The 115,343-nt window shown below is 28.9% G+C and carries 102 protein-coding genes, 1 tRNA gene, 1 other RNA gene and 3 pseudogenes (1 of these 107 running past the window's edge); 51 read left to right on the forward strand and 56 right to left on the reverse strand.

Features of this window, described 5'->3' with window-relative positions; all coding sequences use genetic code 11:
* The 10 genes and pseudogenes from OD91_RS13615 to OD91_RS00050 form a co-directional block, all read right to left on the reverse strand.
* Positions 1 to 772 (reverse strand): annotated as a pseudogene (locus OD91_RS13615) (DNA mismatch repair protein MutS); the annotation flags it as partial.
* A complete protein-coding gene (locus tag OD91_RS13620) occupies positions 745 to 897 on the reverse strand; it encodes a hypothetical protein (protein ID WP_255513114.1) in 153 nt (50 codons plus the stop codon). The gene OD91_RS13620 and the pseudogene OD91_RS13615, both read right to left, overlap by 28 nt.
* A gap of 346 nt (positions 898 to 1,243) precedes the next feature.
* The gene (locus tag OD91_RS13625) at positions 1,244 to 1,495 is read right to left on the reverse strand and encodes a hypothetical protein (protein ID WP_255513115.1); all 252 of its coding nucleotides are present in this window, start codon (positions 1,493 to 1,495) and stop codon (positions 1,244 to 1,246) included.
* Between the two features lie 78 nt (positions 1,496 to 1,573).
* A complete protein-coding gene (locus tag OD91_RS00010; RefSeq protein WP_144894369.1) occupies positions 1,574 to 2,317 on the reverse strand; it encodes a LytTR family DNA-binding domain-containing protein in 744 nt (247 codons plus the stop codon).
* A 4-nt stretch (positions 2,318 to 2,321) separates the two neighbouring features.
* The gene (locus OD91_RS00015; RefSeq protein ID WP_144894370.1) at positions 2,322 to 5,174 is read right to left on the reverse strand and encodes a histidine kinase; all 2,853 of its coding nucleotides are present in this window, start codon (positions 5,172 to 5,174) and stop codon (positions 2,322 to 2,324) included.
* A gap of 93 nt (positions 5,175 to 5,267) precedes the next feature.
* Positions 5,268 to 5,780 (reverse strand): T9SS type A sorting domain-containing protein, encoded by a 513-nt coding sequence (locus OD91_RS13700; RefSeq protein ID WP_144896879.1) that lies wholly within the window; start codon positions 5,778 to 5,780, stop codon positions 5,268 to 5,270.
* A 243-nt stretch (positions 5,781 to 6,023) separates the two neighbouring features.
* Positions 6,024 to 6,623, reverse strand: a pseudogene (locus OD91_RS13705) (thrombospondin type 3 repeat-containing protein); the annotation flags it as partial.
* 78 nt (positions 6,624 to 6,701) lie between these two features.
* Positions 6,702 to 11,732 (reverse strand): annotated as a pseudogene (locus OD91_RS13630) (thrombospondin type 3 repeat-containing protein); the annotation flags it as partial.
* A gap of 315 nt (positions 11,733 to 12,047) precedes the next feature.
* The gene (locus tag OD91_RS00045) at positions 12,048 to 13,490 is read right to left on the reverse strand and encodes a sensor histidine kinase (RefSeq protein ID WP_144894371.1); all 1,443 of its coding nucleotides are present in this window, start codon (positions 13,488 to 13,490) and stop codon (positions 12,048 to 12,050) included.
* Between the two features lie 331 nt (positions 13,491 to 13,821).
* Positions 13,822 to 16,752 carry a T9SS type A sorting domain-containing protein gene (locus tag OD91_RS00050; protein ID WP_144894372.1) on the reverse strand — a complete coding sequence of 977 codons (2,931 nt, stop codon included), beginning with the start codon at positions 16,750 to 16,752 and terminating at the stop codon, positions 13,822 to 13,824.
* A gap of 224 nt (positions 16,753 to 16,976) precedes the next feature.
* Here OD91_RS00050 and OD91_RS00055 point away from each other — a divergent pair, with 224 nt between their 5' ends.
* Entirely contained in the window at positions 16,977 to 17,642 is a 666-nt protein-coding gene (locus tag OD91_RS00055) for a uracil-DNA glycosylase (RefSeq protein ID WP_144894373.1), read from the forward strand.
* Between the two features lie 197 nt (positions 17,643 to 17,839).
* Here OD91_RS00055 and OD91_RS13410 read toward each other — a convergent pair whose 3' ends face one another.
* The 10 genes from OD91_RS13410 to rlmD form a co-directional block, all read right to left on the reverse strand.
* Positions 17,840 to 17,986, reverse strand: coding sequence for a hypothetical protein (locus tag OD91_RS13410; RefSeq protein ID WP_186434355.1), 147 nt, complete (start codon positions 17,984 to 17,986; stop codon positions 17,840 to 17,842).
* A 16-nt stretch (positions 17,987 to 18,002) separates the two neighbouring features.
* On the reverse strand, positions 18,003 to 18,863 hold the full coding sequence (locus OD91_RS00060) for a substrate-binding domain-containing protein (protein WP_144894374.1): 861 nt from the start codon (positions 18,861 to 18,863) through the stop codon (positions 18,003 to 18,005).
* 3 nt (positions 18,864 to 18,866) lie between these two features.
* Positions 18,867 to 19,733 carry a nucleoside phosphorylase gene (locus OD91_RS00065; RefSeq protein WP_144894375.1) on the reverse strand — a complete coding sequence of 289 codons (867 nt, stop codon included), beginning with the start codon at positions 19,731 to 19,733 and terminating at the stop codon, positions 18,867 to 18,869.
* Positions 19,734 to 20,678 (reverse strand): DUF1835 domain-containing protein, encoded by a 945-nt coding sequence (locus OD91_RS00070; protein ID WP_144894376.1) that lies wholly within the window; start codon positions 20,676 to 20,678, stop codon positions 19,734 to 19,736.
* 104 nt (positions 20,679 to 20,782) lie between these two features.
* On the reverse strand, positions 20,783 to 21,106 hold the full coding sequence (locus OD91_RS00075) for a translation initiation factor (protein ID WP_144894377.1): 324 nt from the start codon (positions 21,104 to 21,106) through the stop codon (positions 20,783 to 20,785).
* A gap of 75 nt (positions 21,107 to 21,181) precedes the next feature.
* The gene (locus tag OD91_RS00080) at positions 21,182 to 22,129 is read right to left on the reverse strand and encodes an isopenicillin N synthase family oxygenase (RefSeq protein WP_144894378.1); all 948 of its coding nucleotides are present in this window, start codon (positions 22,127 to 22,129) and stop codon (positions 21,182 to 21,184) included.
* Between the two features lie 105 nt (positions 22,130 to 22,234).
* Complete coding sequence (locus OD91_RS00085; RefSeq protein ID WP_144894379.1) at positions 22,235 to 22,936, reverse strand: DUF6048 family protein; 702 nt, start codon at positions 22,934 to 22,936, stop codon at positions 22,235 to 22,237.
* Positions 22,917 to 23,372 (reverse strand): DUF6452 family protein, encoded by a 456-nt coding sequence (locus OD91_RS00090; protein ID WP_144894380.1) that lies wholly within the window; start codon positions 23,370 to 23,372, stop codon positions 22,917 to 22,919. The genes OD91_RS00085 and OD91_RS00090 overlap by 20 nt, the downstream gene beginning before the upstream one ends.
* A 19-nt stretch (positions 23,373 to 23,391) precedes the next feature.
* Complete coding sequence (locus OD91_RS00095; RefSeq protein ID WP_144894381.1) at positions 23,392 to 23,754, reverse strand: four helix bundle protein; 363 nt, start codon at positions 23,752 to 23,754, stop codon at positions 23,392 to 23,394.
* A gap of 72 nt (positions 23,755 to 23,826) precedes the next feature.
* Positions 23,827 to 25,278: a 23S rRNA (uracil(1939)-C(5))-methyltransferase RlmD gene (gene rlmD, locus OD91_RS00100; RefSeq protein ID WP_144896880.1), complete on the reverse strand. Its 1,452-nt coding sequence runs from the start codon at positions 25,276 to 25,278 to the stop codon at positions 23,827 to 23,829.
* Between the two features lie 126 nt (positions 25,279 to 25,404).
* On the opposite strand from rlmD, the gene OD91_RS00105 reads away from it, so the two are divergent.
* Both OD91_RS00105 and OD91_RS00110 read left to right on the forward strand, forming a co-directional pair.
* The gene (locus OD91_RS00105; RefSeq protein WP_144894382.1) at positions 25,405 to 25,968 is read left to right on the forward strand and encodes an RNA polymerase sigma factor; all 564 of its coding nucleotides are present in this window, start codon (positions 25,405 to 25,407) and stop codon (positions 25,966 to 25,968) included.
* The gene (locus OD91_RS00110) at positions 25,961 to 26,332 is read left to right on the forward strand and encodes a DUF6768 family protein (protein ID WP_144894383.1); all 372 of its coding nucleotides are present in this window, start codon (positions 25,961 to 25,963) and stop codon (positions 26,330 to 26,332) included. The genes OD91_RS00105 and OD91_RS00110 overlap by 8 nt, the downstream gene beginning before the upstream one ends.
* A 58-nt stretch (positions 26,333 to 26,390) precedes the next feature.
* On the opposite strand, the gene OD91_RS00115 is transcribed toward OD91_RS00110, so the two are convergent.
* The gene (locus OD91_RS00115) at positions 26,391 to 27,008 is read right to left on the reverse strand and encodes an OmpA family protein (RefSeq protein WP_144894384.1); all 618 of its coding nucleotides are present in this window, start codon (positions 27,006 to 27,008) and stop codon (positions 26,391 to 26,393) included.
* Between the two features lie 108 nt (positions 27,009 to 27,116).
* Entirely contained in the window at positions 27,117 to 28,274 is a 1,158-nt protein-coding gene (locus OD91_RS00120; RefSeq protein ID WP_144894385.1) for a mechanosensitive ion channel, read from the reverse strand.
* Between the two features lie 179 nt (positions 28,275 to 28,453).
* On the opposite strand from OD91_RS00120, the gene rocD reads away from it, so the two are divergent.
* Entirely contained in the window at positions 28,454 to 29,692 is a 1,239-nt protein-coding gene (rocD, locus tag OD91_RS00125; RefSeq protein WP_144894386.1) for an ornithine--oxo-acid transaminase, read from the forward strand.
* Positions 29,693 to 29,748: 56 nt separating this feature from the next.
* Here the strand turns inward: rocD and OD91_RS00130 are convergent, their stop codons facing one another.
* Both OD91_RS00130 and OD91_RS00135 read right to left on the reverse strand, forming a co-directional pair.
* Positions 29,749 to 30,063 (reverse strand): CCC motif membrane protein, encoded by a 315-nt coding sequence (locus OD91_RS00130; RefSeq protein ID WP_144894387.1) that lies wholly within the window; start codon positions 30,061 to 30,063, stop codon positions 29,749 to 29,751.
* Position 30,064: 1 nt separating this feature from the next.
* Positions 30,065 to 30,352 carry a DUF2752 domain-containing protein gene (locus tag OD91_RS00135; protein ID WP_144894388.1) on the reverse strand — a complete coding sequence of 96 codons (288 nt, stop codon included), beginning with the start codon at positions 30,350 to 30,352 and terminating at the stop codon, positions 30,065 to 30,067.
* A gap of 71 nt (positions 30,353 to 30,423) precedes the next feature.
* Here OD91_RS00135 and OD91_RS00140 point away from each other — a divergent pair, with 71 nt between their 5' ends.
* The 3 genes from OD91_RS00140 to OD91_RS00150 all read left to right on the forward strand — a co-directional run bounded on the left by OD91_RS00140 (position 30,424) and on the right by OD91_RS00150 (position 35,077).
* Positions 30,424 to 32,613 (forward strand): S9 family peptidase, encoded by a 2,190-nt coding sequence (locus OD91_RS00140; RefSeq protein ID WP_370511730.1) that lies wholly within the window; start codon positions 30,424 to 30,426, stop codon positions 32,611 to 32,613.
* 112 nt (positions 32,614 to 32,725) lie between these two features.
* Positions 32,726 to 33,721, forward strand: coding sequence for a PLP-dependent cysteine synthase family protein (locus OD91_RS00145; RefSeq protein WP_144894389.1), 996 nt, complete (start codon positions 32,726 to 32,728; stop codon positions 33,719 to 33,721).
* Positions 33,722 to 33,823: 102 nt separating this feature from the next.
* The gene (locus tag OD91_RS00150; protein ID WP_144894390.1) at positions 33,824 to 35,077 is read left to right on the forward strand and encodes an aminotransferase class I/II-fold pyridoxal phosphate-dependent enzyme; all 1,254 of its coding nucleotides are present in this window, start codon (positions 33,824 to 33,826) and stop codon (positions 35,075 to 35,077) included.
* An 81-nt stretch (positions 35,078 to 35,158) separates the two neighbouring features.
* Here the strand turns inward: OD91_RS00150 and OD91_RS00155 are convergent, their stop codons facing one another.
* The 4 genes from OD91_RS00155 to OD91_RS00170 all read right to left on the reverse strand — a co-directional run bounded on the left by OD91_RS00155 (position 35,159) and on the right by OD91_RS00170 (position 40,056).
* Positions 35,159 to 35,704: a cupin domain-containing protein gene (locus tag OD91_RS00155; protein WP_144894391.1), complete on the reverse strand. Its 546-nt coding sequence runs from the start codon at positions 35,702 to 35,704 to the stop codon at positions 35,159 to 35,161.
* Between the two features lie 83 nt (positions 35,705 to 35,787).
* Positions 35,788 to 36,591, reverse strand: a complete 804-nt coding sequence (locus tag OD91_RS00160; RefSeq protein WP_144894392.1) for an AraC family transcriptional regulator — start codon at positions 36,589 to 36,591, stop codon at positions 35,788 to 35,790.
* A 139-nt stretch (positions 36,592 to 36,730) separates the two neighbouring features.
* Complete coding sequence (locus OD91_RS00165; RefSeq protein WP_144894393.1) at positions 36,731 to 38,542, reverse strand: DEAD/DEAH box helicase; 1,812 nt, start codon at positions 38,540 to 38,542, stop codon at positions 36,731 to 36,733.
* Between the two features lie 164 nt (positions 38,543 to 38,706).
* A complete protein-coding gene (locus OD91_RS00170) occupies positions 38,707 to 40,056 on the reverse strand; it encodes a hypothetical protein (protein WP_255513118.1) in 1,350 nt (449 codons plus the stop codon).
* Positions 40,057 to 40,276: 220 nt separating this feature from the next.
* Between OD91_RS00170 and OD91_RS00175 the strand changes: the two genes are divergently transcribed.
* Positions 40,277 to 41,896, forward strand: coding sequence for an ABC-F family ATP-binding cassette domain-containing protein (locus OD91_RS00175; RefSeq protein WP_144894395.1), 1,620 nt, complete (start codon positions 40,277 to 40,279; stop codon positions 41,894 to 41,896).
* Between the two features lie 63 nt (positions 41,897 to 41,959).
* Here OD91_RS00175 and OD91_RS00180 read toward each other — a convergent pair whose 3' ends face one another.
* From OD91_RS00180 to OD91_RS00190, 3 genes are all read right to left on the reverse strand, one after another.
* Entirely contained in the window at positions 41,960 to 42,901 is a 942-nt protein-coding gene (locus OD91_RS00180; RefSeq protein ID WP_144894396.1) for a hydrogen peroxide-inducible genes activator, read from the reverse strand.
* 94 nt (positions 42,902 to 42,995) lie between these two features.
* On the reverse strand, positions 42,996 to 43,802 hold the full coding sequence (locus OD91_RS00185; protein WP_144894397.1) for a 1-acyl-sn-glycerol-3-phosphate acyltransferase: 807 nt from the start codon (positions 43,800 to 43,802) through the stop codon (positions 42,996 to 42,998).
* Positions 43,803 to 43,848: 46 nt separating this feature from the next.
* Positions 43,849 to 44,487, reverse strand: coding sequence for a CoA pyrophosphatase (locus OD91_RS00190; protein ID WP_144894398.1), 639 nt, complete (start codon positions 44,485 to 44,487; stop codon positions 43,849 to 43,851).
* A 95-nt stretch (positions 44,488 to 44,582) separates the two neighbouring features.
* On the opposite strand from OD91_RS00190, the gene OD91_RS00195 reads away from it, so the two are divergent.
* Complete coding sequence (locus OD91_RS00195; RefSeq protein WP_144894399.1) at positions 44,583 to 44,858, forward strand: hypothetical protein; 276 nt, start codon at positions 44,583 to 44,585, stop codon at positions 44,856 to 44,858.
* Here the strand turns inward: OD91_RS00195 and OD91_RS00200 are convergent.
* The 3 genes from OD91_RS00200 to OD91_RS00210 form a co-directional block, all read right to left on the reverse strand.
* On the reverse strand, positions 44,855 to 45,160 hold the full coding sequence (locus OD91_RS00200) for a DUF6787 family protein (RefSeq protein WP_144894400.1): 306 nt from the start codon (positions 45,158 to 45,160) through the stop codon (positions 44,855 to 44,857). The two genes, OD91_RS00195 and OD91_RS00200, sit on opposite strands and share 4 nt — an antisense overlap.
* A gap of 46 nt (positions 45,161 to 45,206) precedes the next feature.
* Positions 45,207 to 50,240 carry a hypothetical protein gene (locus OD91_RS00205; protein WP_144894401.1) on the reverse strand — a complete coding sequence of 1,678 codons (5,034 nt, stop codon included), beginning with the start codon at positions 50,238 to 50,240 and terminating at the stop codon, positions 45,207 to 45,209.
* Positions 50,241 to 50,315: 75 nt separating this feature from the next.
* Entirely contained in the window at positions 50,316 to 50,966 is a 651-nt protein-coding gene (locus OD91_RS00210) for a DUF937 domain-containing protein (protein ID WP_144894402.1), read from the reverse strand.
* 164 nt (positions 50,967 to 51,130) lie between these two features.
* Between OD91_RS00210 and OD91_RS00215 the strand changes: the two genes are divergently transcribed.
* From OD91_RS00215 to OD91_RS00230, 4 genes are all read left to right on the forward strand, one after another.
* Positions 51,131 to 52,438: a dicarboxylate/amino acid:cation symporter gene (locus OD91_RS00215; protein WP_144894403.1), complete on the forward strand. Its 1,308-nt coding sequence runs from the start codon at positions 51,131 to 51,133 to the stop codon at positions 52,436 to 52,438.
* A gap of 12 nt (positions 52,439 to 52,450) precedes the next feature.
* On the forward strand, positions 52,451 to 53,296 hold the full coding sequence (locus tag OD91_RS00220; RefSeq protein ID WP_255513119.1) for a sulfurtransferase: 846 nt from the start codon (positions 52,451 to 52,453) through the stop codon (positions 53,294 to 53,296).
* A 2-nt stretch (positions 53,297 to 53,298) separates the two neighbouring features.
* Positions 53,299 to 53,625, forward strand: a complete 327-nt coding sequence (locus OD91_RS00225; protein WP_144894405.1) for a hypothetical protein — start codon at positions 53,299 to 53,301, stop codon at positions 53,623 to 53,625.
* 349 nt (positions 53,626 to 53,974) lie between these two features.
* Positions 53,975 to 54,946, forward strand: a complete 972-nt coding sequence (locus tag OD91_RS00230; protein ID WP_144894406.1) for an IS110 family transposase — start codon at positions 53,975 to 53,977, stop codon at positions 54,944 to 54,946.
* A gap of 53 nt (positions 54,947 to 54,999) precedes the next feature.
* On the opposite strand, the gene OD91_RS00235 is transcribed toward OD91_RS00230, so the two are convergent.
* The 4 genes from OD91_RS00235 to OD91_RS00250 all read right to left on the reverse strand — a co-directional run bounded on the left by OD91_RS00235 (position 55,000) and on the right by OD91_RS00250 (position 58,352).
* On the reverse strand, positions 55,000 to 56,511 hold the full coding sequence (locus OD91_RS00235; protein WP_144894407.1) for a serine hydrolase: 1,512 nt from the start codon (positions 56,509 to 56,511) through the stop codon (positions 55,000 to 55,002).
* Positions 56,512 to 56,610: 99 nt separating this feature from the next.
* A complete protein-coding gene (locus tag OD91_RS00240) occupies positions 56,611 to 57,156 on the reverse strand; it encodes a helix-turn-helix domain-containing protein (RefSeq protein ID WP_144894408.1) in 546 nt (181 codons plus the stop codon).
* A gap of 119 nt (positions 57,157 to 57,275) precedes the next feature.
* Positions 57,276 to 57,935 (reverse strand): HAD family phosphatase, encoded by a 660-nt coding sequence (locus OD91_RS00245; RefSeq protein WP_144894409.1) that lies wholly within the window; start codon positions 57,933 to 57,935, stop codon positions 57,276 to 57,278.
* Positions 57,936 to 58,352: a thiol-disulfide oxidoreductase DCC family protein gene (locus OD91_RS00250; RefSeq protein WP_144894410.1), complete on the reverse strand. Its 417-nt coding sequence runs from the start codon at positions 58,350 to 58,352 to the stop codon at positions 57,936 to 57,938. It abuts the gene before it with no gap.
* Positions 58,353 to 58,530: 178 nt separating this feature from the next.
* Here OD91_RS00250 and OD91_RS00255 point away from each other — a divergent pair, with 178 nt between their 5' ends.
* From OD91_RS00255 to OD91_RS00270, 4 genes are read left to right on the forward strand one after another with little or no spacing between them, the layout of a single operon-like run.
* Positions 58,531 to 59,226, forward strand: a complete 696-nt coding sequence (locus OD91_RS00255; protein WP_144894411.1) for an ABC transporter ATP-binding protein — start codon at positions 58,531 to 58,533, stop codon at positions 59,224 to 59,226.
* A 1-nt stretch (position 59,227) separates the two neighbouring features.
* Entirely contained in the window at positions 59,228 to 60,457 is a 1,230-nt protein-coding gene (locus tag OD91_RS00260) for an ABC transporter permease (RefSeq protein ID WP_144894412.1), read from the forward strand.
* A 1-nt stretch (position 60,458) separates the two neighbouring features.
* Positions 60,459 to 61,700, forward strand: a complete 1,242-nt coding sequence (locus OD91_RS00265; RefSeq protein WP_186434356.1) for an ABC transporter permease — start codon at positions 60,459 to 60,461, stop codon at positions 61,698 to 61,700.
* Positions 61,701 to 61,746: 46 nt separating this feature from the next.
* Positions 61,747 to 62,859, forward strand: a complete 1,113-nt coding sequence (locus OD91_RS00270; protein ID WP_144894413.1) for an efflux RND transporter periplasmic adaptor subunit — start codon at positions 61,747 to 61,749, stop codon at positions 62,857 to 62,859.
* A gap of 55 nt (positions 62,860 to 62,914) precedes the next feature.
* Here OD91_RS00270 and OD91_RS13635 read toward each other — a convergent pair whose 3' ends face one another.
* From OD91_RS13635 to OD91_RS00285, 3 genes are read right to left on the reverse strand one after another with little or no spacing between them, the layout of a single operon-like run.
* Complete coding sequence (locus OD91_RS13635; protein ID WP_255513120.1) at positions 62,915 to 63,553, reverse strand: acyloxyacyl hydrolase; 639 nt, start codon at positions 63,551 to 63,553, stop codon at positions 62,915 to 62,917.
* Between the two features lie 14 nt (positions 63,554 to 63,567).
* Positions 63,568 to 64,455 carry a 3-hydroxybutyryl-CoA dehydrogenase gene (locus tag OD91_RS00280; protein WP_144894414.1) on the reverse strand — a complete coding sequence of 296 codons (888 nt, stop codon included), beginning with the start codon at positions 64,453 to 64,455 and terminating at the stop codon, positions 63,568 to 63,570.
* A 31-nt stretch (positions 64,456 to 64,486) separates the two neighbouring features.
* Positions 64,487 to 65,446 carry a Gfo/Idh/MocA family protein gene (locus OD91_RS00285; protein WP_144894415.1) on the reverse strand — a complete coding sequence of 320 codons (960 nt, stop codon included), beginning with the start codon at positions 65,444 to 65,446 and terminating at the stop codon, positions 64,487 to 64,489.
* Between the two features lie 94 nt (positions 65,447 to 65,540).
* On the opposite strand from OD91_RS00285, the gene OD91_RS00290 reads away from it, so the two are divergent.
* Positions 65,541 to 66,182, forward strand: coding sequence for a protein-L-isoaspartate(D-aspartate) O-methyltransferase (locus OD91_RS00290; protein WP_144894416.1), 642 nt, complete (start codon positions 65,541 to 65,543; stop codon positions 66,180 to 66,182).
* Positions 66,183 to 66,226: 44 nt separating this feature from the next.
* On the opposite strand, the gene OD91_RS00295 is transcribed toward OD91_RS00290, so the two are convergent.
* Genes OD91_RS00295 through OD91_RS00305 form a run of 3 tightly spaced genes read right to left on the reverse strand, consistent with a single transcriptional unit; the run spans position 66,227 to position 67,910 of the window.
* Positions 66,227 to 66,652, reverse strand: a complete 426-nt coding sequence (locus OD91_RS00295) for a DUF2147 domain-containing protein (RefSeq protein WP_255513121.1) — start codon at positions 66,650 to 66,652, stop codon at positions 66,227 to 66,229.
* A 45-nt stretch (positions 66,653 to 66,697) separates the two neighbouring features.
* Complete coding sequence (locus OD91_RS00300; RefSeq protein WP_144894417.1) at positions 66,698 to 67,225, reverse strand: HAD family hydrolase; 528 nt, start codon at positions 67,223 to 67,225, stop codon at positions 66,698 to 66,700.
* Positions 67,209 to 67,910: a Rossmann-like and DUF2520 domain-containing protein gene (locus OD91_RS00305; RefSeq protein ID WP_144894418.1), complete on the reverse strand. Its 702-nt coding sequence runs from the start codon at positions 67,908 to 67,910 to the stop codon at positions 67,209 to 67,211. Before OD91_RS00305 ends, OD91_RS00300 begins: the two co-directional genes overlap by 17 nt.
* Before the next feature lie 71 nt (positions 67,911 to 67,981).
* Between OD91_RS00305 and bshB1 the strand changes: the two genes are divergently transcribed.
* From bshB1 to OD91_RS00320, 3 genes are all read left to right on the forward strand, one after another.
* Positions 67,982 to 68,698 carry a bacillithiol biosynthesis deacetylase BshB1 gene (gene bshB1 / locus OD91_RS00310; protein ID WP_144894419.1) on the forward strand — a complete coding sequence of 239 codons (717 nt, stop codon included), beginning with the start codon at positions 67,982 to 67,984 and terminating at the stop codon, positions 68,696 to 68,698.
* A 51-nt stretch (positions 68,699 to 68,749) separates the two neighbouring features.
* Positions 68,750 to 68,825 (forward strand) — tRNA-His (locus OD91_RS00315).
* A 90-nt stretch (positions 68,826 to 68,915) separates the two neighbouring features.
* Positions 68,916 to 69,218: a hypothetical protein gene (locus tag OD91_RS00320; RefSeq protein WP_144894420.1), complete on the forward strand. Its 303-nt coding sequence runs from the start codon at positions 68,916 to 68,918 to the stop codon at positions 69,216 to 69,218.
* A 277-nt stretch (positions 69,219 to 69,495) separates the two neighbouring features.
* Here OD91_RS00320 and OD91_RS00325 read toward each other — a convergent pair whose 3' ends face one another.
* The 4 genes from OD91_RS00325 to uvrA all read right to left on the reverse strand — a co-directional run bounded on the left by OD91_RS00325 (position 69,496) and on the right by uvrA (position 76,094).
* Positions 69,496 to 71,244 carry a histidine kinase dimerization/phosphoacceptor domain -containing protein gene (locus OD91_RS00325; RefSeq protein WP_186434358.1) on the reverse strand — a complete coding sequence of 583 codons (1,749 nt, stop codon included), beginning with the start codon at positions 71,242 to 71,244 and terminating at the stop codon, positions 69,496 to 69,498.
* Positions 71,245 to 71,415: 171 nt separating this feature from the next.
* Positions 71,416 to 72,111 (reverse strand): response regulator, encoded by a 696-nt coding sequence (locus tag OD91_RS00330; protein WP_370511731.1) that lies wholly within the window; start codon positions 72,109 to 72,111, stop codon positions 71,416 to 71,418.
* Positions 72,112 to 72,132: 21 nt separating this feature from the next.
* A complete protein-coding gene (locus tag OD91_RS00335; RefSeq protein ID WP_144894423.1) occupies positions 72,133 to 73,230 on the reverse strand; it encodes a MauE/DoxX family redox-associated membrane protein in 1,098 nt (365 codons plus the stop codon).
* A 71-nt stretch (positions 73,231 to 73,301) separates the two neighbouring features.
* Positions 73,302 to 76,094, reverse strand: coding sequence for an excinuclease ABC subunit UvrA (gene uvrA / locus OD91_RS00340; protein ID WP_144894424.1), 2,793 nt, complete (start codon positions 76,092 to 76,094; stop codon positions 73,302 to 73,304).
* Between the two features lie 216 nt (positions 76,095 to 76,310).
* Between uvrA and OD91_RS00345 the strand changes: the two genes are divergently transcribed.
* The gene (locus tag OD91_RS00345) at positions 76,311 to 76,895 is read left to right on the forward strand and encodes an RNA polymerase sigma factor (RefSeq protein WP_144896885.1); all 585 of its coding nucleotides are present in this window, start codon (positions 76,311 to 76,313) and stop codon (positions 76,893 to 76,895) included.
* 245 nt (positions 76,896 to 77,140) lie between these two features.
* On the opposite strand, the gene nth is transcribed toward OD91_RS00345, so the two are convergent.
* Positions 77,141 to 77,791: an endonuclease III gene (nth, locus tag OD91_RS00350; RefSeq protein ID WP_144894425.1), complete on the reverse strand. Its 651-nt coding sequence runs from the start codon at positions 77,789 to 77,791 to the stop codon at positions 77,141 to 77,143.
* 132 nt (positions 77,792 to 77,923) lie between these two features.
* On the opposite strand from nth, the gene bcp reads away from it, so the two are divergent.
* A complete protein-coding gene (gene bcp, locus OD91_RS00355; protein WP_144894426.1) occupies positions 77,924 to 78,376 on the forward strand; it encodes a thioredoxin-dependent thiol peroxidase in 453 nt (150 codons plus the stop codon).
* On the opposite strand, the gene OD91_RS00360 is transcribed toward bcp, so the two are convergent.
* Both OD91_RS00360 and OD91_RS00365 read right to left on the reverse strand, forming a co-directional pair.
* On the reverse strand, positions 78,373 to 78,999 hold the full coding sequence (locus tag OD91_RS00360; RefSeq protein ID WP_144894427.1) for a response regulator transcription factor: 627 nt from the start codon (positions 78,997 to 78,999) through the stop codon (positions 78,373 to 78,375). The genes bcp and OD91_RS00360 overlap by 4 nt on opposite strands.
* The gene (locus OD91_RS00365) at positions 78,999 to 80,714 is read right to left on the reverse strand and encodes an ATP-binding protein (protein ID WP_222428662.1); all 1,716 of its coding nucleotides are present in this window, start codon (positions 80,712 to 80,714) and stop codon (positions 78,999 to 79,001) included. The genes OD91_RS00360 and OD91_RS00365 overlap by 1 nt, the downstream gene beginning before the upstream one ends.
* A gap of 182 nt (positions 80,715 to 80,896) precedes the next feature.
* On the opposite strand from OD91_RS00365, the gene OD91_RS00370 reads away from it, so the two are divergent.
* Complete coding sequence (locus OD91_RS00370; protein ID WP_144894429.1) at positions 80,897 to 81,292, forward strand: helix-turn-helix transcriptional regulator; 396 nt, start codon at positions 80,897 to 80,899, stop codon at positions 81,290 to 81,292.
* A 73-nt stretch (positions 81,293 to 81,365) separates the two neighbouring features.
* Positions 81,366 to 85,061 (forward strand): T9SS type A sorting domain-containing protein, encoded by a 3,696-nt coding sequence (locus OD91_RS00375; RefSeq protein ID WP_144894430.1) that lies wholly within the window; start codon positions 81,366 to 81,368, stop codon positions 85,059 to 85,061.
* Between the two features lie 196 nt (positions 85,062 to 85,257).
* Here OD91_RS00375 and OD91_RS00380 read toward each other — a convergent pair whose 3' ends face one another.
* Together OD91_RS00380 and OD91_RS00385 are read right to left on the reverse strand one after the other, a co-directional pair.
* A complete protein-coding gene (locus OD91_RS00380; protein WP_144894431.1) occupies positions 85,258 to 87,702 on the reverse strand; it encodes a TonB-dependent receptor in 2,445 nt (814 codons plus the stop codon).
* A 34-nt stretch (positions 87,703 to 87,736) separates the two neighbouring features.
* On the reverse strand, positions 87,737 to 89,401 hold the full coding sequence (locus OD91_RS00385) for a M23 family metallopeptidase (RefSeq protein WP_144894432.1): 1,665 nt from the start codon (positions 89,399 to 89,401) through the stop codon (positions 87,737 to 87,739).
* Between the two features lie 178 nt (positions 89,402 to 89,579).
* On the opposite strand from OD91_RS00385, the gene OD91_RS00390 reads away from it, so the two are divergent.
* The 4 genes from OD91_RS00390 to rny all read left to right on the forward strand — a co-directional run bounded on the left by OD91_RS00390 (position 89,580) and on the right by rny (position 91,948).
* The gene (locus tag OD91_RS00390) at positions 89,580 to 89,870 is read left to right on the forward strand and encodes a hypothetical protein (RefSeq protein WP_144894433.1); all 291 of its coding nucleotides are present in this window, start codon (positions 89,580 to 89,582) and stop codon (positions 89,868 to 89,870) included.
* Positions 89,871 to 89,882: 12 nt separating this feature from the next.
* Entirely contained in the window at positions 89,883 to 90,173 is a 291-nt protein-coding gene (locus OD91_RS00395) for a cell division protein ZapA (RefSeq protein WP_144894434.1), read from the forward strand.
* 52 nt (positions 90,174 to 90,225) lie between these two features.
* Positions 90,226 to 90,333: non-coding RNA, 6S RNA (ssrS, locus tag OD91_RS00400), on the forward strand.
* 46 nt (positions 90,334 to 90,379) lie between these two features.
* The gene (rny, locus tag OD91_RS00405; RefSeq protein WP_144894435.1) at positions 90,380 to 91,948 is read left to right on the forward strand and encodes a ribonuclease Y; all 1,569 of its coding nucleotides are present in this window, start codon (positions 90,380 to 90,382) and stop codon (positions 91,946 to 91,948) included.
* Between the two features lie 52 nt (positions 91,949 to 92,000).
* On the opposite strand, the gene xerD is transcribed toward rny, so the two are convergent.
* Entirely contained in the window at positions 92,001 to 92,906 is a 906-nt protein-coding gene (gene xerD / locus OD91_RS00410; protein ID WP_144894436.1) for a site-specific tyrosine recombinase XerD, read from the reverse strand.
* Between the two features lie 77 nt (positions 92,907 to 92,983).
* On the opposite strand from xerD, the gene OD91_RS00415 reads away from it, so the two are divergent.
* From OD91_RS00415 to aroQ, 3 genes are all read left to right on the forward strand, one after another.
* A complete protein-coding gene (locus OD91_RS00415; RefSeq protein WP_144894437.1) occupies positions 92,984 to 93,505 on the forward strand; it encodes an outer membrane beta-barrel protein in 522 nt (173 codons plus the stop codon).
* A gap of 104 nt (positions 93,506 to 93,609) precedes the next feature.
* Positions 93,610 to 94,092, forward strand: a complete 483-nt coding sequence (locus OD91_RS00420; protein ID WP_144894438.1) for a hypothetical protein — start codon at positions 93,610 to 93,612, stop codon at positions 94,090 to 94,092.
* A 45-nt stretch (positions 94,093 to 94,137) separates the two neighbouring features.
* Complete coding sequence (gene aroQ / locus OD91_RS00425) at positions 94,138 to 94,551, forward strand: type II 3-dehydroquinate dehydratase (protein ID WP_144894439.1); 414 nt, start codon at positions 94,138 to 94,140, stop codon at positions 94,549 to 94,551.
* Positions 94,552 to 94,640: 89 nt separating this feature from the next.
* Here the strand turns inward: aroQ and OD91_RS00430 are convergent, their stop codons facing one another.
* Complete coding sequence (locus OD91_RS00430) at positions 94,641 to 95,006, reverse strand: TM2 domain-containing protein (RefSeq protein WP_144894440.1); 366 nt, start codon at positions 95,004 to 95,006, stop codon at positions 94,641 to 94,643.
* A 47-nt stretch (positions 95,007 to 95,053) separates the two neighbouring features.
* Between OD91_RS00430 and OD91_RS00435 the strand changes: the two genes are divergently transcribed.
* Positions 95,054 to 95,944: a hypothetical protein gene (locus OD91_RS00435; protein WP_144894441.1), complete on the forward strand. Its 891-nt coding sequence runs from the start codon at positions 95,054 to 95,056 to the stop codon at positions 95,942 to 95,944.
* On the opposite strand, the gene ftcD is transcribed toward OD91_RS00435, so the two are convergent.
* Positions 95,941 to 97,623, reverse strand: coding sequence for a glutamate formimidoyltransferase (gene ftcD / locus OD91_RS00440; protein WP_144894442.1), 1,683 nt, complete (start codon positions 97,621 to 97,623; stop codon positions 95,941 to 95,943). The genes OD91_RS00435 and ftcD overlap by 4 nt on opposite strands.
* Before the next feature lie 128 nt (positions 97,624 to 97,751).
* On the opposite strand from ftcD, the gene OD91_RS00445 reads away from it, so the two are divergent.
* The 18 genes in view from OD91_RS00445 to OD91_RS00530 are tightly spaced (at most 6 nt apart) and all read left to right on the forward strand, a layout consistent with a single transcriptional unit that may run on beyond the window.
* On the forward strand, positions 97,752 to 98,618 hold the full coding sequence (locus OD91_RS00445) for an ABC transporter permease (RefSeq protein WP_144894443.1): 867 nt from the start codon (positions 97,752 to 97,754) through the stop codon (positions 98,616 to 98,618).
* A 1-nt stretch (position 98,619) separates the two neighbouring features.
* Complete coding sequence (locus OD91_RS00450; RefSeq protein ID WP_144894444.1) at positions 98,620 to 99,900, forward strand: ABC transporter ATP-binding protein; 1,281 nt, start codon at positions 98,620 to 98,622, stop codon at positions 99,898 to 99,900.
* Positions 99,900 to 100,988 (forward strand): DegT/DnrJ/EryC1/StrS aminotransferase family protein, encoded by a 1,089-nt coding sequence (locus OD91_RS00455; RefSeq protein WP_144896886.1) that lies wholly within the window; start codon positions 99,900 to 99,902, stop codon positions 100,986 to 100,988. Before OD91_RS00450 ends, OD91_RS00455 begins: the two co-directional genes overlap by 1 nt.
* On the forward strand, positions 100,982 to 101,632 hold the full coding sequence (locus OD91_RS00460) for an acetyltransferase (RefSeq protein ID WP_144894445.1): 651 nt from the start codon (positions 100,982 to 100,984) through the stop codon (positions 101,630 to 101,632). Before OD91_RS00455 ends, OD91_RS00460 begins: the two co-directional genes overlap by 7 nt.
* 1 nt (position 101,633) lies before the next feature.
* Positions 101,634 to 102,530 carry a glycosyltransferase gene (locus tag OD91_RS00465; protein WP_144894446.1) on the forward strand — a complete coding sequence of 299 codons (897 nt, stop codon included), beginning with the start codon at positions 101,634 to 101,636 and terminating at the stop codon, positions 102,528 to 102,530.
* Positions 102,530 to 103,267 (forward strand): methyltransferase domain-containing protein, encoded by a 738-nt coding sequence (locus OD91_RS00470; protein ID WP_144894447.1) that lies wholly within the window; start codon positions 102,530 to 102,532, stop codon positions 103,265 to 103,267. The genes OD91_RS00465 and OD91_RS00470 overlap by 1 nt, the downstream gene beginning before the upstream one ends.
* A 6-nt stretch (positions 103,268 to 103,273) precedes the next feature.
* Positions 103,274 to 104,212 carry a glycosyltransferase family 2 protein gene (locus OD91_RS00475; RefSeq protein WP_144894448.1) on the forward strand — a complete coding sequence of 313 codons (939 nt, stop codon included), beginning with the start codon at positions 103,274 to 103,276 and terminating at the stop codon, positions 104,210 to 104,212.
* Positions 104,194 to 105,309, forward strand: coding sequence for a non-hydrolyzing UDP-N-acetylglucosamine 2-epimerase (gene wecB / locus OD91_RS00480; RefSeq protein WP_144894449.1), 1,116 nt, complete (start codon positions 104,194 to 104,196; stop codon positions 105,307 to 105,309). The genes OD91_RS00475 and wecB overlap by 19 nt, the downstream gene beginning before the upstream one ends.
* Positions 105,306 to 106,544 (forward strand): glycosyltransferase, encoded by a 1,239-nt coding sequence (locus OD91_RS00485; protein ID WP_144894450.1) that lies wholly within the window; start codon positions 105,306 to 105,308, stop codon positions 106,542 to 106,544. Before wecB ends, OD91_RS00485 begins: the two co-directional genes overlap by 4 nt.
* Entirely contained in the window at positions 106,538 to 107,536 is a 999-nt protein-coding gene (locus OD91_RS00490; RefSeq protein WP_144894451.1) for an N-acetylneuraminate synthase family protein, read from the forward strand. Before OD91_RS00485 ends, OD91_RS00490 begins: the two co-directional genes overlap by 7 nt.
* 1 nt (position 107,537) lies before the next feature.
* Complete coding sequence (neuC, locus tag OD91_RS00495; protein WP_144894452.1) at positions 107,538 to 108,695, forward strand: UDP-N-acetylglucosamine 2-epimerase; 1,158 nt, start codon at positions 107,538 to 107,540, stop codon at positions 108,693 to 108,695.
* Positions 108,695 to 109,651 (forward strand): polysaccharide deacetylase family protein, encoded by a 957-nt coding sequence (locus OD91_RS00500; protein ID WP_144894453.1) that lies wholly within the window; start codon positions 108,695 to 108,697, stop codon positions 109,649 to 109,651. Before neuC ends, OD91_RS00500 begins: the two co-directional genes overlap by 1 nt.
* Positions 109,651 to 110,448: a formyltransferase family protein gene (locus OD91_RS00505; RefSeq protein ID WP_144894454.1), complete on the forward strand. Its 798-nt coding sequence runs from the start codon at positions 109,651 to 109,653 to the stop codon at positions 110,446 to 110,448. The genes OD91_RS00500 and OD91_RS00505 overlap by 1 nt, the downstream gene beginning before the upstream one ends.
* The gene (locus OD91_RS00510) at positions 110,445 to 111,143 is read left to right on the forward strand and encodes a cytidylyltransferase domain-containing protein (protein WP_144894455.1); all 699 of its coding nucleotides are present in this window, start codon (positions 110,445 to 110,447) and stop codon (positions 111,141 to 111,143) included. The genes OD91_RS00505 and OD91_RS00510 overlap by 4 nt, the downstream gene beginning before the upstream one ends.
* A gap of 2 nt (positions 111,144 to 111,145) precedes the next feature.
* Positions 111,146 to 112,846: an asparagine synthase (glutamine-hydrolyzing) gene (gene asnB, locus OD91_RS00515; protein ID WP_144894456.1), complete on the forward strand. Its 1,701-nt coding sequence runs from the start codon at positions 111,146 to 111,148 to the stop codon at positions 112,844 to 112,846.
* Positions 112,843 to 114,240 (forward strand): UDP-glycosyltransferase, encoded by a 1,398-nt coding sequence (locus tag OD91_RS00520; RefSeq protein WP_144894457.1) that lies wholly within the window; start codon positions 112,843 to 112,845, stop codon positions 114,238 to 114,240. Before asnB ends, OD91_RS00520 begins: the two co-directional genes overlap by 4 nt.
* Positions 114,227 to 114,799, forward strand: coding sequence for a DapH/DapD/GlmU-related protein (locus OD91_RS00525; RefSeq protein WP_144894458.1), 573 nt, complete (start codon positions 114,227 to 114,229; stop codon positions 114,797 to 114,799). The genes OD91_RS00520 and OD91_RS00525 overlap by 14 nt, the downstream gene beginning before the upstream one ends.
* Before the next feature lie 2 nt (positions 114,800 to 114,801).
* Positions 114,802 to 115,343 carry the 5' end (the start) of a glycosyltransferase family 4 protein gene (locus OD91_RS00530; protein ID WP_144894459.1) on the forward strand. The gene runs 607 nt beyond the window's last position, so 542 of the gene's 1,149 nt are visible here — the first part of the coding sequence; the start codon lies at positions 114,802 to 114,804; its stop codon lies beyond the right edge, outside the window.

Genomic DNA, 115,343 nt, shown 5'->3' on the forward strand with positions numbered 1-115,343 from the left:
AACGTAAAAGAACTCCAGCTTGTCCAATAAACAGCTTATAGAGCGGTTCTAAGGTGCGTTCGTTAAATTGCATGCTTGCATTGGTAACGTTTTCTAATTCGTTGGCTAAGACTTTTAAATTAGCATAATGAGTGGTGATAATTCCGAACGCATTTTTTGCATAAAACTCTTCTAAGAATATTTCTGCTAAAGCGCCACCTAATTCTGGATCAGAGCCAGTACCGAATTCGTCAATTAAGAAAAGTGTGTTGTCATTACATTTGCGTAAAAAATAGCGCATGTTTTTTAAACGATAACTATAAGTACTTAGCTGATTTTCAATAGATTGGTTATCGCCAATATCAGTAAGAATCGTATCGAAAATAGACGTTGTACTGCGTTCATCCACAGGAATTAACAACCCACTTTGCAACATTACTTGTAACAAGCCAATGGTTTTTAACGTGATACTTTTTCCACCAGCATTCGGGCCAGAAATTACAATAATTTGTTGCTGATGATGTAATTTTATTGATTGTGGTACGGTAGTTATTTCTTGCTCCTTATTTTTTTTCCATAAAATGGGATGTACCGCATTTTTAAAATCAATCTTTTTTTCTTTGGTTATTTTAGGTAACAACCCATTTATTTCTCTAGCATATTTTGCTTTCGCTCCAACGGAATCTAAATGCGTTAAGAATTTAATATATTCTTTTAAAAGTGGCGTGTAGGGTCTAATTTTTTCAGATAAATCACGTAATATTTTTACAACTTCTTGTTTTTCTTCGTACATAAGTTTTGTAATTCTCTTGCATAGGCTAACGTTGCTTGTGGAGCAATAAAAACAATGCCTCCAGATTTTGAAGCGCCTAATAAACTTCCTTTAACTTTTCTTCTGTGCATGGCTAAAACAGCCAAAACTCGCTGATTATCAACTACAGATTCTTTAATATCATCTAAATATCCAGAAGCAATACATCTGCTAAGCGCGTTAGAAAAACTCTGACCGATTTTACCGCGAATATGTTGGGTGTCTTTTCTTATTTGTTTTAAAACCGGTGAAGCGGTGTCATTTACTTCTCCATTCAGATTGATGATTTTTTTAATTTCCTCAATAATAAATGTGGTAAACTCGATGGTTTCTGTATTCTCAAAAAAGTAGGAAACTGAATTTTAAATTTTTTAAAAAATTTAATCAATTCATTCACTGTAGTTGAGGTAGCCGATATTTTTAGAAAAGCTTCGGTTTCTATAAATGAATTTTCTATGGCAAGCCGATCAATATTTTCAATGATATTATCAAAACATGATTCGGAATTCTATTTTCACTTTCAAAAGAGGATAGATATTCGTTTACCAAATTCAACTCTTTAAATAGAGCATTATTATTGGTGTAGGGTTTTGTTCTCTTAATTTTATTTTTTCCTAAATCAGTGATACAAAATTCTGCAACGTGTTGTAAAACCGTTGTAAACTCTAAATCTTGTAATGTTTTTTCTGATATGTTTTTAATCAAAATCCTATCTTTGAAATCGCAACAAAAGTAACAAAGAATGGAGTTATATATAGTGGAACTTTATAGTTTTTTTAGCACCTAAAGTTTTAAAACAGCTCTAAAAATGTTTTTTTTATTCGCTTTCGAGATTGGAACTCTATAAGAATTATCAAGTACAATATACCCTTCATTATCAAAATGCCTTACTTTTTCTAGATTTATAATATGTGATTTGTGACATTTAAAAAAAATAGAACTCAACACCTTTTCAAATTTACCTAGATTATAGGAACTGACTATTGTAGTATTATTAATTAAATGAAATTTTGTATATCCTTTATACCCTTCTAAATGTAGAACTTCTTCTTGAGGTATGAATGAAGTTCCATTAACCGTTTGTATAATAATCTTGTTGTTTTTAGATAAAGTATTGGTTAATAGGTTTACAAGTTTATGATTGTTTTGAGTATTTTCTTTTGTTGTAATAAATGTTACTGCTTTATTTATTGCCAGAACTAAATCTGCATCATCAATAGGTTTTAAAACATAATCTATTGCATTTTGTTTAAAAGCTTCAATAGCATATTCGCTATAAGCTGTAATAAAAATGACTTGAAAATTGATTTCATTTAATTGCGATAACAACTCAAACCCATTAATTCTAGGCATTTCAATATCTAAAAAAACAATATCTGGTTGTTGAGTATTTAAGTACTGTATTGCATTTTCTGGTTTTTGAAATGTTTGTAATATCTCTAAATCTGGAAATAATTTACCCAGTTTTTGTTCTAATCCTTTTAGATTAGAAATTTCATCGTCTATTAACACAGCAGTTAAATTCATAGTTTTATTTTTGAGTAATTAAAAAGGTTACTTTGTGACCTTTATCATTTATAGTTGGGTTTAGCTCTTCTTGTTTGTATGTTATTTCCCATAATCCAGAACTGTTTAAAAATTTAAGTCTATCTTCTAAAACATTAGATGATTTTATTTTTATACTAGTTTTCTTTTTAGTGTTTAAAAGTCCTACACCATCATCTATAATTTCTACTTTTACACTTTTTTCAGTTAGATGTATAAAATTAATGATCACAGTTCCATTTTCAATTTTATTAAAAAGACCATGATTTATAGCATTTTCTACAATGGGTTGAATAAGCATAGTAGGAAGCTTAATAGCATCTAAGTTAATCTTTTTATCAATATTAATACTGTATTCAAATTTATCTTTAAAACGAAGTTTTTCAATATCTAAATAGTTTTTAATCAGTTTTGCTTCTAGGTTGATACTAATCTCAGTTTCTTTAGATAATTCAAAAAACTGACGAATTAATTTCGAAAATTTAACCAAATACAATTCTGATGCTTCTATTTCATTATTATTGATATAATATTGAATGGCTGATAAAGAATTAAATACAAAATGTGGATTCATTTGAGAACGCAACGCTTTTAATTGTATTTCTGAAAGCTGTTTTTCTTGCAATAATTTATTATTTTTCTTTTCTTGATTTTTTATACTAATCCTCCAAAAAATGTATGCTATGATTCCACCACAAACTATAATTACAAGAAATTTAAACCAAATTAGTTGCCACCACAAAGGTTTTATAGTAAAGTTAAATTTTGATTCTTTTGTGCCCGATTTTACATGAAAAACATAAGAATCTGGTTTTAAACTATTAAAATTAAAATTATTGGAAGCTGTTGTATTCCATTGATTTTGAATATGTTCTAATTTGTAAGTGAAGCTAGAAGTATTGCTGTCAGAAAAATTTATAGCATTTGCTTTTAAACTTAACGTAGCATTGGTTTGGTATTTTATACTAGAATTCGATGTTATTAATTGGGAGTTATAGGTTGCTTTTTCAACAAAAAGATCTAACAATAAATTACTTTTTATTTGATTGATAGGCACTCTTGCTAACCCATAATTTGTACCAACAAAAAGTTCTTTATCATCAACAAAAATGGTATTAATATTATTGCTTGGCAAACCATCATTTATGGTGTAATTTCTTATAACTTGGTATTTTTTAGTTCTTTTTTTAAGATGTAATACGCCATTGTTTGTAGCCAACCAAATATCATTTTTATTAATATATGCTTCTTGTACGCTTAAATGTTCTGTTCCTATTAAAGGTTTTATGGTATTTAAATCTGTAATATAACTACCAAAACCATCTGTATTAACCAATAGTTCTGTTTTACTTAATGCTTTAATACTTAATATAGGTTTATTAAAGTTTTCATTTTTAAAAGATATGTCTTGTATTGTATTGTTTATTAATTCTTTAAAACGATTTGTTGTTGCTATTATAAGCCTAGAATTAAAAACCAAAAGATCTGTACAACCTTTTAAAGCTATCTCGTTTTTTATTTTGTAGGTTTTATGATTAAATATAGAAAATCCACCAGAAGTCATTCCATACATCTCTGAATTAAAAAATGCTACTTTTTTAATTCCACCATATATGTAGTTTAATTTTTTATTCTTTGATTGGTTATTTGTAAATCTATTTTTTTGATTATTATGGGTAGTAATAAATGTTCTATTTAAGAAAAATGTTTTATTTAAAGCAGCTACATTTTGCGCACCAAAACAATACTCGTTAGCTGCTATATAAGGATTAAAAGTTTTACTTTTTTTATTATATTTAAAATATCCTTTATTATAAACCCCCATTAACAAGTTGTTATTAATAACATTAAAGGTCTGTATCTTATCATCAATAAAATTATACGTTACTTGTTGTTTACTTGCTGGCAGTTTATAAATACCTTTATTAAAGGTAGATAACCAAATAGTGTTTTGCCTATCTATAAAACCAAAATGTGCATTTACATGCGATGGAAAAAAGTATGGTTTTATAATTTTAAAATTATTATCTAAAAAACCAACAAACCCTTTTCCAGTAATTTGTAGCTTTTTGTCTACCAAATTAATACGCGGATATTTTATAGCAGTTTTATCAATTTGGTCTTTAAAACTATAAGTTTTAAACTCTAATGAATTTAGGTTTAATATAGAATATTTTTTAGTTGAAGTATAAAAATAAATGCTATCATTAATTTGCCCTCTAGCACCATTACTATAACTATATAAATTTGATTTAAATTGTTTTAATAGTTTCTTTTGATTATTATATATATCAAAAGTATTTTTATCATAATTTGGTGTAAAATGCCCTACATTGTTATGAATTACTTGATGAAAAGCATGTAGTTTTGATACCGGTTTTGGCGCTTTAATTTTTTGCCACTCCTTATTTTTTAGTTTGTATGTGTTTCTTGGTCCAGCAGGAAAAACACTGTCTTTTATCTGTATAGAAAAAAGAGGGTTTATAATCTCATCTTTTATTTTATTAGAAAAAACATGTACACTGTCATTTTCTATATATCCTTGTTTTGTAGATTTTGAAAAATACCATATTTTACCATCTGGTGTCGTAAAAGCATCCCAAATATCGTTAGTTGGTAACCCATTTTTAGTTGTAAAAGTTTTAAAGGTTTTACCATTAAATTTAGCCATGCCTTTGTCTGTTAAAAACCACATAAAGCCTTTAGCATCTTGTAAAATGGTATAAACGTGATTACTTGGTAAACCGTCTTTTGTTGTATAATTGGTGTAGTTTTGGGCAAAAGAAAAACTACATATTAATATAGCAAACAGTGTTATATGCAGTTTTAGTGCTTTCAATGAAATAGCAGTTTTTATCAAATATACAATTAAAGGCTCTTAATGTAAAAAGAAACACACCTTTACTTTTGTAAAGGTGTGTTTTTTAAGAAGCTATTCAATCATAACTTTAGTAGTCTTTTTAAAGTTATTTCCATTTGTTTTTAAAATGTAAATACCTTTAGGGTAATTAATCAGATTAATTCTGTTGTCTCCACTTTTAATTTTAAACTTCATTAATTCTTTTCCGTTTAAATCATATAATATAGAGTTACCAGCTTCTCTAGAATAAATATTCATATAATTCTTTACTGGATTTGGATAAACAAAGAATGATGATTTTTTGTTTTCATCTATTGTAGAAAGTACCTTGTTATCTTTTACTTCTACTTCTCTTAAAATTAATTCTTCTTTATAATTACCAAACTTATCTAATACCGAAACTTTAAAATATAAAGTAGCTACATAACTACAACCTATGCAATCTTTTTGATAAGGTAGGTTATAGGCCAAACTTAATTTAGCTTCTTTTTTATAATCTACACCCTCTTTTGTCCACCAAGATATTTCATTAAAGACTGTATTGCCATTATCTTTATTGGTATAAATAGGATTCTTAAGTTCCATTTTTTCATTAGACAGTTTACTATTTAATGGGTCTAAAGAAATTTTTGGATTCAATTTACTATCTTCTTCATTTGTATATTTAATATCAGAATAAACTAAGTTTACTTTATAATCTGTTATAAATTCAGAATCTACAGTAAATGTAAACTCATCTACTATTCTTATAACTCCAATATCTTCAACTACTTCGTGAATTGAATCATCTGCGATAAATGGTCCAATACAACAAATAATATCTGGTGTATCACAAGCATCACCAATTCCATCATTATCTGAATCTAATTGATCAGGATTTTCAATTGTAGGGCAGTTGTCTACATTGTCAAAAATTCCATCACCATCAGTATCTGTAACACAAGGATCACAAGCATCACCAATTCCATCATCATTTGTGTCTTCTTGGTTAGGATTCGAAATTTTTGGACAATTATCACATGCATCAAATTCACCATCACCATCTGTATCTACTTCACCACAAGGAGTAGGGTCACAAGCATCACCAATACCATCTCCATCTGTATCTAGTTGATCTAGATTTGCATTGTCTGGACAATTATCTTTTTCGTCACAAATAAAATCTCCATCTCTATCTATACATGGATCACAAACGTCTCCAATCCCATCGCCATCAATATCAGATTGATCTTCATTTGCAATTAAAGGACAATTATCACATGCGTCTCCAATTGTGTCATTATCAGAGTTTAATTGATCTGGGTTAGCAGTATCTTTACAGTTATCACATGCATCACCAATACCATCATCATCAGAATCTGTTTGATCTGTATTAGATGTATTTATACAATTGTCTTCAACGTCACAAATACCATCACCATCTGTATCTTTACATCCACCTTCACAATTTAAGAAATTAACTAATTGAAATTCATTACCCACAATAGTAACAGTAACCTCTCCAGAATAAGGGTTAGAAAAAGAATAGCCATCTTGAGCTTCTTCTCTTACTGTATAATCTCCAGCTTCTAAGCCATAGAATATATACAAACCATTAACATCTGTTATAGCAGTATCAATTAGGGTATTCGAACTATCATAAAGGTTTACTGTCCAGTTTGATAAAACATTTTCATTAGCCTGTAATTCACCATCGCAATTTGCATCTAAATATTTTCTACCATAAATAGCGCCTAAGTTATTACAACAGTTATCACCTACCATTATATTATTTTGGCTAGTAATATCTCCTTGAACAGCAACCCCTTGTGATGTTGCTGCATCATCTCTATGTTCAATAACTAAATAATAAGTACCTTGGTTAAGGTTTATTGTTTGTATTAATGAAGTTGGTGTTTGGAAATTAGCAGTTGTTATAGAATTTGGTACGTGGCTTACAATAGTATTAACCACAACATCTCCTTCAGCTCGATAACCAATAGAGGCCCAATTATCAGATAAAAAACTTAAATCAAATTCTACATCACCATTTTCTAATAAACAAAATTTTCTTTCAAATTGATAAGATTCAGTAGTGTTTGTATTTCTGTTATCTACAGAAGCAGTATTAGTCATAAATTCTGATATATACCTAGCACCAATTAAATTAGCCCAAGCACTGTTTGGAGATATTACATTCCCAGGAGAATCAAAATTAATATTATTATTAGGATTTGGCCCGCTTTTTAAAATCCATTTACTGTCTACATTCCCTGCTACTATTGGAATAAGTGAATTTGTTACAGTACTAAACCCAGTAGAAATATTTATCTGAGTGACTGTATCTTGTCCTAACGGGCAAGTATCACAAACATCACCAGCACCATCTCCATCTATATCTTCTTGATTAGGATTTGAAATATCTTCACAATTATCACAAACGTCTCCTATATCATCTCCATCTGAATCTTCTTGGTTAGGGTTTTCAATATATATACAATTGTCGCAATCATTTCCAAAACCATCATTATCAGAATCTAATTGCTCTGGGTTTGGATTCTCTATACAATTATCACAAGCATCACCTACACCATCACCATCAGAATCTTTTTGGTCTTTGTTTGGTTCTCTAGGACAATTATCACAAGCATCACCTACACTATCTCCATCTACATCTATTTGTTTTGGGTTGTATGTTGTAGGGCAATTATCACAATCATCTCCAATTCCATCTCCATCTTTGTCTTCACCACAAGGATCAAAACAAACATCACCTATACCATCTCCATTAACATCTAATTGATCTGGGTTTGGTTTTTCTTTACAATTATCACAATCATCACCAATTCCATCTCCATCTGAATCTAATTGCTCTGGATTCGAAGTATAAGGACAATTATCACAAGCATCTGGAAATCCATCATTATCTCTGTCTGGACCATCACCTTTAATACAATCTGGGTCACATGCATCTCCTATACCATCATTATCCTCATCAGATTGATCTGGGTTAGGATTTTTTGGACAATTATCACAAGCATCTTTATAACCATCACCATCTGAATCTTCACCTTCTTGACAAATAGGATCACAAATATCACCAATACCATTTTGATTTACATCTATTTGATGTGGATTGTATCTTCTTGGACAATTATCACAAGCATCAGGAAAGCCATCTTTATCTCTGTCTGGCCCTTCACCTTTTATACAAGGATCACATGCGTCACCAATACCATTACCATCAGAATCTAATTGATCTGTGTTTGGTTTTTCTATACAATTATCACAGTCATCTGGTACACCATCACCATCTGTATCCTTAGGGTCTTTACTAATACAGGGAATTTTACATTCTGATGCACAGAAATTATCTAATGCAATAATTTCATCATTTACGTTGTCATAATCAGAATCAAATAAAATACCACTTACATTAGTGATTAATTGATTCCAAGCATTTTCAGCATTTGCACCTGTTAAAGGAGTAGAGCTATTAGCATTAAATAATTGCCAACTACCTAAATCATTATTTGGTACTGTATTGTTTGTAGCTTTGTAAATTGGTAAGCAATAGTTTTTCCAATTAGCATTTGGTAATGTTTGGTTTGTTGAATTACCAACAAATACAGCCCTAAGTCTAGTATTTAGTTGTGCTATACTATTTATTTGGTTACCAGTATAAATAGATAATTTAGGAGCTGTATCTGTAGTTGTCGTTTTTGGATCATATTTTATAAGAAAATCGAAACACATACAATTACCTGGATATTTTTGTAACCAATCTCCAAAGAAATCTTTATTATTAATAAGGCTAGATTCTTTATCACTATTTGTAAATCTAATAATGTTTTGTTGTTCTTCTTCTAAATCAAAAGCTACATCCAATAAATTATCATTTAGCCAATTTTCTTTATTATAATCTTTTTCAAAATCAATACAGCCATCAATTACTACAGGAGGTTGACAAGCATCACCAACTCCATCACCATCTGTATCTAATTGGTTAGGGTTGTTTTTTGTTTTACAATTGTCGCAAGCATCACCAATACCATCTCCATCTGTATCTAATTGATCAGCATTGTCTATACCTGGGCAGTTATCTTTTACAACAGCACAGACATTTGCTGGTGATAAATTAATAGGAGTACCTCTATCCAAATAATCTACACCAGTTAAACTAAAGGTATTACAAATCGTACTATTTATTTGCGCTTCATTTTTTACAATAGTAGGAATGTCTATATTTATTTCATCTCCGTACACAAATAAATAATTGGTTAGTGATGTAATTTTTAATGTATTATTAATTAATGTAGCACTAAAATCAATTGTATTATTATTAAATGCTCCACCATTTGTAGAAACAGAAATTGTTTCCGAACCTAAAGTGTAATTTACATTTGGCAAGCCATCTGTAATTACTAAATCTTTAAATTCTAAATTCCCTAAATTTTTTATATTTAAGCGATATAGAATTTCTTGACCTGGAAAAACATTTGGTATCGAATTAGAGTTTGTCCATGTTGTACCATTGTCTAAGCTTTGCAATTTTTCAGTTCTAATTCCTGCTAATTCTTTTACATTAACATACACAGGACTAGATGTTTTAGAAGTTTCGTCACCATCTAATGTAAATTTATTTGCATATCTACCTGGGGGAGCATTGTTGTTAACTCTAACATCAAACTCTATAAAGTTATCAATACGATATTCTCCACCACAATTATGACCAATATTAGGGATTGTCCATTTTAAATCCGTACCACTAGGATCATAATTACTGTGATTTGAAGTTACATTAAAATTATTAACATTTCCTGAAATCGTTGGGTTGCAACCTGGGTTTTGACCTAAAGGAGAGGAATAAGAACTTTCGGAGCCCAAATAAGTAAAATTTGAATCTAATAAATCAGATATTACTACATTGTTTAAATCGTCTGAACCTGTACTTAAGATTCTTAATCTGTAACGAATTATATCTCCTGGACTAAAAAATTGATTACTATTACCACAAATAGATTTCTGAACAAAAATTTTCACTTTTGGTTCACTAACGATAAATGACTCAGTAGCATTTTTAGTTAATAAAGTTGTGTTGTTCGCAAAATTAAATGATGCATTTGCAGTGTTTGTAATGGTGGTACTAGGCAATACATTACTATTAATATTAAAATATACTTTAGCTAGAAAGGTCCAGTTTATACCAAGGCTAGAGTCTAAATCTACTCTTATAGAATCATCAATACCTGTTGAAATTGTACTTATATTAGAGGTAGTTGTAATAGGAAGATTATTAGTACCACCATCTAACGAATATGTACCAGAAATTGCTTGTCTACTACTATTTCCATTATAGTTATAAAATTCAATTTTATATACACTTATATCGTTTGGGAAATCGTCATTAAAAATGAAATTATCAATAGCATTATTTGCTGCTATTGGGTTTTTAAATTCTATTTGATAATAACCACTACAACCTGGAGCTCCAGAACTAAATTGCACTATTTTAGTGAATTCTGTTTCTATATTTCCACAGTCATTTGTAACGCAATAATCGCTTATATATATACAAGATCCTTTAGGGTCAGTACTTTCGGTAAAAGTTGAATTCCCATTTAAAGATGCGTAATTAGCGGTAATTCCAGCAATATTGTTCAAACATGTAGTTGTATTTATAGCTAAATTTGTTGGGTAGGTTACATCTACTTCTAATTCAAATTTACTATTGGCATGTGTAGCTTTTAAAGTCTTTAAAGCATTTATTGAAATTGTATTTCCACTTACAGTTAAATCGCTTAGATTAATTCCATTTCCACTTGCGCTTACAGGATTGAATGAAGCGTTGGCAGGCTGTGGTGTTTCTAAAAGTTGTATATTAGTAAGGTTTAAAACCCCTATATCTTCACTAGGATTTTTTTCTTGTACTGTTATTCTATATCTAGCAGTTTCACCTGGAGAAACAACATAATTTCCTTGATTATCTTTTTTAGTTGGTTCTATAATTTCTTTTGTAATCTCCCAATTTAAAATTGCTAGAGCTTCTACATTTATTTGGTTTGTAGATGTATATTGGTTGTTAATAGACATTGTTGCAGAATTACTAGCGATAGTGCCATTTGGTGTTACGCCTCCTTTAAAACGAACAGGAATTATTATTTCTGCATATGTACTACTTCCATCTAAAGGACTAGTGAAAGAAATGGTTATTAAGTTATTTACATGAGTTTTGTTTATTGATGTAAATTCACCACTAGGTGAAATTTGAATATCATATAAAGGATCGCCTACAAACTCTATATCTGGAGGTAATTGGTCCGTAAGTATTATTTTGCTTCCATCTCCATAAACAGTTAAATGTAATTTATAGTTAAACAAGGCACCAGTTTTTATAGAGTTTACAGATGCAGATTTATACATATTATGGTTTCCAATAGTAACTGTATTAGAAATGTTAGTTTGACCTAATGTGGCAAGGGTCATTAAAAATAAAAAAGTAATGCACCCTCTTTTAAGAGTTTTTAAAAACACTTGTAAATAGTTTTCTTTTTTCATAATATTTTTTTAAAAGGTTATTGAAAAATGAGTTTACTCAAGATTAATTTCTCTTTATCTTGGTAAATATCTTTAAAAATAAAAATGATTGTATAAACTGCGCATTGTCATTTAAGTAATGAAGGGTTTCATTTAATGAAGCTCTTGTTTCGTAGAATATTATAATTACAGAATAATAATAATAATAATAATATACTTTGCGTCTAAAATTGCAGTTAGCTGGAAAAATATTCTAAAAAAAGAAATTGAAAAACTGTTTATAAGATTTAAAAGGATTAATGTAGGAAGTACTTAAATTATGAATGCATAAAAAAATTACAGATTATCGTATAATTTCTTAATAATAAATGTAGTTATGTTGCCTTTATCTTTTAAATCAGGGGTAAGTTCATGTTGAGAATATTTTATATTCCAGATTCCAGATTTATTAAAAAACCGTAACCTATCTGACAAGACATTTGAAGATTTCATTCTTTTGTTGTTGTTTTTTACCTCTGTATTAATAAAGCCTACACCATTATCTATAATTTCTACTTTTAGACTATCTAATGAGTCATGTTTGAAATTTATTGTAACCTCACCATTATCCAACTTGTTAAAAATTCCATGTACGATAGCATTTTCTACTATTGGTTGAATTAACATTGTTGGCAATTTAATTTCAGAAGTTTCTATTTGGCTGTCAACATTTATTTCATAAGTAAATTTATCTTCAAAGCGTAATTTTTCTATATCTAAATAATTTGAAATTAACTTAATTTCTTGTTCTATATTGATTTCAGATTCTTTAGAAAGTTCAAAAAATTGACGTATTAATTTTGAAAACTTTATCAAATAGTTTTCAGAAGCTTTTACGTTGTTAGAGCTTATATAATATTGTATTGCAGTTAAAGAGTTAAATACAAAATGAGGGTTCATTTGTGACCTTAACGCATAAAGTTGATTTTCAGCTAATTCCTTATCATAAGTAGCTTTTAATTTTTCTTTTTCTGCTTTTTCATTTTCTAACAACAACTCATTTTCTTTTTGCTTGTATATGTTTTTCTGTAGTTCTACATTCTCAAGAATAACAAGTTTTTGTTTTTTTCCTAAACCAAGAGAGAAAAAAATATTTTCTAATATTACTCCAAAATAAAAAATACTTAATCTAATCTCATTTTCTTCTGGAGTTAATTCAAATAAATAAATTATGGTTGCAATAATTGAACATATGAATAACGAAAGACTTCCTGCAATTGCATAATATTTTAAAGAATTATCAACTTTAAATAAAGGGATATAGATGGATAAAGAAAATAATGTAATTAAAATTGTAAAAATTATATTACCATTTGTAATAAAATTTAAATTACCAGTTATTACATACAAAAGCTCAAAAATAAAGCATAAAATAAATAAGAATATTACATTAAATTTAATAAAACGATACCATTTTAATGAATACGGTTTTATATCAATAAATGTAAAAAGAAAGATAAAATAAAAGATATTATACGTCCAGACTAAGTTTGTACTTAAGTAATTTAAAGTTCCAATTATTGGTTTTATAAGTATTGGAATAAAACCATTTTCTACAACATCTAAATAACTTATAAAAATTAAAAAAGAATAGATACTATAAAATAGATATACTTTTTTTTTAATTTGAAAAAATAAGAGAAAATGATAAAGAGATATAATAAATAGTATCCCTAAAACAAATATGATTATACCATTTTCATTTGGGTTATTTAAAATAGAAGATGATAGTAAAAACATTAATTATTTAATAGTTAAGGTTTAAAAATTTATCAGTTGATACTTTTAACTTTATTTAGATAATTTCTCTTTTTTTCGTTTTTACAATTTAAAAATATTTCTTTGACGTCTTAAATGCTATTTTTTATAAAAAGTAAAAGACAATATCATAAATAAAGTTTTATGATATTGTGTTTTTACTAAACTAAACTAAACTAAACTAAACTTTTTCTTCTTCAAATATACTGCTATGTATTTTAATTGAAAATGTTTCTCAATCTATCTTTTAATTAATTTATTTTATAACGCTTAAAGCTATCTTAATTTGATTTTAATATCTTTAAGTATATATTTAATGTTTCACTATTTTTCTAGAAACAGTACCTTTATCAGTAACTATTTTCACAAGATAAATACCGTTAGAAATTTTAGATAGATCTATTTTTTTAGTAGTACTTTCCATAATTAATTTACCAAAAATGGTAAATATTTTCATTTTTTTAATTTTAAATTGGTTACTTAATTTAAGAGTAAGAATATCTGTAACTGGGTTGGGGTACAATCTTAAATTTTTACTTGTGAATATATCATTACTAGATAAAACAGTTGTAGCTGTTGTAAATGTTTTTACAGAACCATAACTTGTTCCTTCAGCGTTTATCGCATAAGATTTATAAGAATATGGTGTGTTAAGTGTTAAATTAGTAACTGTATTTGTAAAACTACCAATACCAGTACCATTAGATATTTTAATAACATTACTACTTCCTATAAGAGGATCTGCTGTATCTGAAGTTAAAGAATATACAATACCACGTTCCGTAACAGCAGCACCACCATTTGTAGAAATGTTACCCGCTAAATCAACACTAGTTCCATTAATTCTTAAGGCATCAGTAGTTGTAAGTGTTGCTATTTTAGAGCGTTGTGTTCTAGCAGTATTAGTTATAACAGGTGCGTTATAATCAAAAAATATGTTTGCAGTACTTTCTACAACATCAGATAAACTAAAAGTACTTTTTGGCTTAATCTTGAAGAATACCCAACCATGACTTTCGGGTTCATTTGATAAACTATCTGCTAAATGAATGTTCTCAAAAATGAATTCTAATTTATTACCATCAGTTAATGAAGGTCTATAATTATGACTTGCAGAAATAGGCGTAAAAGTGTCCCAATCTAAATCAGCGTCTAGCTCATTTTTAACAACAATATTAATTGCAGAAGCACTACCAGTATTCTGGAATCTTATTCTATAATTTAGGAAATTTGGTAGTTCTACGGTATCTATATAATCTCCTTCAAAACAAATAATATCATTTGGGTCATAAGAGTTTACTACAGGCTCTGTTGCGCTACTTGTATTATTATTTAAATCTACGTCTGTATCAGTACAAGTTATTGTACTTGTGTATGTAATTTCATCTCCACCATTTACAGGGTTAATAGGGTCTACAGGCGTGTTAATATTAAAATGAACTTCTATAAAACCTTTTTCAAAAGGTAGTAAGTTTGTATAACTCCAAGTTAATAATGTACTTGTTTGAGAACCTAGAGTAGTACTCGGAATCGAGGAGTTTTCACTTAAAAAATTAAGTTGTGTGTCTAAAAAAGCTAAATCAATATTGCCAGATAAAGTACTAGAACCAATGTTTTCATAGTAAACTCTTACAGAGGTGTCAAAGCCAGGTCTTGCTTCAAAAGTTGGTATTACAGTTACTTTTACATCGTTTACTACCTGATTTGCTGTGATACAAAAGTCAATAACTTCTGTTGAACCAGAACCAGAAAATGTTTTAGATTGTGTTGTTGGGGTTACACTAAAAAAACTTGGTAAATTTGTGAAAATTTCGATATTGTTTGTAGCTTCTTGTGTATACATTAAATATTCACCATTATTGTTAGTGAAAGTTACATTAGAGGTATTTGCAGCAGTATTAGTTAATTTAGTATTTATTGATTTTGTATCAGAAGGATCACATCCATCATTATTAAAATCAAAAGAAACAGTTCCTTTAATTGTATTTGAGTTTGTTGGTATAAAAGAACATAAATCAGAATAAAATGATTGACTGTCCTTATTTGTGAAATTAGTATTTGCATATGTTATATTATCTACACAAATTAAATTTAAATTTGGGTTATTTGATGCGTTAAACTTACTTGTTACAATAGAAGTGTTATTTCCATTTTTTATATTTAAACTTGTTAATTGATTAGAATTACAATACAGAGTATTTAAATTTGTTTGTCTAGATAAGTCTAAACTTGAAATTTGATTGCCACCACATGCTACTGTATTTAATAAAGTGTTTGTTGTTAAATCTAAACTAGAAAGTTGAGTTGCAGAACAGTTTAAAACTGTTAAAGCAGTATTTTGTGTTAAATTTAAACTCAGTAAAGGGTTATTTCTACAATCTAAATGAGTTAATCCCACATTGTTAATTATATCTAAACTAGGTATTTGGTTTATATAACATTTTAAAGTAGTTAAGGTATTTGTATTTGGTAGTAAAAGTGAATTTATTAAGTTATTATTACAAACTAAACTTACTAAAGAAGTATAAGGAGAAGTGTCTAAAGATGTTATTTTGTTAAAACTTGTATTTATAGTGGTTAATGAGTTTGTGTTTGGTAAAATAAGTGTATTCATATTATTACTATTACAAACTAAACTTACTAAAGAGGTTTGCATTAATGCATCTAACATTGTAACTCTATTTGAACCTAAATTTAAAGTTGTTAGAGATGTTTGCTGTTGTAAATCTAAAGATGTAAGATTATTATTATTAGTTATAAGTGTTTCTAAACTGCCAGAACTAGGTAAAACTAAAGTACCAATTCCGGGAAAACTTTGTATTGTAACACCATAATTTTGATTTGAGGAACAGTCTAGATAAGTTAAATTAGTTAATGCAGACACATTTAAACTAGTAAGCTCATTATTTTTACATGTTAATGAAGTTAAATTTGTAAAAGCTTCAATACCTGTAAAATCTGAAATACCATAAGAAGTTATTCCACCACCACCTACACACGCAGGGTCATTTGGATCAGGACATCCTCCCATGTCTTCTTGGCTTTGACGATTAGAAATATTTAAAGTTGTAACAGCTGCTGCTTCTGTTAACGAAATTTCATTATTATTGTCGGTATCAATACTTGGATTATAATTGAGTAAAGCTTGTTTAAATTCCCAGTCTGGAATATTTACATTTTGACTTTGCGTTAAATTAGAAATTAGTAAACAGAATGATGCGAGAAAAAATAGTTTTGTATTCATAATATTTTTTTTAATTTTTTGTTTTAATAGTTTTTAAATTTAAACTACCTTAAAGTGTATAGAGTACACCATTTAATAAAATAAGTAGTTCATTTGATTAACTATGAGTTTCATAGAATGAACTATTTTTTTTAGTAACTGAATCACTATCTGTAATTATTTTCACAAGATAAATACCGTTCTCAATTAGCTAAATTATTTATTTAAAAAACTACCTTTGAAAAATGAAATTAAACATTGCCAACGTCTGGAATACTTCTTTACAATCAGAATTTAATAAATCTTATTTTAAAGAGTTAATAGATTTTGTTTCTCAAGAATATAATAGTCATCAATGTTTTCCGATAAAAGATGACATTTTTGCAGCTTTTAATTATTGTTCTTTTGATGATGTAAAAGTGGTGGTTATTGGCCAAGATCCCTATCACGGAGAAAATCAAGCAAACGGTTTGTGTTTTTCTGTAAAAGATGGAATAAAGCATCCTCCATCATTAATTAATATTTTTAAAGAGCAAACTACCGATTTAGGTAAAGAATATCCAGAAAGTGGTGATTTGTCTTCTTGGGCTAAACAAGGTGTTTTATTGTTAAATGCTACGTTAACAGTAAGAGCACATGAAGCTGGAAGTCATCAAAAACAAGGTTGGGAAACGTTTACGGATGCTGTTATTAAAGAAATTTCTAATCAAAAAGAAAACGTTGTTTTCTTACTTTGGGGCGGTTTTGCAAAGAAAAAAGTAAAATTGATTGATAAAAAGAAACATCATATTTTAGAATCTGGACATCCATCGCCATTAAGTGCCAATAGAGGATATTGGTTTGGAAATCAGCATTTTTCTAAAACAAATGAATATTTAAATTCTCTTGGACTGTCGTCAATTGATTGGTGATTTCTATTGTTTTGTCATTGCGAGGAACGAAGCAATCTCTACTTTTAAATTATCAGATTACTTCGTTATTCTTCCTCGTAATGATAATGTGATGTTGAAACAAGTTCAGCATAAAAAAATCCGCTTAAAAAAAAGCGGACTCATTGAATTTGAATAGTAAGAATATCTTTAGAATATTTAATCCGTATAAAATTAATTTATACTTTTTGTATACCATTTATAGGCTGTATTGTAGATTGTATCGTTGTGTTTTCTGCTAAACCACATGGTTTGCTGGTACTTCTACAAGAAGAAAAACAAAGGATACCTGTGATACAAATGGCTAAAAGAGCTATTTTTTTCATGTTAATAGTTTAAAAATTAAATGTACATATTTTTTATGAATTCACCAGAATTTTTCTTCTCCTCAATAACGTTAAAGGAGATCATTTTATTTTGAATTCTTGTTACTAAATTTTTTGTGATGGGTTTTCCCTCGTTCCACTCCGTTATTTTAAGCCATTTTTGAATGTCTTCTAACTGCTGACTATATCTTTCAGCTAAGATGGAATCAATATTTTTTATGTCTTTAAAATCTTCTGTTTGATGATTTATAATGTCTAAGACTTTCTTAACCTCTGTAAAATTATTTTCTAAAACTTCATTTCTTACTGCAACAACAAAACAAGGCCAGGGAGTAGGGCAGTCGTCAATTCTTCTAAAAGTACCATTATCTACCAAAGGTTTGGTGGTAAAATGCTCCCACATAAAATAATCTGCTTCTCCGTTTGTAAGCGCATCAATTCCGCCTTGTAAATTACCAATCACTTTAAATTTAAGTTTGTCTAAATCCCAACCATTATTATGGGCATTTACTATTGCCATTAAATGTGAGCCAGAACCGAATCTGCTTATAGCTATGGTAGCATGTTCTAAATCTTCTATTTTTTTAAAGGATGATGTAGCGCCAACATGAATTCCCCAAATAAGTGGGCTCTTTACAAATGTTTGTACGATCTTAGATGGATTTCCTGCGGCAATATCCTTAATAATTCCTTCTGTTAAAACAATGGCAATATCAACCTCTCCAGAACGCAGTGCTTTGCACATTTGTCCAGTGCCACCATGATAATCTTTCCAACGCAGATTGATATTTTGTTTTGTGTATTCTTTATTTTTTAGTGTTAAGTACCAAGGGTAGTTAAAATGTTCTGGTACGCCACCAACTTTTAAGTCTGTCATGTATTAAACTAATTTGTCTAATGTATATTTTATTAATTTATCTATTGTTTCTTCCGGATTCTTGCTAAATATTCCGTTTACTCTGTTTGCCATAATTGCGTTTAAAGAACAGGCTTTATGACCTAATAATTTAGCTAAACCATAAATAGCAGAAGTTTCCATTTCTAAATTGGTTACTCTAAGTCCCTTATAGTTGAAATTATCAATCTTTTTATTTAATTCATCATCTTGTAGCGCTAAACGTAAAACACGTCCCTGTGGGCCGTAAAATCCGCCAGCTGTAGCGGTAATACCTGTATACATTGTTGATGAAAGCAATTTTTCTTCTAAATTTTTATCATTTGCAATAATTAACGGATACGTTTTTTTAGTATTCCAATCGGTTTGTGCAACAAAAGCATGTTCTATTTCTGGGTGAGAAATCTCATCAACTAAATAGGAGCGGAGCATTCCGTTAATATCCAAACCATAAGAACTCAATAAAAAACTATCAACAGGAATATCTTTTTGTAACGAACCAGAAGTTCCAATTCTAACAATTGATAACGTAGTGTGTTTTGGTTTAATTTCTCTTGTTTTTAAATCGATATTAACCAAAGCGTCTAATTCGTTAAGTACAATATCAATATTATCAGCACCAATTCCGGTAGAAATAACGGTAAGTCTTTTGTTTTTATAGGTTCCAGTAACTGTTTTAAACTCACGCTTTTGAGTGGTAAATTCAATAGAATCAAAATATTGGGTTACTTTATCAACTCTATCTTGATCTCCTACAAAAATAATATTTGTAGCAATATGTTCTGGTCTTAAATTAAGATGATAGATACTTCCATCTGGATTTAAGATAAGCTCAGATTCTTTAATTTTCATTTAAGAAGTTATTTGCAATAATTTTCCCGTAGCATTATGATGCAAAAAACTATATTTTCTTGCACCGCCTAAATAAGAAGTGTCAGAACGTAAATCTGCATAATAATTCTTCTGATTTTCTAATACTTGTTGTCCAATTTTAGACAGTTTTACTGGATTAAAAGAAGTGAATAGCTTTTTAAGCGAATCAATTTTTCGTTCATATTGAATGTCTCCAAATCCAAAAACCTCCTGCTCATTTAATAATGTATTAATTAATTGATTTTTAGAGGTTAATGTATTTTTATTTGAAGTGTTAATTATAGTATTTTCAATAGAGTTTAAACCATTTTCTATCGATGGAAAACGTTGTAAATGTGCTTGTAATGCATCTTTTAAATAGATAAATGGAGACATCGGGTTAAACGCATAAATGGCTTCTAATCGCAACGGACTATCAGAGCAATATAATTGCCAAATATAGTCTGCATATTCAATATCATCTAGTGATAATGTTACTCTATTTTTATAGTGTTCTTGTAATTGATTTTCAGAAAGCTCTCCTAATCCATGTAACTTATTTGAGCCTTCAATTTTACCACTGCACACTAAAGAGATTTTTCTTCCTTTTCGATAACGTTTTAACCAGCTAATTACTGCAAGCATATTAATTTGACAAAACAAATCATGCTCAAACCACAAGATAATTTCGTCTTGTTGTTTTTGATTACAAAGATTTCTATATTCCTTTAAAGTATAGTCAATAAAAGTCTTTTTGGTAGTTTTATAAGAAGTCTTAAGAAAATCGAATCTGTTTTTCCAAAAATGCTCGCTACCAACGTCTGTAGTGGTTTTACCCTCACAAAGCATTTCTCTCCAGGTAATAATTTCACCTTTAAATTTCAGTTTTTGAAGATAGTTTGTAGTACTATCTCCATTGGTAATGTGTAAAAAAGATGCTTTCATAATTTGAAAACGTTTACTTGGTTAGTTTATTTTTAATATAATTTATTTAACATAGTTGGTGTAAAAAAAGAAAAGTAACTCATTTAAAATGAATTACTTAATTTTTAACCTCCAACACGTTTCACTGCAAAACCTTTGTCTTTTAGCATTTGCATAATCGTATCTCTATAATCTCCTTGTATGATAATCTTTTCATCTTTAAAAGAACCACCCACACTTAACTTCGTTTTTATTTCTTTTGCTAGTTTTTTAAAATCGGATGTTGCGCCAGTATAGCCTTCTATTATTGTAATTGGTTTCCCTTTTCTTTTTTCGTATTTAAAAATCAAAGGGGCGTCTTGTAGCCAAATGTCTGGCTTTTTTTCAACCACTTTTTCTGTGACTTTATGTTCTGGAAATAAATTTTTTAATTGATCTTGTAAATCCATTTTTTCAGTATTGAGTTTTCAGTCTTGAGTTTTCAGTCAGCAACTAAGTGCTAACTGTAACTTTAAAACTGCATACTATTTCTTAAGTCCTAATTCTCTTAAACGTTCATCTAAAAATTCTCCAGCAGAAATATCATCAAATTGTTTTGGATGCTCTTCATCAATACAATTTTCTAAAACATCTAATTTCATATCAGAAATAGGGTGCATAAAAAATGGAATTGAATATCGTGAGGTTCCCCAAAGTTCTTTTGGCGGATTAGTAACACGGTGAATAGTCGATTTTAGCTTGTTATTACTATGACGTGATAACATATCGCCAACATTAATCATTAATTCATCTGGCTCTGCAACAGCATCAATCCAATCACCTGCAAGGTTTTGTACTTGTAAACCTTTTCCTTGCGCTCCCATTAACAATGTAATTAAGTTAATATCTCCATGAGCCGCAGCGCGTTCTGCACCTTTAGGTTCTGTTTTTATTGGCGGATAATGGATTGGGCGTAAAATACTATTTCCACTTTTTATATACTTATCAAAATAAGTTTCCTCTAAATCTAAGTGTAAGGCTAAAGAACGTAAGACATATTTAGCCGTTTTCTCTAACATTTGGTACGTTTGCTTACCAACTTTATTAAAGTTTGGTAATTCATTAACGGTAACGTTATCTGGGTATTCTTTTGCGTATTTTGAATCTGCATCTACATATTGACCAAAGTGCCAAAATTCTTTTAAATCGCCTTCTTTTTTACCTTTAGCAGATTCTTTTCCAAAAGAAACATAGCCTCTTTGTCCGCCAATTCCAGGAATTTCATAACTTTCTTTTACATTCTCAGGTAAATCGAAAAAGTTCTTGATTTCTGTATATAAATCGTTGACTAAGGTATCATCTAAAAAGTGACCTTTTAAGGCTACAAAACCAATGTTTTCGTATGCATGACCGATTTCTGCAATGAATTTTTCTTTTCTACTTTCATCGTCCGATAAAAAGTCGGATAAATCTACACTTGGTATGCTATTCATTCTATAGGAGTTTACAAATAGGATGCTAAATTTACTAAAATCTAGGCGTTAGTCTCAATTTTTTTGCAAAAAAGATTAAAAATTTGCTGTTTTTGGAACTTGTGGTTATTTCTTTTGAAACGGAATTGTATACGATAATGTATAGTTAAACCCAAAACCAGTATCACTTTGAAAGATTCTGTTAAACCCTGGAGCGTATAAAGATTTAAAGTTTTGCTGATCTTTAACACTCACTAAAACTTTATAAGACAATGAAAATCCAAGAAATAAATTTTTAAAAGTTTCTGCTTTTACACCGATAATAAATTCAGTCCAATGTGCATTTAAACCTGTTTCTGTAATTGGAGTTGTCACTAAATCAGCTGGAAAATAGGGAAGTGTATTTGCTTCACCCGTAACTACATTTGGCGTATAGCTATTTATAGTTTGATCAAAAAGGCTTAAACCATATCTAAATCCAACATAAATTTCATTATTCATGTCAAGCCAGTTATTATAAGCATTATAGTTCATTCCCAATCGCATATAACTTCCTTTTGCAGTGGAATTTGAAAAGTCTTCGCTGCTTGTTTCTTCTTCATATCCTAGTTCTGCGGCAATAAACCAACGTTTTGTAATCCTATAATCGCCAACTAACTCTAAACCGTTACTATTACCTTGTATAGCGCCTTTTAGAGGTTTGCTTAAATCAACACCAACTCTTAATCCATACGAAGTTTTGTAAACAATAGTATCATTTTTTTCTTCCTGACTAAAACTATTTGCAAACACAAACAGTAGCAAAACACTAATGAAATACTTGTACATGTGCAGTTGTTTGATTGTTAATAGTTTCTAATGATGTAGTCGATAAATCTGTAATCCAAGTATTATTTTCTGTTAAGGTGACGTTGTTGAATATAACTCTAAATCCGCAAGAGCGAGAAACAAAATCAGTTTCTGGTGTATAATCTATGGTAATAGTTCCAGTATCTGTTCCTTTAGATAGGTGATAAACTGTTTGATTTGATTGACTATTTAATGGCAGGGAAATTGAATCTTTGGTGTCATTTATAAACAGACTATCTTTTCCTTCTGCCCAAACGTATAAACCAGCAACATCTTTTAAAGAAGTTGGAGTAGTAGCATCATAAAAGCGCAATACAAGTTTTGGTGTTATAGGATTTGAAGTACAGATATCATCTTTCTCGCAAGAAATAGCAAAAATTAACGTTAAGACGACAAGTAAAATTAGTTTTCTCATTAAGTAAACGTTGATTTGTTTATGCGTTTATTTGCGTATTTCGAAGTGAATTTAACATATTGGTTATTTTCTCTATTTTTTCTCGGAGCAATATATAATCATTTTCAGAAATAAAGTTTAATTCTTTTGAAATTATAAGTTGATTTAACAATTCCATTGCAGAGCTAAAAGAAATAGTTGTAAACCGAGCTTTATCCTTATTGGTTTTTCTTGAAGTTCCTTCCGCAAGGTTTGAGGCAACAGAAACCGAACATCTTCTTAATTGACTTATTAACCCAAATTTTTCCTCGGAGGGATATTCTTTTGTGATGCTGTAGATTTTTTTAACCAAAATGATAGATTCTTGCCAAACCAATAGTTTTTCGAATGAATATGTTTTCATAGTTTTTAATGCAATTTACTACAAATAAACAGATAAACATATCATCAACAATTCAACGAATAAACATTCAATTTATTTCTCAAACAATACCACAGTTTCTATATGGCTTGTATGTGGAAATTGATCTACCAAACTAATTTTTTTAAGTTTATAGCCAGCTTCTCTTAATAGCTCCGTATCTCTAGCTTGAGTTGCAGGATTACAAGAAACATAGACCATTCTATCTGCATTTATATCGATAATCTTTTTTAAAGTTTTCGGCGCAATTCCAGCTCTAGCAGGGTCTAAAATTATGGTTCTAATTTTGTTTTTATATTCTGGATGTTGATTTAGAAACTTACCAACATCAGCAGCAAAAAACTGTAATCCTTCTATATTATTTCTTTTTGCGTTTTCTTTAGCATCTTCAATAGCCGAAGCAACAATATCAACACCAATAATTTTTGCATTTTCACTTCTTGATGCAAGAATTTGCCCTATAGTTCCCGTACCACAAAACAAGTCCATTACCACAGTATTATCAATTGCCTCTTTGTTTTCTAATGCGTAGTCTATAACTTTATTATATAGTTTTTCTGCGGATTTAGGATTGGTTTGAAAGAAGCTTTTCATGCTAATTTCGAAATTTAAACCTAATAGTTCTTCAACTATTTTATCTTTTCCGTAGACCAAATCTATGCTGCCAGAAGTTGCAATGGTTCTATCGCCAGTTTCGTCATTTATAGTATGTAATAAACCAGCTAAACGATTGCCTAAAATATCTTTTAAGAAAGCTGCAAATTTTTGTAAATCGAACTGATCTAATTCTGGTGATGTGGTTACTAAATTACATAAGAGTTCATCCGTTTTAAACGATTTTCTAACTACAAAATATCTAAAGAATCCTTCTTTTCTTGGTCCATGCCAAGGCGCTAAACCAGTATCTTCACAATACTGTCTTATGTTTTTTAAATTATCTTCTAACTGTTTGTCAAACAAACCAGAATCTTTATCCAAATTATCACCCATCCACCAAACACCACGTCTTTTAAAACCTAGAGTGAAAAAATCGGCATCTGTTTTATTAATTCTATCATATCCAATTGCAGAAAAGCCATATTCCATTTTATTTCGGTAATGAAATACATTAGGTGATGTAATAAATTCATCAAACAGATCTTCTATGTTTTCTACTTTTCCAATACGTTTAAAAAGTGATAAAGTACTTTCTTTTTTATACTGATGTTGTAAATCGATTGGTAACTGAATATAAGGCGCTCCAGGAATATCTTGATAGGGAACTTCAATTTCATTCTCAGAAGGCTCTAAAACGTCAATTAACTTAGCTTCAGCGTATTTTTTGCTAGATTTACTAATCTGTGCTTTTACCAATTGTCCAGGCAACGTATTAGGAACAAAAACAACAAAGCTACCCTCATCAGAATGAATTCTTGCAATTCCTTTTCCACCAAAGGCATAATCTTCAATTTTTAATTCTAAAACTTGATTCTTCTTTACAAATTTGTTTCGTTCTCTACGTGGCATACTTTTTAATTGGTTTGCAAAACTATGAAAACTTATCATTTGAAAAGATGAAAACTAAATATTTCATACTTTTAAAAATAAATTGAACCTTTTTTTAAACTACACGTCTATAGGATGTAGCTATATATGAAACCAAACAACAAGTTTTCTGATAAAGAACTGATTCTAAAATATAAATCGGGTGATAAACTTGCCGTTTCTTTATTGGTAAAAAAGTGGCACCTACATTTTTGTAGATTGGCTTTTTGGTATGTAAAAGATGCAGATGTTGCTAAAGATGTTGCACAAGAAAGTTGGACGATTATTCTTAATAAGATATCAACATTAGAGCAACCTGAAAAATTTAAACCGTGGGCTATCAGTATTGTTAATAGAAAAGCTATTGATTTTCTTAGGAAAGAAAAAAGTAATCAAAACAAACTTGAAAAATATTATTCAGAAAATACACAAAGGAATAGAGGAGAAGGAAATGATGATGGTGAGCTGAATCAATATCATAAAAAAATACGAGAAGAAATTAATAAGTTATCAAATCATCATCAGCAAGTAATAACCTTGTTTTATAGAGAGGAATATACATTAAAGGAAATAAGTGAAATACTAGACATATCTGTTGGAACAGCAAAATCGAGACTCTTTCATGCGAGAGAAAAATTAAAATCAATATTAAAAAAATACAACCATGAATAAATTAGAAGACATTGATGCATTAATAAAAGAAACCTTAACGCAAGAGGAAGCTAAATTTTATGATGAATTAGACGAGCAAAACATTTTTCAAATGATATTTGGAATCTTTTCAGGAAAAAATAAATGGATACTTATTGTTATGAGTATTGTACAAGTTCTGTGGTTTGTACTATTTATTTATTGCGCGATTCAATTTTTTAATACTGATGAAACTAATGAGTTAATTCGCTGGGGAATATTTGGTAGTTTAAGTATCATGGGTTCGTCTATGTTAAAGTTTTATACGTGGATGCAAATGGATAAGAAAGCGTTGTTGAGGGAAATTAAGCGCTTAGAATTATTAGTTTTATCATCTAAGAAGTAAATAAAAAAGACCATTCAGAATGAATGGTCTTTTAAGTTGTAAACTATTGATTATTTTTTTAATTAGTGGCTTTTCTAGCATTTTTCATCATTTCTTTATTGGCGAAAATTGCAAATTCTACACGCCTATTTTTGCTTCTTCCTTCAAGAGTTTCGTTAGAAGCAATAGGGTCTTTTGTACCTAAACCTTTTGTTTTAATTCGGTTATAATTAATACTATTTTGTGTTAAGTAACTTTTTACAGAACTAGCTCTATTAGCAGAAAGTTTTTGATTATGATTCTCAGTACCTGTACTATCAGCATAACCATAAATCACAATATTAGTATTGATGTATTTTTTGAAAATAGGCACTAATTTATTTAAGTTGTCTTTTGCTGTCATAGTAAAAGTAGCTTCATCAGAATCGAAACCAACTGCATTTTCCCCCATTGTTAGTATAATACCTTCACCAATTCTTTCTACTTTAGAACCTGGAAGTGCTTTTCTAATTTCTTTGGCTTGCTTATCCATTATATCACCAATATAATCGCCAGTATCACCTCCAATAACATTATCTAAGGTTTTTACTATTTCAGATTTATTAGTTGATACTACATTTTTTTTGGACTTACACGATGTAAAAATACTTCCAGCTAAAAATAAAATTGCTACGCCATAAAATGTTGTTTTTTTCATACTACTTTTTTAAAAATTTAATGTTTAAAGATACTAAAAATTGATTTTAAATTATAAAGAAAAGCACCTTAAAGGTGCTTTTCGCTTAAATAGGGAGAACTCGGGACTTTACTTTTTATTAAACCTATCTAGTATTTTTTCCATTTGTTTTCCAGCTGCGGCTCTTCCGCCTAATCCGAAAGATAAAACTACTGTTAATGCAACTGCACCTAATGTAATACCAAACGCTAGGTTAATAATATCATCTGCAATACCCATTCGTTGTAATCCTATTGCTAGAAACACAGCGATGATTGCTATTTTTATAATACTTGCAACAAATTTGTTGTCGCCACTTTTCATAAAGTTATTCGCTGCAATAGTTGCAACCCAATTTCCGATAGCTAAAATTATCAATCCGAATAATATGTTTCCAGAAAGATTAACTACAGTATTCATAATTTCAGAAAGTTTAGAGAATTCTAATTTGTCGATGGCAGTCATCAATCCAAAAAGAATAATAAAAGCATAAACGATATTCGCAATTAGCTTTTCTACATTTGCTTTACCAACAAAAGAAGATAAGTTAGCACTTTTTATTACTTCGTTTAAGTTTAAGCTATCTAATAAGTCCTTAATAAATCCGCTTAAGAATTTACCTCCAACCACAAATACAATCATAATAATTGTTGCTACTAATATTTTTGGAATTGCTTCAAAGAAACTTTGTAACATATCAGTTGCAGGTTCTGAAACAGAACTAATACTTAAGATGTTTAAGGCTGCAATTAATAAAGGAATAAAGATAAATATGAAAACAACTTTCTTTAAAATTGTAACTAAATTGATGTTTTCTGGTAATCGTAATTTTGGAGCAAATTTCTGAATGGTCTCTCCTGATAAACCAACTAGTTCAGAAACTATAGTTGCAAGCATATAGCCAATGTATCCAACTAAACCAGCACCAACAATGTTTGGAATAAAACTAGTAAAACCATTTAATAGGTTTTTTACAGGTTCTAAAACACTCGTCATTCCTAATTTTTCTAAAGCTAGAATGAAAGCAAAAATCATTACTAAGAAGTAAATAAGTTTTCCTAATAACTCTCCTAAGTTTAATTTACTGCTGCTTAATGTTTTGTTTAAGCCAGATTTATTCGCTAATTTTCTTGTTAATCTTTTGAACAAGTTTGCAATAAACCATCCTAAAATAATAATTAATATTGCTGAGATTAAAGGACCAAAAGATCCTGTAATTTGATTGTAAGTTTGTAATAATTGATCCATTTTTTTGATTTTTTGTTGTACAATTATGACACAAACTTTTTTAATAAGTCACTTGAAAAATATTTATTACTTTTGTAATCTCTAGGGATGATTTCTTTCCCACGCTGAATTTTCGAAGTTCTTCGAAAGGATAAAGGTAGAACAGGAATGGTTATTTTATAAATTAAAAATTATTAAAAATGGCTGTTTTAGACCAATTAACTTCGCAACAAGCGATCGATTTAGAAAACAAGTATGGTGCGCACAATTACCATCCACTACCAGTAGTATTGAGTAGAGGAGAAGGCGTGTATGTATGGGATGTAGAAGGTAAAAAGTATTACGACTTTTTATCAGCTTACTCAGCAGTAAATCAAGGACATTGTCATCCTAAAATTGTGGATGCTATGGTAAACCAAGCAAAAACTTTAACATTAACGTCAAGAGCATTTTATAATGATATGCTTGGAACTTATGAAAAGTTTTCAACAGAACTTTTTGGTTTTGATAAGTTATTGCCAATGAATACAGGTGCAGAAGCAGTAGAAACGGCTTTGAAATTATGTAGAAAATGGGCATATGAAGTAAAAGGAATTGATGAAAATGATGCGCAAATTATTGTATGCGAAAATAATTTTCATGGACGTACTACAACTATTATATCATTTTCTAATGATCCAGTTGCACGTAAAAACTTTGGACCGTTTACAAATGGGTTCATTAAAATTGAATACGATAATTTAAAAGCATTAGAAGAAACATTAGAAAGCGATAAAAACATTGCAGGTTTCTTGGTGGAGCCAATTCAAGGAGAAGCAGGAGTGTATGTTCCTTCAGAAGGATATTTATCAACTGCAAAAGCATTATGTGAAAAACATAATGTACTTTTTATTGCTGATGAAGTTCAGACAGGGATTGCAAGAACTGGTAAAATGTTAGCGGTAGATCATGAAAATGTAAAACCAGACATTTTAATTTTAGGAAAAGCATTAAGTGGTGGAGCCTATCCAGTTTCTGGAGTATTAGCTAATGATAACATCATGAATGTAATTAAACCTGGAAATCATGGTTCAACATTTGGAGGAAATCCAATTGCAGCTGCCGTTGCAATTGCAGCTTTAGAAGTTGTAAAAGAAGAAAATTTAGAAGAAAACGCAGAAGCTTTAGGACAAATATTTAGAGCTGAATTATCTGTTTTTGCTGAAGAAAATAAATTAGTGAAATCTGTTAGAGGTAAAGGGTTGTTAAATGCAATCTTAATTAACGATACTGAAGAAAGTTCTACGGCTTGGGATATTTGTATTAAACTAAGAGATAACGGTTTATTAGCAAAACCAACTCATGGAAATATCATTCGTTTTGCACCACCTTTGGTAATGAATGAAGAGCAACTTAGAGATTGTATTGCTATTATAAAGAAAACAATTTCTGAATTTTAAGTATAGAAAATACTGATATAAATAAAAAGGGAGCCAATTGGCTCCCTTTTTATTTATTAACTTAATTGTTCTTGCATTTCTATGTATTGTTCCATAAAAGTATCCCATCCTATGGTGTAGAATCTATAAATTATTACTAGTAAATAAATCAAATTAATTATTAATATTACCAATGCAATTATTTTACCAGTATAAATACTATCTTGATTATCATACTCATCAGGATTTAAATGATACTTTTTTAATTCCGTTTTAGCAATATAGTAAGCAATTCCAGAAGGGATAAAACCAAATCCTGCACAACAACAAAGTAATAATCCAAGAATAGCTAAAACATAAATAAGAACAGAATATTGTAATTTTTGTTTCATTTTAAGAATTTAATTTAATGATATAATTTGTTAAGATGATAATGATGTTTATGATGGTTAGGTATAAAATAATCTTCTGAGCGTATTTAAACTTTATCTTCATATTTATTAAGACAAAACCAGCAAAAGTTATAAGTGTATAAATAGCTGGATACATTTTAAAGGCAGCAACAAATTCGCCTTTTATTAGAAAAAGAAGCGCACGTTGAATTCCACAACCAGGGCAGTCAAACCCAAAGAGTTGCTTGTTTATGCAAGGAATCATATATTCTTCTAACCCTAAAAACATTTTATAATTATTTTAAGAATAATTTAACAACAAATGTACTATTTTCACTCGGAATCAAAATCAAACTAAAAATGAAAAAAATATTGCTTACAACTGCAGTTTTTAGCCTTATTTTTGCAACTTCTTGTAAAAAAGAGACTAAGATTATGAAAAGTACCGATGGAAAAGCTCCGATAGCAGAAAAACAACCAAAAGAATTAGAAATTCACGGAGATAAAAGAATAGATAATTATTTCTGGATGCGTTTAACAGATGAGCAGAAAAACGCTAAAGAAAAAGATGCACAAACTCAAAAAGTGTATGATTATCTTACAGAAGAAAATACGTATTTTGAAGAGGTAACAGGTTTTACAAAAGATTTTCAAGAAGAATTGTTTCAAGAAATGAAAGGTAGAATTAAAGAAGATGATGCTTCTGTGCCTTATAAAAGTAACGGGTATTTTTATATCACTAGCTATAAGAAAGGAAACCAATATCCAATTTTTAGTAGAAAGAAAGGTAATTTAGATGCTGAAGAAGAAGTAATGTTTAATGTGAATGATGAGGCTAAAGGACATGATTATTTTCAATTAGGCGGATTATCAGTTTCTCCAAATAACAAATTAGTTTCATTTGCTACAGATACGGTAAGTAGAAGACAATATGTTTTGAGAATTAAAAATCTTGAGACTGGAGAAATCTATAAAGATGAAATAAAGAATACTACAGGAGGTTCTACTTGGGCAAATGATAATAAAACTATTTTTTATACTAAGAAAGATCCATTAACTTTAAGAAGTTCAAAAATATTTAAACATGTTATTGGAACACCAGCTTCAGAAGATGTAGAAGTTTATCATGAAAAAGATGATACATTCGGGACATTTGTTTATAAAACAAAATCTAAAAAATTCTTAGTAATTGGATCGTATCATACAGTAATGTCTGAATATCGTGTTTTAGAGGCAGACAATCCTAACGGAGAATTTAGAATGATTCAGCCAAGAGAGCGTAATTTAGAATATGATATTTCTCATTATGGAGATCATTTTTACATCAAAACAAATAAAGATGGAGCTACTAACTTTAAGTTGATGAAAACTCCAGAAAATAAAACATCAAAAGAAAACTGGGTAGATGTAATTCCGCATAGAGACGATACCTTATTGGAAGATGTTTCAATTTTTAAAGACTATTTGGTCATAGAAGAAAGAAACGAAGGTTTAAATAAAGTAAGAATTAAGAGTTGGGATAATAAAGGAGATTATTATTTGCCATTCGATGAAGAAACTTATGCTGCTGGTGTGTATTCTAGTTTTGATTTCGATACTAATATTATTCGTTATTCTTATACTTCATTAACAACACCAAATTCTGTAATTGATTTTAACATGGCAGATAAGTCAAAAGAAATCAAAAAAGAGCAAGAAGTTTTAGGAGGGAAATTTGATAAGAAAAATTATCTAAGTAAGCGTGTTTGGGCACCAACAAGAGATGGGAAAAAAGTAGCCGTATCGATGGTATATCATAAAGATACTGAGATTAATGAAGACACACCGTTATTGCAATATGCCTATGGTTCTTATGGTTCTACAGTGTCAGATAGATTTAGTACAACACGTTTAAGTTTATTAGATAGAGGTTTTGTCTATGCAATTGCGCATATTAGAGGAAGTCAATATTTAGGACGTCAATGGTATGAAGATGGTAAAATGCTAAACAAGAAAAATACATTTAACGACTTTGTAGATTGTTCTAAATACCTAATTAATAATAAATACTCATCTGCAAAACATTTATATGCAATGGGAGGTTCTGCTGGTGGATTATTAATGGGTGCTATTGTAAATATGAATCCAGAATTATATAATGGAATTATTGCTGCGGTTCCTTTTGTTGATGTAATTTCTACGATGTTAGACGAAAGTATTCCATTAACTACTGGAGAATTTGATGAGTGGGGAAATCCTAAAGACAAAGAATATTACGATTATATTAAATCATATTCACCATACGATCAAGTAGAAGCGAAAGCATATCCAAATATGTTAATCACAACAGGTTTACACGATTCTCAAGTTCAATATTGGGAACCAGCAAAATGGATAGCTAAATTACGTGAGTTAAAAACAGACAATAACTTATTGTTTTTACATACAAACATGGAAGCAGGGCATGGCGGAGCTTCAGGAAGATTTAATGCATTAAAAGAAACAGCGAGAGAATATACGTTCTTCTTAGCATTAGAGAATAAAATTGATAAGATTTTAGTAAAACCTTAATAGAATTTTATATTTCAATCGGTAAAACGTATTTTTGCCCTCGATTGAAAATTTATAAAGCCTTATAGCACTTCAATCTATAAGGCTTTATTTATGAAATCTAATAAGTAGCATGACAAGAAATCAGGAGATTAGCCATAATATTTTAGAATTAGTAGGTCAAACACCCTTAGTAAAACTTCAAACGATTACTAAAGATTTAAAAGGTGTGTATTACGCTAAACTAGAATCATTTAATCCAGGTCATTCATCAAAAGACAGAATTGCACTTCATATTATTGAAAACGCCGAGAAAAAAGGAATCCTTAAAAAAGGCGACACCATTGTAGAAACTACTTCAGGAAATACAGGTTTTTCATTAGCAATGATTGCCATTGTAAAAGGGTATAAATGTATTTTGGCGGTAAGTGATAAAACATCCCAAGATAAAATTGATATGCTAAAAGTGATGGGAGCGGAGGTACATATTTGTCCAGCGCATGTAGCTGCAGATGATGCTAATTCCTATTATGAAACTGCAAAACGAATTCACTTAGAAACACCAAATTCGATTTATATTAATCAGTATTTTAATGAGTTAAATATTGAAGCACATTATGTTTCTACTGGGCCAGAAATTTGGAAACAAACTAAAGGTAAAGTAACGCATGTAGTTGTTGCAAGTGGAACAGGAGGAACTATTTCTGGAGTTGGTAAATACTTAAAGGAACAAAATAAGCAGATAAAAATTTTAGGCGTTGATGCTGTTGGTTCTGTGTTAAAAAAATATCATGAAACAGGTGAATTTGATGTCAATGAAATCTGTCCTTATAAAATTGAAGGTTTAGGGAAAACCTTAATTCCTACCGCTACAGATTTTGATATTATTGATGTCTATGAAAAAGTAACTGATAAAGATGCTGCATTTAAAGCCCGAGACATTGTAAAATTAGAAGGTATTTTTCCTGGATATACTTCTGGTGCTGTTATGCAAGCTACGCAGCAGTATGCAGATAAAGACTATTTTACTAAAGATAGTGTAGTGGTTGTTATTTTTCCAGATCATGGTTCTCGTTATATGAATAAAATATATTCTGATAACTGGATGAAAGAACAGGGGTTTCTATAATCATAAATATTTCTTCATTTTTAAAGAATAGGTTTTTCACCTATTTGATTAGCTATTAAAAAAATAGTATTTTCGCCACAACTTAAAAATCAAAAAGTAAGAATGGTAAAAGATTTATTTGAGAGAATAAAAGGCGATAAAGGTCCATTAGGTAATTGGGCAGATAAGGCAGAAGGATACTATGTATTTCCAAAATTAGAAGGGCCAATTTCTAATAGAATGTCTTTTAATGGTAAAAAAGTAATTACTTGGAGTATTAATGATTATTTAGGATTAGCAAATCATCCAGAGGTTTTAAAAGTTGATGGAGAATCGGCAGCAGAAGATGGATTAGCCTATCCAATGGGAGCAAGAATGATGTCTGGTCATACAAAATATCATGAACAATTAGAGCAAGAATGTGCTGCTTTTGTTGATAAAGAAGCTTCGTATTTAGTAAACTTCGGATATCAAGGAATGGTGTCTGCTATTGATGCTTTGGTCAATAAAAATGATATTATTGTATATGATATGGATACCCATGCCTGTATTATTGATGGTGTTAGACTTCATGCAGGAAAACGTTTTGTATATCGACATAATGATATAGAAAGTTGCGAGAAAAACTTAAAACGAGCTACTAGAATGGCAGAAAAAACTGGCGGAGGAATCTTGTTAGTTTCTGAAGGTGTTTTTGGAATGCGTGGAGAGCAAGGGCGTTTAAAAGAAATAGTTGCCTTAAAAGAAAAATACAATTTCAGGTTATTAGTTGATGATGCGCACGGTTTTGGAACACTAGGCGAGGGTGGAAGAGGAACAGGATTTGAGCAAGGTGTACAAGATGGAATCGATGTGTATTTTGCAACTTTTGCAAAATCTATGGCAGGTATTGGTGCTTTCTTTGCAGGAGATAAAGATGTAGTACAATACTTACAATATAACATGCGTTCTCAAATGTTTGCAAAATCGTTACCAATGCCAATGGTAAAAGGTGCTTTAAAACGTTTGGATATGATTAGAACCATGCCAGAATTAAAAGAGAATCTTTGGAAAATAACCAATGCCTTACAATCTGGTTTACGAAATGCTGGTTTCGATTTAGGAACTACACAAACCTGTATTACTCCTGTATTCTTAAAAGGTGACATACCAGAAGCCATGGCTATGGTACACGATTTACGTGAAAAACACGGTGTATTTTGTTCTATAGTTGTATATCCAGTAATACCAAAAGGATTAATTATTTTACGTTTAATTCCTACTGCAAGACATACCCAAGAAGATGTTGATGAAACTATCACTGCTTTTTCTGCGATTAGAGAAAAACTAGCGAATGGAACGTACAAGAAAATAGCTGCTGCTATGATGAATGAGTAGTTTTTAGTTAAAATATTGATATATAAAAAACCAAGCAAATTGCTTGGTTTTTTGATCACCTTTGTGTGCTAAATATTTGTATTAGACAAAGCTAATTCCATGTTTCGCACAAATTTCAGCTACTTTTTTAAAATTGGGAGGACCCGCTGGAAGTTTTGATAATTCTTTGAACATATATTCTATCCCGGCAGGGAAAGCAGAGGTAATCATTTTAGCTTTTTCTGTTCCGACAACTTTCCAAGAATGGGGTATGTTTTTGGGGGCGAAAGCTACATCACCTTCATGTAAGACCGTTGTTTTTCCATTAACCATTATTTCAATTTGTCCTTTAATGACCCTAAATATTTCGTCTTCTTTGGTGTGGATATGTGGAGGAATACCAACTCCAGGCTCAACATTATCAACCCATTCAACTAATTGGTTATCAGTATCACTACCAATCAATTTATGGGTTTGAATATCACCGATTACATTTAAAACATCGCCTTCGGAATCTTTAATGATTTTTGGCTGTACATTTTTTGAAAGAGAATTTTTAGTTTTTGACTCTTTGCCTTGGAGGATTCCTGGAATTAGAGCAAATCCTAAGCCAATTCCCGTAGTTTGTATGAATTTTTTTCTGTCCATGATTATGATTTGTTGCAAATTACATTAGTAATTGTATTGCAACAATGTGAAAATTACGGTAAATCCTTAGAATTTAGGAAAAGTTAACTTTTTCTAAGCGTGGTAGGTGTAATTCCGGTATGAGTTTTAAAAAAGTAACTGAAATAATCTGGAGAAGAAAAACCTAATTCAAAACATATTTCTTTTATCGATTTATTTGAAAATTTTAAAGCATGCCTAGATCTCATAAGTAATTGTTCAATGATGATATTTTTTGAACTTACACTTAATACTTCTTGTACACATTCATTTAAATATTTTGGAGTGACATTAAGTAATTTTGCATAAAAGGCTACTTCATGATTTTTCAATACGTTTTCATCAACTAGTTTTTTGAATTTATAGACTACATTAGTTTTAGAATTATTGTTTGAAACTATTGATTTAATATTGCATTGTCCATCACAATACACAAAAAAGGTGTTTAACAGAGAGAGTATGGCATCATCTTTATGATTAAGTTGAGATCCTAAAAGTTCATCAATCATTTCAAGAATTGCTTGGGTTCTTTTTTCTATGCCTGGACTCAATTTAAATAAAGGTACTTCACCTGAATTGAAAAGTCTTACTTTGTTTATATGAAGGTTACTTAAGGTTGGATTATTTAAAATATCTTTAGATAAATATAAAATATATCCAGAAGATTCATTGTTTTCTTTCTTGAATATTTTCCATTGAAATTTAGAGTCAAGGAAAAAAATTGAATTTGATACATTTTTATATAATTCATTCTCAATCTCTATTCCATCAACTTCATTTTTAATCCAACAAACTACGTAATAATCACTATCAGGTTTTTTAGTTACCTCATTTATTATTTGTGATATGTTTACAGAATCTGGTTTCATTAAAATGCTTACTAATATATTTTTCGGTTTTTATCAGCAATGTCAAGTCGTAACGAAGTTAATGATTTTTATTATATGATTTATAAACAAAAAAACCTCGCAATTTGCGAGGTTCTCTATTTTATAAGGTTTTAAAAATCTAACGCTCTCTACGTCTTCTTCCGAAACCGCCAGATTTTCTGTCACCAGAATTTCTATCGGGTCTATCAGAACGTCCAGATCTATTTCTATCTCCTCCTCCAGAACCACTTCTTCTAGAAGATCCTTCAGAACTTCTACGTCTTCCAAATCCTCCATCTTTTTTTCCAAAAGGTTTTTTTCCGCCTCTTCTTCCGCCACCAGAACGTTCTTTCTTGGTAATTTCTACATTTACAGAACGACCTTCAAAATCAGGTTGATTATCTCCAAAAGCAGCTAATGTTTTTTCTTCGTAATTTTTATCAATCTCAAAGAAAGAAAACGTATCTAAAATATCAATCGCTCCAATTTCTATCTTATCACCAATATTTTGATCGTTAATTAAACCAATTAATTTAGCTGGATTCAAACTATCTTTTCTACCAATATTGATAAAGAAGCGCGTCATATTATCTGCAGTAGCTCTAGATCTAGAGTTTTCTCTACCTAAATCGTTTAAATCTTTAGAGTTTTCATAATACGCTAACATTGAATTAAACTCTAGAGAGACAAATTTTTGAATTAATTCTTCTCTGTCTAAGTCTTTTAACTTATCATAAATTGTAGGTAGAAACTCTTTAATTTCAGATTCGTTTACCTCAGTTTTCTGAACTTTATCTATTAAGTTCATCAATTGATTATGTACAATTTCTTTACCAGTAGGTACTTTTCCTTCTACAAATTTCTTTTTTATAATTCTTTCTATAACTCGTAACTTACCTTTTTCTTTACCGTTTACTAAAGCAATAGAAATCCCTTTGTTTCCAGCTCTACCGGTTCTACCACTTCTGTGTGTGTAGTTTTCTATCTGATCTGGTAATTTATGATTAATTACATGTGTTAATTCAGTAACATCCAAACCACGTGCAGCAACATCTGTAGCGACTAAAATTTGAATTGTTTTTTTTCTGAATTTACCCATCACAGAATCTCTTTGTGCTTGAGATAAATCTCCATGCAAAGAATCTGCGTTATATCCATCTTTTATTAAATTATCGGCAACTTCTTGTGTTTCTCTACGAGTTCTACAAAAAATGATGGCATAAATATCTGGGTTTATATCTGCTATTCTTTTTAAAGCTGGATATCTTGTTCTTTCAGTAACAGCATAAAACTCATGACTTACATTTTCTGAACCTGAATTCTTTTCTCCAGAAGTAATTTCTACTGGATTGGTCATATAATTTCTTGCAATCGCTTCAACTTCTCTAGGGAATGTTGCAGAAAATAATAAGGTTTGTTTTGTATCTGGAGTAGCTTCTAATACTTTATCTAATTCGTCTTTAAAGCCCATGTTTAACATTTCATCGGCCTCATCTAAAACGAGCCATTGAACGTTACCTAATTTTAAAGCTCTTCTTTTTATTAAATCTACAGTTCTACCTGGAGTTCCTACAACAATTTGTGACCCTTTCTTTAAGGATCTAATTTGATCTTCCATGCTAGAACCACCATAAACAGTAGTTACTTTTACGTTTTTTTGATATTTGCAAAAGTCCTTTATATTGTTTCCAATTTGAACTGCTAACTCTCTAGTTGGTGATAAAATAATTGCTTGTACATTGCTATTATTTTCATCTAAAAGTTCTAATATTGGTAAACTAAAAGCAGCTGTTTTACCAGTACCTGTTTGTGCAAATGCTTTTAAATCGTCTGTTGAAGATATGATTTGAGGAATTGCTTTTTCTTGAATAACAGTTGGTTTTTCATACCCTAAATCTGTTAATGCTCTATTGATAGGTTCTTTTAAACCTAATTCTAAAAATGTTGACATCTGTGTCTCTTTTGTAGATTCACAAACGCCAGTATTTGCAAACCTGATTCTTTATATTTTGGACGTTAGATTACTAATATTCTGGTAGTAAGTAATCTATAAATTAATTCACTGAGAATTAAAATCGTGCAAATGTAGTGTAAATAAACTAAAGGAAAAGAATTTTAATGTTTAGATAACTCTTCTAATTGTTTGTAGATCTTTCTAGAAGAGAGTGCTGCATACCCATTTACTACAATACCCTTTTTATTTACCAATATAGATCTTGGATATTTACTAGTTAAGAATTTATTTGCTTCACTGGTTGTATCAATATAAAACTGATTTTTAACATCTAACTTATCAATTTTATCAACTTTTTTGCCATCAATTTTTATTTGAATAAAGTTAATGTTAGGATATTTTTTAGATAAATAACCAATTTTAGAAACGATATAGCCTTTTCTAACATGTTTAGGGTTCCAAAAGAAAACATGAGAGTTTTTTCCTTTTAAAATAGCATTAGATTCCTGTGTTGCATTATTGAAATCAATTAAAGTGAAATTAGAAAGTTTGTCGCCAATTTCTACTTGATCACTATCATTTAATAATTGCTTAATTTTATTTTTATCTTTTTCGCTAGTACTTAACTTAAAGTATTCTGTAAAAGCATCTGTATTAACATTGCAACTAGATTTTCTATAAAAATGAGTTACTACTGTATGACTTAAATATTCGTTTTTAATTTCTTCATAGGTAAATTTATCATTGATTGTATTTAATAAATCAACAGTAAATTCACATGTATATTCGTCTTTCATCGGTTTATGACCTAATGAATACGTGTTGTTGTATAGATAATTTGTTAAAAATCGATTATAAACATAAAAGTCTTTAAGCGCATTGTTATTAATATTTATCCGTTTTCTATGCTGATAAAAATTTGAATCTGTTTTTGGAAAATTTGCCAATCCATTTTCTTTACTATGCACCATTGGATATCGTTCTTTTTCGCTATAAATAGGATACGTAAGAGCTACATTAATTAATTCTTTAAACCCATCAGATTCGTTAGGATTATTCTGTAATATGGAAGCTAATTTTTCTAATTTCCTTTTCTCTAAAGAATTTGTCTTAGCTTGAAATTCTTGAGGAGACAGTTTATACAATGAATAAAACTCCTTTTGTTCTTTTTCTGTTTCTAAATAGCTTTCAATAAGAATATTATTTCTTTCAGAACCTTTACCATTAAAAACAAGTGTTTCGTCAAATTCCCACGTGTTTAATCGTATTAAAATACTGTCTTTTGGTTGGAAATATATATATTGACTTTCTGGTCCATGTTCAAAATAATACAAACCTTCTTCAGTAAAATCGTAAGTTCCTATAAACTTATTCTCATTGTCTAAAAACAAAGTATCAATTACTTTATCTTCTTTAAAAAGTAAAACAAATTTAGCCTTTGGGTTTATAATTTTTCCTCCAAAATAAGTGTAGGTACTAACTTGCTCAGTTTTACAACTAATTAAAGCCATAAAAAGCATTAAAATGGGGAGTATATATTTAATTTTTTTCAGCATTATTCAAAATCATCTTTGGAAACACACAAATTTAGGCAACTCAATATTTTATTGTTGTTAATTCCCTGTTAAAAGAGTTACAAAACCAGTACAAAAGGTGTTAAAACTTGTCCTGTTCTATTTAATAAAATAGGAATCAATTTCTTACTTTTGCACAAAATTTAAAAGCAAAACAATGTTATCAGTTTCTAATTTATCAGTTCAATTTGGAAAACGAGTTTTATTTGATGAAGTAAACACACAATTCTTTCAAGGAAATTGTTACGGAATTATAGGCGCAAACGGTGCTGGAAAATCTACATTTCTAAAAATATTATCGGGTATTCAAGATCCAACTTCGGGTCATGTTCATTTAGAGACAGGAAAAAGAATGTCGGTTTTATCTCAAGACCACTATGCTTTTGATGAGTTTCCAGTGTTAGAAACTGTGGTAATGGGAAATAAAGATTTGTTTAAAATTAAAAAACAAATTGATGATTTATATGCTGACTATACTGATGAAAATGCAGAGAAAATAGGGGAGCTTCAAATAGTTTTTGAAGAAATGAATGGTTGGAATGCAGATTCGGATGCTGCTGCAATGTTGTCTAATCTTGGTATTAAAGAAGATTTGCATTATACCTTAATGAAAGATTTGGATGGTAAACAAAAGGTACGTGTCTTAATTGCACAAGCATTATTTGGTTCTCCAGATGTGTTAATTATGGATGAGCCAACAAACGATTTAGATTTTGAAACGATAGCTTGGTTAGAAAATTTCTTAGCTAATTTTGATAACACCGTAATTGTAGTATCGCATGATAGACACTTTTTAGATGCGGTTTGTACGCATATTTCTGATATCGATTTTGGTAAAATAAATCATTATTCTGGGAATTATACGTTTTGGTATGAATCTAGTCAATTGGCGGCAAGACAACGTGCACAACAAAACAAAAAAGCAGAAGATAAAAAGAAAGAATTAGAAGAATTTATACGTCGTTTTTCTGCCAATGTTGCAAAATCTAAGCAAGCAACATCACGTAAAAAAATGATTGAAAAATTAAACGTGGAAGATATAAAACCTTCTAGTAGACGTTACCCAGCAATTATTTATAAAAGTGATCGAGAAGCTGGAGATCAAATTTTAAATGTTGAAGGATTAGCAAAAGATTTTGAAGGTGAATCTTTATTTTCTAAAGTTGACATCAACTTAAATAAAGGAGATAAAGTGGCTGTTATTTCTAAAAACTCACGAGCAATTACAGCATTTTATCAAATTATATCTGGAAATGTAGAAGCAGATGCAGGAAAGTATTCTTGGGGTGTAACTACAACACAATCGTATTTACCATTAGATAATTCAAGTTTTTTCCAAAATGGAAACTTAAATTTAGTTGATTGGTTACGTCAATATGCACAAACGGAAGAAGAACGAGAAGAAGTATTTTTAAGAGGGTTTCTTGGAAAGATGATTTTTTCTGGTGAAGAAGCTTTAAAGAAAAGTAATGTGCTTTCTGGAGGAGAAAAAGTACGTTGTATGTTGTCTAGAATGATGATGAAAAGAGCAAATATTTTAATGCTAGACGAACCAACAAATCACTTAGACTTAGAATCTATTCAGGCGTTAAACAATGCTTTAATTAATTTTAAAGGGACGTTATTGTTTTCTACACATGATCATGAGTTTGCGCAAACGGTTGCGAATAGAATAATTGAATTAACGCCTAAAGGTGTTATTGATAGACATGCAACTTTTGATGAATATTTAACGGATCCAAAAATTAAAGAATTACGTGAGAAAATGTATTCTTAAGAGTATATATTTATAACAAAAAAAAGGAAGCTATACAGCTTCCTTTTTTGTTTAATAGAAGAATTACCTTTTCTGTAAAGGGCTAATAATTTTTACATCAGAAAATGTGATTGCACCTCGAACAACACCATCAATAGCATCTTTTAGAGCTTTAATAATCTGTAGTTTTAGTTGAGAATTATGGTAAATTAAACTAACTTCTCGTGCAGGAGGTGGATTTGTAAATTCACGTAAGTGTTTTTTATCCAGTTCATTTAAATCTAAGGTATGTAAATAGGGTAGAAGCGTCATTCCTAAACCTTCTTTTGAAAGTTTAACTAATGTAGAAAAACTACCACTTTCTAATTGAAAACTCTTTGATTTATCACTTTTATAGGTTCTACAAAGATTAATTACACTGTCCTTAAAACAATGACCGTCTTCTAGGAGTAAAATATCGTCCATTTCTAATTCATCGATTTCAATACTGGTTTTGTTATATAATCGATGATCTTCTGGAATTAAACCTACAAAAGGTTCATAATATAATGGACGTTCAATAATATCATTACTTTCTAATGGAGTAGCCGCAATAGCAGCATCAATAGAGCCATCAGAAAGTTTTCGTGTGATTTCTTCGGTTGTTAATTCTTCAATAATTAATTGAACTTTTGGATGCTTTTTTGTAAAGTTATTTAAGAACATGGGTAATAGTGTTGGCATGACAGTTGGAATAATACCAAGCCTAAATTCGCCGCCAATAAATCCTTTTTCTTGATGAATAATATCTACGATTCGACTACTTTCATCTATAATAACTTTAGCTTGTTCAACAATACGTTTACCAACTTCTGTTAATTCAATAGGTTTTTTAGCACGATTAAATATTTGTACATCTAATTCGTCTTCCAACTTTTGAATTTGCATACTTAACGTGGGTTGTGTTACAAAACTATGTTCTGAGGCAACAGTAAAGTTTTGATATTTTGCAACAGCTAAAACGTATTTTAATTGGGTGATGGTCATGAGTATAAGATTATTTGATAAAAATATGAATTTCTATCAATATAATTTATAATTATTAATAAAAAAAAGTAATGTTGCTATACAGAAAAGCTATTTAGCTCCAGAATTCTCTTTTCTTATTTAATTCGGCTTCCTGTTTAGCATATTCATCAACAGAAAGAACTTTTAAATAAGAAGGATGTTGTTCTATAGCATGTTCAATTTTAGTAACAATATCAGCAATTTCTTCATTTTCATAATCAATTTCTAAGGGTTCTTTAATTACCATAGATTGTAAGACATTACGCTTTTTAATCTGTAATCCTTTTTTATCAAAAGAGCGTCTAAAACCATCAATAACAATAGGTACAACTGTTGGTTTGTAGGTTTTAATAATATGTGCAGTTCCTCTTCTAATTGGTTTAAAAGCTGTAGTTGTTCCTTGCGGAAACGTAATAACCCATCCATCACTTAAGGCGGTACTAATGTTAGAAATATCAGACATTTTTACTTGTCTTTTTACATCTTTTCCTTCGCTTCTCCAAGTTCTATCAATAGAAACAGAACCAACGTAAGCAAATATTTTAGGTAAAATTCCAGAACGCATCGTTTCACCAGCTGCTACATAATATAAATTCAATTTAGGGTTCCAGATATACCCAATATTTTTAATATTATCTACTCGTCCTTTAAGTGAAGCGTTAAATACATGAAACATAGCGGCAACATCTGCAAAATATGTTTGATGATTAGAGATAAATAAGACGTTGTTATCTGGTAAATTCCTAATAATTTCAGATCCTTCGATTTGAAGATTGTTAAAGCGTCTATATCTACCGTGAGAAATTACGCCTAGAATTCTAATCAGCCATTTTTTTATCCATAAAATATGTCCAAAAGGATTTTCTTTGAATAAAGGCATAATTAAATTGAGGTTTTAATTGTTAATCGGCTAAAATACAAAACAATTAAACATTTGCTTGCTTAAATAGCTCTTTAATTTCGTTTAGCATCATTGCTGTGGCACCCCAAACAATATGGTTATTTAATTTAAAGCAAGGTACATCTATGTTTTCCATGTAAGAAGTAGACATTTTTACGGAAGAAATATTTTTATCATCTAATAAATCATCAACTTTTACTTCAATTAATTCAGCAACTTCATTATTGGCGATAAAATTTGGTTTTGTAGTTGCGTAGCCTAAAAAAGGCGTTGCTAAAAAATTACTTGGCGGTATATAAACAGCTGTCATCTCTCTTATCATAGTAACATATATTTTAGAGACACCTACTTCTTCAAAAGTTTCTCTTAATGCCGTTTCTTCTAAGTTTGTATCATCCTCTTCAATTTTCCCGCCAGGAAAACTAATTTGTGCAGAATGCGTGCCTTTATAACTAGCCCTTTGCGTTAATAAAAAACAGGCTTCTCCTTGATTATTAGGGTAAAACAATGCCAAAACTGCTGCTTTTTTCGGATCCTTCGCCTTAATTTTTTCTTCATTATATTGTAATCTCATTTGTGGAGCTAATCTAAAATGCGATTCTAATCCGCCTAAATCGTTATTTTTAAGAGTGTTAAGTGTTGACAAGAAATTATTAAAATCCATTAAAATGACTATTTTTATAAAGCGTAACAAACTTACCAATTTTCATGAGTTTTGGCTTGAATTTTGATTTAATAAAAGTATAATTAAAACATTACATGAATACAAAATATAAAAAACTTGCTTTAAGCCTTATTTTCGACGCTATTGGATTTATTCCGTTTACTGATATTGTATGGGCGCCCGTTTCTGCGTATGCAATGACAAAAATGTACAAAGGAAAAGAAGGTAAAATTGCAGCAGTAATTACATTTATAGAAGAGGCATTACCTTTTCTGGATGTAATACCAACTTTTACAATTATGTGGATTTATACCTACGTTTTTAAAAAAGATAAAAATGAACCTGAAGTAAAAACTACGATTGAGGTTTAATTTTTAAATAAAAAGCCTAAACCTATTCTTGCTAAAAACTTTTTTTCAAAAGCCCAAAAGAATTTAAATTGTCCAAATAACCATCCAACAATTGGAAGGGTAATTTGGTACACAGGAAAAATGAGTAAAATTCTAAGTGGCCAATATAACCAAGGGTGTAACGTTTCTGGGGATAATCCAAAAAAAGCAGTAATTGGTTTAGCAACCCAAGCAGAAAATGATCCATTGATTGCAAAAACTATAAGAATAGCCACTATTGCCCAATTGCTAATAATTCCCCAACGTTTTTTTAATTTTTCCATTACACAAAAGTATATAAAAAGAAAACTTAATGAAAAGTAATACTAATTAATTCATTAATATTTTTTTGATAACATTTCCAGCTTCAGTTTTTATCTTTAAAATAGTAACTCTTTTTGATGCTGTATTTATTCTAAGACGAATATCTTGCGAGCTATTTTTATTTATTTTCCAACTGTTAATTTCCTTCCCTAATATGTTAAATAATTGCACACTTTTTATTTCTATCTGATTATTTATAATCACTATTTCTTGGTTTTCTTTGTTGAAAAAAGCTTTAACGTTATACTTATCAAGTATTTCTGTTTTAGTAGATGCTGTGTTTTCATTTTCTACTTTGATGAAAAATCGGTCTTCATATGTAGTATTCTTTGTTAAGTTTATACTAATACTATTGCTTAATTCTTGTGCTGTATTTTTAACTTTATCAACTAAAACAAATTTTTTATTCGTAATAAAATTGACAGTATCAACCATAATTTTTACAGTTTCATAATTACCTACTTTAACTGCTAATGGTATTTCTATATTTTCCTGAATTTTTTGTATTCCTGTGATAACATACTTTGAATCACTATTTGAAAATTTAAAATATAAATCAGCATCTCCTAAGTCATAAATCGCACTCTCGTAACCATTGTCATAGTTAAATGAATTCCCTTCTTTAAAAGTTACTCCAATTTGCCTATGTATATGATTACTATTATTATCTTGATATTCGAAGCCAATTTTTAACATTGGAATTTCTATAGATGGATCTATTTCATCTTTTGGATCTTCAACGTTGTTTTCAACTTCATCAATATCTATAGGTTCATCATCTATATTATCTGAATCAATTTCATCAACGTCGTATATATCATCTTCATCTTCATTTTTAATTCTAAAAAAAACAGAATTATTATTTAATGCTCTATAATTTCTGTGAGTATTGTTAATTGTTATTGTTCCTCCAGTTGGTGTAGCTTCTGCAAAAAAACCTTGCCCAACGGGAATATATCTATCTGGTGATGTATACGTATGACCTCCCAGTCCTCCAGTACCAGTAATTGCAGTATTTGCAGCTGTTCCACCTCCAGCATTTCTCACACTATATCCGCCAATATATGCATTAGTATCATGATCTCCGTTATCTGCTTTATGTTCCCAAAAATAAAGTGATGCTAGTGCACTATTACTTGCAAATAAATCATTTGAATCTAAAGCTGAAGGATACGGATTTCCTAATAAACTTAATGAGCTTGAAGAAAGTGTAAATGAGTATTCGCCATCATTAGGAGTTCCAACAAAAGTGTAGTTTTGCAAACCTTGAGGTCCTTTTAAAGAAAACCCTTCACCTGGATTAAAAGTACCAGTTTCTAATTTTCTAACCCAACCACTTGCATCTGTTGCATTTAAATATCCATATATCCAAGTACTTGCTATTTCAATAGGTGATCCAGTATCACCATCTGGACCTGACACAAAATCTATTGAGCCTGGGGTAGAACTAGATGATGTTGGAGTAGTACCATCTTTTAAAATTCCATTAACCGTGTAATTTAAACTTCCATTTGTAGTAACTGGTGAAGACAAATAACTTATCCCGTAAATATCTGTAGTTTTACTTGTTTGATCTATATAAAGGTTTCCCGTTCCAACTCTATTATTTGTGCCAGTATGAGTTTGAATTAATTGACTTCCCCCAGCTAATCTAATTTCACCATCTAATTTTAGCATGTCACTAATTTCAATATTTCTAGTAGCAGCAAGTGTAAATTTGTTACCAGAAGTAACCTCTAAGCAAAAACAATCTGATATAGCATCTAAAGTTACATCATCATCTACGTAAACACCTTTTAAATCATCAGTGGTATTTGGTCTACCACCAGAACCAGATCCTCCAACCCAATCGGCATCAATATATCTGATATTTCTTGGGCAAAAATCGAATTGTACTCCAATATCACTAGAATATCCTATTGCATTCTTTACTTCTGACACTGAAATAGAAGAAAATGCATCGTCTTTAAAAGTAAAAGATAAACTACTAACATCATTAATATCTGCATGTAAAGTTGCACTACTTGATAGTGATAATGTTGCTTTGGTATCTCCTTCACTTAAATCTAATGATGAAGTGAATCCACTTGGAATGTTTGTTATGTCAACTTCTTCTGAGCCTCCTCCAATAGAAAGTTTATTATCTGCATCAGTATCATTAAATGCTCCACCTACTAAATAGATTTCTAAAGATTGACTGGCAATTAGAGATCCATTATTTGTCGAAGATTCTTCAGTAAAGCTTGAAATTAAATTATACTCAAATACCGTATCATTTACTGTCCCTACGACATAAATTTTTGTTCCGTTAGAATTAAATGTAAAACCTGTTGATGTTGTTTCTTGTCCTTTAAACGAATAATTTCTAAGAAAAGTTGGAGCGCTAATATCAAAAGCTCCTGTAAGACTAAATTCGTTTATATCATCTCCGCTACTTCCTAAAATAAACATTGATGTACCTTGATGATTAAAGCTAATTGATCTTGGAATCGTTTCGAAAGAGCTTACATCATAAGAATTAAGAGAATATGATGCTGTAGAAAGATCATAACCAGTACCTAAATTATATTGAAAAACAGTATCACTGTTTGTACCAACTAAAAACATTCTTGTTCCATCTGAATTAAAATAGATATCTCTTGGAGATGTTTCTTCACTACTCACAGAAAAATTTTGAGTATATCCTGCTGTTGAAACATCAAAAGGGGATAATAAATTATATTCATTTACATCTATCCCAGTAATTCCAACAACAAACATTTTGGTTCCATCATTATTAAAAGTTAATCCGTTAGGATTTGTTTCTTGTCCTCCTACAGAAAAAGAATTATTGTAGGTAGCTGTGGAAGTGTCAAAGTTTGTAGAAAGGTCATATTGATTAATATCATCACCTGTAGATCCCATAATATACATTTTAGAACCATCATTATTAAATTCAATTTCTTGTGGGTTAATTTCTTGTGCAGCAATAGAAAAACTACTGCTATATTCTATATTTTCTACATTATAAGAATTTGGCCCTATATATATTAAATAGTAATTTTCATTATCAATAAAAAGTATTCCCACATTAGTACTATAGCCAATCGCATTTCCTAAACTTGCAGCTGTACTTGAAGTAAAAGCGCTATTATTAAATGTAAATGTAATATCAGTAACATTATTTAAAGAATTATTGCTAGTTGCTGTGCCTGTAAAGCTAAGAGTGGCAATTGTATTACCAGAGGATAAAGTTAAAACTGGTGTTAGGCCTAGTGGAATATTACCAAGAATTACTTGATTTCCTATTCCAGTTGTGAGCCCTCCAGAACCTAAATCTACAAAAGTATCACCAGATAACTTTAAGGATAATGATGTGCCACTAACTATTGTTCCGTTATTTAAACCTACATCTTCGTTGAAATTTCCTAAATCTGTAATGTAATATTCATAAATTGCATCGTTTTGACTTCCACTCATAAAAAACTTAGTTCCATCATTATTTATTGCTAAATTTAACGGTGCAGTATCTTCACCTTTAAGATTAAAATTTGTGACAAATGATGGACTTGAGATATCGTAGGGGCTTGAAAGGTTATATAAATTTATTTCATCTCCATTAGTACCAGAAATGAACATTTTTGTTCCATCAAAATTAAAAGCAATTCCTGTTGGACTTGATTCTTGTGAATTAACACTAAAAGTATCAATATGTGTAATAGTGTCTGATAAATCGAAACCTGTGTTTAGTGTATATTGATAAACACTATCATTATCGTTTGCTATAATAAACATTTTTGAACCGTCTAAATTAAAAGCAATTCCTTCTGGACTTGTGTCTTGTAATGCTACTGAGTAAGAATTACCAGAATCTGATAAAGTACTTAAATCGAATGCTCCAGATAAATCAAATTCATAAACAGTATCACCACTACCACCAACAATAAATAACTTGGTTCCATCTGTATTAAAAGCTAATGCTTGTACAGAAACATCTTTAGAATTAATATCATAAGCATAATTAAATGATGCGGTACTAATGTTAAAATTTGAAGCTAAGTTGTATTCAACAATATAATCTAAAGTTGGTCCTAACATATACATCTTTGAACCGTTGTTGTTAAAAGTAATTCCTTCAGGATTTAATTCTATTGATATTGCATCTTGAGTATCATTTAATGCTTTTGTTGATGGTGTATAGGGCGTGCTTAATGTATATTCTATATAATCATTACCTTGATTTCCTGTAACATACATTCTAGTACCATCATCATTAAAAATAATATCTTGAGGACTATTATCTTCTGAGCTAATTGATTCTAGAGAAGACCAAGTAGCCGTAGCTATAGAATACGTTGGTAGTGTATATATGTTAATATCATCACCAGAAAAACCAATTATAAATAATCGATCTCCATCATCATCAAAAGCAATTCCTGTAGGATTTGTTTCTCTGCTAGAAATATCTAAAGAAACTGGTGCTCCAGCAGTAGAGATGTCATAGGCTGTACTTAAGGCGTACTCGTAAATAGAGTCAGAACTTCGTCCAACTAAAAACAACTTCATTCCATCATCATTAAAGATTATGTCTGTTGGAATTGTATCTTGAGCACTTATATCTAAATTATCTGTTCCTGTGTAAGTTGTTGTGCCAATGTCGTAAGCTATTGAAAGAGTGTATTCAAAAACAGTATCATTAGAGTTACCAAGTACAAACATTTTAGTGCCATCATCATTAAAAATAAAATTTTCTGGATTGTTATCTTGGGTATTTACTTTTAGACTTTTTTCGAAAGTTGCCGTAGAAATATCATAATCTACGCTTAAACTAAATTGATTAATTCTATCACTTGCTTTACCAATTGTGTAAAACTTACTTCCATCATTATTAAATAGACTTCCAGTAGGTGTTTTCTCTATAGAAAAGGCTTTAAAAGTATTTGTGTGATTTAAAAAGTTTGTATTGTAAGAGTTTGGCGATATATAATCTAAATTTTGACCATAAAAAGTCAATGATAAAAAAATAAATAATATGGGGATTAGATAAGTATACTTTTTCATATTGTAGGGGAACAATGTAAATGTAATAATAAAGTCAATAATTTAAAAAATTATTGACTTTATTTTATATAAATTTTATTTTCCAAATAATCCACCTAAAAGTCCGCCAAGACCACCAGATTTTTTATCTCCTCCACCTAAAACCATTCCAGCAACATCATCAATTATACTACCATCACCATCACTGTCTAACATCTTTTCAAGAAAGGTTTGTTCTTTAGTAACAGGTCCTGAATTACTAGCACCTCCAAGTAGTCCTCCTAAAAGACCAGATAAATCACTTGGTTGTTGTACTTTTTGTTGAGATGCTTGTTTACCTAAAACTCCCATTAAAATTGGTGCAGCAACTTTTAAAATATTAGCAACACCACCTTTATCCATGCCAGCTTTCTGTCCTATAACTTGTTCTACGTTTTGTTGATTATTTCCTAAAATATGACCTAAAATATTCCCACCATCTTGAACAACTTCTTTATTTACACCTCCTTTAAACAAATCTCCTAAATTGTCTAAAATACTTCCATCATGTTTTTTTGATAAAGCACCCATTAATCCTTCTGCACCTTTAGGTGTAGAAGCATTTCTTTCCATTGCTTTCATTAATACTGGTAAAGCCATTGTTAAAACGCTTCCTGTTTTACCAGAATCATTTCCTGTTGAACCTGCAACACCTGAGATTATTGTTTTTCCTAAGTCGCTATTTAGTAAGTCTAAAATTCCTGCCATTTTTATATTTTATTGATTAATAATTAAGATTCTATAATTTTATGACCCAAGATAGTAATAAAGTCACTAGTTTTCTCAATTAATTTAAATTTACTGTAAAAAAAAGACCTATTTATTGGCTTTTTTCTATCTTTCCGAAGTAAAATTAAAAACTAATTACGAATATGAAGAAACTAGCCTTGCATTGGAAAATATTACTCGGAATGCTTTTAGGAGTTATTGTTGGTATTGTGATGACAAATTTTGATTGGGGAATGAAATTTATTCAAGATTGGATAAAACCTTTCGGAAAAATATTCATCAATTCATTAAAGTTAATTGCGATTCCGTTAATATTAGCTGCATTAATTAAAGGAGTTTCTGATTTAAAAGATATTTCTAAGCTTTCTAAAATGGGAGGAAGAACAATCGGTATTTATATAACCACTACTGTAATAGCAGTTTCTGTTGGATTATTATTAGTAAATATTATCAATCCTGGGAATTCTATTAGTGAAAAGACAAGAACAGAAATGGTTGCTAATTATAGTAGCAATGCTACTAAATATCAAGAGTCTGCAAAAAAACAAGCAGAAAGTGGCCCATTACAAGCTTTAGAAGATTTAGTGCCTCAGAATATATTTTCTGCTGCAACGAGTAATAGGAATATGCTACAGGTTATCTTTTTTGCAGTGTTTTTTGGAATCGGATTAATTTTAATTCCTGAAGAAAAAGGAGAAACAGTAAAAAAATTCTTTGATGGATTTAACGAAGTCATTCTAAAAATGGTCGATTTAATCATGTTAGCTGCACCCTACGGAGTTTTTGCATTATTAGCCGCTTTAGTAGTAGAATCACCCAGTATAGATTTATTTAAAGCTTTAGGAATGTATGCGTTAACTGTAGTAATTGGTTTAGCATTAATGATAGGAATCTATATCATACTAGTAAAAGTATTTACTAAAAAGAATCCAAAATTCTTTATCAATGGTATTTCACCAGCACAACTATTAGCGTTCTCTACAAGTTCGAGTGCGGCTACATTACCCGTTACTATGGAAAGAGTAACGGAGCATTTGGGAGTAGAAGAAGAAGTAGCAAGTTTTGTGTTACCAATTGGAGCCACTATAAATATGGACGGAACTAGTTTATACCAAGCAGTTGCAGCAGTTTTTATTGCACAAGCTTTTGGAATGGATTTAACTTTCGGAACGCAATTAGGAATTATTGCAACAGCAACTTTAGCTTCTATAGGTTCTGCTGCTGTACCAGGAGCAGGAATGGTAATGTTGGTTGGAGTTCTAGGGTATGCAGGAATTCCAGAAGCAGGTTTAGCATTAATTTTTGCAGTAGATAGACCTTTAGATATGTGTAGAACTACGGTTAACGTTACTGGAGATGCCGCTGTTTCTATGATGGTTGCTAAATCAATTGGAAAATTAGGGAAACCAAAACAAAAGAATTGGGACGATAATTATGATCAAGTAAAGTAGTTTATTTCATCAATGTCGCTAAATATAAGTAAACCTTTAGTATCGGTTGATTGGTTATTTAATAATCTAGCTAATGAAAACCTTATCATTTTAGATGCTACAATTCCAAAAGTTACTGCAACTAATGCAGAAATTGCATCTGAAAAGATAATACTAGAAAATGCTCTTTTTTTTGATATAAAAAATGTTTTTTCTGATGTACATGCAGAATTTCCCAATACAGTTTTACCTCTTACGAGATTTGAATTAGAAGCTAAATACCTAGGGATACATAATAATTCAACAATAATAGTTTATGATGATTTAGGTATCTATTCTTCTGCACGAGTTTGGTGGTTATTTAAATTAATGGGGTTTGAAAACATAGCTGTTTTAGATGGTGGTTTACCGGCCTGGAAAAAAGCAAATTATCCTATAGCAAGTCAACATAAAGTAGCAAAGGAAAAAGGAAACTTTACGGGTATTTATCAACCTCAATTAGTAACTTTTGTTGATGATGTTTTAGAAGTTTCAAATAATAAAACCAAGTTAATTTTAGATGCTAGGTCTAAAGGAAGGTTCGATTCTACAGTGCCAGAACCAAGAGTAGGCGTGAAAAGTGGTCATATTCCAAATTCAAAAAATTTACCATTTGCTGATGTTTTACATGAAGGAAAATTTAAATCAGTGGAAGAATTAAAAATAATCTTTAAAACATTGAATCCTAACGAACAACCTTTAGTTTTTTCTTGTGGAACTGGTATAACAGCCTGTGTTTTAGCTTTAGGTGCAGAAATTTCAGACATAAAAAATTATACAGTTTATGATGGCTCTTGGACAGAGTGGGGAAGTACAGAAAATTTACCAATAGAAAAATAAATATGAAATTAGATTGGACAAAAAAAGAGTTTGAAGCGTATGTGTTGCTGTTTGCTGCACATTGTAATTTTATTGAGACAGAAGAAGAAAGTACTTATATTTTATCTAAAGTTGACGAAAAAACATTTAATAAAATTCATACAGAGATTGTTTTAGACAACGAAACTGAAAACTTGAATAAAATTCAACAGTATTTAAGAGATAACAAGTATTCTGAAACTGATAAAGAAGAGCTTATAAGAGACATTAAACAGGTGTTTTTTGCTGATGGAACTGTGGATGTGTTGGAGCGAAAAGTGTTTCAGATTTTAAAGAAAATTTTAAAGTAGTTCGCTAACGTGTTTGTATAAGATTAGTTGCGTGTTTTAAGCACTAAAGTTAGCAAATAAATCACAGATAGAAAGTCCTCGAGGACTTTCGTAAATTGGCTAAAACCAGCAATTAATTTTATACGGCTTAAGTTAGCATTTTAATAAAAAGGTTAAATTAAGCAATATAAATTAGAAAGCACAGAAGAGAGGATTAAGGTTATTATATACGGAGAGACTATTGATCTCGTCAACATTGAAAATCCCCTCTCTTTTCTACACAGATTTCGTACAGTTTTATGAGGCTTCAGACCTCGATTTTAAGTCGTTGAAACTTGCGTAGGTTGTCCTTTCGTTAAAACATTTTCTTATGAATAAAGATATTAAATATTTTGGAATAGACATTAGTCATTTAGTATTTGATGTTACAGATTCTTCTGGTAATTACTATCAGTTTAAAAACAATGTAACTGGATTTAAAAAATTTGTAAAACATCTAGATTACAATAGTCATTGTGTAATGGAAGCTACAGGTTATTACCATTACAGGTTGGCTTATTTTTTACAGGAAAACAGTATAAAAGTTTCAGTAGAAAACCCTCTGTCGGTGAAACGCTTTATCCAGATGAAGTTATCAAAAATAAAGACAGATAAAAGCGATTCAAGATTGATTTGTGAGTATGCAAAACAAGTTGAATTAAAGTTATGGCAAGGTAATTCAAAACATCAGTTAGAATGCTTACAAATGACAAGACTTCTTTCTGTGTATACAAAACAGAGTACTATGTTAAAAAACAAAATACATGGAGAAGAAGTTTTGGGCAATCCAAGTAAAGTAGTTACGAGCTCATTAAAAAGTAGTTTGAGACAGGTAACAAAACAAATAGAAAAGGTAGAAGCAGCATTATTAATTTTAGTAAGAAAGCTACATCAAGATGTTTTAACACGCTTAAAAACAATACCTGGAATTGGAAATAAAACAGCGCTAATGCTAGTTGTTTTAACAGATGGATTTGATCGTTTTAAAAGCGGAAGTGAATTGTGTAGTTATGCTGGATTAACTCCTGTAATTAGACAAAGTGGAAGTAGTATAAATGGACGAGCCAGAATAAGTAAAATAGGCAACCAGAAGCTTCGAAATTTATTATTTATGTGCAGTTTTAATGCTTGTAAATACAACAAGGCTTGTAGAGAAATTTATGAACGAATAGTTGCCAAAGGAAAGAGTAAAAAATTAGCATTAATAGCGGTGTGTAATAAACTATTAAAACAAGCATTTGCCATTGCTAAATCAGGATTAATATATGATGATACTTATAGAAGTACTTTAGTGAATATTTAATGAGTTTTTACTTGTTTTTTACCACAGTACTTTGTTGTGTGCAGTACATTTTGTTATTCCAAATTCCTACGAACAATTTCTTCTCCAACCTCTCCGAAATATTCGGATATGATTTTTTGCCATAAAACCATTCCGTTTTCTGAATTTGAAAACAATACTAAACCATCTTTAGAGTTTTTCAAGATTAAAGCTATTGTTTTTGTGCCATAATCTCCACCTGTGTGCATAAATGCGGTTTCATTATTTGGTAAATTAGTTAGCATTTGCATTCCTAAACTCCAATGAATTCCAACTTTTTCGTGTGCTTGAACTTTTAAAAATTGAGCATAATTTTTTTCTGATAAACCAGCTCCATTTAAAACATACACCAAAAATTTAGAGTAATCTTCTGCTGTCGTTAGTAAATTAGCTGAAGCATTTGCAACAGTATATTTTTCGTGCTTTATTGGTTTTCCATTTTCATCGTGTTCAACTGCATATTGTTTTTCATTAATTTTATTACTCCAATAAAAATTAGTGTTATTCATTCCAATTGGATTGAAAAGTTTCTCTTGAGCGATTACCTCAAAAGGACGTCTAATTTTTTTCTCAATAGCTTTTCGCAAGTATTCAAAACCCTCTCCAGAATATTGCCATTTGGTTCCTGGTTCAAATTGAAAAGACAACTTTTTATCGTTTGTTAAATGCCTCCAGTTTGGAAAACCCGATTGGTGAGATAAAATATGTCTTGTGGTTAGTTTGTCTAAATATTTACTATGTTTTATATCTTCATCTATAAAATATTTTGAAACAGGTTCGTCCAAACTCCAACTACCTTCATCAATAAGTTTTAATACAACAAATGCTGTGATTGGTTTGGTTAAGGATGCAACTTTATAAATACTGTTATTAGAAATTGGTTGATTTGACTTTCTATTTCCAAATGTTCGTATTTGTTGAAGGCTACCATTTTTAATCAATCCTATTGCAATAGATGGAATTTTGTGTTTTTTTAATAATTTCTCAATTTCTTTATCATTATCAAAAAGTTTGTAAGCGTAATTTGCATTGAATTTTGTTCCATATTCTTTTGTTGGTGGTTTATGTTCATAGCTTACAATTCGTTTAACTTTCCATTGTCCGTTTTCTAAAACCCAAGTATGTATAAATTTTCCTTGTTCAGTAGCATAAAGCTCTTTGTTTGGTTCTTTAATGTAAAAAATATGTTTTCCAGTTTGTATTGCTCCGTATATTTCTCCATTATTTTTTAAAGGAAATACTTTGAGTGTTTCGTTTACCAATTTTCTAAAGGGTTTGAAATTTCGATTAGAACAAATGCTATTTGTAAACGATTTATAGAATTGTTCTAAGTTTTGAGTGCCATTTTGGTCGTGAAAAAACTCTAAATCCTTATGAAGCACTTTTTTTAAAGCAGTGTAATTACACTTGTTAAAGCCTTCATTGAAAATAAGACTATCTGCTTTTTTAAGTTCAATAAATAAGTTTGAATTATTAGCGACTTGAGCAATGCTGTTTTTAACTGTTAAAATTAATACGATTGCAAAGATTAATTTATATGATTTCATTTTAAATTTTGATTGATGTTTAAATGCAAATCTCTCGATATCAATTAAAAAAGCAATGAAAATTTACCCGACAATTAAGTGACAATTATCTGACAGATGTTATATGAGGTTGAATTTCGGTTTGATATGTAATTTTTGATTTTTGTCTAATTCAATACTGTTTCTAATGATTATGTATAGATTTATAATTACTGAAATGATTAATAGTATTAAAGTTAATTGTTTAGTGACCCCAAACCATCTACTTATGAATGGACTTAAAAGAATACATACTAATGCAATAATTGTGTAGAATATTTGAACTGAAACAATTTGTTTTGTTATTTCATTAACTTGATTTTTATGTTTCATAATAAACCAAGGAAGTAGAATATTAATTGGTGGAAGAATTACCCCAAAAATAGAAGAAAGATTAATGTGTTTTGTAAGTTGATAACTTATGGTTTCTGTTTTTGATACAGATTCATTTTCTTTTAAATCATCTTCTATAACTCCTAAAGCTTTTGCCAAAACTTTTAATGTATGCCCTTTTGGTTCAATTCCTTTTTCAATTCGTTGAATCGTTCTGGTAGAAACACCTGCTTTTTCTGCTAATTCCCCTTGAGTGAGATTTAGTTTTTCTCGATATTTTAAAAGTTTATTCAAATTCTAAAGTGTTTCTTTTGTATTGCATACAACTCTACGAATATGCATCGTTTTAATGATTTATATTCGGAGTTAGCGAAGTTAGAATTTTACAAGCAGAATATCAAGGGTGAAAACCCCTAATTAAGTTTATGTTCTAATTCTGTAAAAATATTTATAGTGGCATCTGCATTTTCTAGAGTTTGTCCTTCAGACAATGGGTTTTTATACCCATAAACAAAAATACCAGCTTTGTTTGCAGCAGTAATTCCGTTATCAGAATCTTCAATAACTATACAGTTTTCTTTTGGTGTATTTGCCAGAAGAGCTGCTTTTTCGAAGATTTCAGGATGTGGTTTAGAAGCCGTTAAATCGGCACCAGAAATTTTTGCAGTAAAATATTGATGTAAATTAAAACGATCAAAAACTCGATTGATATTAATCATTGCAGAAGAGGAAGCTAAAATTAGTATCATCCCTTTTTTATGAAAATACTTGATAATTTCTTCAACGCCATCAACTAATTGTAGGTTTGGATCATTTTCAAAGTAATTTACATAGCGTTTTCGCTTTGTTAAAACTAATTCGTTGGGATCTTCATCTATATTAAAATGTGCAATTAATTTTTGAAAAGCATTTAAGGTAGAAGAGCCAGTTAAAGTTTTATATAATTCATCTGAAACATCTAATCCTAATGAAACAAAGGTTTCGAAATATGCTTTTTTATGAATTTCTTCCGAATCAATAATAACGCCATCCATATCAAAAATAACGCATTGTACATCTTTTGGTACATTCATTTATTCTAAAAATTTAGCTTTTAAAGCAGAAGTAGGAATCATGCAGCTTTCTTTCTCCCCAAACCATTTATAACGGTTTCTTGCAATAAAATCGTACACTAGATTTCTAAATCCTTCAGGGAAAATCCAAGATAGTTGAGTTAGTGTCCATATTCCACCAAATTCATTCATTATTTTTAATGCTGCAGTTGATTTAATATCATAAGAAATGTTGGGTTCATATAATAAAACGGAATCAATTTTAGAAGAATCTATTCCTAAATGGGTTGTGATTTTTTTTCCAATGTCAGATTGTAACGAAGTAAAAACAAATTGATTTTTAGTATCGTACTTTATCACTTTTAAGACAAAGCCATTACATAAATTGCAAACTCCATCAAAAAGGATAATTTTTTTATCGCTTGGTAAATCAATCATTAATTAGAAATTGAATAATTTATTACAAAAATACTACATCTTTTTGTAACAAAATTTATTAGCTGACGTCTTATGGTAGAGAATAGTTTAAAAGAGACAGTTTTATTTGTTTTTAACATAATATTAGTATCCCTAATCTTAAGCAATAACTATTTTAGTATAAAAATTAACCAACGCAATGATTAAAATTGAACAACTGCACAAATCTTACCCAATTGGTAAAGAATCTCTACATGTTTTAAAAGGAATTGACCTGCATATTAAAGAAGGTGAATTTGTTTCTATTATGGGATCTTCTGGTTCTGGAAAATCTACTTTGTTAAATATTGTTGGTTTATTAGATGAGCATGATGAGGGGAATTATTACTTAAATGGTCAATTAATAAAAGACTTAAACGAAAAAAAAGCTGCTGTTTTAAGAAACAAGTTTTTAGGCTTTGTTTTTCAGTCGTTTAATTTAATTTCTTATAAAACTGCATTAGAAAACGTTGCTTTACCTTTGTATTATAAGGGAATGAAAAGAAAAGAACGTTTAAAAATTGCCATGGATTATTTAGACAAGGTTGAATTAAAACCTTGGGCAAATCATTTACCTAACGAACTTTCTGGTGGACAGAAACAACGTGTTGCAATTGCAAGAGCTTTGGTTACAAAACCAAAAGTAATTTTAGCAGATGAACCAACTGGAGCATTAGATTCTGCAACATCAGATGCAGTAATGGGTTTGTTAAAAGGAATTAATGATGAAGGAATGACGGTTTTTGTGATTACACACGAAGAAGAAATTGCTGCACAAACAAAAAGAGTTGTACGTTTAAAGGATGGCGTTATTATAAGTGATGAATTAACTAAAGTTAAAAAACAAACTGTATAGTATGTTTGATATAGATCTTTGGCGCGAAATTTTTCAGAGTATAAATAAAAACAAAATAAGAAGTGTTTTATCTGGCTTAACCGTTGTATTTGCAATATTCTTATTTACTATATTATTTGGTTTAGCAAAAGGTTTAGAAAACACTTTTACAGACGCTTTTAAAGATGATGCAATGAATAATATTGTTATCTGGCCAGGAACTACATCAAAGGCTCATAAAGGTTTACAAGCAGGAAGAAGAATTCAGTTAAAAAATGCAGATCATAATTATATTAAAGATGAATTTGGTAATAAAGTAGAGTTTATTACTTCTAGAGTTATGAAGGGGGTTTCGGCTACTTTTAGAAATGAAAAAGGGAATTATACGGTAAGGGCTGCACATCCAGACAATTTATATATAGAAAAAAGTACGGTAATAGAAGGTAGGTATTTAAATCAGAATGATATAATCAATAAAACAAAAGTTATTGTTATTGGTAGACTGGTTGAAGAAGATTTATTTTTGAAAACAAAAGCTGTAGGTAAATACCTTAATTTAAGTGGAATACAATATAAAGTAATTGGTGTTTTTTCTGATGATGGTGGGGATGATGAAGAAAGAATGATTTATATGCCAATTTCTACGGCACAATTGTTATATGGTAATAATGAGTTTGTAGATATGATGTATATGACGTATGATCCAAAGATGAATTATGATCAAGCTATATCATTTGGTAGAACATTAACAAAAAAATTAAAAAATAGATTTAATATAGCTAATAACGATCAAAGAGCAATACGAGTTAGTAATAATGCAGAGAATGCCAAAAATGCAAATGCAATGTCATTTGGTTTAGGTTTAATGGCTTTAGTTATTGGTTTTGGAACTTTAATTGCTGGTATTGTAGGTATTAGTAATATTATGATTTTTATTGTAAAAGAAAGAACTAAAGAAATTGGTATTAGAAAAGCACTCGGCGCTAAACCAAGTTCTATTGTTTCTATAATCCTATTAGAATCAATATTAATAACTGTAATTGCAGGTTTTATTGGTCTAGTTATGGGGATGGGTATATTAAGCTATGTAGGACCAAGTTTAGATGTATATTTTATAAAAAACCCAAGTGTAAGCACAAATTTAGTTGTTGGTGCAACATTAACAATAATTATTGCTGGAGGTATTGCAGGTTATTTACCAGCAAAAAAAGCATCGAGAATTAAACCAATAGTAGCATTAAGAGACGACTAATATGATTAAGTTTTTATTTGATAAAGATACTTGGCAAGAAGTTTATGATAGTATTACTAAAAACAAGGTAAGATCTATCTTAACCATGGTTGGTGTTTGGTGGGGTATTTTGTTATTGATTGGACTTTTAGGCTCAGCAAGAGGTTTAGAAAATTCATTTAACAGATTGTTTGGTGATTTTGCAACCAATAGTGTATTTATTTGGGGACAATCTACCAGTAAACCTTTTAAAGGGTTTCAAGAAGGAAAGCGAGTACAGTTATCAATTAATGATGCTTATAAAGTAAGAGATAATGTAGAAGGAATTGAGTTTGTTGTTCCAAGAAACAGAAATAATTCATTAGTAATTAAAGGATTGTTATCTGGTAATTTTACAGTTTATGGAGATTATCCATTGTTAGATAAAGTACAGAAAAAGAAATTAATTGAAGGTAGGTTTATCAATCAAACCGATATTGATGAGAATAGAAAATCAGTAGTAATTTCAGATAATATTTACAAACAGTTATTTGAAAAAGATGAAGAAGTTCTAGGAGAATACATCAGAATAAATGGTATTAACTTTAAGGTGATTGGAATGTTTAAAGGAAGTGGAAATGTAGGTCCATCAAGTGATATTCATATTCCTTTCAGCACATTTCAACAAATTTATAACCAAGGAAATAAAATTCCTTTTATGATGATAACTGGGAAACCAGAATCAGATATTAAACAAATTGAGAACGACGCCAAATTAATGTTGAAAAATTTAAATAGGATTCATCCAGAAGATAAAAGAGCTTTAGGTAGTTTTAATTTAGGAAAAGAGTTTGGTAAATTAACTGGTTTCTTAAAAGGGATGCAATTTTTAACTTGGTTTGTTGGTATTGCTACCTTAATTGCAGGTGTTTTTGCAATTGGAAATATTTTGTTAATTACAGTAAAAGAAAGAACAAAAGAGATAGGAATACGAAGAGCAATTGGAGCAACACCATTTGAAATTAAAAGGCAAATAGTAGTAGAAGCTGTGTTTATAACTATGATAGCAGGATTACTTGGAATCTTAACAGGTGGATGGATTCTCATTGCTTTAGATTCAGCTTTTGGTCAAGGTTCTGATGCAATAATTGTAAATGCATCTGTTTCAATAGCTATTGTATTTGTAGCATTAATAATCCTAATAGTATTAGGAACTTTAATTGGGCTAATTCCAGCATTTATTGCAACAAGTATTAAACCAATTGATGCATTAAGAGAGGAATAAATAAAAGAGAAAAATCAAAAAATAAAATTATCTAATCAATATAAAAATGAAAAAAGTATTTAAAATTATTTTAGGAGCAATCGTATTAATAGGGCTTATTTTTGTTCTTAAATACTTTAAAGATTCAAATTCTAAAGAAATTGAAGAATTTAAAGTAGAACAAGCTTTTTATAGTTCATTAAAAACTAAAACAGTTGCGACAGGTAAGTTAAATCCTGAAGAAGAAATTGAATTAAAACCTCAAGTTTCTGGAATAGTAGATAAAATCTTAGTTGAAGAAGGTGATATCGTAAAAAAAGGTGATTTAATTGCGAAGATTAGAGTAGTTCCTAACGAGCAAAATTTAGCAAGTGCAAGTAGTAGAATTAAAAATGCTAAATTATCTTATGATAATGCTAAAAGATTATATGACAGAAATAAAGCATTATTTGATAAAGGTGTAATAGCTAGACAAGAGATAGAAAATGTAGAGTTATCTATGAATCAATCACAAGAAAGTTTAAAACAATCCCAAAATGATTATCAAATTATTAGAAGAGGTTCTTTATCTGGAGGAAGTTCAGCAAATACTAATATTATAGCACAAATTTCGGGTACAATTTTAGAAATCCCTGTAAGAGAAGGAGATCAAGTAATTCAATCTAATAATATGAACGCAGGTACAACTATTGCTGCTATTGCAGATATGAGTAAGATGATTTTTGAAGGGAAAGTTGATGAAGCAGAAGTTGGAAAGTTAGAAGAAGGAAAAGATATTAAAGTAATTTTAGGTGCTATTAATGAAAAGGAGTTTCCTGCAAAACTAACTTTTGTTGCACCAAAAGGTAAAGAAGAAAATGGGGCTGTTCAGTTTACAATTAAAGCTGATGTAAAAGTTGAAGAAACTACTAAGATTAGAGCTGGATATAGTGCTAATGCAGAAATTGAAATGGAAAGTAAAGACAGTGTTTTAGTAATAAAAGAATCATTATTACAATTTAATAGAATAACAGAGAAGCCTTTTGTAGAGATAGAAACTGGTGAAGGAAAATTTAAAAAACAGAAAGTAGTTGTAGGTATCTCTGATGGAATAAATGTAGAAATTCTTGAAGGAGTGAAAGAAGAAGACAAAATTAAAGTATGGAATAAAGTGTCTAAAGGAGAAGAAAAGGATGACTAATCAATAAAACTTAATTGTATTGATTTTAAAAGAGGTTCAGAAATGAGCCTCTTTTTTATTTTAGAATAAATGATAATCCAACTTCAAAGCCAAAAATATTATATCCTTTATTAGGTTGTGAAAACTCAAAATTAGAAACATGACCTACATTAGTACCGAAATATAAACTAGATGTTTTTGTTGTTTTAAAATTAATACCAAAAGAACCATTTTCTATAAAAGTAAAACCTTTAGCTAAACGTTCAGTACGTACATCGATATAAGAAAGACCTAAACCTACAGTTGCAACGATTTCAATTATAGAAATAATTTTTTTCTTTACAGAAACACCAAATTCAACCGAATATAAACTCATATTTTTAAGTTGGGTGTATTTATTACGCTTTTCAATATAATTCTGCTCTGTATCTAAAACAAAATGTTTATTCAATAATTGATGTCTTAGCGTTTGAATTTGAGGCTGTACAATAAGATCAAAATCTAAAGTTTTCCAATCTCCTAGTTTATAGAATAATTGCCCTTTGAAGACAGAAGTTGTATAATAATAATCTGGATCTTTAAAAATTGTATTAGCAGTGGCATAATTATATAAAAAACCAACTTTATAAGGTTTATAAATATTTCTTTTCTTTTCTTTTTGAGAAAAAGCTGAAACTGTAAAAGAGAGAAAAATAATGAGTGATAATTTTTTCAAAGTAATTATACTATTTAAACAAACATTTTAGCAACTTTTTCTGCTTTTCTATTCTCAGAATAATCGTAAAAACCTTCTCCAGATTTTACACCAAATTTACCAGCATTTACCATATTAACCAAAAGTGGGCAAGGTGCGTATTTTGGATTCTTAAATCCTTCATACAACACGTTTAGAATAGATAAGCAAACATCCAATCCAATAAAATCAGCTAATTGTAAAGGTCCCATTGGATGCGCCATTCCCAATTTCATTACTTCGTCAATTTCAGAAACTCCAGCAACACCATTGTATAAGGTTTCAATAGATTCATTAATCATAGGCATTAATATTCTATTGGCAACAAACCCAGGATAATCATTTACTTCAACTGGAGTTTTATTGATTTCCTTAGTTAAATCAATAGTAAATTTCATCACTTCATCTGAAGTGTTATAGCCTCTAATAATCTCTACCAATTTCATAATGGGTACTGGATTCATAAAGTGCATTCCAATCACCATGTTCTGCCTGTTGGTTACACTTGCAATTTCTGTGATAGAAATAGAAGAAGTATTACTTGCTAAAATGGTGTCATCTGGACAACCTTCATCTAACTCTTTAAATATTTTAAGCTTTAATTCTTTGTTTTCTGTTGCCGCTTCAACTACTAAGCTTGCATATTGAACTCCTTTTTTAATAGAAGTATAAGTAGTAATATTTGCTAAAGTATTTTCTTTGTCAGTAGTAGAAATCTTTTCTTTAGCAACCATTCTATCTAAATTTTTAGTGATGGTTGCAATTCCTTTAGAAAGTGCTGCTTCAGAAATATCAATAAGTTGAACATTATATCCAAATTGAGCAAAAGTATGCGCAATTCCATTCCCCATTGTTCCTGCTCCAATTACTGCAATATTTTTCATGAATAATTATTTTAAAGGTGTTTTTTTAAGTTTAAAAGCAATCTATTATTTGTTGTGCAACTCGTAATGCTTCTGTTCCTTGATGTAAAGAAACAATGGGTGTTGTATCATTATTTATAGCATCAGCAAATGATTCTAATTCATCTAGAATAGCATTATTAGGCGTTACATCAGGATTATCAAAATAAATTTGTTTCTTAACACCTTCGGCATTTTGTAGAATCATAGCAAATTCATCTGGATTTTCAGGCACCTCTTTCATTCTCACTATTTCTGATTTTTTTTCAAGAAAATCAACAGAGATATAGGCATCTTTTTGAAAAAAACGTGTTTTACGCATATTTTTCATTGAGATCCTACTTGCCGTAAGGTTAGCTACACAGCCATTTTCAAATTCAATTCTAGCATTCGCAATATCTGGAGTCTCGGATATAACCGAAATTCCACTTGCATGTACATTTTTGACTTCAGAATTAACCACAGAAAGAATAATATCAATATCATGTATCATTAAATCTAAAACTACTGGAACATCGGTTCCTCTTGGATTAAATTCTGCCAATCTATGTGTTTCTATAAACATTGGCGTGTCAATCATGTTATTTACAGCGGTAAATGCTGGATTAAAACGTTCTACATGACCAACTTGACCTCTAACATGTTGTTGAATTGCTAACGTTCTAATAGCTTCTGCTTCTTGTAGTGTATTAGTTATTGGCTTTTCAATGAAAATATGTTTACCTTTTTCAATTGCTTGTTTAGCGCATTCAAAATGTGATAAGGTAGGCGTAACAATATCTACAACTTCTACAGCATCAATTAGTTCTTCGATAGTTGAAAATAATTTGTATCCAAAAGAATTAGCCACTTTTTCAGCATTTTCTTTAAATGGATCATAAAATCCAACTAATTCGTATTTTTCTGATTCTTGTAATAATCGTAGATGAATTTTACCTAAATGACCTGCACCTAAAACCCCAACTTTTAACATAAAATAGATTTTTATTACTATAAAAAATAACCAAACAAAGATACAATTTTATAAAGGTAAATCTATAATTATTACTATTTTTAGCTGATAGAAAATGAAAGACACAACCAAACATCAAGGGCTTAGAAATCAGTTAGCTAACATCTTAGAAGCTAAAGGAATTACTGATAAAAATGTATTAAATGCCGTTAGAAAAATTCCACGTCATTTATTTATAGATTCAAGTTTTGAAGATCATGCCTATCAAGATAAAGCATTTCCTATTGCAGCAGATCAAACTATTTCTCAACCTTATACAGTAGCTTTTCAATCGCAAACTTTAGAGGTGAAGTCTACTGATATAGTTCTAGAAATCGGAACAGGTTCTGGATATCAAACCGCAGTTTTATTAGAATTAAAAGCTGAAGTTTATACCATAGAAAGGCAACAAGAATTGTTTAAAAGAACATCTTTGTTTTTGCCAAAATTAGGATATAACCCTAAGAAATTTATTTTTGGGGATGGTTATAAAGGACTAAAAGAAAAAGCACCTTTTGATAAGATTATTGTTACAGCTGGAGCGCCTTTTGTGCCAAAACCATTGTTAGCACAATTAAAAGTGGGAGGGAAGTTGTTGATTCCTGTGGGAGATAAAACTCAAATGATGACCTTGTTTATTAGAAAATCTCCAAAAGAATTTGAAAAACATGAATTGGGAGATTTTGCTTTTGTTCCCATGCTAGAAGAGAAGAATTAAACGTTTTTAAGTTTTGTTTTTTAAACAACTAACAACTAATTAAACTACTCATCACGATACCAATAAGCTGTTTTACCAAACAATGCAACACCAATATATCCACGTATTTTTAACTTATTCTTATTAGTTAGTTTAATATAACATTTGTAGACTTTCCCATTTCTAGGATCTAATATTTCTCCGCCAGACCATTCTTTACCGTCTTTTTTTAAACCAGTTAAAATGTTTAGTCCAAGTATTTTTTTGTTTTTGTTTTCTCCTTCACAAAGATTACAAACAGCCTCTTGTCTTTCAGGATCATAAATCTTTACAATTTTAGCAAATGCTTTTCCGTCTTTTTCGTAAACTTCAATAACAGAATCTACTTTACCTGTTTTATCATCTTTAGAATTCCATTTTCCAAAAATTGTTTGTGCATTTAAGTTTATTGCTAGACATAGTAATAAAAGTGTACTGATTTGTTTTATCATGATAAATGTTTTTTTTAATGAATATCAATTAGTGTTCCAAACTGATTAATCATATTTTGCATCAAAGTTTTCATCCCATTTTCCTTGCACTCGCATTATCTGCTCAATAACATCTCGTACACAGCCTTCACCACCTTTTTTATCTGAAATATATTTAGAAATAGATTGAATTTCTTGTGCTGCATCGTTGGGACAACAAGGCATTCCTACTAATTTCATTACTGGAAAATCTGGAATGTCATCACCCATATATAATACTTCTTTAGCTTCTAAATTATATTTTTCAAGGAGTTCTTGATATTGTTTTATTTTATTATGCGCTCCTAAATAAATATCTTTTATACCTAAATTAGCTAAGCGAGTTCTTACACCTTCATTGGTGCCACCTGAAATAATACAGACTTTATACCCTTTATCCACAGCTGTTTTTAAGGCATAGCCATCTTTAATATTCATTTGTCTTACCAATTCGCCATCTGGCATAATAGTAACAATTCCGTTTGTTAACACGCCATCTACATCAAAAATTAATGTAGATATTTCTGGTAAGAATTGTTTATAGCTTTTCTCCATGTTGGATTGAATTTGTTAAAAGTGTATAGATCTCTTGTTGTTCTTTATTCAACAAATCTAAATGATTTTTTATTGTTTTTTTGTCGTTTCTGATTGCTGGACCTGTTTGCGCTTTTTTGGGAGATATTTGCTCTACTTTATTAGCTGTTTCTTTTATTAGTGGTAGAAGAATTTCAAAAGGCACATTTTGGTCTTTACAAATATCATTAGCAGTTTTATACAAATGATTCGTAAAATTATTTACAAAAACAGCAGCTACATGTAAAGCTTTTCTTTGCTTTGTGTTTATTGAAAATATTTTTGTTCCTATTGTTTTTGCTGCTTTTTCTAATAATTTTAAGTCTTTTTCATTTTCAGTTTCTAAACAAAAAGGAATTTCATTAAAGTCAACTTTTTTTCCTTTCGTAAACGTTTGTAAAGGGTAGAAAACTCCTTTTCGAGTATTGTTTTTCAATGATTTTATGGAAGCACTTCCAGATGTATGTACAACAAATGAATTAGTAACTTTTGATGATACTTCTTCAATAGCATCGTCCGAAACTGCAATAATTGTAATATCTGCTGTTGGAATATCTTTTAGTTTTCTGGAGTTTATGCTAGAAACATTCACCTTATCCGCTTTTTTAAAAGCATTTGTTAAATGCGTAGCCACATTTCCTTTACCAATAATAACAACAGATATCATAAAACGAAGATATTCTTTTTTAAGTAAAAAGAAAAAAGGTTTTAGTAAATTAGCAGATATATTTTATTTATATGAAATTAGACATATTAGCTTTTGGATCGCATCCTGATGATGTAGAATTAGGTTGTGCCGCAACTATTGCCAAAGAGATTTCTTTAGGGAAAAAAGTTGGGATTATAGATTTAACGCGTGGTGAATTAGGTACACGTGGATCTGCGGAAATTAGAGATCAAGAAGCTGCAGATGCTGCGAATATTTTAGGGGTTACTATAAGAGAGAATTTAGGTTTTGCTGATGGCTTTTTTATGAATGATAAAAAACATCAATTAGAAATCATTAAGATGATACGAAAATATCAACCAGAAATTGTTTTATGTAATGCCATAGATGATAGGCATATAGATCATCCAAAAGGTAGTAATTTGGTTTCTGATGCCTGTTTTTTAAGTGGTTTGTTAAAAATTGCAACAGAGATAGGAGGTAAGGAACAAGAAAAATGGAGACCTAAGCATGTATATCATTATATACAGTGGAAAAGTTTAAAACCCGATTTTGTAATAGATGTTACTGGTTTTATGGACTTAAAGATGAAGTCGGTATTTGCATATTCTTCACAATTTTTTGATCCAAATAGTAGTGAACCAGAAACTCCAATTACAAGTAAAAATTTTACTGAAAGCATTAATTATAGAGCAAAAGAACTAGGTAGATTAATTGGCGTTGAATCTGCAGAAGGTTTTACTACAGAGCGTTATGTAGCCATAGAAAGTTTAGATAAATTAATTTAATTTTTTCTTTTTTAGCAATAGAAAAAACGATTATATTTGCACCCGCAATATGGTGGTTGTAGCTCAGTTGGTTAGAGTATCGGTTTGTGGTACCGAGTGTCGCGGGTTCGAGTCCCGTCTTCCACCCAAAAAAAAAAGTCTTCTCAATTTGAGAAGACTTTTTTTGTATCTTTAACTTCCAAATTATAATATATATTGAATGAGCTTACAGGATAAAATGAAAAAGAAAATTGATGAGCATGGTGGAATAGAAAAAGTAGTGGAATTTCTTAACAGTTTTAGATTGACTGTTAATGAAGATGATAAAATCTATTTTAATAACATGATAGATTATTTTTCTTTATTGTTTCAACAAACCGTTCCTGTTGAACAACATGCCGTAGAGTACAGAGAAGCTTCTTTAAAAACAATTGAGGTAATTAATGAATATAATAAAGAAAACACTTGCGAAACACTAAGTTTTTTGTCAGAATTAATTACGTTTAAATTACAATCTGTAGTTAATCTTAAAGAAAACTGATTTTTAAGATGTAAATGTTTTATTAAATTAAAATTTTAAGAAGTGATATATGTTAAAAATACATCTATAAAATTTTATAGATGTATCATTAATCAGCTAGTAGAATTACTGAGGACAAATGTAATTTTAACTACAGCTATTTAAAAATAGAATACTTAGGGGGTAAAATAAAACGCTGTATAGGTACTAATTCTTTAGCTTGGTATAAATGTACTATAGATTTATAGGAAAGAATAATTTATGTTGTAAGCTGCTATAGATATGTTGTAAAATACTATTAAATTGTACTTTTTTCAATAAAGTTAAATGTAATTTTCATTCCATTAACAGATTCTATTAATGGTTTACTACCCAGTTGATTAACGAGTCTTCGGATGAGATTTATACCAATTGTTTTATTTTTATTTATTTCTTCAACATCTATTCCAATACCATTATCTCTATAATCAAAAGAAATAACATCAGCTTTTTTAGAGATACTAATTGTTATTAAATTATCTTTTTCTTCTCGAAATGCATATTTGTAAGAATTTGTGATTAATTCATTGATGATGAGTCCTATCGCTTGAGTTTGATCTATATGAATAGAAAGATTTTCTGGTATGTTGATGTTATAAGAAATCTGTTTTTGTGTATTATATAGACTGTTTAAATTATCAATGATACTTTTTATATATTCTAACAAAGAAATATCAGATAAACTTTCATTTTTAAACAACGTACTGTGTACAATTGATAAAACATTAATTTTATTAATAGAGTATTGAAAGGTTTCTTTTAATGAAGCATTTTTAATCTTATTTAATTGAAGATTCATAATACTACTCATAACCTGTAAATTGTTTTTTACACGATGATTTAGTTCATTTAATAAAATGTTTTTTTCAGTTAAGTTTTTTTCAATCGAATTTTTTTGTGAAGAAATAATTGTTTTCTGTTTTCTTAATTTGTAATAAAATATGCCTAAGGCGAACAATATAATTAGAGCAATGATAAATAAACCAGAAATTATTTTAATTCTATTATTTCTAATAATATTTTCATTGTTTATTTTATTAATTTCTTCTTTTTGTGCAACAATTTCTTCTTGAAAGTCTATGAGATTAATTATTGCTTGTTTTTTTTCTTTTTCATTAATAATATTTAAAGAGTCATTAATTTTATTATATTTTTCACTAAAATAAGTTGAAGAATCGCTTTTAATGAAATCTTTATGATAAGATGATTTTAATTTCAAATAAAGATAGTTATCTAACCCTTTCAAGCTATCAATATATTTATTAGCTATCTTAAATTTGTTTAAATTTAAGTAGCAACTTGCTAATTGTTCCCAACTACTGTTTTTAGCTGACCAATTTTTCTTTTTTAAAAAAAAATTAGCAGATTTAACTTCATATAAAAGTAAAGGTAAAGCCTTATCATATTCTCCAAAATTCATGTGACATTGAGCAATATTACCTTTTACTAGGCCAATCCAAAAATCCCTAGCTGCTAATTTTTTATTTTTCTTTAATGTTTCTACATTAATTTGCTTAAAATATCGTAGGGATTTAGAATAATAATAATAAGCTGAATCCCACTTTTTAGCTCTCATATGGAATACGCCAATATTATTTAATGTTGAAGCATAATTAAAACTGTATTGTTTTTTAATTGTGTCTGTGTTAAATTCTTTATAGCTTTTTAGAGCAAGTTCGTTTAGTCCAATTCTACTATAAATATCATAAATTTTAAATTTTTTTATTACACAAACCTTTAATTTTTCTCTATTGATTTTAATTTGGTCTAAAGTACTTTTTATTTCTCTAGCATTAGTGTCTGCATATCCTAAGAGGCTACATAATTGTTCTTTTTTTAAAGAATCAAAATTTTTCAGGTAATAATTATAAGCAACGGTCATTGCTTTTTTATAGTTACCAACAGTATTATGTAGTTCAACTATTAAAATTTTAATATAAAATAAGCTTTCTGGGTTGTTTATATATTTTTTTTCTTCTTCAGTAAAATAGATTAACCAATTCTTCATGGGTTTAAAGTCAATTGGTCTGAAAGAATGAAAAAGATCTATCTTTTTTTTATAGTCTTTCTCTTTTAAAAATAATGTATAATTTTCTAAATGTATTTTTTCTATTTGAGAATAAAGATTATTTGAAATAGAAAAAAATATAAAAAATAATAAGGGTCTTAATAACTTCATTTAATTAATAAATTTCTTTAAAAATGACCTAAATTCTGAAGAAACAGGAATCTCTACTTTGTTAACAATCACTTGTCTATAGTTAAAAGCAGATACTTGGTTTAAGTTTATTATATAAGATTTATGACATTTATAAAAGTTATTTGGTAGTTTTGAAATAAACCCTTTTAAAGTAGATCTTAAAATATATTTTTGATGTTTAAGGCAGTATAATTCTAAATAAACATTATCAGATTTTATATAAGAAATTTCTTTAATAGGTATTTTATGATATAAATTATTTTTTTTAACAAAAATATTTTCTTCAATTATTTTATTGCTTGAATTTATATGATTTTCAAATGCTATCTCTATGGAAGCTTTAATATTATTAAGATCAAAAGGTTTAACTAAGTAGGAGTCTGGTTTAGTTTTAGAAGCTTTTTTTATAGTTTCCAAATCAGAACTTGATGTTAAATAAATAAAAGGTATTTTGTACGTATTATTAATGTGTTCTGCTAATTCTATTCCAGTTTTTTTGCTTGCAAGGCTAATATCTAATAAGACAATATCAGCTTTGTTTTTTTCTAAAGTTGCTAAGGCTTCTTCATAAGAAATAACGTTGCCAATAACATTGTACCCTAATTTTTCTAAGCTTAATTGTAAGTCGTCGGCGATAATTACATTATCTTCAACAATAAGTATTTTAATTTCCATCTCCATAATTTTCTTTCTCTTTTATTGGTTGTAAACTGTTTTTTTTGTTAAATCATTTTTTTTAGGGTTTTTAGCAAATGAACGTAAATATTCTTCTGTGTATTTAATTATTCTATCTTCTGGATAAAAAAGTACTTTGTTAACATCACCAGCCCATTCATTCGTGTAAATTCTAGGCTTGTTATTATTGTATCTATAATACCTTTGAATATGTTCGGGTAAATTGTCTTCTAATTCCTCATCAATTTCTATATAATAATATTTCAATTTCGAAGTGAAAAAGCTAAAAGATAATAAATGATCCCAGCCACCCAAAAGGTTACTAAAAGGTAAAATAATTGTGAAAAGCAATACAAGAACTTTTTGATAATCTAAAGACATAGTGAAAAAATCTAACCATGAAGTTGTTTGTAATGTCCAAAATATTATAAATACACTTAAGATGTTTTGTATATTCCAAGGAACAACATTGTAACCATAACCTAGGTAAAATAAAAGAACGGTAATTCCTAAATGCATTATTACTATTAAAGAAACTCCAAGTTTTCTTGTTTTATTAAATAGTAGTAAAATTCCAACTCCAGATTCTAACCAAGGTACAGCATAGGTAAAAGCCTGTAAAAACCATTCTGGTAAAAAGCTAAAATGCTTTAATAAAGCTCCCATCCATTGCTGATAAAAAATCTCATTTAGCTTATGAACTCCACTCCAAAAATATGTGGCAAAGAAGATAAGAATTACAGCGTAAAGTATTTTTTTAGGCTCAGCTTTTTTATTGAAAATTTCTATGGCAAAAACTGTTAATATACTTTGATAGAAGTAGGGTTGGAGTCTATTTTGATCAATAAGAGCTAATAAAACATATAAAATAATGATGGTCCAACCTTGCCACCTTTTATTTTGAAAAATATAGAGCACTTGTATCCCAAAAAAGAAAATTGCAAGAATATAGTCTAAAGGATATTTTGGTATTGGTAACCAGTCAAACAATGGTATAACAGGAAAATCCTTGGTTGTAATCCAAAGTTTAGGTGCGTATAACATTAAAATTAATGTAGATACGACAGCAATTATGCGAACCCAATTTATTTTTTGGGTATTGGTTAAATTGAATATCATTACTATGTTAGTTACGAGGAATTTATGACAAAACACAGTCTAGTTAATTATATTTTGTTCGTAACGGAATCCTAAAATACTAATTTATCTTTTAAATAGTTTGCAGTAAATGATTTTTTATTTCTTGCTAAATCCTCTGGTGTACCAGAAAAAATAAGATTACCACCATTTTTACCACCTTCTAAGCCAAGATCAATAATATAATCAGCACATTTTATGAGCTCAATATTATGTTCAATCACAATAATTGAATGTCCTTTTTCTATTAAAGCATTAAATGATGCTAATAATTTTTTAATATCATGAAAATGTAAGCCAGTTGTAGGTTCATCAAAAATAAATAAGGCTTTGTCTTTGGTATTTCCCTTTACTAAAAAGGAGGCCAATTTTATACGTTGAGCTTCACCACCAGAAAGAGTTGAAGAAGATTGACCTAATTGTACATAACCTAAACCAACGTCTTGTAACGGTTTTAATTTACTAGCAATTTTTGTTGCCAAGTTTTCAGAGAAAAAAGCAACAGCTTCATCAATGGTTAAATTTAGAATGTCATCAATAGATTTTCCGTCAAAAGTAACTTCTAATACTTCTTTCTTAAAACGTTTTCCTTTACACGTATCACATTCTAAATGTACATCAGCCATAAACTGCATTTCTATGGTAACTTCACCTTCACCTTTACAAAATTCGCAGCGTCCACCTTCCACATTAAAAGAAAAATGTTTGGGTTTATAGTTTCTTATTTTTGATAACTTCTGATTAGAAAACAACATTCTAATATCATCATAGGCTTTTATATAAGTAACGGGATTTGAGCGTGAAGAACGACCAATAGGGTTTTGGTCTATAAATTCCACATGTTTTATATTCTCATAACTTCCTTTAATTTCTGTGTGCTGTCCAATTTTATCTCCATAACCAATCAGTTTTTTTTGCATGGATGGATATAGAATTTTCTTTACTAACGTGCTTTTTCCAGAACCAGAAACTCCGGTAATTACTGATAAGCAATTTAATGGAAACGTAACATTTATGTTTTGTAGATTATGTTCTCTAGCACCAATAATTTGAATATAATTATTCGACGTTCTTCTAGTGGTTGGTACTTCAATTTTTAATTCTTCATTTAAATATTTAGCAGTTAAAGAATCTGACTTTAAGATTTGATCAAAAGTTCCTTCTGCAACTACATTTCCACCAAACGTTCCTGCTTCTGGGCCAATATCTATAATATAATCGGCTTCTTTCATAATGTCTTCATCATGTTCTACAACTACAACAGTATTCCCTAAATCACGTAAATCTTTTAAAACCCCAATTAGTCTTTCAGTGTCTTTTGGATGTAGACCAATACTAGGTTCATCCAAAATATACATGGAGCCAACTAACGAACTTCCTAAAGATGTTGCTAGATTTATTCGCTGACTTTCACCGCCAGAAAGTGTATTGGATGTTCTATTTATGGTTAAATAATTTAATCCAACATCATTTAAGAATTGTAATCTGTTATTGATTTCAGTAAGCAACCGTTTACCAATTTTTTCTTCGTATTTATTAAGTTTTAAATTTTTAAAATGAATAATTAATTCATCTAAAGGAAGTGTTACTAGATCAGAAATTGTTTTATTATTGATTTTTACATAATCGGTTTCTTTACGTAAACGTTTACCATTGCAATCTGTACATTCTGTTTTTCCTCGATAACGAGAAAGCATTACTCTATTCTGAATTTTATAACTTTTTTCTTCTAATAATTTAAAAACATCATTAATACCTTTGAATTTTTTAGTTCCGTTCCAAACTAGATTTTTTTGTTTTTCAGGAATTTGAAACCAAGGTTTATGAATTGGAATATCAAATTTCGCAGCATTTAAAATTAAATCTTCTTTATAATGTTTATATGCTTCTGTTTTAAAAGGAAATATACAATCTTCATAAATAGATAAACCTGTATTTGGGATGACTAAATCAGCATCAATTCCTATTACATTTCCATATCCTTCACAGGTTGGACAAGCTCCGTAAGGATTATTAAAACTAAAAAAATGAGTGTTGGGTTCTAAAAAAGTAATTCCGTCTAATTCAAATTTATTACTGAATTCTTTTATAGTTTTAGTTGCTAAATTTTCTATCATACAAACTCCTTTTCCTTCAAAAAAAGCAGTTTGTATTGCATCTGCCAATCTATTATAAAAATCTTCATCATTCTTAGTAATGATCCTATCAACTACTAAAAATAAATCATCATTTTTATATTCTTTTAATGGAAATTCTCCAATTCTATAAACAGTATCTTTATATTTTAACCTAGCATATCCTTGTTGCTCTAAAACCTGCAAAACAGTCTTTAAATCTCTGTTTTCATCAATAACAATTGGAGAAAGTAATAAAAGCTTAGTTTTTTCTTCTAATGTTTTAATGTGATTTACAACATCCGAAACGGTATCTTTTTTAACTTCAGCATTTGAAATAGGAGAGAAGGTCTTACCAATTCTAGCATACAATAGTTTTATGTAATCGTAAATTTCTGTTGATGTACCAACTGTAGAACGTGGATTTGTAGAATTCACTTTTTGTTCAATAGCAATAGCTGGAGCAATTCCTTTTATATAATCTACTTTTGGTTTGTGCAATTTTCCTAAAAATTGACGAGCATATGAAGATAAACTCTCAACATATCGTCTTTGTCCTTCAGCATACAACGTATCAAAAGCTAAAGAAGATTTACCAGACCCTGATAAACCAGTGATTACTACCAATTTATTTCTAGGAATTACAACATCAATATTTTTTAAATTATGGAGTTTTGCTCCTTTAATAATAATGTTTTCTTTAGGATTTGCAGTAGCTATATCTGTCGTCATTTAATAAAAAAATAGAGCATAAAAATACTACTTTTAATACTAGATTTAGAAAAAAATAAATCGATTTTTTGTTAAAAAGTTTGTTGATTTAAAAAAATATTTCAATATTTGGCTTATTAATAACCACAAAAACACGCATATAGTTTAAAATTACTTTTAAAATTATAATTAAATATTAATCAGAAAAACACTCGTTTTTCTTAAAAGTAATTTATGATGCGTAAAGAAGTAGCCCAAGACAGTACTCTAGTTAGCGACTATATCAGAGGAAACGAAATTGCCTTAGAAAAATTAATAAAAAGACATCAACAACGCTTATATAGTTTTATCTATAACAAAGTTCACGATAGAAATATTACAGAAGATATTTTTCAAGATACCTTTATAAAAGTGATAAGAACCTTAAAAAAAGGGAATTATAACGAAGAAGGTAAGTTTTTACCATGGGTGATGCGTATTTCCCAAAATCTAATCATCGATTTTTTTAGAAAAAGTAATAGAATGCCGACATTTAAAAATACAGATGAGTTTGATATTTTTTCTGTATTAGGTGATGGTGAATTAAATGCAGAAAAAAAGATGGTAAAAGAACAAATCTTATCTGATGTTAGGGATTTGGTTGAAGAATTACCAGAAGAGCAAAAAGAAGTATTAAAAATGCGTATGTATAAAGATATGAGCTTTAATGAAATATCTGAAAATACAGGTGTTAGTATCAATACTGCTTTAGGTAGGATGCGATATGCGCTTATTAATTTAAGAAAGATAATAGAAAAGAATAAAATTATTTTAGTGAACTAACAATAAATGTAAAAATGTATCGTTAAGTAGTTGATAACTAAATCTAAAACCTGCTTATATGATGCAAATTTACTTTAAAAAGTCATCTGAGTTTCAGATGCAACCTAAACAAGAAACAGTTCAATTTTTGATTAATTTTTCCAAATCACTAACTATTGTAAAAACCAAATCAAAAAATCTCATTGAATTGAATTTGAATTAAGAGTGGAAAAAGCTTCAACAAATGTTGGGGCTTTTTTTATGGTTTAAGTTTTATAATATTTCTCTAAAACAGTTTTTCTACCAATAGTTTTAGTAATAATATCTTTATCTAAATCCCAACCTCTAGCGGGCGAATATTCTCTTCCATACCAAATTATTTGCAAATGTAAATCGTTCCATAATTCTTTAGGAAATAGACGTTTTGCATCTTTTTCTGTTTGTGTAACGTTTTTACCATTTGTAAGGTTCCAACGCCACATCAATCTATGGATATGAGTATCTACAGGAAAAGCAGGCACGCCAAAAGCTTGGCTCATCACTACACTTGCTGTTTTATGCCCCACTGCTGGTAATTCTTCCAAACCTTCAAAACTTTGAGGTACTTCGCCATCATATTTATCAATTAATATTTTAGAAAGCCCATAAATACCTTTAGATTTCATGGGTGATAATCCGCAGGGGCGAATAATATCTTTAATTTCTTCAACAGTCATTTTAATCATATCAAACGGATTGTCAGCTTTAGCAAATAAAAGAGGTGTAATTTTATTAACTCTAAGATCTGTACATTGTGCAGATAACAAAACAGCAATTAATAAGGTATAGGGATCTTTATGATCTAACGGAATTGGTATTGTTGGGTATTTTTCTTGAAGTGTCTCAATTACAAATTGAACCTTTTCTTGTTTGGTCATAAAATGAATTATTAAGTTGTAAAGTTAAAAAAGTTGAAAGTATAATATCTTACTTGACATCATTTTTTTAAGAAAATGTTAGAAGAAACTTTATAAACGTTGTATTTTTATACTTTATAAACTCAACAGGATATGACATCATTAAAAGTAGGGGATAAAGCTCCAAATTTCGAATCTAAAGATGAAAAAGGAAATACAGTAAAGCTTTCTGATTTTTCAGGTAAAAAGTTGGTGTTATTCTTTTATCCGAAAGCAAGTACGCCTGGTTGTACAGCTGAGGCTTGTGATTTACGTGATAATTATCAATCTTTTTTAGCCAAAGGATATCGAATTTTGGGTGCAAGTGCAGATTCAGCAAAACGTCAACAAAATTGGATAGATAAACATGGGTTACCGTTTCCTTTGTTAGCAGACGAAGATAAATCTGTAATTAATGCATTTGGTGTTTGGGGACCAAAAAAGTTTATGGGTCGAGAATATGACGGAATTCATAGAACTACTTTTGTTATTGATGAAAATGGTGTTATTGAAGATGTAATTTTAAAAGTAAAAACAAAAGTACATGCTAGTCAAATATTGGATTAAAAAACTATTAATCCATTTTGAATTCCAAATTTTAATAGTTCTGGAGTATTTTTAGTATTTGTAATTTCAAATAATTCTCTTTTATGAGATTTTAAAGAACTCTCGGAGATATTTAAGATTTTAGAAAGTTCTTTTTCTTTTTTATCAGAGTGATTATATAATGCTTCTAAAACTTCTAATTTTCTTTTTGTAAAATCCAAATTACCTATAGATATTTTAAAAGATTTATTGTTAACCTTTTCTTGATCATTCTTGTAACAATTTAAAATAACCTCTTTAAAGTTTGATAAATCACTGTCTTTTCCAATAAAATAATCAACACCTTTATTTAGCGCTTTTTCTTTTATGAAATTATTATTCATAGTTGTTAATGCAATAATTTTAAAATCTGAAGTATCGTTTTTTATTTTATGAATAAAGTCTAAAGAACTAAGACCATTAAAATTTACATCCAAAATTAAAATATCAAAAATAGAATTATTAGTGAACGATATTAGAGAGTCTAAAGAAGTAAAAGTATTACTTATAGTAAATTCATCATGTATATTTAAGCTATCCTTTAAAGCATCACAAAAAAAGCGATTATCATCTGCTATTACAATTTTTAATGGTTCTTTTGTCATTAGATTGGGATGCTTATTTTTATAAATGTTCCTTTATTAATTTTAGAGTCAATATTAATCTTACCGTTCATTTGTAATACACGATTTTCTATACTCTTTATACCTAAACTATTTTTTTTAATTAATTTTTTATCAAAACCTATTCCGTCATCTTTTACTACTAAATAAAAATAATTTTCATTATTATTAATTTCTATAATAATTTTTGAAGCTTTAGAATACTTAATTGCGTTGGTTGTTAATTCTGAGATTATTCTATAAAAATGCACACATTTTTCTGACGATAGTTCTATATTTTTAATATCAAAATTGTTTTGAATACGATTATTTGTAAGTTGATTAAATTTATAACAAAACTCATTTAAATTTTCAATAAAATTTTCTGAGTTAATTTTCGGCGAATACAAGCTGTATAATAAATAACGATATTCTTTATAAAATGAGTCTAAAATTTCTTGAACTTTTTCTGGGGTATTTTTAGATTTATTTAAAAGTCGAAGTTTTAAAGCTTCTAAATAACCACCAAAGCTGTCGTGTACATTATTGACTAATTTATTACGTTCTAAATGTTGAGATTTTAGTAAATTCTCTTGAAAACTATTTCGTAAGTTCAAATTTTCTTGACGTAAATTAATAGCTAACATTTTTTCTTTTACAATTTCACTAATAACATAGTATGTTATTAAAAGAGTTTCTAAAACCATTAAAACATAGGAGAAATTCACTAATAAAAGTGCAGAGTTTAGTGATATTTTTGGGTTTGGATTTATAAATAAATGTACTATGGCAAATAGTATGGTAAGTAAAAAAGAAATACCTAAATAAAAAGGTATTATTTTTTTGAATATTAAAATAAAATGAGCGATAAAAATAAGTATAGCGCTGATTCTTACGGGAATCCAATACCAATATAAATTAAACTGTACATCGTCGATGACCCATTTTAAAATCAACAATAGAATAATAATAAAAGAGGTAAAAGCAGCAGTTTTAAATAGATTTTTAGAAAATGAGTTTTTTCTTTCAAAAGGATATAAATTCATAAAAAAAAATGCTGCGAAAAGTACTAAAGAAGTTTGTACTAATGTTTTAAGATTATGAAATAAAAAAGGGTCATTAGATAATAAATCATTAAACCAGAGACCTTTAAAGATTAAGTAATCTGTTATTAAAAAAGCCATATATCCAAAATACCAAAGTAAATTATACTGCTTTTGTATGTAAAATAACACTAAAATTATAAAACCTAAAATTAATAAAAAAGTGCAGATTGCTATATTATATCTAGCATCTTCTTGAGTAAATTTTAAAAAATCATTAGTATTTAATAATAAAAATTTTAAATTGGAGTGATACCTGTCGCTATCATTTATTTTAATAAAAACATTAGTTTTTTTATTGTTCTTTTTGAGTTTCCATGTTGGTAAACGAAAATTAACTTTTCTTTCTTTAAGTGGGTTATATCTGTAGTTAGAGTTTAATTCTTGTATAATATTTTGTGTTACAATAAAAACTTGACCAGTTTTTAAGTAACTGTTCCAATTAATGAGATACTTATCTTTATTTAATGAATCTATTTGAAAATGTAACCAACTATTTTGTTGATCTTTAAGAGAGTAAAATACTTTTTCACTTATTGATTCTGTGAATTTCCCTTTTTTATATAATAAAATAACATCTTTTATCTCTAAAGTATCGCTTTTAAAATCAAGCATTTTTACTTTATCCTGAAAAGTGTAAGTGGTGTCATTATCAATAACTGAACAGGCAATTGTTAAAAAAATAAGAAGTAAAAGTATAAAGGTCTTTCTCATAATTATAAAGCCATACTAAAGTATGGTTTTTTTTTAGCTAGACAAATTAATTTTGTTATAAACAAAAAAAACACAAATTGATTATGGGGGTAATTAAATTAAAGTATAACAATGCATATAAAACTATTGATAATAAATATCTAATTGATAATAAAGTAATGCCAATAAGTCTTATTGAAGACTTTCTTTATTTTTATAATTTGACATTACAGGATTTACCAGAGCTAGCAAAATTATCAACTAATTTAAAAGAAGATAAAAGATTTAAAAAATTAAATAAATCAAAATTCTATTCTTTAACTAAAAAAGAAAATGAAATTTTTAGATTAGTTACAAATGGGTACAAAACCAATGAGATAGCTGATAAACTTTTTATTGCTACTTCCACAGTAGATACACATAGAAAAAACATTAAACAAAAACTTGATACAAATTCTGTATTTGATTGGTATAAATATGCAAAAGTATTTTGCCCTTAGTAACTTAATGAATACCTATATCTAGGTATTGACTATTTATATAAAAAATAACATTTTTACAAAAACTTATATTATGAATAAAAGACTACTTTATTTGTTATTTTCATTTACGGTATTTAATATTTTCTCACAAACAATTATTCCTATTGAAGATGCAAATTTTGAACAAGCATTAATAGATTTAGGTTGGGATTCTAATACTACTTTAGATGGAAAATTGTTACTTACAGATGCTGAAAAAATTGATAGTTTAAAATTATGGAATCCTACTAATGTAGTACATTCTGAAATTCCTCTTAACCCCAATTTAACGAATGTTAATGGGAAAATAAAAGATATTTCTGCTATAAAGTACATGCCAAAATTAACATACCTATTTGCAGGATATAATGAAATTAATAAAATTGATATTTCTAATAATCCTTTTTTAATTTATTTAGATGTAAGAGTAAATGATTTAACAGAAATAGATGTTAGTAAAAACATTTTATTAAAGAGTTTTATTGCAAATCAAAACAATATTTCTAAAACAGATGTTTCTAAAAACTTAGATTTAGAATATTTGTATTTATCTGAAAATAAGTTAGATAATATTAATGTTTCAAATAATTTAAAACTAAAGAGACTTTGGGGAAGTAAAAATAATATTACTTCCTTAGATATTTCCACAAATACAAATTTAGAACAAATGAATTTTGATTTAAATTTAAATTTAGGAACTGTAAATTTATCTAAAAACACCAAACTAAATAGAGTGCATTTTTGGCAAACATCAATATCTACAATAGATGTAACATTGTTGCCAGAACTAGAAAGGTTGTATGTTTCTGATGCAAAATTAACAACTTTAGATATTAGTAAAAACCCAAAATTGTATGATTTAAGAATGGGTGAAAATGAGATTACTGAGTTAAATGTTTCTAATAACCCACTTTTAGAAAGAATTGATGCATACAAAGCTAAACTTAAAACTATTAATGTTTCAAATAATACTTCATTAAAAAGATTGTTTTTAAATGAAAATGAACTAACCTCAATTAATCTAAATAATGGAACAAATACTGCTATTACTGAAATTGATTTATCAAAAAACACTGGTTTAACTTGTATTCAAGTTGATGATGTTGATTATGCAACTTCAAATTGGACAAATATTGATGATAATTCTGTATATAATGTAGATTGTGGATTTCCTGTAAATGCACAAATTGTAAATATACCAGATACAAATTTTGAGCAGGCTTTAATAGATGCTGGTTATGATTCTAATGGATTAAATGGTAATATTTTACTGAGTGACGCAGAAGCTATAACTGATTTAAACATTAGTTCAAAAACTATAGCAGATGTTACTGGTATAAAAGCTATGATAAATATTACAAAATTAAATATTGAAGGAAATACTATAAACAGTATTGATTTATCAAATAATATCAAATTAAATGAGTTGTTTATAGGTTTCAATCCTATTAGTAATATAAATATATCTCATAATATTAATTTAAAGATATTTTCTGTTTTTAAAACAAGTATTTCAGCTATTGATGTATCAAAAAATATTAGTTTAGAGTATTTAGATATTTCTGATAGCGATATTTCAACTATTGATATTTCAAACAATACAAACTTATTAGCTGTTACCTTTGCTAACAATAAAATTGCTTCTTTAAATACAGCTAGTAACACCAAATTAGAGCAGTTAACAGTGGGGAATAATATTATTGAAAATTTAGATATAAGCAATAATACTGAGTTAATAAAATTAGTTGTTTCTAGTAATAAATTAACGAATTTAAAGGTGTCAAAAAATGTAAAATTAAGAACTCTACAGCTTCAAAATAACGATATTTTTGAAATAGATTTGAAAAATAATTCTTTGCTAGAAGCAGTTTATCTAGACAATAATAGCCTTTTAACCAAAGTAAATCTTAATAACTCTGCAAATGCAACAATCCATACAATAAGTTTAAATGACAACCCAAACTTAACCTGTGTAGAAGTAGATGATGTAGATTATTCAACTACAAATTGGACAAATGTTGATGATGCATCAGTGTTTAGCGTAGATTGTTACAAACCACTAGTTGTTAATATTCCAGACACAAATTTTAAAGCTGCATTAATATCAAATACAGATGTAAATACAAATGGAGATGCAGAAATTCAAGTTGCAGAAGCAGAGGCTTTTACAGGGAATTTAGTAGCAAAAGAGTTAGAAGTTGCTGATTTAACTGGTCTAGAGGCTTTTATAAATATTACTGGTTTAGATGTTAGAATTAATAATTTAACAAGTGCAGATGTTTCAAAAAACTTAAAATTAACAACATTAAGTCTAGGAGAGAATAATTTGACAAATATAGATGTTTCAGCAAACGTAAATTTAGCATCACTTTTTGTAAATGATAATCAATTAACAACAATTGATGTTTCTAAAAACCCATTAATTGAGACTTTGGGAATTATGAGAAATCAAATAACGACTGTAGACGTTAGCTTCCTAACAAATTTAAATATTTTTTATGCTCATGGTAATCAACTTACAAGTATTGATATAAGTAAAAATACAAACTTAACAACTATACAAGTTTATGATAATCTAATAACAAGTATAGATTTTTCTAATAATATAAAATTAGATAATGTTCGACTCAATAATAATAAATTAACTAGCATTAATGTAGGTATGTTGCTACTACTGGAAGATTTTAGAATAGGAAATAATTTATTAACTGAGTTAGATGTATCTAAAAATGATAAATTGTTATCATTTAGTGTCAATGATAATCAATTAACAAAGCTAAATGTTAAAAATGGTAACAATAGTAATTTTACTTATTTTGATTCAAGAGGGAATGTTGATTTAACCTGTGTTGAAGTAGATGATGTAACCTATTCAACTACAAATTGGACAAACGTTGATCCCGGTCTTTCTTTTAATACAAGTTGTAGCTCTGTTTGGGAAATACACACAGAAGATGAAGCATTAGAAACTGTTTTAGAAGCTATTCCAGGTTTAGATGGAGATGGAGATGGAATGATAACTATAGAAGAAGCGCAAGCATTTACTGGGGATTTAGATTTAAGTGGTCAAAATATTACAGATGTTACAGGTCTTGAAGCTTTTACTAATGCTGCAAGTATTGATATTTCTGGTAATACTATAACAGATATTAGTAGTTTATTAAATTCTACAACTGTTGTTTTATCATCTAGAATATCAGGAGAAAGAAGAACCATTGCAAGAACTAATAATGGAGTTAAAATATTGAATGTTTCAAATAACTTAATTGAAGAAATTGATGCGTCTATGGTCTCTAGCCTTAAAGAGTTAATTGTTAGTAACAATAAATTAGTTTACTTAAATATTGCAGGTAATAAAGGTTTAACAAAACTTATTGCTACAGGTAATAATCAATTAACATGTATACAAGTTGATAATATAGATGATGCAAAAAATAATAGCAATTGGGAAAAAGATGTAACTGCAAGTTATAACACTTTTTGTCAGCAACCATCTTTGTCTAATAAAGATATTCTAAGAGATAATATAGCTATTTATCCGAATCCTATTGAAGATAATTTCAAAATTAATCTTTCTAATAATATTAAACTTACCAAAGTAGAAATCTATAATATACTAGGGAAGAAGGTTAAGTCTAGTAATAAGGAAAATGTAAATATTAAAATGTTGTCAAACGGTATTTACATGTTAAAGATATTTACAGATAAAGGGAAAATTACAAAGAAAATTATAAAAAGAAAGAGTTAATTATTTGTTAGAATTTTGCATTTTTTTTTAAGCGAGGTATTATGTTTTTATCTCGCTTTTTTTATTTATAAAAATCACTATTTATAGGTAGAAAAACTATTAAAAATCTAACTATATTTATACTAAATAAATTCCTTTATTTGTTATTTGATTTGGTTGATAAAAGCCTTTAATGTTACCTTCATTAAGGGCTTTTTTAAAACTGCATACTCACTTTAAAGTTTAATACTCTTCCAGTCATAAAATTCGGAATTCCATATTGACGCTTAGAATACACATCTCTTACCCAAGTATTGGTAATAGAGTTCTGAATATCAAACATATTAAAAAGTTCTAAACCAGCTGTTAATTCTTTAAATTTAGATAACCAACCTGTTGTGTGTTGTTTGTTGATGTCAGCAAAAACATAGGATATACCAATATCTGCACGTTTATAGTCACGCAAACGTTCTTGAAACTGATATACGTCTGCATATGCAGGAGAACCACCAGGAACTCCAGTGTTATAGACTAAATTAAGATATGCTTTTAAATCAGGGATATTAGGTACATAATCTTGGAAAAGGATACCCAATTTAAAACGTTGATCTGATGGTCTTGCAATATACCCTCTATTGTCTATGTTTTCTTCAGTTTTTAAATAACCAATACTAACCCAGCTATCACTTCCTGGAACAAATTCTCCGTTAAGTCGCACGTCTAATCCATATGCATAGGCTTCAGTAACATTATCAGCTCTATATCTAATTCGTACATTATCTACTGTATAGGAATTTACATCAGATAAATTTTTATAAAACAATGCTGTAGTCAATTTAAAAGGTCTTTCCCACATGTTAAAACTATAATCGTTACCAGCTACCAAATGAAACGATTTTTGTGCTTTTACTTCTGGATGAATTACACCGTTTATATCTCTAAGCTCTTTATAAAAAGGAGGTTGAGAATACCAACCACCAGATATTCTGAAAAGCATGTCTTTTTCCCAATCTGGTTTAATAGCAAATTGTGCTCTTGGACTAAAAATAAAATGACTTTGACTTACACCGTTTGAAGCAACATTCCAGCGTTGAGCTCGTATTCCGAAATTATACCATACATCATGTTCGTTCCAATTATCTTTTCTACTAAATTGAGCAAATCCAGAGATTCTATTTGTTTGAACATTATTTTCTACTCGAATATTCTGAAAAGGTTCTATTGGTCCGTTAAAAGAACTATAGGGTTGATTATTTGCAGTAGTATGATTAGGTGGTCTAACAGCAAAACCTAATGAATCTATGATTTCCCACTCTCTAATTCTGTCTTTTATATTTTCATTTTGATATTTAACACCAAAATCATATTGATTTTTACCTTTCTTAAGTGTCCCTCTAATTTGCAGGTTAGTAATTAATGCATCTAAATCATTTCTAGCATGATTTATTTGAGAACCAATTCCTTCAGAAAATTCTACTTCACCAAAATTCTCAGAAGCTACATTAGTATCAACTTCTCCTAAATTATATGCTGCGGCAATATCAAAATGTTCTTCTTCTTGTGTATTGTAAATAGAAGCAACACCAGTTAAGGTTAAATCTTCATTTACTTTATATTCAGCAGAAACAGCATTAAATAACGTTAAATAGGCATCTTTTTCTTGTCCACTATAAAAAACAATTAATTCTAGTGGATCTGCAACTGTTCCAAAACGTGTTTTTCTTGATAAAGGTTTGTAATTATAGTTGTTAAGTGAAAAATTACCTAAATAACTTATCGTTAATTTATCGCTATAATCATAAGATAAGAAAGATTGTACATCAGTAAAATTAGGGTTAAAGTTAACTTCAACTTGTTTGCTATTTACAAAGAGGCTGTTATCTCTATAACGAACTCCAATAATCCCACTTAATTTTTCATTAAAAGCTTTTTCTACAGTAATACTAGCGCCTAATAAACTTGCATCGATAGTGGTTTTAAGTTCTTTAGGTTTTCTATAGGTGATATCTAAAACCGAAGAAAGTTTATCACCATATTTAGCTTGAAATCCACCAGCAGAAAACTTAATATTCTGTATCATGTGCGAGTTAATAAAGCTTAACCCTTCTTGTTGACCAGATCTAACTAAAAATGGTCTATAAATTTCAATTCCATTAACATACACCAAGTTTTCGTCAAAATTTCCACCTCTAACATTATATTGTGTACTAAGTTCATTATTATTATTTACTCCTGGTAATGTCATTAAAACATTCTCAACTCCTGCATTCGGGCCAATAAGATTTTGAACTTTTTTAGTGTCAATAGTTGTAATTCCTTCAGCTTCGTTTCTTTTATCTTTTACAATGATTTCTTCTAATTGTTCAGTTTTTAAACGTAAAATAGGAGAGTATCGAGTAGTTTTTATCGATTTACTTGTAAATTCTTTACTTAATGTATGGTATGAAACATGACTAAATACTAAAGAAATTGTCTGTTTTACAGGGATTCTTATAGAATATCTACCTTTTTCATCTGTTGAAGTTCCGGTTTTACCAAACTTTACTGATACTTTTTCTATAGGTTGATTGTTTTTGTTTTTAACTGTTCCTTTTATAATAGCCGTTTTCTGAGCGATTAATAGAGAAGGGAAGATGAGTAAAATTAAAAGTAGTTTTTTCACTTATAAAAATTTGTGCAAATATATCATTTAGAAATTAATCTTTTCTATAGAACGTTCTAGATGCGGTATTGGTATTTCCAACGTTATCAGAAACTTCAATTTTAAAAACATGTTTGTTTCCAACTAGTTTTTTATCTTTAAAATTATAGCTTAATTCTTTCTTTTTAAGGTTGTATTCCATCAAAATCCAATCGTTATCAATAGTGGCTCTAAACGATTTTATTCCAGAACCAACATCTGCAATTTTAACCTTTAAAAAGTTGTGTTTTGATATGTTTTGCTCATTGGTAAAATTAATTGAATATATTTTAGGTTTTTGATTGTCAGAAAGTAAAGAGTATTTACCTAAAGTTTTTGTTGTCGTAAAAAACACACTGTCTCTTTTTCTTGTATATTGATGTCTTGGATATTTTTTATTTGTGACATTAGCAATATAAAGACGTTTTTTTTCTTTTTTTGAATACTTTGAGGTATTAAAAGTTAATGTGAATTTTTTATCTAAAGGAACTGTTTTATTATGAATTGATGCAACTCCATCTTTTACTTTAAAGTCTAAAAATAAATCATTGTAAAAAGTATTTTTTGGAAAAGCAACTGTTACATTTTTGATAGAAAACTTATTAAACTTTTGGTGATGTATTTTAAATGCAGTTGTATCAATCTCTTTAAAAATAGTGTTACTTTTAATGCCTTTCACAGGAATTTTTATGCTGCTAGTGTTGTTTTTATAATCTTTTGCAATAATTTCTATCGAATAACTTAGTCCCTCATTTATTTTAATACGACCTTTATTTATTAAATCTTCATAAATAGATAAGGTATTTCCTTTTACTTGATGTGTTTTCTGATAACGTCTTTTGTATTTTGAATAATGTTTATAATCAATTAAAAGATTAATGTATTTACTCTCTGAAAAAGAAAAAGTTTCAACATCATGATAATACACGCGTTTTCCATTAACCTTCATTTCAAGGCTGTAAATACCGTTTTTATTAGGAGCGTCATTTAATCTGTCAAAAACATTAATACCAAAACCTATTGTTCCGCTTGCTAAAATTCTATCTGTTGTATAGCTGTTATTTCCTAGGTTTTTAATAGCTAGTATTTCTTTTTTATTTCGCTGATTAATTCTTGAATCACTTTGCAAAGGATACGCTACTACAGAATTTATGGTAGGTGCTTTTGTATCTTTTGGAGTTAATCCAAAATGCATCGGATTTATGATATGTTCTGTTTTTGTATCTCTAAATTCATAATGTAAGTGAGGTGGAACATACCCCCCAGTATCTCCACTATACGCAATAATTTGCCCTTTTTTTACAGGAAGTTCATGCGGTTTAGGATATGCATTTCCTGTTTGATAGTTTTCTTTCTGATACTGTACATTTTTTATATACTCTTCAATACCATCACCATATTTACTTAGATGGGCATAAACAGTCGTAAATCCATTAGGATGTGTAACATACAACGCTTTTCCGTATCCCCAAAGTGATATTTTAATTCTAGAAACATAGCCTTCAAAAGGAGCATAAATTTTTAATCCATTTCTACGTTGAGTTTTAATATCGACTCCAGAGTGAAAATGATTGTTACGTAATTCGCCAAAAGTACCAGACAAAACTATTGGAATATCTAACGGACTTCCAAACACATCTTTTGGATATTTTTCCTGTGATGAAATTGTAAGTGATGTCAATAAAAATAATAGAAAACATGAAAATTTCAAGGTGCAAAAATTTTACGCTAAAGTATAAAAAAGGAACGAATTCATAATTGATTATGAGTCAGTTATTTAGTAAAAAGAGAAGAATATCTTGGTAAATTTAAAACAGAACGCTAACTTTGTTGATATAGTTTTGATTGTTATAAGTTAGATGAGTAACACACTAGAAGCAATTCATTTATTGGAAGTTAAGTTAAAAAACATGCTTTCCAATTACGAATTTTTAAAAAAGGAAAATGAAATTTTGCTACAAAACACCAGTGATTTACAAGTTCAGCTACAAAAAAAGCAACAAGTTTTAGATAAACAACAAGAGCAATATAATTTGCTTAAGGTTGCCAAAACTATAGAAGGCAGTAATGATAATACCAGAGATACAAAACTCAAAATAAATGCTTTAATTCGAGAGATCGATAAATGCATCGTTCAATTGAATGATTAAGGTCATTAAATAGTGAAGAAATTAAAGATTAATGTTGTAATTGCAGGTAGAACATACCCGTTAAGCGTTAATAGTACACAAGAAGAAGAAGGTACTAGAAAGGCTGCAAACGCAATAAATAAACTAATTTCTATGTATGAGCAAAATTATGCAGTTAGTGATAAACAGGATGTTTTAGCTATGTGTGCTTTGCAATTTGCATCAAAATTAGAAATTTCATCATTACAAAAAGGTACCGATAATACAGAAGCATTGCAAAAGATAGATGAGCTCACTAAATTATTAGAAACTCATTTAGAATAAGTTCTTTAAAATACATTTTAATATACTGCCTACATTAGTACATTGTTGTTAAACTCAACGCTATTCAATTAAAAAGGATGAGTCTTGATTAGGAAAGCATGCCGCCATAGAGTGGATCCTTGATCAATCAGTTAGTCCTAAACTTGTTTTTTTGGAGTTTAAAACCATACTGATGTAGGCTTTTTTTATACATTTAATAGAAAATTATGGATGGAATGACACTTCCCATTATTGTGGGAATCTTAATAGGATTAGTAGTTGGATTTATTATAAGTAAATCTTTAGAAAAAACGAAAGCCAATAAAACAATATCAAGAACAAAAAAAGAAGCAAATACAATATTAAAAGAAGCTAAAGTAGAAGCAGAATCAATAAAAAAGGATAAAATATTACAAGCCAAAGAAAAGTTTATTGAGCTTAAGTCTGAACACGAAAAAGTTATTTTATCAAGAGAGAAGAAGTTGGGAGATGTTGAAAAAAGAATTAGAGATAAAGAATCTCAAGTTTCATCGGAGTTAGATAGAAGCAAGAAGTTAAATAATTCTGTTCAGCAGAAAGAAAATGACTACAATCATAAGTTAGAATTCCTAGATAAAAAAGAAGAAGATTTAGAGGTAATGCACAAGCGTCATGTAGATATGCTTGAGCAAATTTCTGGTTTATCTGCGGATGAAGCTAAAAAAGAATTAGTTTCCTCTTTAAAAGATGAAGCAAAAACAGATGCGATGGCTTTTATTCAAACTTCAGTAGAAGAAGCTAAATTAACAGCAGAACAAGAAGCAAGAAAAGTAGTTTTAGGAACCATACAAAGAGTAGGAGTAGAACAAGCTGTAGAAAACTGTGTATCAGTATTTAATTTGGAATCTGATGATGTTAAAGGTCGAATTATTGGGCGTGAAGGAAGAAATATTAGAGCGTTAGAATCTGCTACAGGTGTTGAGATTATTGTTGACGATACTCCAGAGGCAATTATTCTTTCATGTTTTGATCCTGTAAGGAGAGAAATTGCACGTTTATCGATGCATAAATTGGTAACTGATGGGAGAATTCACCCTGCAAGAATTGAAGAAATTGTTAAGAAAACAGAAAAACAAATTACTCAAGAAATTATAGAAGTTGGTAAGAGAACAGTTATTGATTTAGGAATTCATGGATTACATCCAGAATTGATTAAAGCTGTGGGACGTATGAAATATCGTTCTTCTTACGGACAAAATTTATTGCAGCATTCACGTGAAGTTTCTAATCTTTGTGGAATTATGGCTGCTGAAATGGGCTTGAATGCTAAAGTTGCTAAACGTGCAGGATTGTTACATGATATTGGTAAAGTACCAGATGCAGAAAGTGAATTACCACACGCATTATTAGGAATGCAATGGGCAGAAAAATATGGTGAAAAACCAGATGTTTGTAATGCAATTGGAGCTCACCATGACGAGATTGAAATGAAAAGTTTAATATCACCAATTGTGCAAGTTTGTGATGCTATTTCTGGAGCAAGACCAGGTGCGAGACGTCAGGTGTTAGATTCATATATCCAACGATTAAAAGATTTAGAGAATATTGCTTTCGGATTCACTGGAGTTCAAAAAGCATATGCTATTCAAGCTGGACGTGAATTACGTGTAATGGTAGAAAGCACTAAAGTAAACGACACTAAAGCTGCGGAATTATCATTCAGTATTTCTCAAAAAATACAAAACGATATGACGTATCCTGGACAAGTAAAAGTTACTGTTATTAGAGAAACTAGGGCAGTAAACGTTGCTAAATAGTTTATATTAAAAATAATTATATTTTAAAAATCCTGCTTTAAAGCAGGATTTTTTATTTTCTAGGATGAAAGGTTTCTACAACATCTTTTAAATAGCTTTTATCTAAATGAACATAAACTTCCGTTGTTGTTATACTTTCATGACCTAGCATTTGTTGTATAGCCCTTAAATCGGCCCCGTTTTTCAATAAATGGGTTGCAAAAGAATGTCGTAATGTATGCGGGCTTATCTTTTTATTTAAGTTAATCTTGATAGATAAGTCTTTCAAAATTGTAAAAATCATTTGACGAGTTAACCCTTTTCCACGTCTATTTAAAAATAAGGTATCTTCATACCCTTTTTTTGTAGTAATATGATTCCGTATTAGCTGAATATAAGATGAAATAAATTTTTGCGCATTGTAGTGTATCGGTACAAAACGTTGTTTATTTCCTTTTCCAGTTACTTTTATAAAACCTTCATCAAAGAAAAGGTCAGAAACTTGTAAATTGATTAATTCGCTTACTCGTAAACCACAGCTATACATTGTTTCTAAAATAGTTCTGTTGCGTTCTCCTTGCGAATGACTTAAATCTATAGCGTTAATCAATTCGTTAATTTCTTCTTCGGATAATGTATCTGGTAACTTTCTTCCAATTTTTGGAGCTTCAATTAATTCTAACGGATTTGTTTTTCTGTAGTCTTCAAAAACTAAGTAATCAAAAAAACTTTTTAAGCCTGATATGATTCTTGCTTGACTTCTAGGGTTTACTTCTTTAGCAATTTTATATATAAATTGTTGAACTAATTCTTCATCAATTAGAGTAGGAGAAATCATGATATCATCACTTTCTAAAAAAGAGGTTAATTTTTTTAAATCTCTACTATAACCATCAATAGTATTTTCTGATAAACCTCTTTCAATTTTAAGAAATAGTTGATAGTCTGATATATAATTATGCCATTTTTTAGAAATCATTCAATAAAAAGTAGTGATATTTTATAATATTAGTCTTTTTTTATTTATTTTTATCATCTAACAAAAACCCACAAATTATGAAAAAAAAAGTATTTTGCGCTCTATGCGCCATTGTATTTTCATCCACAATTTATTCCCAAAATGCTAACTTCGGAATTTCCGCTGGTTACAATACACTTACAGCGAAAATTGTAGGTGCAACTACTGTTAAAGATAATTTTCCAGGTATTTATATTGGGGCATTTGCTGAGTTTACTATTTCTAATAAATTTTATGTACGACCAGAAGCTCAAATAAATATTGAATTTAATGGAAATTCTAGCTTTAAAGAATATGTTATTCCAGTTATGTTTGGAGTTCGTTTAACAGAACAATTTAGTTTCCAATTAGGTCCTTACGGAAGTATTGATTTTGGATCAGCTGTAACTGAAGATGCTGTAGATTGGGGAGTAAGTGCTGGTTTGTCTTATGATGTAAATGAAACTTGGTTCGCTAATTTACGTTATGGTCATGGTACAAGAAATTTAAATGATGGAACACTAGGAGTAAGGGATATCTCGCAAAACCATTTCCAAATTGGTTTAGGCTATAGATTATAAAAATATGTATATTTAAATAGAAAAGAGCTAGTTTTAAAACTAGCTCTTTTCTATTTGTAAATTTTATTACTTTCGTTTTTTTACGAACCTATAACATTTTAACTATGAAGAAACTATTTTTATGCATGATTATAGCAGTATTTACTTTTAATTTAAATGCTCAAGATGGAAAATTATCCACAGTAATTAATGTTGGATTACCTATAGGGAATACAAGTAATATTTCCTCTTTTTCTATTGCTGCTGATGTTAATTATGGGTTATCTTCTAGTGATGAGTTTGATTGGGGAATAACTGTAGGTTTTATCCATTATTTTGGAAAAACGTTAAATAATATTTCTTTAGGCGATATTACTTTTTTACCAATTGCTGGAACTGCTCGTTTTAACGCTAGTAATGAGTTTATAGTTGGTGCTGATATAGGTTATGCACTAGGAATTAGTTCAGGAAATAATGGAGGTTTTTATTATAGACCTTTAGTAGGATATAAATTAAGTGATACAATACAAATTAATGCTTCTTATCAAGTAGTAAGTAATACTGGATCCATCTCTAATTTTGGAGTAGGTTTACAATTTGGATTGTAAATTTACTTCCTTTATTTTAATTCAAAATAATTGTACTTTTGCTATATGAGACTGATTATAATTAACGGCCCAAACTTAAATTTATTAGGAAAACGTGAACCAGAAATTTATGGTTCAGAATCTTTTGATGATATTTTTAATTCTTTAAAAGATAAATATTCTTCTATTGACTTAGAATATTATCAATCCAACATAGAAGGTGAAATTATTGATAAATTACATGAAGTTGGTTTTAATTATGATGGGGTTATTTTAAATGCAGCTGCATATACTCATACATCTGTTGGTATAGGAGATGCTGTTAAAGGAATTGAAACTTCTGTAGTAGAAATTCATATCTCAAATATTCATGCTAGAGAAGATTTTAGACATCAAAGTTATATTGCACCAAATGCAAAAGGTGTAATTTTCGGTTTTGGTGTTAAAGGATATGAATTAGCTATACAGAGTTTTCTATAGAAAGTGTTATATACAAAAAATCACCTAGAATAATTCTAGGTGATTTTTAAATCTGTAACGCTATTTCAGGACGTCACAAATTAACTTTTTTAAAGCGTTTTAGAGTAGCTACCGTTTTTTGGTTGTAAATCTCCAGTAATAATTCTTACTAAGTCAATTAATGCCCAAATACCTAAACCACCAAGAGTTAAGATTTGAACAATTCCTTGCCAAGTATAACCTAAGTAGAATCTGTGTATCCCGATCCCTCCAAGAAAAAGGCAAAGAAGCAATGCTGTAACTTGGCTTTTTCCTGAACTAGCAAATGCTGTAGAAAAACTTGTTGTTTCAATTTTTTCTCCATTAACAATTTCAGTTTTCTCTTTTTTCTTTTTTACAGGAAAAGATGCATTGGCATTAAATGAAAATGCTAAAAATGCAAATAATAAAGTGTAAATCGTAAGTGATTTTTTCATAAAATAATTATTTTTTTAGTTAATTAGCGCAATATATAAAAAAAGATATGAAAAAGACTGTTATACTTTTATTTTGGATACTAAGTGTTTTTAATAATTATTCACAAAAAAATAAAATTTTTAATTTTGAATTATTGGGTAGTTTGATTATCAATACAGATCAATTAATTTCATATAAAATTGAATTTAATGTAAATAATAAAGGTTTTTTGGAAGGTTATTCTTATACAGATATATCTGGGGATGATGAAACAAAATCTTATATAAGGGGCTATTATAATAAAAAAAGTAGAAAAATTAAATTTAAAGAAAATGATATATTATATACGAAATCAAAATCATTACCAGAAGAATTTTGTTTTATAGATTTTGAAGGTAAATTTAAAGGAAATTCAAGAAAGAAAACTTTAAGCGGTAAGTTTACTGGTATTTATAATGACAAAGATACCTGTGCAACTGGAAAAATTAAATTAGTAAGTATAAAATTTGTAGAAAAAAAAATAAAAAAAATATATAAAAAAATAAAAAAAATAAAAAAAATTGATAGCATAGTTAAAAAACAAATTGAACCAAAGAATTATTTAAGAAAGTTTAGTGAAACGAGTATTAACTCTGGGGAAAAAGTTTCCGTTTTTATATATACTAAAAAATTAAGACTTGAAGTTTGGGATTATGGAAAAGAAGATGGCGATATAATTTCAATTTCAAATAATGGGAAAATGATTATTGAAAACTTTAGAGTAACTAAAGAAAAAAAGAAGCTAAATATAGACTTAAAGAATAGTATAAATATTATCAAAATTATAAATATTAGTGCTGGTAAATTAAAAACTAATACAACAAAAATTAAATTATACGATTACAGAAGAGATTATGAAGTTTTAGCAAATTTAGAAGAAGGGAAATCTGCTATAATAAATATTATTAAGGCAAATTAAATTTTGCTATCAATAATTGTAATCATCTCCTGTTCTAAAGCAATTGTTTTTTCATAAATATCTTTAGATTCAGAAAGTATTTTTTTAGAAAACTCACCATCTTTAATATCTTTTGCATTAATTCTTACATTAAAATAAGCTCCAATTACCGCAGTCCTAGCACAAAGTGCTCCCACACCAGAATCAGATAACGAGTTTTGTAATCCGTTTTTAGCCATTTCCATCATAACTTCCATAGAATTATAAGCAGTTTGCATTACTTTAAACGGAATTTCGGTAGCATATTTTGTTGCATCTTCAATAGCTCTTGCCCTTATTTCTTTTTCCTCTGGTGTCGATTTAGGCATTCTAAATCCGTCAATAATTTTATTGAATGCATTTGTGTCTTCATCAACTAAGAACAATAAATCATTTTTATATTGCTGTCCTTTTTCTGCCCAAGTAGAAAAATACTCCCATTTATCATCCCAACCAGCTTTATGTGCAGAAAGATTTGCAACCATTGTTCCTAATGAAACTCCTAATGCGCCAACATAAGCAGAAATACTTCCGCCACCAGGTGCCATTGATTCAGAAGCAGTTTCTTCAGCAAAATCTTTTACAGTAAAATCAATGAGTTTTTTGTCAGAATTTGCATTCATAACATATTCGATAATTCTTTCTTGAGGATTAAAAGGTTTTAAATCATCTAAGCCTAAGGATTTTATAGCAATTTTAATTTTTTCAGTTTCTGATATCCCTAAAGAACGTTGTTGTTTCTTTAAGTAAAAATCTGCTGCATCTAGCATAGCTTGTAATGGAACTAGCCCTACTAATTCAGATCCTGTAACTCGTAATCCTCTTCTTGTAGCAGCTTCACATGTTTCGTAAAATGCTTCATGCATTGAAGTAATACTAATATTTGTCAGATTGTAAGAAATTTGAGCAATACCATATTCATCAATAAACCACCCAATTCCCTTTACAGCTTTCAATTTCCCTGGAATTCTTTCTGGAATACCATTTTGATCTAACACTTTTTTCCCATTAGCCAATTTTGTTCTTCCATTTTCACGAATATCAAAAGCAATAGCATTTGCACGTCGGGTAGAAGTAGAGTTTAAATTGACGTTATAGGCAACTAAAAAATCTCTAGCAGAAATTGCAGTTACACCAGATTTTTCTATTTGAGTGTTATATTTTGATGGCCCAAAATCTGGTTTCCATTTTGGGTTAGATAATTTTTCTTTTAAACCCTCATATTCTCCAGAGCGAACAATTGCTAAATTTTTTCTTTCATCGGAGTTTGCTGCATTTTCATAATAATAACCAGAAATACCAAGTTCAGAACCAACTTTTACTCCAAGTTTATGTGCGTATTTAGTAGTTTCTTCCATAGAAATATTTGCTATTGGAACTAAAGGACAAACATCTGTTGCTCCAAACCTTGGATGCTCACCAGTATGTTTAGTCATATCAATCAAATCAGAGGCCTTTTTTATTAACAAAAAAGCAGCTTCAATAACATTCTCAGGTTCACCAACAAATGTTATAACGGTTCTGTTTGTTGCTTTTCCAGGATCAACATCTAGAAGCTTAACGCCATCAACAGTTTTAACAATATTAGCAATAGTATTTATTTTATTAATATCTCGTCCTTCACTAATATTGGGTACACATTCAATTAGTTGTATGTTCATGTTTTTTGAATTGATTACATATTCAAATTTAAAATTTTATTTATAATTAGATTGCTTCTAATTGTTAAAAATTTGATTAGTTTTTTTTATTAAATAAAGGTATATTTGTGTAAATGGTTACCCCTTAAATGAAAACTGATAAATGGCTTTTTGAGATTACTCCAAAAAAGAATCTTTTTGATCTTAATCTAAAAGAAATTTGGCAATATAGAGATTTGTTATTACTCTTTGTCAAGAGAGATATTATAACATTATATAAGCAAACTGTTTTAGGACCATTATGGTATATAATTCAACCGTTATTTACTTCGGTAATTTTCACTTTAGTATTTAATAATATAGCTTCAATACCAACAGACAATATTCCTTCTTTTTTATTTAACCTTGCAGGTATTACGGCATGGAATTATTTTAAAGATTGTTTGACACAAACCTCTGATACTTTCAAAAAAAATGAACAAATTTTTGGGAAAGTATATTTTCCACGAGTAATTATGCCAATGTCTATTGTCGTTTCTAATTTGTTGAAATTCGGAATTCAATTTTTAATTTTCATTGGGTTTTATTTATATTATGTTTTTTATACCAAGTTTACTGTTGAAGTAAATTACAACTTAATTTATTTACCTGTTTTAATTATCTCAATGGGGGCTTTAGGATTGGGCCTAGGAATGATAATTTCTTCAATGGTTACAAAATATAGAGATTTAACATTTTTAGTTGCATTTGGTGTACAATTATTAATGTATTTATCAGCAGTTGTATATCCTGTTGAAGAAGCAGTTTCTAAAATGAAAGATTTTCCAATAGCTGTTAAAATTATTCAGTATAATCCAATGACTACCATTATAGATTCATTTAGAAAAATTGTATTTTTTGATGGAAATATCCATATTAATCAAATCTTATATATGGTTTTAATATCTTTAGTATTATTTATATTAGGATTAGTGATTTTTAATAAAACTGAAAAGACCTTTATAGATACGATTTAATATGAAAGATGATGTAATTTTAAAGGTAGAGAATTTATCTAAGCAATATCGTTTAGGAACTATTGGTACTGGTACCATTAGTCATGATTTAAATAGGTTTATTGCTAAAATTAGAGGTAAAGATGATCCTTTTTTAAAAATTGGAGAATCTAATGATCGTTCTAAAAAAGGAAAATCTGAATATGTTTGGGCATTAAAAGATATTAATTTTGAAGTTAAAAGAGGTGAAGTTTTAGGAATAATTGGAAAGAATGGTGCAGGGAAATCTACACTTTTAAAAATTTTATCTAAAGTCACTGGACCTACTACAGGAAGTATAAAGTCTAAAGGAAGAATAGCATCTTTATTAGAAGTTGGAACTGGCTTTCATCCAGAAATGACAGGAAAAGAGAATATCTTTTTGAATGGTGCTATTCTAGGGATGACAAAAAAAGAGATTAACTCTAAACTAGATGAAATTGTTGAATTTTCTGGTTGTGAACGCTATATAGATACACCAGTTAAACGTTACTCAAGCGGAATGAAAGTTCGTTTAGCTTTTGCAGTAGCAGCTTTTTTAGAACCAGATATTTTAGTAGTTGATGAAGTTTTGGCAGTTGGAGATGCTGAGTTTCAAAAGAAAGCTATTGGCAAAATGCAAGATATTTCTAATTCTGATGGGAGAACTGTACTGTTTGTTAGCCATAATATGGCTTCATTACAAAGTTTGTGTTCTAAAGCTGTTGTTCTTGAAAATGGTGAAATTCAATTTACTGGTAATGTTAAAGATTCAATAAATCATTATTTAAAGCAATTTACTGAAAGTTTACGTGAAGTTAAATATCAATTGAATAATGCTCCTGGTAATAATTTTTATAAATTTACATATGCTAAAGTTTGTGAAAGAAATAAACTTTTAGTAGATGTAATTAGAGAAGGAGAAGAAATTGAAATTCAATTTGAATTTTACATAAAAAAACAGAATCAACAACAATTAGGGATAACATTTCATTTGCAAGATGAAATGGGTACTCTAGTTTTTGTTGGTTCTTCTTGCAGTGAATTGAGAATAATTGATGAGGGTTATTATAGAGAAAAGGTTGTTATACCTAAAAACCTTATGCAAGAAGGTATATATTCGGTTACAAGGTTGTTATTGGTGTTAAATAGTGGTACAGTTGTTTGTGAGACGCACAACCCTATACAATTTGAAATTTTATCTAAAGATAATGAAAACTTTGGTTGGAAAGGAAATAAAGAAGGTGCTGTTAAACCAAAGTTAAATTGGGAAAGACTGAAATAATGAAAGAAATTAATGTTACACAAACTTTTTTACCTCCAATAAAGGAATATATCGAGTTGTTAAGTAAAGCATGGATTAATAATTGGTTAACAAATAGAGGTGATCTTGTTTTAGAGTTAGAAAAAAAAATAAAAAATAAGTTACAATTAGAAAAGAATCTAATTGTAACAACTAATGGCACAATTCCATTACAGATGGCTGTTAAACTATTTGGAAATAATAAAGAAATAATAACAACTCCATTTAGTTATGTAGCTACAACATCTTCAATTGTTTGGGAGAATTGCAAACCCGTTTTTGTAGATATTGACCCTTTGCATTTAACAATTGATGAAAATAAAATAGAAGCGGCAATTACTGAAAATACAAGTGCAATATTAGCTACTCATGTTTTTGGAAATCCTTGTGATGTGGAAAAAATTGAAAAGATTGCAAAAAAACATAATATTAAGGTTATTTATGATGCTGCGCATTGCTTTGGTGTAGTTTATAAAGGAAAGTCTGTATTTAATTTTGGTGATGTAAGTACTTGTAGTTTTCATGCTACTAAGATCTTTCATACTGGTGAAGGAGGTTTCATTATTTCTAATAAGGATGAATATGCAGATAAACTATTTAAGTATCATAATTTTGGTCATGATGGACCAGAAAACTTTAAAGAAATAGGAATTAATGGTAAAATGTCAGAGTTGCAAGCAGCCATGGGTTTATCTATATTGCCTTATATAGATATGATATTTAAAGAACGAAAAAAAATAGTTGACTATTATGAAGAAAATTTAAGTAGTTCTTTTTTAACTAAAATTTTAATTAGAAAAGGGACAATCTGGAATTATAGTTATTATCCAATTATTTTTGAGACTGAAAATGATTTATTAAGGGTAGTTTACAAATTAAACCAAAAGAAAATATTTCCTAGAAGGTATTTTAACCCTTCATTAAACACCTTAAGTTATTTACAAAAAAAAGTTGTTATGCCAATATCTGAAGATATATCGAGGAGAATAATATGTTTACCCCTCTATGTAGGCTTAGAAGAAAAGGATTTGGAAAAGATAATAGCAATTATAAATTTTGAATTATGCTAATTATTGGAGCGTGTGGATTTGCAAAAGAAGTATTAGAGGTTTTATATCAATTGAATAAGGTTGATGATATTATTTTTTATGATGATATAAATAATTACAATAAGGATGAAAAGATTTACAATAGCTTTAAGATTTTAAGAACATTATCTGAAGCTAAAGACTATTTATTTCATAATGATTCTAGTTTTACTATCGGGATTGGTAATCCTGTCTTAAGAAAAAAAACAAAAGACAAATTTGAAAATATTGGAGGGGTATTTACTTCAATTATAAGTCCTCTATCTAGAATTGGACATTACAGAAATTCAATTTCCGTTGGTTGTAATATCATGACAGGGACAGTAGTTACCAGTAATGTAAAAATAAAAGAAGGTGCTTTAATAAATTTAAACTGCACTGTTGGACATGATTGTATTATTGGTCGTTTTGTTGAGCTATCACCTGGTGTAAATGTGTCTGGTAATTGCGTTATTGGAGACTATTCGACAATTGGTACAAATGCAACAATTTTACCAAATATTACAATTGGTAAAAATGTAGTTATTGGAGCAGGAGCGGTTGTTAACAAAAATATTCCTGATAATGTTGTAGCTGTAGGAGTACCTTCAAAAATAATTAAACAGTTGCCTAAGTTAGAAATCTAGTATGAAACCACAGATTACTGTTAGTGTTTGTATGATTACCTATAATCACCAAGAATATATAAATAAAGCTGTTTTAAGTGTATTAAAACAAAAATGTGATTTTGAAATTGAATTAATCCTCTTGGATGATTGTTCTACAGATTCAACAAAAGATGTTATAGATATAATACTACAAAATAATCAAAATTCTTCTAGAATAAAATATGTAAGACAAAAAGAAAATATTGGTATGATGTCAAATTTTGTTGATGCATTAAAACTCTGTAAAGGTAAATATATAGCTTTGTGCGATGGTGATGACTATTGGACTGACGTTAATAAACTTCAAAAACAAATACAGTTTTTAGAAACCAACAAAGAATACGTAGCATGTTTTCATAATGCAGAAAAAATTGGTATTGGTTTTAATGGAGAAAAGTATTGCAATTTTAATTATTCTAGAGATGTATCTAAAGAAGAAATTATTTTGGCTGGGGGGGCAATTTACCCAACAGCATCATTTTTTTTTAGAAATGAAATTGATATAAAAGAATTTGACTTAAAATCAAGAGCAGGCGATACAATTTTAATTTATCATCTTTTAAATAAAGGATTGTTTTATTATTTTAATGATATTATGTGTGTCTACAGGAAACATTTAAATGGTGTTTACACATCTATTAAAATGGATAACAATAAAATAATTGAAGATTTGAAAAGTAATATAAAAATATTAATATTTTATAGAAAAAAATATTGTAAAAAATTTAGACCTTTATTTAATGAAACCATTCAAAATCAACTGCTTAAAATTTCTAGTATTAAAGGTTTTGAATTTGTAATAAAAATGCGCTTGATTAATTTAATTAGTTTTTATGACTTATGTAATTTTATAAAAAAAAAATTTTTTAAACTATAATGAAAAAAAAAATAAAAAATATATTAAAAGTATCTTTGTTTTCAATATATGAAAATTATAAAAAAAAGAGAAACTATAAGATATGTATTAAAAATAGAGATCAATTAATCAATTTATACTTTAAAACATCTAAAAATAAAAAATTACAAATTGGTTGCGGTTCAAATTTATTAAAAGGATGGTTAAATACTGATTTAAATTATAGTAAAGAGATTGCATTTTTAGATGCTGGAGATGTTTTTTCTTTTAACTCCAATACTTATGATTTTATATATTCGGAGCATCTTTTTGAACATTTAAAAGTAGCACAACAATTAAATATGTTAAATGAAAGTTTTAGAGTATTAAAAAAAGGTGGAGTAATGAGAATTGCCATGCCTTCACTTGACTTTTTGTTTAACCTTTATAGTAATTCTGATAATTATAAAAACAAAAATTATGTAGATTGGGCTGTGAAAAACGTTGTCAATTTAAAAATTGTAAATGAGTTAGTTGATGATAAATCTCAACATTATAAATATGTTATTAATAACTTTTTTAAAGCATGGGGACATCAAATATTACATAATTACACAAGTATTGAAAGTCTTGCATTACAATGTGGTTTTTCTAATGTTAAAGAATGTCGTATAGGTGAGAGCGAATATGTAAGTTTACAAGGTATTGAAAAACATGGAACAATTATTCCTGCGCATATAAATGAGATTGAAACATTTGTAGTCGAATTAACTAAATAGTTAAATATGAATGATCAAAAAGTTTCGATTATAATGGCTACTTTTAATCGAGCTCATTTTATAATAGAGACCCTTCTTTCTATAAAAAATCAATCTTATTTAAACTGGGAATGTCTAATAATTGATGATGGAGGAACAGACGGAACTGCTGAAATAATTAAACCTTTTTTAGACTCTGATTCACGATTTCAATACTATAAAAGAATAGCAAAATATAAAAAGGGGCTACCAGGCTGTCGAAATTATGGTTTAGATTTGGCTATTGGAGGTTATATTGTTTTTTTTGATGATGATGATATTGTTCATCCAGAAAATTTACAAACATGTACAAATGAATTATTAAGTTCAAAAATTCATTTTTGTAGATATTTAAGAAGTGTATTTATTGGAGGTTTTAAATATACTTTTGATGATAGGAAAGAATACAGTAGGTTCATAATAACAGTAAGAGATATTGAAAGTATTGTAAATAATACTTTGCCGTTCAATTCTTGTGCTGTAGTTTGGAAAAAAGAGTGTTTTGAGAATAACAGGTTTAATGAAACTTTAATGTATGCAGAAGAATGGGAGTTATATACAAGAATTATTGCAACAGGAAAATTTGTTGGTGTTTCTATTGATAAAAACCTTTTTTATGGTAGAAAACACGAAAAATCAAACACAGGTGAGTTCTATGTGAATAACCCAGTTAGAAGAAAATCAAAAATAGATGCAGTTTTGCTAATTTCAAAGAATTTAAGAGATAATAATATTTTAACTAAAAGTTTATTAAGATATTTTATTCAAATTTCTTTGAGTTTTAAAGAGTATGATTTATTTAAAAGGTTAATTGATGGAATTAAAATTAAAGGATTAAAAAAAATTAGCTGGCAATTGTTTTATATAACATTACCTTTCAAACTACAATTACATAAACTGAAAAATAAATGGAAAAAAAAGTATTGATTGTATTTGGTACGAGACCAGAAGCTATAAAAATGGCGCCAGTTGTAAAAGAATTGAAAAATATTGATTCTCTTAATACTGCCGTTTGTGTTACTGCACAACACAGAGAAATGTTAGATCAAGTACTAGATTTTTTTAAAATTACTCCTGATTATGATTTAGACTTAATGAAGCCTAACCAAACTTTAAACGAATTAAGTAGTAGAATTTTTTCAAAAATAGACGTTGTTTTAAATAACTTTAAACCAAATTTAGTTTTAGTTCATGGAGATACAACAACAAGTACCATAGTTGCTTTAGCTTCATTTAATAGACAAATTAAAGTAGCTCATGTTGAAGCTGGTTTAAGAACGTATAATAAAAGTGCTCCTTTTCCGGAAGAAATCAATAGACAAATTACAGGAAGAATAACTGATTATCATTTTGCTCCTACAAAAAATGCAGCCAACAATCTAATTAATAATGAAAATGTAAACCCTAAAAAAGTTTATATAACAGGTAATACAGTAATAGATGCTTTATTTTGGGGAATAAAAAATATAAACGATAAGAGATTAGAAATATCAAAGTTAGAATCAAAAACTGATAAAACAAAAAAACTAATTTTAGTTACAGGTCATAGAAGGGAAAATTTTGGAAAAAAGTTTGAATCTTTTTGTAATGCACTTTTAACCATATCAAAAAGAAATGATATTCAAATTATTTATCCTGTACATCTAAATCCAAGAGTTCAATCTCCTGTAACTAAAATTTTAAAAAATATAGAGAATGTGCTATTAATAAAACCTTTAGATTATGAGGTTTTTATTTGGTTAATGAACAAATCTTATTTAATTATTACAGATAGTGGTGGAATTCAAGAGGAAGCACCTTCTTTAAAAAAACCAGTTTTGGTTACTAGAGAAGTTACAGAAAGACAAGAAGCTGTAGAATCTAATTTGGTTAAATTAGTTGGAACAAATAAAAAATTAATTATTAATGAAACTATTAAATTATTGGATAGTAAAGAAGAGTATAATAAGATGATTTCAGCTGATAATCCATATGGAGATGGAAAAGCATCTAAAAGAATAAAGAATATAATTAATTCTCTATGAAAATTTTAGTCTTAACAGAATCTTTAAGAATTAATGAAACATCTTCAGGAATAGTTTCTTCAACCTTTTTAAAAGCATTAACTAATAATTCTAAAAATAATGTTACTTGTATTTATAACAATGTTTTTAATTATAAACTAACTTGGTTAGAGAATATTAATTTTATAGAGATTGATAATAGACAATACAAGAGAAATAGATTTGTAGAAGCTATTCCAAAACTTAGAGGATTAATAACTAACATTACGGGAATCCATGATGAGTCGTTATTTGAAATTAATAAATGGGAAAAATTTATTAATACGATTTTAAAGAAAGAAAAATTTGATTTAATAATTGCTTTAGGTTCAGGATTAGAGTTTTATCCACACCATGCAATGCTGAATATAAAAACTACAATTCCTTGGTTAGCAAACTTTCATGATCCATACCCAATAAGTATATACCCAAAACCATATAAAAAGAAAAGAACGTATTTGTTAAAAAAGCAAGAATTACTTACAAAAAGAATAATTTACAAAGCAAATTATGTTTCTTTCCCATCATTATATTTAAAAGAATTGATGCAGTCAGAATACGGGTTTGAAGACAAAAAAAGTATTATTTTGCCACATTTAGGAATTCCTTTAAACAATTTACCTCAATCAGAATTAGATAATTCTGTTAGTTTTAAAAAAAATAAATTTAATCTTTTACATGCTGGAACATTGTTAGGACCAAGAAAAGTTGAAAGTTTGTTTAAGGCATTTATAAGATTTATTAATAGTGATATTAAAAAGAAAGACAAAGCTGTTTTAAACATACTAGGAAAAGTAGCTAAAGAAAATATAGATGTTTTAAATAAGCATAAATCTTTAAATAATGTAAATATTATTTTAGATAGAGTTAGTTATAAAAAGAGTCTTCAACTAATTCAAGATTCAGATGTTTCTTTAATAATTGAAGCTGATGCTGAAATAAGCCCTTTTATGCCAGGAAAATTAGCAGATTTAATTTTATTAGATAAACCAATATTTGCTTTAACACCCAAAAAATCTGAAACAATTAGAGTTTTAGGAGATAGTTATAAATACCAATCAGGTGTAAATGATGAAGAACAAATTTTAACAATTTTAGAACTTATATGGAAAGATTGGAAAGAAGGAAAGTTAAATTTAATAGATTATAAGAAACAAAAAGAATATATTAGTGCAGTAGAATTCAATAAAAAAATTAACCAATTATTTACATGTTGATCATTGCAGAAATAGCACAAGCGCACGATGGTAGTTTAGGTATGGTGCATGCTTATATTGATGCGGTTGCAAAAACGGGTTGTAATGCTATAAAATTCCAAACTCATATTTCCGAAGCAGAAAGTAGTTTGTATGAGCCCTTTCGAGTGCAATTTTCCAAACAAGATAAAACTCGTATGGATTATTGGAAGCGAATGGAGTTTACTTTAGAACAATGGAAAGAAATAAAAATACACTGTGATGAAGTAGCTTTAGAATTTATGAGTTCGCCATTTAGTAATGCAGCAGTAGATGTCTTAGAAGAAGTAGGAGTAAAGCGTTATAAAATAGGCTCAGGAGAAGTAAATAATTTTGTGTTATTAGAAAAAATAGCAGAAACAAGGAAGCCAGTAATTATTTCATCAGGAATGAGCTCTTTTAAGGAGTTGGATGCAACAGTTCAGTTTTTAAAAGATAAAAAAATAGATTTTTCAATATTGCAATGTACTACGTCATACCCTACAACACCAAAACAATATGGTTTAAATGTAATAGGAGAACTTAAAGAAAAATATAAAGTCCCAATAGGGTTTTCAGATCACTCATCAAGTATAGAAACATGTATAGCAGCAACTGCATTAGGAGCTGAAATATTAGAATTCCATGTGGTTTTTAATAAAGAAATGTTTGGGCCAGATGTAAAATCTTCATTAACAATTGAAGAAACAACAACATTGGTAAAATCAGTTAGAAATATAGAAACTGCGTTGCAAAACCCGATAAATAAAAATGATAACTCTAGTTTTAATGAGTTGAAACAAATTTTTGAAAAATCATTAGCAATTAATAAAGATTTACCGAAAGGTCATGTGATTACCTTTTCAGATTTAGAAACTAAAAAACCTAAAGGATTTGGTATATTAGCAAGTGAGTACAAACAAGTGTTAGGAAAAAAAATAGTTGGAAATATGGATCAATGGAGTTTTCTAAACTATAACGATATTGAAAATTAATATGGCAGTTAAAAAAATATGTGTAGTAGTTACGGCACGCCCTTCATATAGTCGTATTAAAACAGCATTAAAAGCAATTCAAGAGCATTCTAAATTAGAATTGCAATTAGTTGTAGCTGGTTCTGCATTATTAGGAAGATATGGGAATGCAGTAGATTTTATTGAAAAAGATGGCTTTAAAATTGCAGAAAAAGTGTTTATGGTACTAGAAGGAGAAACACCTACTTCTATGGCAAAAACGACAGGGTTAGGAGTTATGGAATTGGCTAATGTATTTTATAAACTACAGCCAGATGCAGTTATCACAATTGCAGATCGGTTTGAAACAATAGCTACAAGTATTGGAGCCTCATATCAGAATATACCCTTAATACATATACAAGGAGGAGAAGTAACGGGCAATATTGATGAAAAAGTTAGACATGCTAATACAAAATTGGCTGATTTACATTTAGTAGCTTCAGAAGATGCAAAAGAACGAGTAATAAAGATGGGAGAAAATCCTCAAATGGTATTTAATACAGGATGTCCGTCAATAGACTTAGCAAATGAAATAAAAGATACTCCAAAATTAAACTTTAACCCTATCGAAAAATATGGAGGAGTAGGAGAGGTTATCGATTGGGAAAAAGGATACATTGTAGTAATGCAACACCCAGTAACTACCGAGTATGATTCAGCAAAGGCAGATGTTTTAAAAACCTTAGCAGCAGTAAACGAACTTGCTATTCCTACCTTTTGGTTTTGGCCAAATGTAGATGCAGGTTCCGATGGTACCTCAAACGGTATTAGAACATTTAGAGAAGTTGTAAAACCCAAAAACATTCACTTTTTTAAAAATATGGAACCTAATGACTTTTTACGCTTATTGGTAAATAGTAAATGTTTAATAGGTAATTCAAGTGTTGGAATTAGAGAATGTTCTTATTTAGCAGTGCCAACAGTAAACATAGGAACACGTCAAAACAGAAGGCAAAGAGGTTCTAATGTTTTGGATGTTATTTATAATAAGAAAAAAATAAAAGAAGCTATTGAAAATAGAATTTCAATTAAAACAATACAAACTGAAAGTATTTATGGTGATGGAACTTCAGGGAAACGTATTGCAGAAATAATAGCCAATACCGAATTAACATTTCATAAAACTATTGAGTATTAATGTTAATAGTATCTAATTATCATTATATACGAGAAAGTTTTGAAAGCAAATACCCAAGCATATTTGGAGTAACCCCAAAACAATTTCAAAAACAACTAGAGCAATTAGCTACTTACGGAGAATTTATTTCACAAGAACAATTAGTGTCTTTCAGAAATAAAAAATTTGATAAAAACTATATACTCATAACTTTTGATGATGGCTTGTCAGAACAATATGAACTCGCAAAACCAATTTTGGATAAGTTAGGAATACCCTATGTGTTTTTCATTAACACGATGAACTATACTAAAAAAGAAATCTCATTAGTACATAAAGTACATTTAGTACGCTCACAAATTTTATCAAAAGAAATAATAGATTTTATTTCAACCAGTTTTGGTATTCATATAACAGAAGAAGAAAAAAAATTAGCACAAATTAATTACAACTATGATGATGAAAGTTCAGCATGTTTAAAATATCTTTTAAATTTTAAATTGAATTATAGTGAACAAGAGAAAGTGATAACTCCTATTTTCAATAACTTATTTGAGGAAAAAGAACTGGTGAAAAAATTGTATTTTACACCTGATCAATTAAAAGAATTATATAAAGATGATGTTTTAGGCTCTCATTCACATCACCATGTGCCTTTAGGGTTATTAGATGCGAGTAAAATAAATAAAGAACTTTTAGCATCTCAAATGTTTTTTCAAGATCAGTTTGGTAAAGAAGCATATTCTGTAAGTTATCCTTATGGATCTAAAGAAGCTTGTGATAAAGTTACAGAAATTGAAAAATCGTCAGGTTTTAAACTAGGTTTTTCTATGGAAAGAGCAGTTAATTCTCAAATAGAGAAAAACCCGTTGATGATTTCAAGGTATGATTGTAATGATCTTCCCTCAGGAAAATTTGATATATTTAAGTCAACGGATTTATTTAAAGAAGGAGTTAAAAGTAATTGGTATCAATAATGAGTAGAGTTATTTTTTTAACAAGTGATAGTTTGCGACATAAGTATATAGCTGCTCAATTGAGTGAATATTTTGACTTGAAATTAATTATTACAGAAAAAAAATCAATAAAAATAGAAGACACTACTGATTTAACAGAAGAAGATGCGGCTTTTACTGCAAAGCATTTTAAAGCAAGAGCAGAAAGTGAATCCTCTTTCTTTTCAGCATACACTAGTTTCCCTAAAGGAGTGAAATGCGTTAATTTAGAACATAGAAAAATAAATACCGAAGCAGTATTAGATACAATTAATAAAGTTAAACCTCATAGAATTATACTATTTGGCACATCAATTATTAAAAACCCGTTATTACAAAAATACACAGGTAAAATTATAAATTTGCATCTAGGATTATCACCTTACTATAAGGGATCTGCTACAAATTTATTCCCAGTAATATATAACGAAATTTCTTGTATAGGCGCTACAATTCATATTGTAAATGAAAAAGTAGATCAAGGACCTATATTACATCAATTAAGACCAGAGATTAAAACCTCTGATATTTTACATGATCTAGGAAATAAAGTGATACATCAGTCAGGAAAGGAATTGCCTGTGATTATTCAAAAACATATAGATAAAGCTTCAATAGGGGTAATACAAACACAAAAAGGTAAAGTTTTTCGATTGAAAAATTTGACAACATCATTGCTTAGAAAAGCGTATATTAATATCGAAAAAGGAGCAATAGATAATTACTTGAAAAATAAAGAAGCGACTGATAAAGAATACCCTATAATTACTTTGTTATGAAAATACTTGGATTAATCCCTGCTAGAGGAGGTTCAAAAGGAGTTCCTTATAAAAATATAAAAAAGCTAAATGGAAAACCATTACTGCAATATACATCTGAGATAGCATTAAAATCTAAATATCTTTCAAAAGTGATTTTAACCACAGATGATGATAAAATAATGAAAGTTGGAAAACAACTAAACCTAGAAGTTCCTTTTAAAAGACCGGCCGAATTGGCTTTAGATGCATCACCTACGTTATCAGTTATTTTACATACGTTAGAATATTATGAATCTAAAAATGTTTTTTTTGATGCAGTATGTTTATTACAAGTTACAAGTCCTTTTAGAACACTACAATTTTTAAATAATGCAATTGAAAAGTTTATTGTAAAAGAAACTGATAGTTTAATTTCTGTATTAGAAATACCTCATGAATATAATCCTCATTGGAGTTTTGAAGTAAATTCATCGGGAAACCTTGATATAGCTACTGGAGAGTCAGAAATTATTTCTAGACGACAAGAATTGCCAAAAGCATACCACAGAGATGGTAGTATTTATATAACTAAAACCACAGTCATAAAAAACCAAAAGTCTTTATACGGAAAAACAATTGCCTATATTGAATCACCAAAATCATTGTATGTAAATATTGATACAATAGAAGATTGGTATAAAGCAGAAGATATGGCTATTTTATTAAATAAATAAATATGTGTGGAATAGTAGGAATAATTGGTGAAAAAGCTAATATTAATACATTAAAGTCTATGTTAAAAGTTCAGCAGCATAGAGGCCCGGATTTTACAGGGATATTTCAAAATAAAAATATAGTCTTAGGGCATAATAGATTATCAATTATAGATTTATCAGAAATAGCCAACCAACCTTTTATTTCCTCCAATAAAAGATACACCTTAGTTTTTAATGGTGAAATATATAATTATTTAGAATTAAAAAATGAATTGATAACGTATAATTTTGTTACAAATTCTGATACAGAAGTTTTACTTGCTGCATATATAAAATGGGGTAAAAAATGTTTAAGTAAGTTAAATGGAATGTTTTCGTTTGCAATCTGGGATTCTCAAAAAGAAGTATTATTTGCAGCACGAGATCGTTTTGGTGTAAAACCGTTTTATTATCATAAAACTGATAGTACATTTTACTTTTCTTCAGAAATAAAAACATTGCATGAAACTGAAATAGAAAAAGCACCATCAGAAAAGGCATGGGCAAATTATTTAGTTTATGGTAGCTACGGTATGCCAAATGAAACATTTTGGGAAAACATTTTACAATTACCAGGAGGTTATTTTTTAACTTATGTGAAGGGGAAATTATCTTCTGAAAAGTGGTATTTTTTTGAGAAAGAAGTTTTGAAGCATCAAAAAAATGAGTCAATTAAAAAGGTAAAGTCAACATATAAAAAGTTATTAAAAGAGAGTATCAAGTTACGTTTTAGAGCAGATGTAAAAATAGGATTTAATATTAGTGGAGGATTAGACAGTTCTATATTACTTGCATTTGTAAATCAGATAAATACAAAGCAGAACATAAAAGCGTATACTTTTTGCACTAATGACGAGCGATATGATGAATTACCTTGGGTTAAACAAATGATATCATTAACAAATAATCCACTCTCAGAAGTAATTTTAGAACCAAATAAGGAAATTGAAGATAAAATAAAATATGTATCAGATATTCAAGATGAACCATTTGGAGGTATTCCGACAGTAGCATATAGCCAAATTTTTAAACAAGCGAGAAAAGAAGGAACAATAGTATTGCTAGATGGTCAAGGAATGGATGAACAATGGGCTGGGTATGATTATTATACACAACAAGGAGATGCAACAATTCAAGGAGTGCGAAAATCACCTTTTAGAACGAATGTGCTAAGGACTGGATTTTTAAAGCTTGCAGAAAAACCAGTTTATCCTAAGCCATTTAATAACCGAATTTTAGATATGCAGTACCGTGATTTGTTTTATACTAAAATACCAAGAGCATTACGTTTTAACGATCGTATATCTATGGCTTACAGTACAGAGTTACGAGAACCTTTTTTAGATTATAGATTAGTAGAATTTGCTTTTGCTCAACCATTAAAATATAAAATTAACAAAAGAGTTCAGAAATATTTATTAAGAGAACTAGCTTCAGAATATTTAGGTAACACAATAACCTATGCACCTAAAAGACCTTTGCAAACTCCTCAACGTGAGTGGTTGGGAGGAGAATTAAAGAAGTTTGTTACAGATAATTTAGATAAATTGAAGTCTTCAGAATATTCAAAATGGTTTAATTCAATGGAATTAGATAAAGAATGGGAGTTGTATCTTGCGGGAAATAATGATGCTAGTTTTCATATATGGCAATGGGTAAATTTAAGTTTAATTTTAAGATGAAAAAAAAAGTTTTAATTTTACTACCAGATGGGATAGGTCTAAGGAATTTTGCCTATTCAGATTTTTACAATAAATTATCAAAACAAAATTCAGTATTATTTTGGAATAATACTGAGTTTCCTTTAAAACAAAAATTAAACATAAATGAATTTCCTTTAATAAATACAAAAACACATAACTTAACGGATATAATAAAAACAGCAAAAAATAAAATTGAACTTAAATTAAATTCTATAGCATTTAAAGATGAAGTATACCTATCTTATATCTTTAAAAATAAAATTATCTCAATTAAAACCTTATTAAAAAAAGCACTAGTTAATTTCTTTGTGACTTTTTACAATTCTAAAAAAGGTATAGAAAAACTAAATAAGTATATAAATTATCTAGAAAGAAAAACCATTTTATATAGAAATGCATTAGAACAATTAAAAGAGATTAACCCGGGTGTTGTTTTTTGCACAAATCAAAGAAATTCAGTAGCAATAGCTCCAATTCTTGCAGCTAAAGATTTACATATAAAAACAATTACATTTATTTACTCATGGGATAACTTGCCTAAAGCAACTTTAGTCATAGAACCTGATTATTATTTTGTTTGGAGTGATTTTATGAGAGATGAATTAAAAATGTATTATCCCCAAATAAAATATAGTCAAATAAGAGTTACTGGTTCTCCTCAATTTGAGTTGCATTTTGATAAAGAATTAGAAGTGAAAAAAAAGAGTTTTTTTATAGAATATAATTTAGATTTAGATAAAAAGTATTTATGTTTTTCAGGTGATGATGTTACAACATCACCTTATGATGAATATTATTTAGAAGACCTAGCAAAAACAGTTGTTGCATTAAATAAAGAAGGAAATAACTTAGGAATTATTTATAGAAAATGTCCGGTTGATTTTACAGGTCGACAAAATAAAATTATAGATAAATATAAAGACGTTATTTTTCCAATAGATCCAATGTGGAATGACCTAGGAAACTCTTGGAATAAAGTTATGCCTTTAAAAAGGGATTTAGAATTATTAACTAATACAATAAAATTCTCAGAAATAGTAATAAATGTAGGTTCATCAATGGTATTTGATGCTGTAGCAAAAAACAAGCCTTGTGCTTATATTAATTATAATACTAATAAAGGTGATGTATCAAAATGGGATATTAATAAGATTTATAAATTCATTCATTTTAAATCTATGCCTTCAAGCAAAGCAGTTTTATGGATAAATAAAAAAGATGATTTGAAAAAGGTAATTCTTGATTCTTTAAATGGTCAAGTTTCATTAAATGAAACTAAAAAGTGGTTTGATAAAATTGTTAAAACACCTCAAAATCAAGCTTCAGAGAATATAGTAAAAGAAATTAACAAGATTTTAAATGAAAAAAATTAAATTATATATAAAAAAACAAATTAAATCCTTTTTAGGTATTGAAACTACTAGAATGTATGTTTCTAAGTTAATTAAAAGAGGATTAATTATTGGAAATAATTTTAATATTCAGAAAGGAGTGATACTTGATGATACTCATTGTTGGCTTATAACAATTGGTAATAATGTAACTTTAGCTCCAAATGTTCATATTTTATGTCATGATGCTAGTACTAAATATCATTTAAATTATACTAAAATTTCTCCTGTAGAGATTAAAGATAATGTCTTTATTGGAGCTTCATCTATTATAATGCCTGGAGTTACTATAGGTGAAAATGTTATTGTTGCAGCTAATTCAGTTGTTACAAAAAATATTTCATCTAATAAGGTAGTTGCTGGAATCCCAGCTAAACCTATTTGTAATACTGATGAATATATTGAAAAATGTAAAAATGAAATGGAAGATAATAATAAGTTCGACGAGAGATATTTACTTAAAAATATAACTTCAGATAAAAAAACACATATGAAATCAATTTTATATTCTTCAAAAAATAAAAATGGATATATTGTTTAATTATGAATATCGCTTATATAACTTCTGAATACTCATACAATAATGAAGTAAATAATATTGGTGGTATTGCATCATTTATAAGAAATTTATCTGTTAACTTATTATTATTAGGACATACTGTATATATATTTTTATATAGTCAAAATAGAAACGAAATAATAGAGTACGAAGGTGTAATTATTTATAAAATTAAACTAAAGTCCTTTAAAGGATTTACTTGGTTAACAAATCGTTTGTATTTTAATAAGTATATAAATAGAATTATATATGAAAAAAAAATAGAGATACTAGAAACTCCAGAATGGACTGGTTTTACTGCATTTATGAAATTTAAAGTGCCACTCGTAATTCGTTTACATGGTTCAGACACCTACTTTTGTTCATTGGAAAAAAGAAAAGTTAAATTTCAAAATAAATTTTTCGAAAAAAGAGCTTTACAAAATGCTGATGCTATTATTGGGGTGAGTAATTTTGTATCACAACAAACAAAAGAAATATTTAAACTTGATAAAAAAATAATAACAATATATAATGCTATTGATGT

It is taken from the genome of Lutibacter sp. Hel_I_33_5 (assembly GCF_007827455.1).
In the GTDB taxonomy this organism is placed as follows: domain Bacteria; phylum Bacteroidota; class Bacteroidia; order Flavobacteriales; family Flavobacteriaceae; genus Polaribacter.

What these genes read in the sequence shown, in the direction of transcription:
- OD91_RS00010 (WP_144894369.1), bottom strand. Translation starts at nt 2,317, where the DNA reads ATGAATTTAACTGCTGTGTTAATAGACGATGAAATTTCTAATCTAAAA.
- OD91_RS13700 (WP_144896879.1), bottom strand. Translation starts at nt 5,780, where the DNA reads ATGGAACTTAAGAATCCTATTTATACCAATAAAGATAATGGCAATACA.
- OD91_RS00045 (WP_144894371.1), bottom strand. Translation starts at nt 13,490, where the DNA reads ATGTTTTTACTATCATCTTCTATTTTAAATAACCCAAATGAAAATGGT.
- OD91_RS00050 (WP_144894372.1), bottom strand. Translation starts at nt 16,752, where the DNA reads ATGAATACAAAACTATTTTTTCTCGCATCATTCTGTTTACTAATTTCT.
- OD91_RS00055 (WP_144894373.1), top strand. Translation starts at nt 16,977, where the DNA reads ATGAAATTAAACATTGCCAACGTCTGGAATACTTCTTTACAATCAGAA.
- OD91_RS13410 (WP_186434355.1), bottom strand. Translation starts at nt 17,986, where the DNA reads ATGAAAAAAATAGCTCTTTTAGCCATTTGTATCACAGGTATCCTTTGT.
- OD91_RS00060 (WP_144894374.1), bottom strand. Translation starts at nt 18,863, where the DNA reads ATGACAGACTTAAAAGTTGGTGGCGTACCAGAACATTTTAACTACCCT.
- OD91_RS00065 (WP_144894375.1), bottom strand. Translation starts at nt 19,733, where the DNA reads ATGAAAATTAAAGAATCTGAGCTTATCTTAAATCCAGATGGAAGTATC.
- OD91_RS00070 (WP_144894376.1), bottom strand. Translation starts at nt 20,678, where the DNA reads ATGAAAGCATCTTTTTTACACATTACCAATGGAGATAGTACTACAAAC.
- OD91_RS00075 (WP_144894377.1), bottom strand. Translation starts at nt 21,106, where the DNA reads ATGGATTTACAAGATCAATTAAAAAATTTATTTCCAGAACATAAAGTC.
- OD91_RS00080 (WP_144894378.1), bottom strand. Translation starts at nt 22,129, where the DNA reads ATGAATAGCATACCAAGTGTAGATTTATCCGACTTTTTATCGGACGAT.
- OD91_RS00085 (WP_144894379.1), bottom strand. Translation starts at nt 22,936, where the DNA reads ATGTACAAGTATTTCATTAGTGTTTTGCTACTGTTTGTGTTTGCAAAT.
- OD91_RS00090 (WP_144894380.1), bottom strand. Translation starts at nt 23,372, where the DNA reads ATGAGAAAACTAATTTTACTTGTCGTCTTAACGTTAATTTTTGCTATT.
- OD91_RS00095 (WP_144894381.1), bottom strand. Translation starts at nt 23,754, where the DNA reads ATGAAAACATATTCATTCGAAAAACTATTGGTTTGGCAAGAATCTATC.
- rlmD (WP_144896880.1), bottom strand. Translation starts at nt 25,278, where the DNA reads ATGCCACGTAGAGAACGAAACAAATTTGTAAAGAAGAATCAAGTTTTA.
- OD91_RS00105 (WP_144894382.1), top strand. Translation starts at nt 25,405, where the DNA reads ATGAAACCAAACAACAAGTTTTCTGATAAAGAACTGATTCTAAAATAT.
- OD91_RS00110 (WP_144894383.1), top strand. Translation starts at nt 25,961, where the DNA reads ATGAATAAATTAGAAGACATTGATGCATTAATAAAAGAAACCTTAACG.
- OD91_RS00115 (WP_144894384.1), bottom strand. Translation starts at nt 27,008, where the DNA reads ATGAAAAAAACAACATTTTATGGCGTAGCAATTTTATTTTTAGCTGGA.
- OD91_RS00120 (WP_144894385.1), bottom strand. Translation starts at nt 28,274, where the DNA reads ATGGATCAATTATTACAAACTTACAATCAAATTACAGGATCTTTTGGT.
- rocD (WP_144894386.1), top strand. Translation starts at nt 28,454, where the DNA reads ATGGCTGTTTTAGACCAATTAACTTCGCAACAAGCGATCGATTTAGAA.
- OD91_RS00130 (WP_144894387.1), bottom strand. Translation starts at nt 30,063, where the DNA reads ATGAAACAAAAATTACAATATTCTGTTCTTATTTATGTTTTAGCTATT.
- OD91_RS00135 (WP_144894388.1), bottom strand. Translation starts at nt 30,352, where the DNA reads ATGTTTTTAGGGTTAGAAGAATATATGATTCCTTGCATAAACAAGCAA.
- OD91_RS00140 (WP_370511730.1), top strand. Translation starts at nt 30,424, where the DNA reads ATGAAAAAAATATTGCTTACAACTGCAGTTTTTAGCCTTATTTTTGCA.
- OD91_RS00145 (WP_144894389.1), top strand. Translation starts at nt 32,726, where the DNA reads ATGACAAGAAATCAGGAGATTAGCCATAATATTTTAGAATTAGTAGGT.
- OD91_RS00150 (WP_144894390.1), top strand. Translation starts at nt 33,824, where the DNA reads ATGGTAAAAGATTTATTTGAGAGAATAAAAGGCGATAAAGGTCCATTA.
- OD91_RS00155 (WP_144894391.1), bottom strand. Translation starts at nt 35,704, where the DNA reads ATGGACAGAAAAAAATTCATACAAACTACGGGAATTGGCTTAGGATTT.
- OD91_RS00160 (WP_144894392.1), bottom strand. Translation starts at nt 36,591, where the DNA reads ATGAAACCAGATTCTGTAAACATATCACAAATAATAAATGAGGTAACT.
- OD91_RS00165 (WP_144894393.1), bottom strand. Translation starts at nt 38,542, where the DNA reads ATGTCAACATTTTTAGAATTAGGTTTAAAAGAACCTATCAATAGAGCA.
- OD91_RS00170 (WP_255513118.1), bottom strand. Translation starts at nt 40,056, where the DNA reads ATGGCTTTAATTAGTTGTAAAACTGAGCAAGTTAGTACCTACACTTAT.
- OD91_RS00175 (WP_144894395.1), top strand. Translation starts at nt 40,277, where the DNA reads ATGTTATCAGTTTCTAATTTATCAGTTCAATTTGGAAAACGAGTTTTA.
- OD91_RS00180 (WP_144894396.1), bottom strand. Translation starts at nt 42,901, where the DNA reads ATGACCATCACCCAATTAAAATACGTTTTAGCTGTTGCAAAATATCAA.
- OD91_RS00185 (WP_144894397.1), bottom strand. Translation starts at nt 43,802, where the DNA reads ATGCCTTTATTCAAAGAAAATCCTTTTGGACATATTTTATGGATAAAA.
- OD91_RS00190 (WP_144894398.1), bottom strand. Translation starts at nt 44,487, where the DNA reads ATGGATTTTAATAATTTCTTGTCAACACTTAACACTCTTAAAAATAAC.
- OD91_RS00195 (WP_144894399.1), top strand. Translation starts at nt 44,583, where the DNA reads ATGAATACAAAATATAAAAAACTTGCTTTAAGCCTTATTTTCGACGCT.
- OD91_RS00200 (WP_144894400.1), bottom strand. Translation starts at nt 45,160, where the DNA reads ATGGAAAAATTAAAAAAACGTTGGGGAATTATTAGCAATTGGGCAATA.
- OD91_RS00205 (WP_144894401.1), bottom strand. Translation starts at nt 50,240, where the DNA reads ATGAAAAAGTATACTTATCTAATCCCCATATTATTTATTTTTTTATCA.
- OD91_RS00210 (WP_144894402.1), bottom strand. Translation starts at nt 50,966, where the DNA reads ATGGCAGGAATTTTAGACTTACTAAATAGCGACTTAGGAAAAACAATA.
- OD91_RS00215 (WP_144894403.1), top strand. Translation starts at nt 51,131, where the DNA reads ATGAAGAAACTAGCCTTGCATTGGAAAATATTACTCGGAATGCTTTTA.
- OD91_RS00220 (WP_255513119.1), top strand. Translation starts at nt 52,451, where the DNA reads ATGTCGCTAAATATAAGTAAACCTTTAGTATCGGTTGATTGGTTATTT.
- OD91_RS00225 (WP_144894405.1), top strand. Translation starts at nt 53,299, where the DNA reads ATGAAATTAGATTGGACAAAAAAAGAGTTTGAAGCGTATGTGTTGCTG.
- OD91_RS00230 (WP_144894406.1), top strand. Translation starts at nt 53,975, where the DNA reads ATGAATAAAGATATTAAATATTTTGGAATAGACATTAGTCATTTAGTA.
- OD91_RS00235 (WP_144894407.1), bottom strand. Translation starts at nt 56,511, where the DNA reads ATGAAATCATATAAATTAATCTTTGCAATCGTATTAATTTTAACAGTT.
- OD91_RS00245 (WP_144894409.1), bottom strand. Translation starts at nt 57,935, where the DNA reads ATGAATGTACCAAAAGATGTACAATGCGTTATTTTTGATATGGATGGC.
- OD91_RS00250 (WP_144894410.1), bottom strand. Translation starts at nt 58,352, where the DNA reads ATGATTGATTTACCAAGCGATAAAAAAATTATCCTTTTTGATGGAGTT.
- OD91_RS00255 (WP_144894411.1), top strand. Translation starts at nt 58,531, where the DNA reads ATGATTAAAATTGAACAACTGCACAAATCTTACCCAATTGGTAAAGAA.
- OD91_RS00260 (WP_144894412.1), top strand. Translation starts at nt 59,228, where the DNA reads ATGTTTGATATAGATCTTTGGCGCGAAATTTTTCAGAGTATAAATAAA.
- OD91_RS00265 (WP_186434356.1), top strand. Translation starts at nt 60,459, where the DNA reads ATGATTAAGTTTTTATTTGATAAAGATACTTGGCAAGAAGTTTATGAT.
- OD91_RS00270 (WP_144894413.1), top strand. Translation starts at nt 61,747, where the DNA reads ATGAAAAAAGTATTTAAAATTATTTTAGGAGCAATCGTATTAATAGGG.
- OD91_RS00280 (WP_144894414.1), bottom strand. Translation starts at nt 64,455, where the DNA reads ATGAAAAATATTGCAGTAATTGGAGCAGGAACAATGGGGAATGGAATT.
- OD91_RS00285 (WP_144894415.1), bottom strand. Translation starts at nt 65,446, where the DNA reads ATGTTAAAAGTTGGGGTTTTAGGTGCAGGTCATTTAGGTAAAATTCAT.
- OD91_RS00290 (WP_144894416.1), top strand. Translation starts at nt 65,541, where the DNA reads ATGAAAGACACAACCAAACATCAAGGGCTTAGAAATCAGTTAGCTAAC.
- OD91_RS00295 (WP_255513121.1), bottom strand. Translation starts at nt 66,652, where the DNA reads ATGATAAAACAAATCAGTACACTTTTATTACTATGTCTAGCAATAAAC.
- OD91_RS00300 (WP_144894417.1), bottom strand. Translation starts at nt 67,225, where the DNA reads ATGGAGAAAAGCTATAAACAATTCTTACCAGAAATATCTACATTAATT.
- OD91_RS00305 (WP_144894418.1), bottom strand. Translation starts at nt 67,910, where the DNA reads ATGATATCTGTTGTTATTATTGGTAAAGGAAATGTGGCTACGCATTTA.
- bshB1 (WP_144894419.1), top strand. Translation starts at nt 67,982, where the DNA reads ATGAAATTAGACATATTAGCTTTTGGATCGCATCCTGATGATGTAGAA.
- OD91_RS00320 (WP_144894420.1), top strand. Translation starts at nt 68,916, where the DNA reads ATGAAAAAGAAAATTGATGAGCATGGTGGAATAGAAAAAGTAGTGGAA.
- OD91_RS00325 (WP_186434358.1), bottom strand. Translation starts at nt 71,244, where the DNA reads ATGAAGAATTGGTTAATCTATTTTACTGAAGAAGAAAAAAAATATATA.
- OD91_RS00330 (WP_370511731.1), bottom strand. Translation starts at nt 72,111, where the DNA reads ATGGAAATTAAAATACTTATTGTTGAAGATAATGTAATTATCGCCGAC.
- OD91_RS00335 (WP_144894423.1), bottom strand. Translation starts at nt 73,230, where the DNA reads ATGATATTCAATTTAACCAATACCCAAAAAATAAATTGGGTTCGCATA.
- uvrA (WP_144894424.1), bottom strand. Translation starts at nt 76,094, where the DNA reads ATGACGACAGATATAGCTACTGCAAATCCTAAAGAAAACATTATTATT.
- OD91_RS00345 (WP_144896885.1), top strand. Translation starts at nt 76,311, where the DNA reads ATGCGTAAAGAAGTAGCCCAAGACAGTACTCTAGTTAGCGACTATATC.
- nth (WP_144894425.1), bottom strand. Translation starts at nt 77,791, where the DNA reads ATGACCAAACAAGAAAAGGTTCAATTTGTAATTGAGACACTTCAAGAA.
- bcp (WP_144894426.1), top strand. Translation starts at nt 77,924, where the DNA reads ATGACATCATTAAAAGTAGGGGATAAAGCTCCAAATTTCGAATCTAAA.
- OD91_RS00360 (WP_144894427.1), bottom strand. Translation starts at nt 78,999, where the DNA reads ATGACAAAAGAACCATTAAAAATTGTAATAGCAGATGATAATCGCTTT.
- OD91_RS00365 (WP_222428662.1), bottom strand. Translation starts at nt 80,714, where the DNA reads ATGCTTGATTTTAAAAGCGATACTTTAGAGATAAAAGATGTTATTTTA.
- OD91_RS00370 (WP_144894429.1), top strand. Translation starts at nt 80,897, where the DNA reads ATGGGGGTAATTAAATTAAAGTATAACAATGCATATAAAACTATTGAT.
- OD91_RS00375 (WP_144894430.1), top strand. Translation starts at nt 81,366, where the DNA reads ATGAATAAAAGACTACTTTATTTGTTATTTTCATTTACGGTATTTAAT.
- OD91_RS00390 (WP_144894433.1), top strand. Translation starts at nt 89,580, where the DNA reads ATGAGTAACACACTAGAAGCAATTCATTTATTGGAAGTTAAGTTAAAA.
- rny (WP_144894435.1), top strand. Translation starts at nt 90,380, where the DNA reads ATGGATGGAATGACACTTCCCATTATTGTGGGAATCTTAATAGGATTA.
- xerD (WP_144894436.1), bottom strand. Translation starts at nt 92,906, where the DNA reads ATGATTTCTAAAAAATGGCATAATTATATATCAGACTATCAACTATTT.
- OD91_RS00415 (WP_144894437.1), top strand. Translation starts at nt 92,984, where the DNA reads ATGAAAAAAAAAGTATTTTGCGCTCTATGCGCCATTGTATTTTCATCC.
- OD91_RS00420 (WP_144894438.1), top strand. Translation starts at nt 93,610, where the DNA reads ATGAAGAAACTATTTTTATGCATGATTATAGCAGTATTTACTTTTAAT.
- aroQ (WP_144894439.1), top strand. Translation starts at nt 94,138, where the DNA reads ATGAGACTGATTATAATTAACGGCCCAAACTTAAATTTATTAGGAAAA.
- OD91_RS00430 (WP_144894440.1), bottom strand. Translation starts at nt 95,006, where the DNA reads ATGAAAAAATCACTTACGATTTACACTTTATTATTTGCATTTTTAGCA.
- OD91_RS00435 (WP_144894441.1), top strand. Translation starts at nt 95,054, where the DNA reads ATGAAAAAGACTGTTATACTTTTATTTTGGATACTAAGTGTTTTTAAT.
- ftcD (WP_144894442.1), bottom strand. Translation starts at nt 97,623, where the DNA reads ATGAACATACAACTAATTGAATGTGTACCCAATATTAGTGAAGGACGA.
- OD91_RS00445 (WP_144894443.1), top strand. Translation starts at nt 97,752, where the DNA reads ATGAAAACTGATAAATGGCTTTTTGAGATTACTCCAAAAAAGAATCTT.
- OD91_RS00450 (WP_144894444.1), top strand. Translation starts at nt 98,620, where the DNA reads ATGAAAGATGATGTAATTTTAAAGGTAGAGAATTTATCTAAGCAATAT.
- OD91_RS00455 (WP_144896886.1), top strand. Translation starts at nt 99,900, where the DNA reads ATGAAAGAAATTAATGTTACACAAACTTTTTTACCTCCAATAAAGGAA.
- OD91_RS00460 (WP_144894445.1), top strand. Translation starts at nt 100,982, where the DNA reads ATGCTAATTATTGGAGCGTGTGGATTTGCAAAAGAAGTATTAGAGGTT.
- OD91_RS00465 (WP_144894446.1), top strand. Translation starts at nt 101,634, where the DNA reads ATGAAACCACAGATTACTGTTAGTGTTTGTATGATTACCTATAATCAC.
- OD91_RS00470 (WP_144894447.1), top strand. Translation starts at nt 102,530, where the DNA reads ATGAAAAAAAAAATAAAAAATATATTAAAAGTATCTTTGTTTTCAATA.
- OD91_RS00475 (WP_144894448.1), top strand. Translation starts at nt 103,274, where the DNA reads ATGAATGATCAAAAAGTTTCGATTATAATGGCTACTTTTAATCGAGCT.
- wecB (WP_144894449.1), top strand. Translation starts at nt 104,194, where the DNA reads ATGGAAAAAAAAGTATTGATTGTATTTGGTACGAGACCAGAAGCTATA.
- OD91_RS00485 (WP_144894450.1), top strand. Translation starts at nt 105,306, where the DNA reads ATGAAAATTTTAGTCTTAACAGAATCTTTAAGAATTAATGAAACATCT.
- OD91_RS00490 (WP_144894451.1), top strand. Translation starts at nt 106,538, where the DNA reads ATGTTGATCATTGCAGAAATAGCACAAGCGCACGATGGTAGTTTAGGT.
- neuC (WP_144894452.1), top strand. Translation starts at nt 107,538, where the DNA reads ATGGCAGTTAAAAAAATATGTGTAGTAGTTACGGCACGCCCTTCATAT.
- OD91_RS00500 (WP_144894453.1), top strand. Translation starts at nt 108,695, where the DNA reads ATGTTAATAGTATCTAATTATCATTATATACGAGAAAGTTTTGAAAGC.
- OD91_RS00505 (WP_144894454.1), top strand. Translation starts at nt 109,651, where the DNA reads ATGAGTAGAGTTATTTTTTTAACAAGTGATAGTTTGCGACATAAGTAT.
- OD91_RS00510 (WP_144894455.1), top strand. Translation starts at nt 110,445, where the DNA reads ATGAAAATACTTGGATTAATCCCTGCTAGAGGAGGTTCAAAAGGAGTT.
- asnB (WP_144894456.1), top strand. Translation starts at nt 111,146, where the DNA reads ATGTGTGGAATAGTAGGAATAATTGGTGAAAAAGCTAATATTAATACA.
- OD91_RS00520 (WP_144894457.1), top strand. Translation starts at nt 112,843, where the DNA reads ATGAAAAAAAAAGTTTTAATTTTACTACCAGATGGGATAGGTCTAAGG.
- OD91_RS00525 (WP_144894458.1), top strand. Translation starts at nt 114,227, where the DNA reads ATGAAAAAAATTAAATTATATATAAAAAAACAAATTAAATCCTTTTTA.